The 113,292-nt window shown below is 59.9% G+C and carries 103 protein-coding genes and 1 pseudogene (2 of these 104 only partly in view); 45 read left to right on the top strand and 59 right to left on the bottom strand.

Annotated features, from left to right (window positions below; translation table 11 throughout):
• Window positions 1-57, top strand: the 3' end of a protein-coding gene (locus tag PspR84_RS20430; protein WP_003226804.1) for a GNAT family N-acetyltransferase. The gene continues 225 nt to the left of window position 1, outside the view; the window shows 57 of its 282 coding nt (coding positions 226-282); its start codon lies beyond the left edge, outside the window; its stop codon occupies window positions 55-57.
• A gap of 60 nt (window positions 58-117) precedes the next feature.
• On the opposite strand, the gene PspR84_RS20425 is transcribed toward PspR84_RS20430, so the two are convergent.
• Together PspR84_RS20425 and PspR84_RS20420 are read right to left on the bottom strand one after the other, a co-directional pair.
• Window positions 118-1,194 carry a 3-deoxy-7-phosphoheptulonate synthase gene (locus PspR84_RS20425; RefSeq protein WP_160058920.1) on the bottom strand — a complete coding sequence of 359 codons (1,077 nt, stop codon included), beginning with the start codon at window positions 1,192-1,194 and terminating at the stop codon, window positions 118-120.
• 130 nt (window positions 1,195-1,324) lie between these two features.
• Window positions 1,325-1,768 carry a PilZ domain-containing protein gene (locus PspR84_RS20420; RefSeq protein WP_016985504.1) on the bottom strand — a complete coding sequence of 148 codons (444 nt, stop codon included), beginning with the start codon at window positions 1,766-1,768 and terminating at the stop codon, window positions 1,325-1,327.
• Here PspR84_RS20420 and PspR84_RS20415 point away from each other — a divergent pair.
• The 5 genes from PspR84_RS20415 (at window position 1,767) to cysB (ending at window position 5,738) form a co-directional block, all read left to right on the top strand.
• Window positions 1,767-2,153 carry a thioredoxin family protein gene (locus PspR84_RS20415; protein WP_160058919.1) on the top strand — a complete coding sequence of 129 codons (387 nt, stop codon included), beginning with the start codon at window positions 1,767-1,769 and terminating at the stop codon, window positions 2,151-2,153. The two genes, PspR84_RS20420 and PspR84_RS20415, sit on opposite strands and share 2 nt — an antisense overlap.
• Window positions 2,150-3,121, top strand: a complete 972-nt coding sequence (locus PspR84_RS20410) for a putative 2-dehydropantoate 2-reductase (protein WP_160058918.1) — start codon at window positions 2,150-2,152, stop codon at window positions 3,119-3,121. The genes PspR84_RS20415 and PspR84_RS20410 overlap by 4 nt, the downstream gene beginning before the upstream one ends.
• A gap of 22 nt (window positions 3,122-3,143) precedes the next feature.
• Window positions 3,144-4,049 (top strand): 5'-nucleotidase, encoded by a 906-nt coding sequence (locus tag PspR84_RS20405; protein WP_122844743.1) that lies wholly within the window; start codon window positions 3,144-3,146, stop codon window positions 4,047-4,049.
• Between the two features lie 97 nt (window positions 4,050-4,146).
• A complete protein-coding gene (locus PspR84_RS20400) occupies window positions 4,147-4,650 on the top strand; it encodes a universal stress protein (protein ID WP_160058917.1) in 504 nt (167 codons plus the stop codon).
• 113 nt (window positions 4,651-4,763) lie between these two features.
• A complete protein-coding gene (gene cysB, locus PspR84_RS20395; RefSeq protein ID WP_007908591.1) occupies window positions 4,764-5,738 on the top strand; it encodes an HTH-type transcriptional regulator CysB in 975 nt (324 codons plus the stop codon).
• A gap of 9 nt (window positions 5,739-5,747) precedes the next feature.
• Here the strand turns inward: cysB and PspR84_RS20390 are convergent, their stop codons facing one another.
• Window positions 5,748-6,230: a GreA/GreB family elongation factor gene (locus tag PspR84_RS20390; RefSeq protein ID WP_160058916.1), complete on the bottom strand. Its 483-nt coding sequence runs from the start codon at window positions 6,228-6,230 to the stop codon at window positions 5,748-5,750.
• Window positions 6,231-6,232: 2 nt separating this feature from the next.
• A complete protein-coding gene (locus PspR84_RS20385; RefSeq protein WP_160058915.1) occupies window positions 6,233-6,643 on the bottom strand; it encodes a hypothetical protein in 411 nt (136 codons plus the stop codon).
• A 124-nt stretch (window positions 6,644-6,767) separates the two neighbouring features.
• On the opposite strand from PspR84_RS20385, the gene earP reads away from it, so the two are divergent.
• Both earP and PspR84_RS20375 read left to right on the top strand, forming a co-directional pair.
• Window positions 6,768-7,910 carry an elongation factor P maturation arginine rhamnosyltransferase EarP gene (gene earP, locus PspR84_RS20380; RefSeq protein WP_160058914.1) on the top strand — a complete coding sequence of 381 codons (1,143 nt, stop codon included), beginning with the start codon at window positions 6,768-6,770 and terminating at the stop codon, window positions 7,908-7,910.
• A gap of 48 nt (window positions 7,911-7,958) precedes the next feature.
• Entirely contained in the window at window positions 7,959-8,528 is a 570-nt protein-coding gene (locus PspR84_RS20375; protein WP_007908599.1) for an elongation factor P, read from the top strand.
• Window positions 8,529-8,711: 183 nt separating this feature from the next.
• On the opposite strand, the gene PspR84_RS20370 is transcribed toward PspR84_RS20375, so the two are convergent.
• From PspR84_RS20370 to PspR84_RS20355, 4 genes are all read right to left on the bottom strand, one after another.
• Complete coding sequence (locus PspR84_RS20370) at window positions 8,712-9,722, bottom strand: alpha/beta hydrolase (protein WP_160058913.1); 1,011 nt, start codon at window positions 9,720-9,722, stop codon at window positions 8,712-8,714.
• 34 nt (window positions 9,723-9,756) lie between these two features.
• Window positions 9,757-10,176, bottom strand: a complete 420-nt coding sequence (locus tag PspR84_RS20365) for an organic hydroperoxide resistance protein (RefSeq protein ID WP_007908600.1) — start codon at window positions 10,174-10,176, stop codon at window positions 9,757-9,759.
• 326 nt (window positions 10,177-10,502) lie between these two features.
• The gene (locus tag PspR84_RS20360) at window positions 10,503-10,958 is read right to left on the bottom strand and encodes a MarR family transcriptional regulator (protein WP_174244471.1); all 456 of its coding nucleotides are present in this window, start codon (window positions 10,956-10,958) and stop codon (window positions 10,503-10,505) included.
• Between the two features lie 72 nt (window positions 10,959-11,030).
• Window positions 11,031-11,987: a LysR family transcriptional regulator gene (locus tag PspR84_RS20355; RefSeq protein ID WP_160058911.1), complete on the bottom strand. Its 957-nt coding sequence runs from the start codon at window positions 11,985-11,987 to the stop codon at window positions 11,031-11,033.
• Between the two features lie 110 nt (window positions 11,988-12,097).
• Between PspR84_RS20355 and PspR84_RS20350 the strand changes: the two genes are divergently transcribed.
• The gene (locus PspR84_RS20350) at window positions 12,098-12,847 is read left to right on the top strand and encodes a sulfite exporter TauE/SafE family protein (protein ID WP_160058910.1); all 750 of its coding nucleotides are present in this window, start codon (window positions 12,098-12,100) and stop codon (window positions 12,845-12,847) included.
• Here PspR84_RS20350 and PspR84_RS20345 read toward each other — a convergent pair.
• Window positions 12,837-13,691, bottom strand: coding sequence for a LysR substrate-binding domain-containing protein (locus PspR84_RS20345; protein WP_007908606.1), 855 nt, complete (start codon window positions 13,689-13,691; stop codon window positions 12,837-12,839). The genes PspR84_RS20350 and PspR84_RS20345 overlap by 11 nt on opposite strands.
• 97 nt (window positions 13,692-13,788) lie before the next feature.
• Here PspR84_RS20345 and PspR84_RS20340 point away from each other — a divergent pair, with 97 nt between their 5' ends.
• Window positions 13,789-14,010: a DUF1127 domain-containing protein gene (locus tag PspR84_RS20340; protein ID WP_160058909.1), complete on the top strand. Its 222-nt coding sequence runs from the start codon at window positions 13,789-13,791 to the stop codon at window positions 14,008-14,010.
• A gap of 80 nt (window positions 14,011-14,090) precedes the next feature.
• Window positions 14,091-15,317, top strand: a complete 1,227-nt coding sequence (locus PspR84_RS20335) for a winged helix-turn-helix domain-containing protein (RefSeq protein WP_160058908.1) — start codon at window positions 14,091-14,093, stop codon at window positions 15,315-15,317.
• 89 nt (window positions 15,318-15,406) lie between these two features.
• On the opposite strand, the gene PspR84_RS20330 is transcribed toward PspR84_RS20335, so the two are convergent.
• Window positions 15,407-16,753: a 3-deoxy-7-phosphoheptulonate synthase class II gene (locus tag PspR84_RS20330; protein WP_003226774.1), complete on the bottom strand. Its 1,347-nt coding sequence runs from the start codon at window positions 16,751-16,753 to the stop codon at window positions 15,407-15,409.
• A gap of 150 nt (window positions 16,754-16,903) precedes the next feature.
• On the opposite strand from PspR84_RS20330, the gene PspR84_RS20325 reads away from it, so the two are divergent.
• Window positions 16,904-17,659, top strand: coding sequence for a spermidine synthase (locus PspR84_RS20325; RefSeq protein WP_160058907.1), 756 nt, complete (start codon window positions 16,904-16,906; stop codon window positions 17,657-17,659).
• A 107-nt stretch (window positions 17,660-17,766) separates the two neighbouring features.
• Here PspR84_RS20325 and PspR84_RS20320 read toward each other — a convergent pair whose 3' ends face one another.
• Window positions 17,767-18,558, bottom strand: coding sequence for a crotonase/enoyl-CoA hydratase family protein (locus PspR84_RS20320; protein ID WP_160058906.1), 792 nt, complete (start codon window positions 18,556-18,558; stop codon window positions 17,767-17,769).
• A 423-nt stretch (window positions 18,559-18,981) separates the two neighbouring features.
• Between PspR84_RS20320 and PspR84_RS20315 the strand changes: the two genes are divergently transcribed.
• On the top strand, window positions 18,982-20,655 hold the full coding sequence (locus PspR84_RS20315; RefSeq protein WP_008088238.1) for a DEAD/DEAH box helicase: 1,674 nt from the start codon (window positions 18,982-18,984) through the stop codon (window positions 20,653-20,655).
• Window positions 20,656-20,760: 105 nt separating this feature from the next.
• On the opposite strand, the gene PspR84_RS20310 is transcribed toward PspR84_RS20315, so the two are convergent.
• Window positions 20,761-21,528, bottom strand: coding sequence for a class III extradiol ring-cleavage dioxygenase (locus PspR84_RS20310; RefSeq protein ID WP_160058905.1), 768 nt, complete (start codon window positions 21,526-21,528; stop codon window positions 20,761-20,763).
• 103 nt (window positions 21,529-21,631) lie between these two features.
• On the opposite strand from PspR84_RS20310, the gene PspR84_RS20305 reads away from it, so the two are divergent.
• Window positions 21,632-22,279 (top strand): thiopurine S-methyltransferase, encoded by a 648-nt coding sequence (locus tag PspR84_RS20305; RefSeq protein WP_160058904.1) that lies wholly within the window; start codon window positions 21,632-21,634, stop codon window positions 22,277-22,279.
• Between the two features lie 177 nt (window positions 22,280-22,456).
• On the opposite strand, the gene htpX is transcribed toward PspR84_RS20305, so the two are convergent.
• Together htpX and PspR84_RS20295 are read right to left on the bottom strand one after the other, a co-directional pair.
• Entirely contained in the window at window positions 22,457-23,344 is an 888-nt protein-coding gene (gene htpX, locus PspR84_RS20300) for a protease HtpX (RefSeq protein WP_160058903.1), read from the bottom strand.
• 303 nt (window positions 23,345-23,647) lie between these two features.
• A complete protein-coding gene (locus PspR84_RS20295) occupies window positions 23,648-24,859 on the bottom strand; it encodes a pyridoxal phosphate-dependent aminotransferase (RefSeq protein ID WP_007908620.1) in 1,212 nt (403 codons plus the stop codon).
• A gap of 224 nt (window positions 24,860-25,083) precedes the next feature.
• Between PspR84_RS20295 and msrB the strand changes: the two genes are divergently transcribed.
• The 3 genes from msrB to PspR84_RS20280 all read left to right on the top strand — a co-directional run bounded on the left by msrB (window position 25,084) and on the right by PspR84_RS20280 (window position 26,532).
• A complete protein-coding gene (gene msrB, locus PspR84_RS20290) occupies window positions 25,084-25,479 on the top strand; it encodes a peptide-methionine (R)-S-oxide reductase MsrB (RefSeq protein WP_160058902.1) in 396 nt (131 codons plus the stop codon).
• A gap of 109 nt (window positions 25,480-25,588) precedes the next feature.
• A complete protein-coding gene (locus tag PspR84_RS20285) occupies window positions 25,589-26,074 on the top strand; it encodes a glutathione peroxidase (RefSeq protein ID WP_093099714.1) in 486 nt (161 codons plus the stop codon).
• The gene (locus PspR84_RS20280; protein ID WP_160058901.1) at window positions 26,071-26,532 is read left to right on the top strand and encodes a MarR family transcriptional regulator; all 462 of its coding nucleotides are present in this window, start codon (window positions 26,071-26,073) and stop codon (window positions 26,530-26,532) included. Before PspR84_RS20285 ends, PspR84_RS20280 begins: the two co-directional genes overlap by 4 nt.
• On the opposite strand, the gene PspR84_RS20275 is transcribed toward PspR84_RS20280, so the two are convergent.
• Entirely contained in the window at window positions 26,516-28,837 is a 2,322-nt protein-coding gene (locus PspR84_RS20275; protein ID WP_160058900.1) for a response regulator, read from the bottom strand. The two genes, PspR84_RS20280 and PspR84_RS20275, sit on opposite strands and share 17 nt — an antisense overlap.
• Before the next feature lie 167 nt (window positions 28,838-29,004).
• Between PspR84_RS20275 and PspR84_RS20270 the strand changes: the two genes are divergently transcribed.
• Both PspR84_RS20270 and PspR84_RS20265 read left to right on the top strand, forming a co-directional pair.
• Entirely contained in the window at window positions 29,005-29,895 is an 891-nt protein-coding gene (locus tag PspR84_RS20270; protein ID WP_160058899.1) for an ATP-binding protein, read from the top strand.
• On the top strand, window positions 29,892-30,374 hold the full coding sequence (locus tag PspR84_RS20265; RefSeq protein ID WP_160058898.1) for a GAF domain-containing protein: 483 nt from the start codon (window positions 29,892-29,894) through the stop codon (window positions 30,372-30,374). Before PspR84_RS20270 ends, PspR84_RS20265 begins: the two co-directional genes overlap by 4 nt.
• Here the strand turns inward: PspR84_RS20265 and PspR84_RS20260 are convergent, their stop codons facing one another.
• From PspR84_RS20260 to PspR84_RS20225, 8 genes are all read right to left on the bottom strand, one after another.
• Complete coding sequence (locus PspR84_RS20260) at window positions 30,375-33,320, bottom strand: HD domain-containing phosphohydrolase (RefSeq protein WP_160058897.1); 2,946 nt, start codon at window positions 33,318-33,320, stop codon at window positions 30,375-30,377. It abuts the gene before it with no gap.
• Window positions 33,321-33,367: 47 nt separating this feature from the next.
• Window positions 33,368-37,012 (bottom strand): transporter substrate-binding domain-containing protein, encoded by a 3,645-nt coding sequence (locus PspR84_RS20255; RefSeq protein WP_160058896.1) that lies wholly within the window; start codon window positions 37,010-37,012, stop codon window positions 33,368-33,370.
• Window positions 37,013-37,020: 8 nt separating this feature from the next.
• Window positions 37,021-37,647 carry a response regulator transcription factor gene (locus tag PspR84_RS20250; protein ID WP_007908640.1) on the bottom strand — a complete coding sequence of 209 codons (627 nt, stop codon included), beginning with the start codon at window positions 37,645-37,647 and terminating at the stop codon, window positions 37,021-37,023.
• Window positions 37,648-38,008: 361 nt separating this feature from the next.
• Window positions 38,009-39,337 (bottom strand): deoxyguanosinetriphosphate triphosphohydrolase, encoded by a 1,329-nt coding sequence (locus PspR84_RS20245; RefSeq protein ID WP_160058895.1) that lies wholly within the window; start codon window positions 39,335-39,337, stop codon window positions 38,009-38,011.
• A 76-nt stretch (window positions 39,338-39,413) separates the two neighbouring features.
• Window positions 39,414-40,577, bottom strand: a complete 1,164-nt coding sequence (locus tag PspR84_RS20240) for an EAL domain-containing protein (RefSeq protein WP_160058894.1) — start codon at window positions 40,575-40,577, stop codon at window positions 39,414-39,416.
• Window positions 40,578-40,700: 123 nt separating this feature from the next.
• Window positions 40,701-41,039, bottom strand: a complete 339-nt coding sequence (locus tag PspR84_RS20235) for a hypothetical protein (RefSeq protein ID WP_160058893.1) — start codon at window positions 41,037-41,039, stop codon at window positions 40,701-40,703.
• Window positions 41,036-41,422, bottom strand: coding sequence for a phage holin family protein (locus PspR84_RS20230; protein ID WP_016985474.1), 387 nt, complete (start codon window positions 41,420-41,422; stop codon window positions 41,036-41,038). The genes PspR84_RS20235 and PspR84_RS20230 overlap by 4 nt, the downstream gene beginning before the upstream one ends.
• A 2-nt stretch (window positions 41,423-41,424) precedes the next feature.
• Window positions 41,425-41,739 (bottom strand): YqjD family protein, encoded by a 315-nt coding sequence (locus PspR84_RS20225; protein WP_025113166.1) that lies wholly within the window; start codon window positions 41,737-41,739, stop codon window positions 41,425-41,427.
• Window positions 41,740-42,042: 303 nt separating this feature from the next.
• Here PspR84_RS20225 and PspR84_RS20220 point away from each other — a divergent pair, with 303 nt between their 5' ends.
• The gene (locus PspR84_RS20220; protein ID WP_160058892.1) at window positions 42,043-43,251 is read left to right on the top strand and encodes an ammonium transporter; all 1,209 of its coding nucleotides are present in this window, start codon (window positions 42,043-42,045) and stop codon (window positions 43,249-43,251) included.
• Here the strand turns inward: PspR84_RS20220 and PspR84_RS20215 are convergent.
• Window positions 43,248-44,960: a monovalent cation:proton antiporter-2 (CPA2) family protein gene (locus tag PspR84_RS20215; protein WP_160058891.1), complete on the bottom strand. Its 1,713-nt coding sequence runs from the start codon at window positions 44,958-44,960 to the stop codon at window positions 43,248-43,250. The genes PspR84_RS20220 and PspR84_RS20215 overlap by 4 nt on opposite strands.
• 208 nt (window positions 44,961-45,168) lie before the next feature.
• Here PspR84_RS20215 and PspR84_RS20210 point away from each other — a divergent pair, with 208 nt between their 5' ends.
• The 3 genes from PspR84_RS20210 (at window position 45,169) to PspR84_RS20200 (ending at window position 46,796) form a co-directional block, all read left to right on the top strand.
• Entirely contained in the window at window positions 45,169-45,405 is a 237-nt protein-coding gene (locus tag PspR84_RS20210) for a glutaredoxin family protein (protein ID WP_160058890.1), read from the top strand.
• Between the two features lie 112 nt (window positions 45,406-45,517).
• Complete coding sequence (locus PspR84_RS20205; protein ID WP_123466484.1) at window positions 45,518-45,835, top strand: transcriptional regulator; 318 nt, start codon at window positions 45,518-45,520, stop codon at window positions 45,833-45,835.
• 70 nt (window positions 45,836-45,905) lie between these two features.
• A complete protein-coding gene (locus PspR84_RS20200; protein ID WP_160058889.1) occupies window positions 45,906-46,796 on the top strand; it encodes a pseudouridine synthase in 891 nt (296 codons plus the stop codon).
• A 79-nt stretch (window positions 46,797-46,875) separates the two neighbouring features.
• Here PspR84_RS20200 and PspR84_RS20195 read toward each other — a convergent pair whose 3' ends face one another.
• Entirely contained in the window at window positions 46,876-47,097 is a 222-nt protein-coding gene (locus tag PspR84_RS20195) for a YgdI/YgdR family lipoprotein (RefSeq protein ID WP_007908660.1), read from the bottom strand.
• 78 nt (window positions 47,098-47,175) lie between these two features.
• Window positions 47,176-47,778: a molybdenum cofactor guanylyltransferase MobA gene (gene mobA / locus PspR84_RS20190; protein WP_160058888.1), complete on the bottom strand. Its 603-nt coding sequence runs from the start codon at window positions 47,776-47,778 to the stop codon at window positions 47,176-47,178.
• An 81-nt stretch (window positions 47,779-47,859) separates the two neighbouring features.
• Here mobA and moaB point away from each other — a divergent pair, with 81 nt between their 5' ends.
• Both moaB and glp read left to right on the top strand, forming a co-directional pair.
• Window positions 47,860-48,399, top strand: a complete 540-nt coding sequence (gene moaB / locus PspR84_RS20185; protein ID WP_007908664.1) for a molybdenum cofactor biosynthesis protein B — start codon at window positions 47,860-47,862, stop codon at window positions 48,397-48,399.
• Entirely contained in the window at window positions 48,383-49,609 is a 1,227-nt protein-coding gene (glp, locus tag PspR84_RS20180) for a gephyrin-like molybdotransferase Glp (protein ID WP_160058887.1), read from the top strand. The genes moaB and glp overlap by 17 nt, the downstream gene beginning before the upstream one ends.
• A gap of 55 nt (window positions 49,610-49,664) precedes the next feature.
• Here the strand turns inward: glp and PspR84_RS29510 are convergent, their stop codons facing one another.
• A complete protein-coding gene (locus tag PspR84_RS29510) occupies window positions 49,665-49,973 on the bottom strand; it encodes a hypothetical protein (RefSeq protein ID WP_174244470.1) in 309 nt (102 codons plus the stop codon).
• 313 nt (window positions 49,974-50,286) lie between these two features.
• Between PspR84_RS29510 and yegS the strand changes: the two genes are divergently transcribed.
• A complete protein-coding gene (gene yegS / locus PspR84_RS20170; RefSeq protein ID WP_160058886.1) occupies window positions 50,287-51,204 on the top strand; it encodes a lipid kinase YegS in 918 nt (305 codons plus the stop codon).
• On the opposite strand, the gene PspR84_RS20165 is transcribed toward yegS, so the two are convergent.
• The 3 genes from PspR84_RS20165 to PspR84_RS20155 all read right to left on the bottom strand — a co-directional run bounded on the left by PspR84_RS20165 (window position 51,188) and on the right by PspR84_RS20155 (window position 53,691).
• Window positions 51,188-51,847 carry a response regulator transcription factor gene (locus tag PspR84_RS20165; RefSeq protein ID WP_160058885.1) on the bottom strand — a complete coding sequence of 220 codons (660 nt, stop codon included), beginning with the start codon at window positions 51,845-51,847 and terminating at the stop codon, window positions 51,188-51,190. The genes yegS and PspR84_RS20165 overlap by 17 nt on opposite strands.
• Complete coding sequence (locus tag PspR84_RS20160) at window positions 51,844-52,737, bottom strand: sensor histidine kinase (protein WP_160060119.1); 894 nt, start codon at window positions 52,735-52,737, stop codon at window positions 51,844-51,846. Before PspR84_RS20160 ends, PspR84_RS20165 begins: the two co-directional genes overlap by 4 nt.
• Before the next feature lie 486 nt (window positions 52,738-53,223).
• Window positions 53,224-53,691: a hypothetical protein gene (locus tag PspR84_RS20155; RefSeq protein WP_160058884.1), complete on the bottom strand. Its 468-nt coding sequence runs from the start codon at window positions 53,689-53,691 to the stop codon at window positions 53,224-53,226.
• A 454-nt stretch (window positions 53,692-54,145) separates the two neighbouring features.
• Here PspR84_RS20155 and PspR84_RS20150 point away from each other — a divergent pair, with 454 nt between their 5' ends.
• Window positions 54,146-55,081: a chemotaxis protein CheV gene (locus PspR84_RS20150; protein WP_034155209.1), complete on the top strand. Its 936-nt coding sequence runs from the start codon at window positions 54,146-54,148 to the stop codon at window positions 55,079-55,081.
• A 167-nt stretch (window positions 55,082-55,248) separates the two neighbouring features.
• Entirely contained in the window at window positions 55,249-56,055 is an 807-nt protein-coding gene (locus PspR84_RS20145; protein ID WP_160058883.1) for an MOSC domain-containing protein, read from the top strand.
• A 69-nt stretch (window positions 56,056-56,124) separates the two neighbouring features.
• Here the strand turns inward: PspR84_RS20145 and PspR84_RS20140 are convergent, their stop codons facing one another.
• The 8 genes from PspR84_RS20140 to PspR84_RS20105 all read right to left on the bottom strand — a co-directional run bounded on the left by PspR84_RS20140 (window position 56,125) and on the right by PspR84_RS20105 (window position 65,477).
• Complete coding sequence (locus PspR84_RS20140; protein WP_003226701.1) at window positions 56,125-56,409, bottom strand: pyrimidine/purine nucleoside phosphorylase; 285 nt, start codon at window positions 56,407-56,409, stop codon at window positions 56,125-56,127.
• A gap of 105 nt (window positions 56,410-56,514) precedes the next feature.
• Window positions 56,515-57,057 (bottom strand): exonuclease domain-containing protein, encoded by a 543-nt coding sequence (locus PspR84_RS20135; protein ID WP_160058882.1) that lies wholly within the window; start codon window positions 57,055-57,057, stop codon window positions 56,515-56,517.
• A gap of 70 nt (window positions 57,058-57,127) precedes the next feature.
• Window positions 57,128-59,089: an acetyl/propionyl/methylcrotonyl-CoA carboxylase subunit alpha gene (locus PspR84_RS20130; protein WP_160058881.1), complete on the bottom strand. Its 1,962-nt coding sequence runs from the start codon at window positions 59,087-59,089 to the stop codon at window positions 57,128-57,130.
• A gap of 118 nt (window positions 59,090-59,207) precedes the next feature.
• Complete coding sequence (locus PspR84_RS20125) at window positions 59,208-60,005, bottom strand: enoyl-CoA hydratase-related protein (protein ID WP_160058880.1); 798 nt, start codon at window positions 60,003-60,005, stop codon at window positions 59,208-59,210.
• Complete coding sequence (gene atuD, locus PspR84_RS20120; RefSeq protein WP_160058879.1) at window positions 60,002-61,159, bottom strand: citronellyl-CoA dehydrogenase; 1,158 nt, start codon at window positions 61,157-61,159, stop codon at window positions 60,002-60,004. The genes PspR84_RS20125 and atuD overlap by 4 nt, the downstream gene beginning before the upstream one ends.
• 31 nt (window positions 61,160-61,190) lie before the next feature.
• Window positions 61,191-62,807: a geranyl-CoA carboxylase subunit beta gene (gene atuC, locus PspR84_RS20115; protein ID WP_160058878.1), complete on the bottom strand. Its 1,617-nt coding sequence runs from the start codon at window positions 62,805-62,807 to the stop codon at window positions 61,191-61,193.
• 3 nt (window positions 62,808-62,810) lie between these two features.
• Window positions 62,811-63,680: an SDR family oxidoreductase gene (locus PspR84_RS20110; RefSeq protein WP_160058877.1), complete on the bottom strand. Its 870-nt coding sequence runs from the start codon at window positions 63,678-63,680 to the stop codon at window positions 62,811-62,813.
• A 12-nt stretch (window positions 63,681-63,692) separates the two neighbouring features.
• Entirely contained in the window at window positions 63,693-65,477 is a 1,785-nt protein-coding gene (locus PspR84_RS20105; protein WP_160058876.1) for an acyclic terpene utilization AtuA family protein, read from the bottom strand.
• Window positions 65,478-65,661: 184 nt separating this feature from the next.
• Between PspR84_RS20105 and PspR84_RS20100 the strand changes: the two genes are divergently transcribed.
• The 3 genes and pseudogenes from PspR84_RS20100 to PspR84_RS20090 all read left to right on the top strand — a co-directional run bounded on the left by PspR84_RS20100 (window position 65,662) and on the right by PspR84_RS20090 (window position 68,275).
• Complete coding sequence (locus PspR84_RS20100; protein WP_160058875.1) at window positions 65,662-66,285, top strand: TetR/AcrR family transcriptional regulator; 624 nt, start codon at window positions 65,662-65,664, stop codon at window positions 66,283-66,285.
• Window positions 66,286-66,377: 92 nt separating this feature from the next.
• Window positions 66,378-67,174, top strand: a pseudogene (locus PspR84_RS20095) (ABC transporter substrate-binding protein).
• A gap of 87 nt (window positions 67,175-67,261) precedes the next feature.
• On the top strand, window positions 67,262-68,275 hold the full coding sequence (locus tag PspR84_RS20090) for a GNAT family N-acetyltransferase (RefSeq protein WP_160058874.1): 1,014 nt from the start codon (window positions 67,262-67,264) through the stop codon (window positions 68,273-68,275).
• 108 nt (window positions 68,276-68,383) lie between these two features.
• Here PspR84_RS20090 and PspR84_RS20085 read toward each other — a convergent pair whose 3' ends face one another.
• Window positions 68,384-68,938 (bottom strand): RNA polymerase factor sigma-70, encoded by a 555-nt coding sequence (locus tag PspR84_RS20085; protein WP_160058873.1) that lies wholly within the window; start codon window positions 68,936-68,938, stop codon window positions 68,384-68,386.
• A gap of 370 nt (window positions 68,939-69,308) precedes the next feature.
• Here PspR84_RS20085 and PspR84_RS20080 point away from each other — a divergent pair, with 370 nt between their 5' ends.
• Together PspR84_RS20080 and PspR84_RS20075 are read left to right on the top strand one after the other, a co-directional pair.
• Window positions 69,309-82,307, top strand: coding sequence for a non-ribosomal peptide synthetase (locus PspR84_RS20080; RefSeq protein WP_160058872.1), 12,999 nt, complete (start codon window positions 69,309-69,311; stop codon window positions 82,305-82,307).
• A 182-nt stretch (window positions 82,308-82,489) separates the two neighbouring features.
• Window positions 82,490-83,302, top strand: coding sequence for an alpha/beta fold hydrolase (locus tag PspR84_RS20075; protein WP_160058871.1), 813 nt, complete (start codon window positions 82,490-82,492; stop codon window positions 83,300-83,302).
• Between the two features lie 81 nt (window positions 83,303-83,383).
• Here the strand turns inward: PspR84_RS20075 and dsbG are convergent, their stop codons facing one another.
• From dsbG to PspR84_RS20055, 4 genes are all read right to left on the bottom strand, one after another.
• Window positions 83,384-84,154, bottom strand: coding sequence for a thiol:disulfide interchange protein DsbG (dsbG, locus tag PspR84_RS20070; RefSeq protein ID WP_160058870.1), 771 nt, complete (start codon window positions 84,152-84,154; stop codon window positions 83,384-83,386).
• A complete protein-coding gene (locus tag PspR84_RS20065) occupies window positions 84,130-85,011 on the bottom strand; it encodes a TlpA disulfide reductase family protein (RefSeq protein ID WP_160058869.1) in 882 nt (293 codons plus the stop codon). The genes dsbG and PspR84_RS20065 overlap by 25 nt, the downstream gene beginning before the upstream one ends.
• Complete coding sequence (gene dsbD, locus PspR84_RS20060) at window positions 85,011-86,744, bottom strand: protein-disulfide reductase DsbD (RefSeq protein ID WP_160058868.1); 1,734 nt, start codon at window positions 86,742-86,744, stop codon at window positions 85,011-85,013. Before dsbD ends, PspR84_RS20065 begins: the two co-directional genes overlap by 1 nt.
• A gap of 98 nt (window positions 86,745-86,842) precedes the next feature.
• Complete coding sequence (locus PspR84_RS20055; RefSeq protein ID WP_160058867.1) at window positions 86,843-87,535, bottom strand: hypothetical protein; 693 nt, start codon at window positions 87,533-87,535, stop codon at window positions 86,843-86,845.
• Window positions 87,536-87,779: 244 nt separating this feature from the next.
• Between PspR84_RS20055 and PspR84_RS20050 the strand changes: the two genes are divergently transcribed.
• From PspR84_RS20050 to PspR84_RS20030, 5 genes are all read left to right on the top strand, one after another.
• Window positions 87,780-88,460, top strand: a complete 681-nt coding sequence (locus PspR84_RS20050) for a response regulator (protein ID WP_007908710.1) — start codon at window positions 87,780-87,782, stop codon at window positions 88,458-88,460.
• The gene (locus PspR84_RS20045; protein WP_160058866.1) at window positions 88,460-89,782 is read left to right on the top strand and encodes an ATP-binding protein; all 1,323 of its coding nucleotides are present in this window, start codon (window positions 88,460-88,462) and stop codon (window positions 89,780-89,782) included. Before PspR84_RS20050 ends, PspR84_RS20045 begins: the two co-directional genes overlap by 1 nt.
• Before the next feature lie 204 nt (window positions 89,783-89,986).
• Window positions 89,987-90,472, top strand: coding sequence for a GNAT family N-acetyltransferase (locus PspR84_RS20040; RefSeq protein ID WP_160058865.1), 486 nt, complete (start codon window positions 89,987-89,989; stop codon window positions 90,470-90,472).
• Window positions 90,473-90,614: 142 nt separating this feature from the next.
• The gene (locus PspR84_RS20035) at window positions 90,615-92,027 is read left to right on the top strand and encodes an aspartate aminotransferase family protein (protein ID WP_160058864.1); all 1,413 of its coding nucleotides are present in this window, start codon (window positions 90,615-90,617) and stop codon (window positions 92,025-92,027) included.
• Window positions 92,028-92,109: 82 nt separating this feature from the next.
• Complete coding sequence (locus tag PspR84_RS20030; RefSeq protein WP_160058863.1) at window positions 92,110-92,334, top strand: MbtH family protein; 225 nt, start codon at window positions 92,110-92,112, stop codon at window positions 92,332-92,334.
• 179 nt (window positions 92,335-92,513) lie between these two features.
• Here PspR84_RS20030 and PspR84_RS20025 read toward each other — a convergent pair whose 3' ends face one another.
• The 8 genes from PspR84_RS20025 to PspR84_RS19990 are packed head-to-tail and all read right to left on the bottom strand — an operon-like array spanning window position 92,514 to window position 98,777.
• Complete coding sequence (locus tag PspR84_RS20025; RefSeq protein ID WP_160058862.1) at window positions 92,514-93,419, bottom strand: zinc ABC transporter substrate-binding protein; 906 nt, start codon at window positions 93,417-93,419, stop codon at window positions 92,514-92,516.
• Window positions 93,420-94,319: a metal ABC transporter permease gene (locus PspR84_RS20020; protein ID WP_007917717.1), complete on the bottom strand. Its 900-nt coding sequence runs from the start codon at window positions 94,317-94,319 to the stop codon at window positions 93,420-93,422. It lies immediately after the preceding gene.
• On the bottom strand, window positions 94,319-95,167 hold the full coding sequence (locus PspR84_RS20015; RefSeq protein ID WP_160058861.1) for a metal ABC transporter ATP-binding protein: 849 nt from the start codon (window positions 95,165-95,167) through the stop codon (window positions 94,319-94,321). The genes PspR84_RS20020 and PspR84_RS20015 overlap by 1 nt, the downstream gene beginning before the upstream one ends.
• Entirely contained in the window at window positions 95,164-96,093 is a 930-nt protein-coding gene (locus PspR84_RS20010; protein ID WP_160058860.1) for a metal ABC transporter substrate-binding protein, read from the bottom strand. Before PspR84_RS20010 ends, PspR84_RS20015 begins: the two co-directional genes overlap by 4 nt.
• 35 nt (window positions 96,094-96,128) lie before the next feature.
• Entirely contained in the window at window positions 96,129-96,704 is a 576-nt protein-coding gene (locus tag PspR84_RS20005; RefSeq protein WP_160058859.1) for a DUF6162 family protein, read from the bottom strand.
• Entirely contained in the window at window positions 96,701-97,042 is a 342-nt protein-coding gene (locus PspR84_RS20000; protein WP_160058858.1) for a hypothetical protein, read from the bottom strand. Before PspR84_RS20000 ends, PspR84_RS20005 begins: the two co-directional genes overlap by 4 nt.
• Window positions 97,039-97,581, bottom strand: coding sequence for a thiamine pyrophosphate-binding protein (locus PspR84_RS19995; RefSeq protein ID WP_160058857.1), 543 nt, complete (start codon window positions 97,579-97,581; stop codon window positions 97,039-97,041). Before PspR84_RS19995 ends, PspR84_RS20000 begins: the two co-directional genes overlap by 4 nt.
• The gene (locus PspR84_RS19990) at window positions 97,578-98,777 is read right to left on the bottom strand and encodes a PepSY domain-containing protein (protein ID WP_160058856.1); all 1,200 of its coding nucleotides are present in this window, start codon (window positions 98,775-98,777) and stop codon (window positions 97,578-97,580) included. The genes PspR84_RS19995 and PspR84_RS19990 overlap by 4 nt, the downstream gene beginning before the upstream one ends.
• Window positions 98,778-99,184: 407 nt before the next feature.
• Here PspR84_RS19990 and leuC point away from each other — a divergent pair, with 407 nt between their 5' ends.
• Together leuC and leuD are read left to right on the top strand one after the other, a co-directional pair.
• A complete protein-coding gene (gene leuC / locus PspR84_RS19985) occupies window positions 99,185-100,603 on the top strand; it encodes a 3-isopropylmalate dehydratase large subunit (protein WP_160058855.1) in 1,419 nt (472 codons plus the stop codon).
• The gene (leuD, locus tag PspR84_RS19980; protein ID WP_160058854.1) at window positions 100,600-101,214 is read left to right on the top strand and encodes a 3-isopropylmalate dehydratase small subunit; all 615 of its coding nucleotides are present in this window, start codon (window positions 100,600-100,602) and stop codon (window positions 101,212-101,214) included. Before leuC ends, leuD begins: the two co-directional genes overlap by 4 nt.
• A gap of 125 nt (window positions 101,215-101,339) precedes the next feature.
• On the opposite strand, the gene PspR84_RS19975 is transcribed toward leuD, so the two are convergent.
• The 4 genes from PspR84_RS19975 to soxR form a co-directional block, all read right to left on the bottom strand.
• Entirely contained in the window at window positions 101,340-102,254 is a 915-nt protein-coding gene (locus tag PspR84_RS19975) for a LysR substrate-binding domain-containing protein (protein WP_202982142.1), read from the bottom strand.
• A 63-nt stretch (window positions 102,255-102,317) separates the two neighbouring features.
• Window positions 102,318-103,193: an alpha/beta fold hydrolase gene (locus PspR84_RS19970; protein WP_160058852.1), complete on the bottom strand. Its 876-nt coding sequence runs from the start codon at window positions 103,191-103,193 to the stop codon at window positions 102,318-102,320.
• Window positions 103,194-103,441: 248 nt separating this feature from the next.
• Window positions 103,442-103,900 (bottom strand): VOC family protein, encoded by a 459-nt coding sequence (locus tag PspR84_RS19965; RefSeq protein WP_160058851.1) that lies wholly within the window; start codon window positions 103,898-103,900, stop codon window positions 103,442-103,444.
• Between the two features lie 103 nt (window positions 103,901-104,003).
• A complete protein-coding gene (gene soxR / locus PspR84_RS19960) occupies window positions 104,004-104,456 on the bottom strand; it encodes a redox-sensitive transcriptional activator SoxR (protein WP_160058850.1) in 453 nt (150 codons plus the stop codon).
• Window positions 104,457-104,549: 93 nt separating this feature from the next.
• Between soxR and PspR84_RS19955 the strand changes: the two genes are divergently transcribed.
• On the top strand, window positions 104,550-104,903 hold the full coding sequence (locus tag PspR84_RS19955) for an antibiotic biosynthesis monooxygenase (protein ID WP_160058849.1): 354 nt from the start codon (window positions 104,550-104,552) through the stop codon (window positions 104,901-104,903).
• Here PspR84_RS19955 and PspR84_RS19950 read toward each other — a convergent pair.
• Genes PspR84_RS19950 through msuE form a run of 4 tightly spaced genes read right to left on the bottom strand, consistent with a single transcriptional unit; the run spans window position 104,900 to window position 108,983 of the window.
• A complete protein-coding gene (locus tag PspR84_RS19950) occupies window positions 104,900-106,003 on the bottom strand; it encodes a sigma-54 dependent transcriptional regulator (protein WP_034155172.1) in 1,104 nt (367 codons plus the stop codon). The genes PspR84_RS19955 and PspR84_RS19950 overlap by 4 nt on opposite strands.
• A 36-nt stretch (window positions 106,004-106,039) precedes the next feature.
• Complete coding sequence (locus PspR84_RS19945; RefSeq protein ID WP_160058848.1) at window positions 106,040-107,227, bottom strand: acyl-CoA dehydrogenase family protein; 1,188 nt, start codon at window positions 107,225-107,227, stop codon at window positions 106,040-106,042.
• 36 nt (window positions 107,228-107,263) lie between these two features.
• On the bottom strand, window positions 107,264-108,409 hold the full coding sequence (gene ssuD / locus PspR84_RS19940; protein WP_160058847.1) for an FMNH2-dependent alkanesulfonate monooxygenase: 1,146 nt from the start codon (window positions 108,407-108,409) through the stop codon (window positions 107,264-107,266).
• Window positions 108,410-108,419: 10 nt separating this feature from the next.
• Window positions 108,420-108,983: an FMN reductase gene (gene msuE / locus PspR84_RS19935; protein ID WP_160058846.1), complete on the bottom strand. Its 564-nt coding sequence runs from the start codon at window positions 108,981-108,983 to the stop codon at window positions 108,420-108,422.
• Between the two features lie 388 nt (window positions 108,984-109,371).
• Between msuE and PspR84_RS19930 the strand changes: the two genes are divergently transcribed.
• The 4 genes from PspR84_RS19930 to PspR84_RS19915 all read left to right on the top strand — a co-directional run.
• On the top strand, window positions 109,372-109,629 hold the full coding sequence (locus tag PspR84_RS19930) for a hypothetical protein (protein WP_016985420.1): 258 nt from the start codon (window positions 109,372-109,374) through the stop codon (window positions 109,627-109,629).
• Between the two features lie 101 nt (window positions 109,630-109,730).
• A complete protein-coding gene (locus PspR84_RS19925) occupies window positions 109,731-110,345 on the top strand; it encodes a LysE family translocator (RefSeq protein WP_160058845.1) in 615 nt (204 codons plus the stop codon).
• A 204-nt stretch (window positions 110,346-110,549) separates the two neighbouring features.
• A complete protein-coding gene (locus tag PspR84_RS19920) occupies window positions 110,550-111,716 on the top strand; it encodes an aminotransferase class V-fold PLP-dependent enzyme (RefSeq protein WP_160058844.1) in 1,167 nt (388 codons plus the stop codon).
• Window positions 111,717-111,772: 56 nt separating this feature from the next.
• Window positions 111,773-113,292, top strand: partial view of an aminopeptidase P family protein gene (locus PspR84_RS19915; protein WP_160058843.1) — the 5' portion only. The gene runs 289 nt beyond the window's last position; the window shows 1,520 of its 1,809 coding nt (coding positions 1-1,520); its start codon is at window positions 111,773-111,775; the stop codon falls past the right edge of the window.

Raw genomic sequence — 113,292 nt, 5'->3', positions numbered from 1 at the left:
TGCTCCTACGTCGAGCGCTACATGGAACGTCATCAGCGCCGCGCCGCCAAGATCTGAATCGCACACACAAAAACGCCGGGCATTGCCCGGCGTTTTTTTATGCCTGTAAGACGCTGATCAGCCGCGCTGGCGTTTCGGCAAAACGTCCTTGAGCTTGGCGTGCATGCTGCGCAGGGTGTTCTCGGTGGCAGACCAGTCGATGCAGGCATCGGTGATCGACACGCCGTATTGCAGGTCGGCGAGGTCTTTCGGAATGGCCTGGCAACCCCAGTTCAGATGACTCTCGACCATCAGGCCGATGATCGACTGGTTGCCTTCGAGGATCTGGTTGGCGACGTTCTCCATCACCAGCGGTTGCAGCGCTGGATCCTTGTTGGAGTTGGCGTGACTGCAGTCGACCATGATGTTCGGCTTGATCCTGGCCTTGTCCAGTGCCTGTTCGCACAGGGCAACGCTGACCGAATCGTAGTTCGGCTTGCCGTTACCACCGCGCAGCACCACGTGACCGTAGGCGTTGCCTTTGGTGGTGACGATCGACACGCCACCTTCCTGGTTGATACCGAGGAAACGGTGCGGGCTGGACACCGACTGCAAGGCGTTGATTGCCACAGTCAGACCACCGTCAGTGCCGTTCTTGAAGCCGACGGCCGAGGACAGGCCGGAAGCCATTTCGCGGTGAGTCTGCGATTCGGTAGTACGCGCGCCGATGGCCGACCAGCTGATCAGGTCCTGCAGATATTGCGGGGAGATCGGGTCGAGGGCTTCGGTCGCGGTCGGCAGGCCTTTTTCGGCCAGATCCAGCAGCAACTGACGACCGATGTGCAGACCGTCCTGAATCTTGAACGAGTCGTCCAGATACGGATCGTTGATCAGGCCTTTCCAGCCGACGGTGGTGCGTGGCTTCTCGAAATACACGCGCATGACCAGATACAGGGTGTCGGAGACTTCCTCCGCCAGCACCTTGAGGCGATCGGCGTATTCGTGGGCAGCCTTGATATCGTGGATCGAGCATGGGCCGATCACTACGAACAGACGGTGGTCAGTGCCATCAAGAATGTTGCGAATGACTTCGCGGCCCTTGGTGACGGTGCGCAGGGCAGCGTCGCTCAGAGGGATATCACGCTTGAGCTGATCGGGAGTGATCAGGGTCTCGTTAGAGGCGACGTTTAGGTCGTTGATCGGTAAATCAGCCATCGTTTACTCGTCAGGTCACGGGTGCCGGCCGCCAGCGATCCCCGCGCGGCGGAGCACAGCAGATTTAAGCGCGTCGGGGAGCGGAACCTTAGCGCGTAAAGCGCCTGTTCGACAATGGGCAAAAGGTGCTTTAGTCCAGCGCTGGCTGCGCAAAAGCCTTGCGCACGCTGTCGTGGGAGAACTCGTCGGCGTGTTGCTCGACCCATTGCAGGGCCACTGCCTGAATTTCTTGCAGGTCATCGTGGGTGTCGTGCATGCGGCAATAGCGCTCTATCTGACACACCTGCTCACCCATTCGCGCACTGAACAGCGTCTGCTCATCGGTAAACGCGATGCCCACCAGATAGCCTTTTTTGCGTCGCAGACACCACGCCACATAGCCCGGATAGCAGATGTCGGCATTGAGTGACGGCATGCGCACTTGCAGGGCCGTGCCATGGCGCCAGGCTCGGTGGTAATTGCAAGCGATGCCGCCGAGGCTGATAGTGTGCAGCTGTTGCCTGGAAATACACTCAGGCTTGAGCAAGGTTAATTCAACCGGCACCTCGTCCGGATGAGGAATGAAACGTCCCATGAGCACAGACTCCCTGTGTCGGCCATTTGACATTGTTTCCCCCAGTATAGTGGTCGAATCCGAACTGACCGATTTCGACGCCGACCAACGGCTATTGGCGATGAGCGGCGTTTCGCTGGTGATTTTCACCAGCGTCGGCTGCGCCAGTTGCCGCTATGCCCGCGAAGTGTTGCCGGATCTGACGTTGGACATCGATCGCCTGTGCTGGATCGATGCCGGCGACAACGGCGGGCTGGTGGAGCGCTATCAGGTCTTTCATTTGCCGGCGCTGTTTGTGGTGCGCGACGGCGAGTTCTTTGGGGCATTGCACACGCGCCTGACGGTCGATGCGTTGAACGCGGCGCTGGCGCAGGCACTGGGTCGAGTTGCAGAGGAGTTGCCATGATGGGGGCAGAGAATAAACCGGGCTCTGATAAACCGGTCGTAGGGATTATCGGCACCGGCGCAATTGGTGGTTTCTACGGCGTAATGCTGGCGCGTGCCGGTTTCGATGTGCACTTTCTGTTGCGCAGCGAGTTTTCGGCGGTGGCTGAACGCGGTTTGCAAATCAACAGCGCGGTGCATGGCCCGCTGACACTGAATCCGGTGCAAGCCTATTCGGCCGCCGAGGATATGCCCAAATGCGACTGGCTGTTGGTCGGGGCGAAAACCACCAGCAACACCGGCCTCGCGCCTTCTATCATTCAAGCGGCCAAACCGGATGCGAAAGTGCTGGTGCTGCAAAACGGCCTCGACGTCGAAGACAGCCTGCGTGAGCTGCTCCCCGACTCTTTGCATCTGCTGGGTGGTTTGTGCCTGAACTGCGTGCACCGCGAGAGACCAGGGCAAGTCACTCATCAAGCCTTGGGCGCAGTCAATGTTGGCTATCACAGCGGTCCGGCCATCGATGACGTTGCACGTATGGCCATTGTCGAAGAGGGCGCCGGCCTGTTCCGCAGCGCAGGTCTCGATTCCCAGGCGATGCCCAATCTGCAGCAGGCGCGCTGGCAGAAACTGATCTGGAATGTTCCCTACAACGGACTCTCGGTGTTGCTCGGCGCCAGCACCACGCCGCTGATGGCGGATGCCGACAGCCGTGCGTTGATCCAGGCGTTGATGGCCGAAGTGGTGCAGGGCGCCAAAGCCTGCGGCCACGACGTGCCGCCGGGATACGCCGACTATCTGTTTATGATGACCGAGAAAATGCCCGACTACTGGCCGAGCATGCACCACGACTTTTTACATAAGCGACCGCTGGAGCTGGAGGCGATCTACGCTCGTCCACTGGCAGTGGCGAAAGCGGCGGGCTGTGAACTGCCGCGCATCGAAGCGCTGTATCGCAATTTACGTTTTATCGACCGGCGCAACGTTTAGGCCGGTCGCTTTGGGGGAAGGCATGGCGAAGAACATCGATGACAAACTGGTGCTGGCGATTTCGTCACGCGCCTTGTTCGACCTGAGTGAGAGCCACAAGGTCTACTTGTCGAGCGGCGTCGAAGCCTATCGGCAATACCAGATCGAGCACGAAGACGAAATTCTTGCGCCCGGCGATGCCTTCCCGCTGGTGGAGAAACTCCTGAGCCTGAACAGTCGCCTTGGCCGTGCACGGGTCGAGGTGATTCTGGTCTCGCGCAACAGCGCCGACACCGGCCTGCGCGTGTTCAACTCGATTCACCATTACGGTCTGGCGATTTCCCGCGCGGCGTTTGTCGGCGGGCGCAGTCCGTATCCGTATCTGAAAGCCTTTGGCTGCGACCTGTTTCTTTCGACCCATGCCGAAGACGTGCGCGCGGCTCTGGATGCCGGATTTGCAGCGGCGACGATTCTGTCCGGTGGTGCCAGTCGCGCGGCCAGTGACGAATTGCGCATCGCCTTTGACGGTGACGCGGTGATTTTTTCCGATGAGTCGGAGCGCGTTTATCAGTCCGGCGGGCTCGAGGCGTTCCAGGCCAAGGAGCGCGAGTCGGCGCGCGAACCGTTGCGTGGTGGTCCGTTCAAAGGTTTTCTCGCGGCGCTCAATTTGCTCCAGCGGGAGTTCCCCGACGATGATTGCCCGATCCGTACGGCGCTGGTCACCGCGCGTTCGGCACCGGCCCATGAACGGGTGATCCGCACCTTGCGCGAGTGGGACATTCGTCTCGACGAGTCACTGTTCCTCGGTGGCCTGACCAAATCGGCGTTTCTCGAAGCGTTTGCTGCCGACGTGTTTTTCGACGACCAGGCGGGCCACTGCGAACTCGCCCGCGAAGTCGTTGCCACCGGCCACGTGCCGCACGGCATCAGCAACGAACCGTCGGTCTAAAGCCCTTTGGTTCAAGACGTTGCGTCGCCCGTCGTAGTCGCCAAGGCACTGCTAAGCTGAATCAAATCTCCGCCATGTTGGCACGCGAGGAGGTCATATGATTCGTTCGATGCTGTATGCCACTGACCTCGGTCTGTACGCACCGTTAGTGATGCAGCATGCCCTGGCGTTGGCGCGAACGTTCAATGCCGATCTGTACGTGGTGCACGCGGTGGAGCCGATGGGGCTGTTTGCCGAATCGGTGTTGCAGAGCTATCTCGACGAGCAGGCATTGAACGAATTTCACAGCCAGGGTCTGAAAACTGTCATCGCCAATATCGAGCAGCGGGTGCTCGACAGTTTTCGCGAAGAGCTGGGAGATGAAGGCGCGCAGGATCTGCAGCGCATTCGCGCGGTGCGCGTGCTGCAGGGCGATCCGTCGCAGGTGATTCTCGACCAGGTGCAGAAACTCTCTGTCGATCTGCTGATCGTCGGCAGTCACAGCCACGGCGTGGGCGCGGAAACGCCGTTGGGGCGCACGGCGGCGCGGGTCCTGCAATTGGCCAAGGTGCCGGTTTATCTGGTGCCGTTGGTGGAGCGTCGGCGGCGGGAGGATCGCTGACGCAGGAATAATGGCGCTTTGATAAAAAAGTTCTAGATTTATTCTTCAAACCATTAATATAGTTATATACCGTCGCTGATGCCCGTGGCGTCTACCTGCTTTGAGGGATTCATATGAAGCTTCAACAACTGCGCTACATCTGGGAAGTGGCGCACCACGACCTCAACGTTTCCGCTACAGCCCAAAGCCTTTACACCTCGCAACCGGGCATCAGTAAACAAATCCGCCTGCTGGAAGACGAACTTGGCGTCGAAGTGTTTGCCCGCAGCGGCAAGCACCTGACCCGCGTGACCCCGGCCGGCGAGCGCATCATCACCACCGCCGGTGAGATTCTGCGCAAGGTCGAAAGCATCAAACAGATCGCTCAGGAATTTTCCAACGAGAAGAAAGGCACCCTGTCGATCGCTACCACCCATACCCAGGCACGTTATGCGCTGCCACCGGTGATCAGCAATTTCATCAAGCAATACCCGGACGTGGCGCTGCACATGCATCAGGGTTCGCCGATGCAGATCGCCGAAATGGCTGCGGACGGCACCGTCGATTTTGCCATTGCCACCGAAGCGCTGGAGCTGTTCGGCGATCTGGTGATGATGCCGTGCTACCGCTGGAACCGTTGCGTGGTCGTGCCGCAGGGCCACCCGCTGACCAAGCTGCCGAAGCTGACCCTGGAAGCACTGGCCGAATACCCGATCGTGACTTACGTATTTGGTTTTACCGGTCGCTCGAAACTCGACGAAGCCTTCAGTCATCGCGGTCTGACACCGAAAGTGGTGTTCACCGCTGCCGACGCCGACGTGATTAAAACCTACGTACGCCTGGGGTTGGGTGTGGGCATCGTCGCTAAAATGGCGGTCGACACCAAACTCGACAACGACCTGGTGGTGCTGGATGCCAGCGAGCTGTTCGAATCGAGCATCACCAAGATCGGTTTCCGTCGCGGCACCTTCCTGCGTGGTTTCATGTGCGACTTCATCGAGAAGTTCGCTCCGCACCTGACCCGCGAAGTCATGGCCAAAGCCATTCAGTGCCACAACAAGCAGGAACTGGAAGAACTGTTCGACGGCGTCGAACTGCCGGTTCACTGATCAACTACCTTAAAGCACCTCGGTGACAGCAAATTGTTGCCGGGTGCCCGCCACCAGAATCTCCACCTCATCGCCTTCGCACCTGCCCAGCAGACCTTTGCCCAGCGGCGAGCGCGGGGTGATCACGGTAATCGGCTGTCCGACCACGTCGACTTTCAGCCCTGCCGCATCCGGTGCCAGAAACAGCCATTGTTCGCGACCCTTTTCGTCCTCCAGACCGAGCAGGGCGCCGACCTCGATTCCACGATTTTCATCGTAGGCACGCAGCGTCAGGTTCTGACACAACGCCAGTGACTGACGAATTTCCTCGACACGTTTCGCCTGTCCGGCCGCCAGATACGACGCCTCAAGGCCCAGCGTGTCGTACTTGTTTTCGGCGATGTTTTCTTCGTGGGTCGCGGTTTCGTAAGCGGTTTGCGCAGCGCGTTCGGCGATGTCGAGGTCGATGCGCAGTTTGTCGAGAATCAGTTGGTGAACCGTGTGTTTGTTCATGATCAATCGCAGAATTGCAAAACGTTGGCGCGGCTTTTCTCGCTCGGAGCCGTCTGATCCTGTTGCAGCCAGAACTGACACTTTGGATTCGACAGATTACGCGTGCTGCCACGCGCCTGATCCAGCCGTGCCTGCTGCTCGTTCTTGCGCAGGTTTTCTTCGTACTGCTGGAACAACGGGCTCTGCGGTGGAATATCCGGCTGGACTTGAACAGCCGCCGGCGGATTGGCCAGTTGCTGCACAGCTTGAGCAACCGGTGCCAGTTGTTCTTTGAACACGAAATGCGACAGTAGCCAGCAGGTCAGCGCAATGGCGACGAAGCCCAGCCACATGCCCAAGGCAATGCTGCCGATCAGATGCAGCGCACTAAGCTGAACAGGCAAAGGACGGCGCGGGTTGGGACGGTAGGGCATGGCTGCCTCCTGGCGGGTGATTGCGGGCAAGTGGCGATTGTCGCACGAAGATTAATCGCCGTCGGGACTTCTGCGCGAGGTCATTTATGCGGACAATCGCTGCTTTTGCCAACGGGAGTCTTGAATGCCGGAATTGAAACCCCGCTGGGATATTTTCTGCACGGTGGTCGACAACTTTGGCGACATCGGCGTGACTTGGCGTCTGGCCCGGCAATTGGTGGCTGAGCATGGTTTGGCAGTGCGATTGTGGGTCGATGATCTGCGCGCATTCGAACGCATTTGCCCGGTGATCGATATAAACGCCGCACAGCAATCGCAACAAGGCGTCGAAGTGCGGCACTGGCCGGCTGAGTGGGTGCACACAGATGCGGCGGATGTGGTGATCGCCGCGTTTGCCTGCCAGTTGCCCAGTGACTACATGGATGCTATGGCCGAGCGTGAAAAGCCGCCGTTGTGGATGAACCTCGACTACCTCAGCGCCGAGGACTGGGTTGTCGGTTGCCACGGTCTGCCGTCGGTGAAATACAAATCGGTGCAAAAAATCTTCTTTTTCCCCGGTTTCCAGCCCGGTACTGGCGGTTTGCTGCGTGAGCGTGGATTGCTTGGGCAGCGTCGGCAGTTTCAACAGGATCCCGAGGCGCAGCGACAATTCCTGCAAGGCCTGGGCATCGATCGCGCGCCTGAGGCGCAGCTGATTTCGTTATTTGCCTACGAGAATGCCGGGCTGGCCAGTTGGCTGGACGTGTTGGCAGCGGACGCCGCGCCGACCCATCTGCTAGTGCCGGAAGGGCGGGTTCTTGGCGATGTGGCGCGCTGGCTGGGTGTGGAAACGCTGACCGTTGGTGCGATCCATGTGCGTCAGTCCCTGATCGTGCAAGTGCTGCCGTTCGTCCGACAGGATCAATATGATCACTTGCTCTGGTGCTGCGATTTCAATGCGGTGCGCGGTGAAGATTCGTTTGTCCGCGCGCAATGGGCGGGGCGGCCGATGCTCTGGCACATCTATCAGCAGGACGAAGACATCCATCTGGACAAGCTCGACGCCTTCCTCGCGCTCTACACAAAAGGCCTGTCACCGGCCGCTGCCGAGGCGGTGAACGGTCTCTGGCGAGCGTGGAGCGCCGGTCAACCCATCGGCGAACACTGGCTCGCCGCCCGTAATCATTGGCCAGAACTGCAGAAAAATGCCGAAGCGTGGTGTCTGGAACAAGGCTTGCAGGCCGATCTTGCCGCAGCGCTGGTACAGTTTTACCTAAATTGGATATGATACGCGGCCTAGATTTTTGTAAATCCCATCCAAATTCGGATATTCGCAATGAAAACTGGTAAAGAACTGAAACCCGGTACCGTGATCCGTCTCGAGAACGATCCTTGGCTGGTTCAGAAAGCTGAATTCACCAAATCGGGCCGTAACAGCGCGATCATGAAGACCAAGCTGAAAAACCTGCTGACCGGTTACAAGACCGAGATCGTTTACAGCGCTGATGACAAACTGGACGACGTAATCCTCGACCGCAAAGAAGCGACCTTGTCCTTCATCAGCGGCGACACCTACACGTTCATGGACACCACTGACTACACCATGTACGAGCTGAACGCTGAAGACATCGAAGCTGTTCTGCCTTTCGTTGAAGAAGGCATGACCGATGTTTGCGAAGCGATCTTCTTCGAAGAGCGTCTGGTTTCCGTAGAGCTGCCGACCACCATCGTGCGCGTAGTTGACTACACCGAAGGTTCGGCTCGCGGCGACACTTCCGGCAAAGTTATGAAGCCAGCCAAGCTGGCTAACGGTACTGAGCTGCAAGTTGCTGACTTCATCGAAATCGGTGACAAGATCGAAATCGACACCCGCGAAGGCGGTTCCTACAAAGGCCGTGCCAAATAAGCATCGGTTTTTGCGGAAAGAAAAAGCCCGACCATTGAGTCGGGCTTTTTTGTGCCTGCGTTTTGAGCTTCACGCAATTCCCTGTGGGAGCGAGCCTGCTCGCGAATGCATTCTGTCAGCCAGCACATCACCGGATGACACACCGCTTTTGCGAGCAGGCGCGCTCCCACAATGGGATTGTGGTTACTTCAAGTGTTGCTTGAGTTCTTCAGATGCCTGCAGCATCGCCGAACGCACCGCCGGCACCTGACTGATCACGTTAAGCAAACCGTAATCGTGAATCATGCCGTTGTACCGCACCGACGTCACCGCGACACCGGCCTCGTCAAGTTTGCGTGCGTAGGCTTCACCTTCATCACGCAGCACATCGGCGCCGGCGGTCTGCACCAGAGCGGGCGGCAGGCCCTTCAGTTGTGCAGTGGTGGCCCGCAGCGGCGAGGCGTAGATCTCGTTTCGCTGCTTGGCGTCAGTGGTGTAGTTGTCCCAGAACCATTTCATCATGTTGCGCGTGAGGAAGTGCCCTTCGGCGTACTGATTGTAGGAGCCAGTATCGAAATTGGCGTCCGTCACTGGCCACAGCAGCACCTGGAATTTGATCGCCGGAGTGCCTTTTTCTTTGGCCATCAGTGCAACCACGGCCGCCATGTTGCCGCCGACGCTGTTGCCCGCCACAGCCAGACGCTTGCCGTCGACATTGATCTCTTTACCGTGCTCAGCGACCCACTTCGTCGCTGCGTAGGCCTGATTGATTGCTACCGGGTAATGCACTTCCGGGGAAGGCGTGTAATTGACGAATACCGCCGCCGCTCCCGAACCAACCACCAGATCCCGCACCAGCCGCTCGTGCGTCGGGAAATCGCCCAGCACCCAGCCACCGCCGTGGAAGAACATGAACACTGGCAGCTCGCCCTTGACCCCGGCCGGCCGGACGATGATCAGGCTCAACGGTTGGCCATCGACCTGGATGGTCTTCTCGCTGACGTCCGCTTTGGGCAGCGTCAACTTGACCCCGGACTGCGCACCGACCAGCACGGCGCGGGCATCTTTGGGCGTCAGCTGTTCCATCGGTTTGCCGGTACCGGCATTCAGCACATCGAGAAATGCCTGAGTGTTGTGTTCGACATCACCGGCGAAAGCGCTGTGGATAGACAGGGCGAGAAGGGTACCGGTCAAGACTTTGCTGAAAGTGTGCATGTTCATTTCCTGTTCGGGCCTGGGGCGTCAGTGATCAGACGGTAACGTGCAGACGCACATCGACGTTGCCACGGGTGGCGTTGGAGTACGGGCAGACCTGGTGCGCTGCGTCGACCAGCGCTTGCGCATCGGCTTGTTCCAGACCTGGCAGGCTGATGTGCAGATCGATGTCGAGACCGAAGCCGCCGGGGATCTGGCCGATACCGACGTGGGCGGTGATCGAGGCGTCGTCAGGGATTTTGCGTTTGGTCTGGCTGGCGACGAATTTCAGAGCGCCGATGAAGCATGCCGAGTAGCCAGCAGCGAACAGTTGCTCTGGGTTGGTCGCCGCGCCGCCGGCACCGCCGAGTTCTTTCGGGGTAGCCAGTTTGACGTCGAGAATGTTGTCGCTGGAGATCGCACGACCATCACGGCCGCCAGTGGAGGTTGCGATTGCGGTGTAGAGAGTTTGCATGGTGTGAGCCTCATTGGGTGTGGTTGTACGCGCTAATTATTTGCGCGCTAAGTAAGTGCGAAGTGAATGTATCGCGCTAATATATTGTGCGCAAGATAAATTTCTGAAGAATTTGCGTTTCGGCAAAAACGGCGAATCGCTGGTCAGCCTGAAAAGTGCGATTTAGAGGGGATAGCGGGGAGATCGGGCGTTGAAAAATATTCTTCAGACGACGAGATCAAATGTAGGAGTGAGCCTGCTCGCGATAGCGGTGGTTCAGTCGACTTCTGAGTTGACTGGCACTCCGCTATCGCGAGCAGGCTCACTCCTACAGGGATTGGTGGGCCTTAGATAAGGCTTTCTTGTAGATGACTACGCAGTGCCTGCAACTCTGCTTGCAGCTTCTGCAGGCGTTCCAGAGAGAAGCCGCTGGCGCCGAGGATGCATTGCGGGACCGTCTGGGCTTTTTCTTTCAGCGCGCGGCCTTGCTCGGTCAACTCGACAATCACCACGCGCTCATCCTCACGGCTGCGCGTGCGACTCAGTAAGCCTTCGCCTTCCAGGCGCTTGAGCAGCGGAGTCAGCGAGCCGGGATCGGTCAGCAGTCGCGTGCTGATTTCTCCGACGGTCAAGCCATCCTTTTCCCACAGCACCATCATTGCCAGGTATTGCGGATAGGTCAGGTTCAAGGCTTGCAGCAGTGGCTTGTAGACCTTGGTCATCATCAGCGAAGTGGAGTGCAGGGCGAAGCACGCCTGATTGTCGAGGAGCAGGTCGTCGCAGTTGTCGCGTTCGGAAGTCATGTCAAAGCCTTGTTCGGTAATGGCCATGAATCTAGCGCTCGAATCTTTAATGCGCCAGATAATTCTCCAGTGCTAGTGTCGGTCCAGGTCCCTCTGTAGGGCCAGATCCCACGGAGGCACCGGGCTGAAACGGGTCTTGAGATATTCCAGAAGCAGGCGGCTGCGCGAGTTGGTTTGTTGCTCCATGCGCAGCGCGTAAATGCCGGTGGATTCCGGGCTTGGCAGGCCGTTTTCGCAGAACAGCGGTACCAGTTCCCCGCGTAGCAGGTATTCGCTCGCCAGCCAGGTCGGCAAATGCGCGATGCCCAAGCCAGCCAAGGCGCCGCAGACCAAGGCCTCGGCATTGTTGGCACTCATGCGGATGCGTGCCGGGCGGTGTAAGTGCATCTGGCCGTCGTGCTCGAAGCGCCAAGCGAAGGGCGGGGCGAGGCCTTCCCAATCCAGACCATCATGCTCACCAAGTTGTGCCGGACTGCCGGGCACGCCCCGGCGTTTGAGATAGTCAGGACTGGCGCAGGCAATGCGCACCATGCTCGCCAAGGGCGTGGCAACCAATCGCGTGTCAGCCATTTGCCCGGCACGCAGCACCAGATCAACCTTGCCCAGGTTTGAGCCGCCCATGTCGACGAAACTGTCGATCAAGTGCAACTGCACATCCAATCCCGGGTAGAGCACGAGAAAGTCGGCAATCACCGGCGCCAGATGCCGGCGTCCGAACGCAGCGGGGGCGTCGATGCGAATCAAGCCTTCCGGCGCGCTGCTCAGCGACACAGCTTCGGCCCGCGCCAGTTGCAACTCGGCGACTATGCGTCGGGCACGTTCGGCGAACGCCAGACCGGCGGGCGTCGCGCGTACGGCATGGGTGCTGCGTACAAATAACTGGCTGCCGACGGCGCTTTCCAAGCTGTCGATCCGTCGCGCGACGGCGGAAGGTGTCAGCGGATGACGGCGCGAGGCGGCGGAAAAACTGCCACTCTCCAGCACGTCGAGAAACAGCCCGAGTTGATCGGTCAATTGATTGGGATTCATATCTGCTCAGCGCTTGTGCGAATTCGGCATAGCCATTGTGCGTTGCTGTGCGTTTCCCCGCCAGCCATGGCTGCGTAGGATGAATCGCCTGACGTAAGAGGAATTCGGTTGTGATTGAGTTTTTGTTGTACCTGCTGTTCGGTGCCGCCCTCGGCACGCTCGGCGGAATATTCGGTATTGGCGGCGGCTTGATCGCCATTCCTTTGCTCGGCGTGTGGTTTGGTCTCGATCAGCAGATCGCCCAAGGCACGGCGCTGGTCATGGTCGTACCGAACGTGATGCTGGCGCTGTGGCGTTACCACCAGCGCAATCGCATCGAACTGCGGCACGCGTTGCCCCTGGCGATCATGGGTTTCTGCTTTGCCTGGATCGGTTCGATCTGGGCAGTGGGCATAGATGCGCAAACCATGCGCATCGGCTTTGTCGCGTTCCTGGTGGTGCTCTCGGCGTACAACCTGCTGAAGATGTTCGGCAAGCCACCCGCTGCGACGTCTGAAATGCGCTATTCCTGGCCTTGGCTCGGCGTGCTTGGCGCGGCGTCCGGAACCATGGGCGGTTTGTTCGGTGTCGGCGGCGCGGTGGTGGCAACGCCGGTGCTGACCAGCCTGTTCGGCACCACGCAAGTGGTTGCTCAAGGCTTGTCGCTGGCCTTGGCCTTGCCAAGCACCGGCGTGACTCTGGTGACTTACGCGGTACACCACGAAGTCGACTGGATGATCGGTCTGCCACTGGCGATCGGCGGTCTGGCGAGCATCAGTTGGGGAGTGAAAGTCGCCCACGCCATGCCGGAAAAACTCCTGCGCGGGCTGTTCTGCGGTTTCCTGGTGCTGTGCGCGGTGATGCTCGCGTTTAAAGTTTAAAACCTTCGACGATGTGCTCAGCCAGGCATTCAGTGATCGGCGACGGATTGTTCAGGTTGCGGATCAGCATGATGCTGGCCTCGGGCAACAGCGGCAGATCTTCGGCGGCGCCAAGGATGCGCATGTCCGGGGTGATCAGGCTTTCCAGTTGCGCGGTGATCGCCAGACCCGCGCTCACCACCGCCATCAGCGCCGAGAGGCTGGTGCTGTTGTAAGCGATGCGGTATTCACGGCCCATCGCGTCCAGCGCGTTACACGCCCACAAACGGCAGAAACAATCACTGTTGAACATCGCCAGCGGCAACGGCGTCTGTTCGTGGGCGCTGAAATTCTGCGCCTCGGCCCAGACAAACCGTTCTTTGCGCAGTAACTGGCCGATCTCGTTACCCGGCTCGCGGGTAACGATCGACAAATCCAGGTCAGTGCGCTGCAACAGCTGTTTGGTCGACTCGCAATGCACTTCGATCTGGATCAGTGGATAGAACTGCGCAAACCGCGACAGAATCCCCGGCAGAAACCTCATCACGTAATCATCGGGCGTGCCGATGCGCACGGTGCCGACCATGTGCGGCTCGCGCAGCGTGTTGAACACTTCGCTGTGCAACTTGAGGATGCGCCGCGCGTAACCGAGCAGCACCTGGCCCTCGGCGGTCAGGCGCACCTGGCGGCCGTCGCGCTCGAACAACTGCCGCTGCAAGACGTCTTCTTCCAGGCGCTTCATCTGCATGCTCACCGCCGACTGCGTGCGGTTGACCATTTCACCGGCGCGGGTGAAACCGCCCTGATCAGCGATGGCGACGAAGGTGCGCAGGACATCGGTATCGATACTGGGGTAGGCCGACAATTGATGAATCTCCGTGATGCATGCCATCAGAAACATTCGTTGGATTGATCTTAGCGCTGGCGCGAGACTTGAGCCATCCACAAAAGGAGGCAACACGATGAAAGGTCAAAGAGAGTATGTAGACGAATCAAAATTTTCCGGCCATGGCCATATCGTTTCCGACCTGCTGCACAAGTTTAGCCGCTGGTACGAACTGCACCGTGAACGTGAGTCGCTCGCCAGTCTGAGTGATGAAGCGTTGAAAGACATCGGCGTCAGTCGTGCCGACGTTGAACACGAAGCCGTGCGGCCGTTCTGGGATGACCCGATGCATAAATGACCCGCTGCATAAATGATCAGCAGAGCCCTACACAAACCAACTTCCAGTGAGGTAGGTTGCGAGCAGACAAGGAGATGCTCATGCCCGCAACAGTATCCTTTTCCCTCAAACAGGCGCGACGACTGGCGCTGGCGGCCCAAGGCTTCAACGGGCGCCAGCCGCCGACTGTCAAGGCCGCCCACGTCAACCGGCTGATCGAACGGCTGGGCTTGTTGCAAATCGACTCCGTCAACGCCGTGGTGCGTTCGCACTACCTGCCGCTGTTTTCCCGTCTCGGTTCCTATTCCTCCGACTTGCTCGACCAGGCTGCCTGGAGTTCGGGGCGACGTCGTACATTGTTCGAATACTGGGGCCATGAGGCGTCGTTGCTGCCGCTGTCGATGTATCCGTTGATGGCGTGGCGCATGCAGCGAGCCAGGCGCGGCGAGGATATCTACCAGCAATTGGCCCGATTCGGTCGCGAGCAGCAGGAGGTTGTTCACCGGGTCTTGAGTTCGGTGGAAGAGCAGGGCGCGCTGGGCGCCGGCAGTTTGTCGACCCGCGAAGACAAGGCCGGACCGTGGTGGGACTGGAGCGCGGAAAAGCACGCGCTGGAATGGTTGTTTGCCGCCGGTGAAGTAACGGTGGCGGGGCGTCGTGGTTTCGAGCGTTTGTATGATTTGCCGGAGCGGGTGATCCCGTCTTCTATTTTGCAGCAAGCGTTGCCGGATGAAGCCGAGGCGCAGCGTGGATTGCTGTTGCATGCGGCGCAGGTGTTGGGCGTCGGCACTGAAAAGGACCTGCGTGATTACTTCCGTCTGAATCCGGCGGATGCACGGCCGCGACTGGCTGAGCTGGTCGAGGCCGGGCAATTGCAGATGTGCGAAGTCGCTGGTTGGCGACAGATCGCCTATTGCCTGCCGGAACCGAAAGTCCCGCGCAAGGTTGTCGCCAGTGCGCTGTTGTCGCCCTTCGATTCGTTGATCTGGGAACGCAGCCGCACCGAGCGGTTGTTCGATTTCCGCTATCGGCTGGAAATTTATACGCCGCAGGACAAACGGGTTTACGGCTATTACGTGTTGCCGTTTTTGCACAGCGAGCGGATTGCCGCGCGGGTTGATCTGCGCGCAGAGCGAGTGGCCGGGCAGTTGGCAGTGCATGCGGTGCACGAGGAAGAGCCGGGGCTGGATGAGGAAGGAATGTTGGCGCTGGCGGTGAATTTGCAACGGATGGCGGATTGGCTGGGGCTTGCGAGGGTGCAGTTGAATTGTCAGCGCGAGAGTGCGGCGCGATTGCGGGTGGCATTGGCGCAGATAGGCTGTGACTGAGCGGGCCTCTTCGCGAGCAGGCTCGCTCCCACATGGACGACACAAATCCAGTGTGGGAGCGAGCCTGCTCGCGAAAGTGGCGACGCGGTCTAGCGGCGAACCTGCTTGAGGGTTTCGGCAATCAAAAACGCCAATTCCAGAGACTGATCGGCATTCATCCGTGGATCACAATGGGTGTGATAGCGATCCGACAAGCCATCCTCGGTAATCGGCCGCGCGCCCCCGATGCACTCGGTGACATTCTGTCCGGTCATCTCGATGTGAATGCCGCCGGCATAACTGCCTTCGGCTTCGTGGACCTGGAAGAACTGCTTCACCTCGCCAAGGATCTGCGCAAAGTCGCGGGTCTTGTAGCCGCTGCTGGCCTTGATGGTGTTGCCGTGCATCGGGTCGGAACTCCATAGCACTTGCTTGCCTTCACGCTGCACCGCGCGAATCAGCGCCGGCAGGTGATCGCCGACCTTGTTCGCACCCATCCGCGCGATCAGGTTGAGGCGACCTGGATCGTTGTCCGGGTTGAGCACATCAATCAGGCGGATCAGATCATCCGGGTTCATGCTCGGGCCGACTTTCACGCCGATCGGATTATTCACGCCACGGAGGAATTCGACGTGTGCACCGTCGAGCTGACGGGTGCGGTCGCCGATCCACAGCATATGCGCCGAGCAATCGTAATAATCGTTGGTCAGGCTGTCGCGGCGCACGAAGGCTTCTTCGTAGTTCAGCAGCAACGCTTCGTGGGCGGTGAAGAAGCTGGTTTCGCGCAGTTGTGGCGAGCTGTCCATGCCGCAGGCGCGCATGAACGCCAGGGTTTCATCAATGCGGTCGGCGAGGTGGCTGTACTTCTCGGCCAGCGCCGAGTTGGCGATGAAGTCGAGGTTCCACTTGTGCACCTGATGCAGGTCGGCAAAACCGCCCTGAGCGAAGGCGCGCAGCAGGTTCAGCGTGGCAGTGGACTGGTGATAGGACTGCAGCAGGCGTTCCGGATCCGGCACGCGGCTCTTTTCGTCGAAGCCGATGCCGTTGACGATGTCGCCGCGATAAGCCGGCAGCGTTACGCCGTCGATGGTTTCGTCATTGGCCGAGCGCGGCTTGGCGAACTGGCCGGCCATGCGTCCGACCTTGACCACCGGGCAACCGGCGGCGAAGGTCATGACGATCGCCATTTGCAGTAACACTTTAAAGGTGTCGCGAATTTTCGCTGCGGAGAACTCGGCGAAGCTTTCCGCGCAATCGCCACCCTGCAACAGGAAGGCCCGGCCCTGAGTGACCTCGGCAAACTGTCGACGCAGTTCGCGCGCTTCACCGGCAAACACCAGCGGCGGATAACTGGCCAGGGTTTGCTCGACCTGGCGCAGGTGCGCGGCGTCGGGATATTGCGGTTGTTGCTGGATCGGCAGGGCGCGCCAGCTGTCAGGGCTCCACGGTTGGCTCATCACGGTCTCTAAGGGTCTACGCACGGAAGGCCATGTTAGCAGCAATTAGTGCGTGACCTGCTCCTGCCCCATCGCCGACAATCGCCGCTTTGCCACGGCGCCACAGCGGTGCCATCGCGTCACCGCGCCCGGTGACCATCAGGAGACGAAATGACTGAGGAGCGCGTCGAGCATCTGCTCGCCGAAGTACAGGATGAGTTCGGCGTGATTCGCGTGCTGGAAGTGGCTGATTACCGCTTTCTCGAGTTCGGCGATGCGATCGAGCAGAGCTGCGTGTTCACCGCGGATCCGAGCTGGCTGGAATACGATTACACCCGGGCGATGCTGATCGGTGCGTTGTGCCATGAGCAGCCGGAGAGTGCGCTGTTTCTCGGGCTGGGTGCCGGTACGCTGACGCAGGCCTGTCTCAAGTTCCTGTCGCTGGAAGATGTCGAAGCCATTGAACTGCGTCCGGATGTGCCACGTCTGGCGATCGAATACCTTGGGCTGGACGATGATCCACGCCTGTACATTCGCGTCGGCGATGCGCTGGAGTTGCTGCCGAGCGCTGAGCCGGCGGACCTGATTTTCGTCGACCTGTATACCGATGTCGGGCCGGGTGTCGGGCATCTGGCGTGGAGTTTTCTCGGCGACTGTCAGAAGCGGCTGAATCCCGGTGGCTGGCTGGTGATCAATCAGTGGGCTACCGATGATGGCAAACCGTTGGGCGCAGCGTTGTTGCGCGGGCTCTATCACCGGCATTACTGGGAGTTGCCGGTGAAGGAGGGCAATGTGATCCTGATTGTCCCGGCGGATCTCGATCAGGTGCTGGACATGCAGGCACTGACTGCCCGGGCCGAAGCGCTGGCGCCGCGGCTGGGGTATTCGTTGCAGTCGTTGATCAACAGTATTCGCCCGGCGACCTGAGTTGTCAGTGATGGACCCTTCGCGAGCAGGCTCGCTCCCACACTGGAATGCATTTCCCTGTGGGAGCGAGCCTGCTCGCGAAGAGGGCCTGATAGTCTGCGAAAATTTCAGATCCCTTTGAAAATGCCAGGTCGCCGCTCCACCAACGACCTCACCCCCTCCCTGGCATCCTCACTTGCCAGCAACTTCTTCACCAGCGCCGGCAGCCCTTGCGTCGCCGCCGTCTCACCCTCATACCGCGCCTGCCGCGCCGACATCAACGTCGCCTGCACCCCCAACGGTGCCTGCCGGGCAATCCGTTCAGCCAACTCAATCGCTCTCGGCAACAGGTCCTCACTGGCCATGACTTCCTGCACCAATCCCAGATGCAACGCCTCGTGCGCATCAAACTCATCGCCGGTCAGCAACCAGCGCATGGCATTGCCCCAACCGGCAATCTGTTGAAAACGTAAAGTCGCGCCACCAAAAGGAAAAATCCCACGCTGTACTTCCATTTGCGCGAAGCGGGTATTGCTCGCACAGAGATTGATATCTGCCGCCAGCATCAGCTCGATGCCAATGGTCAGGCAGTAGCCCTGCGCGGCGACAATCACCGGTTTGCTCACCCGTGGCCCGACGAAAACACCCCATGGGTCGCAACCGCCGGTCGGAACCTGCCAGCCTTCAGCGAGTGCGCCGCTGGCGCTGACCAGATCCAGACCAGCGGTAAAGTGCTCGCCGTGACCAAACACCACCGCCACCCGCGCTTCGCTGTCGGCCTCGAACTCACCGTAAGCCAAACTCAGGTCATTCAGCAGGTCGAGGTCGAAAGCATTGCGCTTGGCCGCTCGATCAAGGCCGATCAGGTTGACGTGACCACGACGTTCACGGCTGACGCGGCCGGGGCAGAGCTGATTCATGGCTGGATCCTCGGGCAGGAAGGGCGGGTGCAGCGACGGAATGCCGCATGTCGATGAATCGTTTAAGCGTCATCGCCCGCAGGGCCGGGCCTTTGAAAAATAGACCTTGGCGCGATTATCCGCAAAACCCCGTTACACAGCGGTGACACAGGTATTTTGACGATAAAAAAAGCTCCCTTTTTGGGCAAAATCCGGTATAGTGCGCGCCGGCCTTTAACCGGGCCGCGTTTAGGTAGCGCAATTTCCCGAAGTCAGCTTCGGCTGCACGTCCGCATTGCGGGCTCTTCCCGGACGATTCTTTTTTTCATTCATTCGTTTTCGCAAATCCCCGCCGACAAAGCTGCCAGGGCGACTCTTGAGTCTCAACACGGCATGCGCAGCTTTGGAGCATGGGTCTTTGCGGATGCACTTAGAGGCAGACCCATGACCCAGGAAACCGGCGGATTCGCCGCTTTTAATCTTAACCCGAATATTCTTGCAGCCGTCGCAGCGACTGGCTACGAAGAGCCTTCGGCGATTCAGCAGCAATCGATCCCGATCATCATGGCCGGCCAGGACATGATTGGCCAGGCGCAAACCGGTACCGGTAAAACAGCCGCGTTCGCACTGCCTATCCTGCACCGCATCGATCCTGCCAAGCGCGAACCGCAAGCCCTGATCCTGGCGCCAACTCGTGAGTTGGCGCTGCAAGTAGCAACCGCTTTCGAAACCTACGCCAAGCAAATGCCGGGCGTTACCGTTGTGGCTGTTTACGGCGGCGCGCCTATGGGCCCGCAACTGAAAGCAATCCGTAATGGCGCACAGATCGTTGTCGCCACTCCGGGCCGTCTGTGCGACCACCTGCGTCGTGACGAAAAAGTTCTGTCGACCGTGAACCACCTGGTTCTCGACGAAGCTGACGAAATGTTGAAACTGGGCTTCATGGATGACCTGGAAGTCATCTTCAAGGCTCTGCCAGCGACCCGTCAGACCGTTTTGTTCTCGGCTACCCTGCCGCAGTCGATCCGCGCCATTGCCGAACGCCACCTGCGCGATCCGCAACACGTGAAGATCCAGACCAAGACCCAGACCGTTACCGCGATCGAACAGGCTCACCTGTTGGTTCACGCTGATCAGAAGACTTCGGCCGTTCTCAGCTTGCTGGAAGTGGAAGATTTCGACGCTCTGATCATGTTCGTGCGCACCAAGCAAGCGACCCTGGATCTGGCCAGCGCCCTCGACGCCAAAGGCTACAAAGCCGCAGCGCTGAACGGTGACATCGCCCAGAACCAGCGTGAGCGCGTCATCGACTCGCTGAAAGATGGCCGTCTGGACATCGTTGTTGCGACCGACGTTGCTGCCCGTGGTCTGGACGTTCCGCGCATCACTCACGTGTTCAACGTTGACATGCCGTACGACCCAGAGTCCTACGTTCACCGTATCGGCCGTACTGGCCGTGCTGGTCGCGAAGGTCGTGCACTGCTGCTGGTGACTCCACGTGAGCGCCGCATGCTGCAAGTGATCGAGCGTGTAACCGGTCAAAAAGTTGCCGAAGTACGCCTGCCGGACGCTCAAGCTGTTCTCGATGCACGCATCAAGAAACTGACCAACAGCCTGTCGCCGCTGGTTGCTGATGCCGAGTCGACTCACGGTGAGCTGCTCGATCGTCTGACTGCAGACATCGGCTGCACCCCGCGTGCCCTGGCTGCTGCGCTGCTGCGCAAAGCCACCAACGGTCAAGCGCTGAACCTGGCTGCGATCGAGAAGGAGCGTCCACTGGTGCCGAACAACGCACCGCGTGGCGATCGTCCTGAGCGCACCGGTGATCGTCCTGATCGTGGTGACCGCGAGCGTCGCGCACCAATGCCTTTGGGCGAAGGCCGTGCTCGTTGCCGTACCGCGCTGGGCGCGCGTGATGGTATCGCTGCGAAAAACCTGCTGGGCGCCATCCTCAACGAAGGCGGTCTGGCCCGTGAAGCGATCGGTCGCATCCAGGTGCGTGACAGCTTCAGCCTCGTCGAGCTGCCGGAAGATGGTCTGGACAAGCTCCTGACCAAACTGAAGGACACTCGCGTTGCCGGTAAGCAGCTGAAACTGCGTCGCTACCGCGAAGATTGATCCGTCCTTGGGCTGATTGATCGAACATAAAAAATCCCCGACTGGTTCGGGGATTTTTTTTGCCTGCTTTTTGCCTTTGTGGGAGCGAGCCTGCTCGCGAAGGCGTCAACCGAAACGATAAATATCCATGCCCAACGCACCCATCGTGAATCCTTTGTGCGCAACGCTAAACGCACCGCCCGCACCCCGCGCGAAATACAGCGGCAACAAATGCTCATCACTCGGATGACTGCGCACCGCATGCGGCGCCTGCTGGCGATAATCATGCAACGCCGCCTCATCGTCGGCCGCCAACTTCTCAATCACCCAGTCACGAAAATCCCGCGCCCATGGCTCGACACTTTCCGGGCCGGCGTGCCAGTCGAGTTCACGCAGGTTGTGGGTGATGCTTCCGGAACCGATCAGCAAAATTCCCTGGTCACGCAGACTCGCCAGCGCTCGGCCGACCCGGGTTTGCAACGCCGGGCCGCCACGACTCGGCAGAGAAATTTGCACCACCGGGATATCCGCTTGCGGGTACATCAACGACAGCGGTACCCAGACGCCATGATCGAACGGGCGTTGCGGGTCGAGGCGAGCGGGCAGGTTGTTGGCATTCAACAGATCGGCCACCTCAGCGGCCAACTGCGGATTGCCCGGCGCCGGGTACTGCACTTCAAACAGCGCGCGGGGAAAGCCGCCGAAGTCGTGCCAGGTTTCCGGTTGCGCATTACTGCTGACCAGCAGTTCGTGGCTTTCCCAATGGGCGGAGACGATGACGATGGCTTTGGGCTTCGGTAATTCGGCGGCCAGACGCGCCAGCGCCGGGCCACTGGCGCCGGGCTCCAGCGCCAGCATGGGTGAACCGTGGGAAATAAACAGGCTGGGAAACATGATGGGTTCCTGAGCGTTAAGATGGCCTCATCTTCATTCAGATCATTGATCTAAATCTAATATAAGTTTTAACGCTTTTTGATCGAATTATTTGGAGTGATGCATGCAACCTGAGTTTTGGCACAAGAAGTGGGCTTCGGGGCAGATCGGGTTCCATCTGCCCGAGGTGAACCCGTATCTGCAGCGGCACTGGGCGGCCCCGGCACCGGCGCGAGTGCTCGTGCCTTTGTGTGGGAAAAGTCTGGATCTGGCGTGGCTGGCAGGGCACGGTCATCAGGTGCTCGGGATTGAGCTGTCGGAAAAGGCTATTGAAGACTTTTTCAGTGAGCATCAGATACAGCCACAGATCAGTGAGAAGGGCGCGTTCAAGGTCTATCGCAGCGATGCCATCGAGTTGTGGTGCGGGGATTTTTTTGCGCTGACGGCGGGCGATGTGGCCGATTGCACGGCGTTGTACGACCGCGCCGCGCTGATTGCCTTGCCAGCGCCGATGCGTGAGCGTTATGCGGCGCATCTTCAGCGGATTCTGCCGTTGGGTGTGCAAGGGCTGTTGATTACGCTGGACTACGATCAGGCGCAGATGCCGGGGCCGCCGTTTGCGGTGGGGGATGATGAGGTCAAACGGTTGCTGAGTGGTGCTTGGCAGGTGCAGGTGTTGGAAGAGCAGGATGTGCTGGGGGAGAGCGGTAAGTTCCTTCAGGCTGGAGTGACGCGGCTGGAGGAGCGGGTTTACCGCGTTTCTTCCCGATAGTTTTGTCGCCTTCACCGGCCTCTTCGCGAGCAGGCTCGCTCCCACATTGGATGGGTGTTCGCAGGGCTCGTGTGGGAGCGAGCCTGCTCGCGAAGAGGCCATCAGCAACAATCCATTATTGGCAGGAACAAAAAAGGCCCGCATCACTGCGGGCCTCTTGTTTTTACGCCAATCTGATCAACCGCGACGACGCAACGCGTCGATACGCTCTTCCAGCGGCGGGTGGCTCATGAACATGCGGGCGAAGCCCTGTTTGATGCCACCGTTGATGCCAAAGGCGTTCAGGGTGTCCGGCATGTGCACCGGCAGGCCCTGTTCGGCGCGCAGGCGTTGCAGTGCGCCGATCATTGCGGTGGTGCCGGCCAGACGGGCGCCGGCTTCGTCGGCACGGAATTCGCGCTTGCGCGAGAACCACATGACGATTGCACTGGCGAGAATGCCCAGTACCAGTTCGGCGAAGATGGTCGCCACGTAGTAAGCGATGCCCTGGCCTTCTTCGTTCTTGAAAATCACCTTGTCGACGAAGTTGCCAATGATCCGCGCAAAGAACATCACGAAGGTGTTCACCACGCCTTGAATCAGCGCCAGGGTGACCATGTCGCCGTTGGCCACGTGACCGATTTCGTGGGCCAGTACGGCTTTCACTTCATCGGGCGAGAAGCGCTCGAGCAAGCCCTGGCTGACCGCGACCAGCGCGTCGTTCTTGTTCCAGCCGGTGGCGAAGGCGTTTGCTTCGTAGGCCGGGAAAATACCGACTTCGGGCATCTTGATCCCGGCTTCGCGGGACAGTTGCTCGACGGTTTGCAGCAGCCATTGCTCATGCCGGGTGCGTGGCTGGCTGATGATCTGGGTGCCGGTGCTCATTTTCGCCATCCACTTGGAGATGAACAGCGAGAACAGCGAGCCGGCGAAACCAAAGACTGCACAGAAAACCAGCAGCTGACTAAGGTCGAGATCAACCCCGTTGGCCGCCATGAACCCGTTGAAGCCGAACAGGCTCAGGGTGATGCTGGCTATCAGCACGACCGCCAGGTTAGTGGCCAAAAACAGCAGGATGCGCATCATGGTTGTAGAAATCTCCTCAAGCTAAAGATGTAGCGTACTGCGGGGTATATAAGGTGCCGCACCGGGCTATTCAACTGAGTGACTATTTCAAACTGTGTCCTACAGCGGATTCTTCGGTGCTCGGCACATTTCCCACGACAGAAAACGATCGGGATGACAGCCTGCCGCGACCCGTCGTCATTACGCCGGACGCAGGTAAGCGGTATGAATCGCAAGTGTAGAAGGCGTGCGCGGACGCGGAATGCAGAAGTGTTGCTGAATCAGACAGTGCGCAACGTATGACCGTTGCGCACTGCTGGCCACTTACTGGCGGTAGGACTTGAGGAAGTTGCCGATACGGCCGATGGCCATTTCCAGATCGTCGACGCGGGGCAGGGTGACCACGCGGAAGTGGTCAGGCCATGGCCAGTTGAACGCCGTGCCTTGCACCACCAGCAGCTTCTCGGAGAGCAGCAGGTCGAGAACGAATTTCTCGTCGTTGTGGATTGGGCAGACCTTTGGGTCGATTTTCGGGAACGCATACAGTGCGCCCATCGGCTTGACGCAGCTTACGCCCGGAATGTCGTTGAGCAATTCCCAGGTGCGGTTGCGCTGTTCCAGCAGGCGACCCTGCGGCAGCACCAGGTCGTTGATGCTCTGATAGCCACCCAATGCGGTCTGGATCGCGTGCTGGCTCGGCACGTTGGCGCACAGGCGCATGTTGGCCAGCATGTCGATGCCTTCGATGTAGCTCTGCGCGTTGTGCTTCGGCCCGGAGATGGCGATCCAGCCGGAGCGGAAACCCGCCACACGGTAGGACTTCGACAGGCCGTTAAAGGTCAGGCAGAGCAAGTCCGGAGCAAGCGATGCGGTGCAGATGTGCACGGCATCGTCGTACAGAATCTTGTCGTAGATCTCGTCGGAGAACACCACCAGGTTGTGCGCACGGGCGATTTCGAGCATGCCCAGCAACACTTCCTTCGAATACACCGCGCCGGTCGGGTTGTTCGGGTTGATGATCACCATGGCTTTGGTGTTCGGGGTGATCTTGGCCTTGATGTCGGCCAGATCCGGGAACCAGTCGGCGCCTTCGTCGCACAGGTAATGCACGGCGTTACCTCCAGCGAGGCTGACGGCGGCGGTCCACAGCGGATAGTCCGGGGCGGGCACCAGTACTTCGTCGCCGTTGTTGAGCAGCGCCTGCAGCGACATCACGATCAGCTCGGAAACGCCGTTGCCCAGGTAGATGTCTTCGATGCCGACACCTTCGACATTCTTTTGCTGGTAGTACTGCATCACCGCTTTGCGCGCGCTGAACAGGCCTTTGGAGTCGCTGTAGCCTTGCGCGGTCGGCAGGTTGCGGATCACATCCTGAAGAATTTCGTCCGGCGCTTCGAAACCAAACGGCGCCGGGTTGCCGATGTTCAGCTTGAGGATGCGCTGGCCTTCCTCTTCCAGTCGTTTGGCGTGCTTGAGCACCGGGCCGCGAATGTCGTAGCAGACGTTGGCGAGCTTGTTCGATTTGCTGAACTGCATGGCGATGTGATCCCGAAAATGAACGATCCAGGCGGCGAATGGACAACCGTGCTGGGATTCCTGTGTTTTCACACAGGCGGACGTCTTGAGCCGTGGCTCCCATAATCCGTTTGAATGCGCCCGGTCTGGCTGCCAGACTGGTGCGTGACGAGGCGCAATCATACGTGCCGCCCGATCCGTGGAAAAGGTACAGATCGGGCTTTTTCAGCCGCTGAGGTGTGATGATGGAAAAGTTGGAAAAAACCCTGGAAGAATGGAAAGCCATGCTCGATCCGCAGCAGTACGAGGTTTGCCGCCTCAGTGCCACCGAGCGACCGTTCTCCGGCAAATACAACGCGACCAAAACCGACGGCGTTTATCACTGTGTCTGCTGCAATGAGCCGCTGTTCGATTCCAATACCAAATTCGATTCCGGCTGCGGCTGGCCGAGCTTCTACGCGCCTATTGGCGAAAGCGCGATGACCGAAATCCGTGATACCACTCACGGCATGATCCGCACGGAAGTGAAGTGCGCCCGCTGCGATGCGCATCTGGGCCACGTCTTCCCCGACGGCCCGCCGCCGACAGGCCTGCGTTATTGCATCAATTCGGTTTGCCTGAACCTCGAACCGCGGGCATAAGCGATCAAGGGCGACCTTAGGGTCGCCTTGTTATTCGATAATTAAATTGCACGCAATTTAATTGCTCGCTATGTTTGGCCTTTCCCGACTTTTCTGCGGAGCCCGTCCCATGAGCGACAACCTGCTGAACATCCCCTGCACCACGATCAAAGGCGAGCAAAAGACCCTGGCCGATTTCGCTGGCAAAGCGGTTCTGGTGGTCAACACCGCGAGCAAGTGCGGTTTCACCCCGCAATACAAAGGCCTTGAGGAACTGTGGCAGACCTACAAGGATCAGGGCTTGGTGGTCTTGGGCTTTCCGTGCAATCAGTTTGGCAAACAGGAGCCGGGCAACGAAGGGGCGATCAGCGAATTCTGCGAGCTGAATTTCGGTGTCAGCTTCCCGCTGTTCAAGAAAGTCGAAGTCAACGGCGCCGGCGCTCACCCACTGTTCGTACAGTTGAAGAAACGTGCACCGGGTGTACTCGGTTCTCAAGGCATCAAGTGGAACTTCACCAAATTCCTCATCGGCAAGGACGGCCAATTGGTCAAGCGCTTCGCCCCGGCGACCAAGCCGCAGGACCTGAGCCGCGAGATCGAAGCTCTGCTCAAATGAACAGCCTGCCGGTCGATTCGTTGAAGCTCGACAACCAGTTGTGCTTCAAGCTGTACGCCGCCTCCCGGGCGGTGATTCGTGCCTACAAGCCGATGCTGGATCAGCTCGGTCTGACCTACCCGCAGTACCTGGCGATGCTGGTGCTGTGGGAATGGCAGGACGCCGCGCCGGAGCAACCGACCGTCAAGGCCTTGGGCGAACGGCTGGCGCTGGACTCGGGCACGCTGACGCCGTTGCTCAAGCGTCTGGAGCAATTGCAGTGGTTGCAGCGCCAGCGTTCGACGCGTGACGAACGGGAAGTGCACCTGAGCCTGACACCGGCTGGCCAAGCCTTGCGCGAGCAGGTCGGACCGCTCAAGGCCCGACTGCTGTGTGACAGCGGGGTGGATCTGGACCGCCTCAATGACCTGCGCAACGGTCTCGATCACTTGCTGGGGCAGATCAAAGTGCTGTCGTAGTCGGGATCCACTGATCAAGCAATGCCGCGAGTTCTTCACGGCGGAACGGCTTGGCCAGATAGTCGCTCATGCCGGCCGCACGGCAGCGTTCGCGTTCCTCGGACATGGCGTTGGCGGTCAGAGCGACGATGGGCAGGCTCGGCCAGCGCCCACTCTGACGAATCTGCCGGCTGGCTTCGTAGCCGTCCATCACCGGCATGTTGCAGTCCATCAGTACCAGATCGAATTCGTGATACTCCAACTGATCCAGCGCTTCGGCACCATGGGCGGCGACGATGACCTCACAGCCCAGTTTGCCGAGCATGCCTTTGGCTACCAGTTGATTGACCGGATTGTCCTCGACCAGCAGCACCCGCCCGCGCCTTAGGGTCGGGGATGTTTCAAGTTGCGCATCATTGATGGCGACGATTTCCGGTTGCAGTGTCCGTCGCAGGTTCTGATAGAGCGCGTTGCGCGCCAACGGCCGTGCCTGTTGTTGCAGAGGGGCGAGCGCGGCCGCTTCTTCGCTCGGCAGAAAGCTTCCGTAGGCGGTCACCAGCAAAATTGGCGCAACGAGCGTTGGGCGCAAGCCGAACAGACACTCCGGACAATCGGTGATCACCACGTCTGGCGTCAGGCCCAGCAGTGAGTCATCGATGGTGCGCTGCTCGTATGTCAGTCCCCACACCGGCAGCAGGCTTTGCAGCAGTTCCGCCAAGCCACTGCTGGCGGCGGTGATGGCGAGGATTTTCCCGTGCAGCGGCGCAGGTGCCAGCGCGCGGGTATGGCAGGGCAAAGGTAGCTCGGCGCAGAACTGACTGCCAAACCCGGTCTCGGAACTGATGGTCAGGCGTCCCTGCATCGCTTCGCAGAGGTTGTAGGTCAGCGCCAGTCCCAGTCCGGTGCCGCCGTACTGTCGAGTGATGCCGGCGCCCGCTTGAGTGAACGGCTGGAAGATTTTCAACTGCGCGTCCTGGGCGATACCGATGCCCGTATCGCAGACTTCGATGCGCACGCCATCCTGGTAGGTCGACAAGCGCACATCTACCCGGCCGAAGCGGGTGAATTTCAGTGCGTTGGACAGCAGATTGCTGACGATCTGCCGGACGCGGGTCGGATCGCCCAGTACCAGTGCCGGGAAGTGCGGGTCGATCAGGCAGGTCAGCTCGACGCTCGGCGCGGCATTCTGCGACAGCAGGTTGGCGGTGTCTTCGATCAATGAACCGAGGTCGAACGGGATGTGCTCGAGCTCCAGTTGCCCGGCATCGAATTTCGACAGGTCGAGAATATCGTTGAGCAACTCGACCAGCACCTTGCCCGAATCGTGAGCGATCGACAGTTGTTGCTGCTGTTCGGCATTCAACGGACCGTCGAGCGACAGCGCGATCATCCCCAGCAGGCCGTTGAGCGGCGTGCGGATCTCATGGCTCATGTTGGCGAGGAACGCCGAGCGCGCCTCGGCCATTTCCAGAGCGGTGCTGCGGGCGACTTCGAGTTCCTGATTGGACTGGCTGAGCCGCGCGTTGATTGCCTTGAGTTCGGCGGTGCGCGCCGAGACGATGTTTTCCAGTTGCCCGAGGTAGTCGGTCAGGCGGTTTTCGGCGTTGCGCCGCTGCTGGATCTCGGTGGCAATGTTCTCGAATTGCTGATTGGCGACTTTGACCAGCACGCCGATTTCATCGTTACCATGGCCGGAAGGGCACTCCAGTGTGGTCGGCTCGGCGCTGCGCGGGTCGCGCCCGCTGAGTTCGCGGATCACCCGCACCAACGGTTTGGTCAGCATCACGTAGAAGAGCGCCAACAGGAGGCCGGTGAGAATCAGGCTGCGGGCGAACCCATTGAGCAGGGTGACCTCGGCCCGGCGCAGGAAACGGCTGCCAAAGGCATAGGTGTCGACTTCAAGGCTCAACACTCCCAGCGATTCATTGGGCAGATGATCCAGATACAGACGATCCTCGAACTGCCGCTTGGCGCCAAACAGGAAGTCGCTGATCACGCGATAGCCGCTTTGCAGTTCCGGGCGTTTGACGCTGGCCAGCACCGTATTGTTGTTGTCGATCAGTTGCGCCGAAATGATCGCCGGTGAGCGCAACAGGCCCAGGGTCAGTTCCTGCGCCAGTTCGGCGTCGATGTTGTAGGCAATCCGTGAGGCCGGGTTATGGCTGATTTCCAGCAAAGACAGGATTTCACGGTTGATGGAGGCGTCTTCGCTGGCATAATCGATGCCGATTTGCAGCAGGCTGAGCAGCGTGCCCAGAATGAACCCGACCAGCACAGTAAGCCTGGCTTGCTTGTAAGACAGCCGGTGGGTGAATTTGATATCCATGGGGTGTTGAACCACTTCCGTTTCCCTTCGCTGCTCAAGCATAGTCGATCATGTATGGATACCGAGGTTCCCGAATCGCCTTGTAACAAGGCTTGGTAGGCTGAATTTTATCTGTGTGTCGTCGCAGCAATCGCCATCATCACTGTGAACGTGCCCGAGGAGAAGACGTGGATTCCCGATTGAATGCTTTTCTTGAACGTGCCGAGTCGGTTCTGGCGCGGATCGAACCGCTGTTGCCGGCACCACGGCCGGTGATCGACTGGAACACTTGTCTGGCTGCACGCTGGCAGCGCGACGGGCGCAGCGGTTACTTGTTGCCGCTGGAAGTCAGCCTCGACATGCGCCTGTCCGACCTGATCGGTGTTGACCGTCAGCTCGAACAACTGGGGCGCAACACCCAGCAATTTCTCGATGGCATGCCGGCCAACCATGCATTGCTCTGGGGCTCGCGTGGTACCGGCAAGTCGTCGCTGGTGCGCGCGTTGCTGGCGGAACACGCCGGCGCAGGCCTGCGCCTGATCGAGATCGAGCGTGACCATCTGGCGGATCTGCCGCGGGTGGTCGAGCAGATCGGCAAACTGCCGCAGCGTTTCGTGCTGTTTTGCGATGACTTGTCGTTCGAATCCGGTGAAGGCGATTATCGCGTGCTCAAAAGCGTGCTCGACGGCTCGCTTGAGCAGGCCCCGGACAACGTTTTGCTGTACGCCACTTCCAATCGTCGTCACCTGGTGCCGGAGAAGGAAAGCGACAACGAAAACTGGAAACGCGTCGACGGCGAACTGCACCCCAGCGAAGCCGTTGAAGACAAGATCGCGCTGTCGGACCGTTTCGGTCTGTGGCTGTCGTTCTATCCGTTTACCCAAGAACACTTCCTCAATGTCGTTGAACACTGGATTGGCCAATTGGCCGCCAAGGCCGGCCTGAGCTGGCAGCGCGACGAAGAACTGGACATCCTTGCCGTGCGTTGGGCCACCGGCCGCGGTAATCGCAACGGACGTTGCGCGTACCAATTCGCCCGTTACTGGGTGGGACTGAAATTGTTGGAGCACAAGGCATGATTGATTTGCAACAAAGCGGCCAGGGCCTCGAAGGCTATGGCATGTTGACCGCACAATTGGAATCGCTGCTGGCGGACGAGCGCGACTTCATCGCTAACGCCGCGCAGTTTTCGGCGTTTCTGTTCAACCAGCTCGATGACCTGAACTGGGCGGGTTTTTACCTCAATCGCAATGAGGAACTGGTGCTTGGCCCGTTCCAGGGGCAGATCGCCTGCGTGCGCATTCCGTTCGGCCGTGGCGTGTGTGGCGCGGCGGCGGCTACTCGGCAAACCCAGCGCGTTGAAGATGTGCACGCCTTCCCGGGGCATATCGCCTGCGACAGCGCTTCGAACAGTGAGCTGGTCGTGCCGTTGGTCAAGGAGGGTCGCCTGATCGGTGTTCTCGACCTCGACAGCCCGAAACTGGCGCGTTTTACCGCGCAGGATCAAGCCGGTATCGAGCAACTGGCAGCGATTTTCCTGCGCCTGACCGACTGCTGATCATGCGGTGAGGCCAGCCTTGTGCAACAGGCTGGCCGGATCGACGCTGTCGATCTGCCCGGGATCGAGAAAGCGTACGGCGTACTGCATGTACACGCCTTCGTTGATGAACAAACCAAACAGCTGTGCATCAATGTGCTCCTCGCGGCACATGGTCGCCATGATCGCCAACGCCTCACCCAAGGTTTTGGCTTTCTTGTACGGGCGGTCGGCCGCGGTCAGCGCTTCGAAGATATCGGCAATCGCCATCATCCGCGCCGGCAGGCTCATGTCTTCACGCTTCAGGCGTTTCGGGTAACCGGTGCCGTCCATTTTTTCATGATGACCGCCGGCGATCTCGGCAATGCTGTCGAGGTGGCCGGGGAAGGGCAGATGGCTGAGCATCATGATCGTCTGCACCATGTGATGATTGATCACATAGCGCTCTTCACGGGTCAGGGTGCCGCGGCTGATACTCAGGTTGTACAGCTCGCCGCGATTGTATTTGTAGCGCGGCACATCCAGCTTGAAGCCCCACGGGTTGTCTTCGGGAATCAACTCGTTCGGGTCGCGCTCGAGCAGGTGCTCGGGCTTGTCCGCCAAAAGCGTTTCACTGACCGGCAAGCTCGGTGCCGGCGTGCGCGACTGACGCCGATTCTCCTCCCATGACACACCCAGCCGGTCATCCAGGGTGCGCATCCAGGTGCGCCCGGCCAGATGATCAAGGCGCTGCAGATCTGCTTCGGCCATCGCTTCACTGCCCAGATTGCAGCGGGCGACAAACGCAAAATCATCGTCCAGCGCCGTCAGCGTGGCGTCGCGCAGCTCGGCCAGTGCGCCCTCGTCGCCGCCCAAGGCCCGTGCCTGCCAGTAGCTGATCCAGGCGTCACGTTTGAGCACTTCGAAACGGGTGCGGATTTCATGAATACGGTCATTGATGGTTTCCAGTTTAGTGGCCTTGTCGACCACGTATTCCGGCGTCGTGACCTTGCCGCAGTCGTGCAGCCACGCGGCAATGTGCAGGGCTTCCCATTCATCCTCGCTCGGTTGGTAGGCACTGAACGCCGGGGCCTGGCTGGCCGCCGCGGCCTGGGCAAGCATCAGTGTCAGCTCCGGCACCCGCTGACAATGCCCGCCGGTATACGGACTCTTGGCGTCGATGGCGCCGGCGAGTAATTGAATAAAGGCGTCGAGCAGTTGCTTCTGACGAGCTTGCAGACGCTGGCTCTCGATGCTCACCGCCGCCGCGCCGGAGACAGCCTGGAGGAACGCGATGCGATCAGGGCGCAGTTTCTCCAGATCGGCTGCCGTGCCACTGTCGTTCACCAGCAGAATCAGCAGACCGATGGTTTCGTCGTGGCGATTGTGCAGGCGGATGCCGATGAGATGGATGCGTGGCGATTGCATCGCCAACAGAACCTTCTGCAGATCCCCGGCTTGATCGACGCCGAAGTTGCTGACCACGTTGTTGGCGCCGACCAATTGTTCAAACCATGCCGGCCCTTTGTTCTGTTGCAGGTCGTGGCCCTGAATGTCGAACGCTTCCAAGGCCTGAGACGTACCATCGATCACCAGTCCGTAAGGCTCCATGCGGCTGCTGTCACTTTCCCGCAGATAGATCAGCCCTGCCTGCGCCTGGGCGATCTGCACCGTTTCGAACAGCACCCGTTGCAGCAGCGGGGCGAAGCGGGTTTCGGCGCCGAGGGTGTCGGTGATCCGGAAGAAGCTCGCCAGGGTGTCCTTCATCCGCGCCATCGACACGCTCAACTGGTCGACTTCAAGCACTGGCGAGCGACGTGCCAGCGGAAAATTGAAATCGAAACTGCGGATCGCGTCCGCTTCCTTGACCAGCGCATGCAGCGGCTTGACCAGTATCCGCGAAATCACCCAACCCAGCGGCAGGCACAACAGCAGGGTCGCGAGGGTGATCAGCGCGCCTTGCCAGCGTAAACGGTAGGCATCAATCAATAATTCATCTTCCGGCACCAGCAGCGCCAACTGCAATCCTTTCGGGCCGCCCTCCTGAATACTGCTGCGGGCGACGATCCACTGGCGACCATCGGCTTCCAGGCGATTACCCGTGGCTGCACCGGACAACAGCGCATGCAAGCCCGGACTCAGATCCGCCGCTTTGGCCAGTGAGGCCGTGCTGCCGTCGATGATCAGGCGCTCGCTGTCGGGATAGGCCACGGCGTTGCCGTCGGCATCGAACAGGGCAATCTCGGTGGAGGCTGTGACGACATGTTTGCTCAGCGCAGCCGACAGGGCGACCAGCGTCAGGTCCGCGCCGATCACGGCGTTCTCGCCGCTGCGCCGGGCCAAGGTCGTGCCGACGTTGTGCGTGGAAAAAAACACGTAGGGTTCGGTGGTGATTTGTTCGTTTTGCTGGCGAGCATCGTTGAACCACGCGCGGCTACGCGGATCGTAGCGGTCATCGGAGTTGTCCTGACGGCTGATCGGCGTCAGTGCCTGATCGAAGAACAGTGACTGCGAGTGCGCCGCGCCCTGCGGGTCGTGCTCGATACTCCAGACCTGGTACGCCGCCGCATCCGGGGCCTTGAGCAGCGTCTTCAAAGCGGCGCTGCGCAACGGCCGCACCATGAAAAAATCGCCATTGGCATAACCCAGGTACAGCGAGGCCAGATTCGGGTTGTCGACGAGCGACTGGCTGAACGGTCGGAGCAAGGGCAAGCGTTGTTCGAGGCGAGCGGCCTGAGTGGCGGGGTTTTCGGCCAGCAAACTCAGCAGGTGGCGGATCGGCTGATAGGTGGCGGACATGTCCAGCCGAATGTCCTGTTCGATCCGCTCGAACAGCTTCTCGCTGCTCGACAGGATGATCTGGGTGGTCTGGCGGTAATTGAACAGTCCCAGCACGACCCCGGTAAGCAGCAAGAGGAAGGTGAACATGACGCTGATGTGCACGTGCAGCGGAAACCGGCGTTGCTCCGGGCGCAGTGGGCTGGGCATTTCTGGCTCTCCATGATGGTTAACTCACTGCTCAGCGCCAAGCATAGTTAAGGCAAGCTCATTGTGCTTTGATCCGACACCGCCAATTGTTGCTGCAAGGCTTGCTCAAGATCGAGCATCGCCCGGTTGCTCGCTTCGCAACAGCGGGCGATCTCGTCTGTCGACATGACCTCGGCGCAGGCCTGCTCAAGGGCATCGCAACACTCGATCACGCGTGATGCCTGAGCGATACGCGCGGCTCCCTTGATCTTGTGAGCGACCACCGCCAGCGCCCCGCGATCATGTTCAGGCGACAGCGCGAGCAGTTCCTGACGATCGAGGCGGCTGCTTTTGAGCAGCTCGGCCAGCAGGCGGCGAGCTTGAGCAGGGTTGCCTCCGGTCAGCATGTTCATGTTCTGCAGGTTGAAGGCTGGTGGTGCAAACGTCGGCGTGATGCCATCGACCCACTGGCTGAGCAGGCTCAGGCTCAAGGGCTTGAACAGGCAATCGTTCATGCCGGCCTGTTTGCAGCGCTGGATTTCCTCCGGCTGTGCATTGGCTGTGAAGCCCAGTACGGTGCAGGGTGGGCAGCGTGTCTGAAGTTCATGCTGGCGAATGGCGCGAGTCAATTCGTAGCCATTCATCAACGGCATGTTGCAGTCGACGATCACCAGGTCGAAATGGCCGGCCTTCCACAGTTCGAGGCCACTGCAGCCGTTCTCGGCAATGCTGAATTGATGGCCGAGAAACTCCAGTTGCTGACACATCAGCAAGCGATTGGCCGGGTGGTCATCCACCACCAGCACACGCAGGGGAGAGCAGGATGTCTTGATCGCAGGTTCACTTTTGATCGTATTCACCTGTATCGGCAGTGTTTCCAGGGCCAGTGAGAGGCAGACCTGGGTACCGATGCCCGGCTGACTGCTTAATTGCAGTTGTCCACCCATCATTTCGCACAGGTTGCGACTGATCACCAGCCCCAGGCCGGCACCGCTTCTGCCTTGTTGACTGCTGTTTTCGGTCTGGGCAAACGGTTCGAACAAGCGTTGCTGATCCTCCGCACTGATGCCGACACCGCTGTCCTGCACGGTCAGTTGCAGCAAGGCGCGGGCGGGCGCATCGGTGTTCATGAGATCGAGGGTAATGCGCACATGGCCTTGTTCGGTGAATTTGATCGCATTGCTGACCAGATTCGACAGCACCTGTTTGAAACGCAAAGGGTCCAGATACACATCGACGGCCAGATCCGGCGGATTGAAGATGACTTGCAGGGAGAGATTCTTCTGCCGCGCGAGACCGTCGAAGATCCTCGCCACTGACGTCACGGTGTCGACCAGATTGACCCGTTCCGGGCAAAGACTCAGGCGTCCGGATTCGATCCGCGCGATATCGAGAATGTCACCGATCAACCCCAGCAGATCCTTGGCCGAATGATAGGCCGTGTCGATTGATGAGCGATCCGGATGTTGTTGATCCATGCGTTTGAGCGTCAGTTCGAGCATGCCGATCACGGCATTCATTGGCGTACGGATTTCGTGACTCATGGTCGCCAGAAACGTGCTTTTCGCCCGGTTGGCATCATCTGCCTGTTCTTTGGCCGTGCGCAGTTCCTCGAACAACTGACGGCGGTCGCTGATGTCGATCCAGCCGCCGATGATGCCTTGCACATCACCGCTGGAGTCACGGTACGGCAGTATCCAGTGATAGATCGTCAGACGTCGGTTACCGATGTGCAAAGGCCGGTCGACGACCATCGGTGTGCCTTCGGCGACGACGCGTTGATAGTCGGCCTGAAAAGCCTGAGCCTCGAAGGCGTTGCTCAAGGTGCCCTCGATGACGCTTTTGCCGATGACGTCTTCGCGTTTGGCATTGAACGCTTCGAGGTAGCTTTCATTGCAGCTTTGCAGCAGACCTTGGCGGTCGCGCACATAAATCGGATGCGGCGTGCCGTCGACCAGTGAACGCATGAATTCGAACTGGTCGTTCAGCGCGCGCTCGGCGGCCTGGCGTTGTTTGATCTGGTGACGCATATAGGCGTTCCAGGCCAAAAGCAGCAGCAGTAGCAGGCAAGCGCCGACGATCACTTGATAAAACAGGCGCTGGTAGTTGTGCCAGATGTTTTGAGACGCCGTGGAATAACCGCGCCAGCGGCCATTGATCACGCCCAGCTCATCGGGGGCGATGCTCAACAATGCTTTGTTGATGATCGACGTCAGCTCGGTGTTGTCTCGAGCGGTTGCCAGCGAAAATGCCGCCTGGCCGGTGCCGATGGTGGTGGTGATCTGCAGCGCTTGATTAAAGATCCGCGAAGAAATGAAGTAGTTGGCAATCACCAGTGAGTTCACCGCGCCGTCGACATGCCCTTCTGCGAGCAGCGACACCGCGCTGAAGGTGTCCGCGGTTTCGATCAACTGGATGCGCGGGTACTCTCGGCGCAGGTATTCGACCATCGGATTGCCTTGGGCAATCGCCAGTTGCTTGTCTTTGAGCTGGCCCAGGTTGGTCGGGCCGTCGGCACTCTTGCGGGTCAGCAGAACGTAGGAATTTTCCAGATAGGGACGACTGAAGTTGAGGGTTTTTTCGCGCTCCGCTGTTGGCAACAATGCTGCGATCAGATCGGCTTGATGGCGGTCTATCTGCTGGATCATTTCCGCGTCATTGCGGCTGCGCCGGATCTCGAAACGCAGGCCGGTGCGTAGGCGGATCAGTTCGAGCAGGTCGGCACTGATGCCGCGAAAATTGCCGTCGTTGTCAAAGAATGTCAGGGGCGCGAACGCTTCATTCACGACCACGCTGACCACCGGATGCTGTTTGAGCCACACCTCTTCGCGCTGGGTCAGTTGCATTTTTCGGTCAGTGAGCAACAGATCGCTGCCGGCGCTCCAGCGCTTGGCAATATTGTCGCGTTCGCTGGCAGGCACTGCCTTGAGTACGGTGTCGACGATGTCGAGCAAGTGTGGGTTGTTGCGGCGCACGGCGAAGCTGAACCCCTGGGCTTCCTGCTTGCCGAAATTGGCCATGCGCACATTGTTCAGGTAACCCTTGTTGATCATGTAATGAGTCGACAGGGTATCGCCGAGAAACACATCGGCCTGATCAAACGCGACGGCGTTGATCGCGTTCTGGTAGGAGGGGTAGCAAGTAATGAGCGCCTTGGGATACAGCGCCTTGACTTCGGGTAACGGCAAATAGTGATAGACCATGCTCAGCCGCAGCCCGGCCAGGCCTTCGGTGAGTGAGCGGGTTTCGTCTTCGCGGGTGACCAACACCGGCAGGTCGATGGCATAGGGGGTCGACAGCGCCAGATTGGCATTGCTCGCTTCGAACCCGTTCGCGGTACCCAGCAGGTCGACCTGGCCATCGACCAGTGCCCGAATCGCCGCATCCCGGGAAGGAAAGCGCTGCACCCGGACAGGTAGACCGGTGGCCTGGCCAAGGAGTCCGGCGTAGTCGGCTGTCAGCCCTTCGTAATCCTTGCCACTGACCGTCATGTCAAACGGCGGGTAGTCAGGCGCCGAGGTGCCCAGAACCAGTTCGCTACGTGCACGCATCCAGTGCCGCTGGGACTCATCGAACGTGATCGATACCGGCTCGTTTGCCGACCTGCTGAGCAAGGCATAGTCCGGTGAAGTGCCGGGCATGGCGAACACATTGGCGCTCAGGTAAAGACCTGCACTCAACGCAATTAGATAGTCCTTCAAACGGCTGGGCATGCGGGCTCTCACACGAGTGCGTTTCGTTTGGCCATCTCGATAAGTTCTACAAGGGATTTGGCCTTGAGTTTCTGCATCAGTCGTTTTTTATAAGTGCTGACGGTTTTATTACTTAGAAACATGCCCTTGGCGATCTCTTTGTTAGTGCGGCCTTGGGCGAACAATTGCAGAACCATCAGCTCGCGATCATTGACGGATTTGAACAGTTCCAGTTCGGCAAAACGGATATCGTCACTGCGAACCGGATTCAATGCCTGGCTGGGGAAATAGTTGTAACCGGAAAGTACTGCCTTGATTGCACTGACCAGTTCACTCAGGTCCTCCTGTTTGCAGACATAACCCGATGCGCCGGATTGCATGCAGCGAATGCCGAACAGTGTCGGACACTGCGCCGTCAGAATCAGGATTTTCAACGGCGAGCCCATGGCGTTGAAGCGGGCCAATACTTCCAGGCCATCCAGCTTGGGAATACTCACATCGAGAATGACCAGATCGGGCATGCACTCGCGCACCATTTGCATGGCATCGACTCCGTTATCGGTTTCACCGACGACCTTGTAACCTTCATGCTCCAGCAGCATTCGAACGGCGAGACGGATGACCGGGTGATCGTCGACAATAAAAACGGAGTTCATAATCAAATCCCATGCAAGCACGAATAAAGCGCGCACCTTAGCTCAGTTGAATGAGCACTCGCATGAAGTGACATGGCTCTAGTCACGTTATCGGATTAATCCTACAACCAATAAGGAAGCGGACTACGTTCAAACTAGGTTTGACGTAAGGAGGAGCAGAATTTGAAGAGGCTTATAGTTTGACTTGATTGATTTGCAAGTACTGGCTGTAAAGGGCTTTTTGTAGATGTTTAAACTTGCTTAATTGCCGCTTGGTCATTGTGGGTTTTCAGACCTGTCAGTCGCTCGTAAAAATCCGTGGGTCGACGATGGGGGGCTGCATGCGGGTGGCCAAAACTATCGCCGCCCGCATGCGATGGGGTCAGTGGCTGGAGCGGCCGGTCATTTCCAGCGCCATGTCGCTGGCGTAGCTGTCGGTCATGCCGGCAATGAAATCGATCATGCGCAGAAACGACGTGTGTAACGAACCCCGAGGATCCGGCGCGTTACTGCCCAGCAGATCGAGAATACGCCGGCTCTTGAACGACGGCGTACGCCCGTTGTGTTGTTCCAGCGCGGCACCGCAGAACGAATTGAGCAAGATCTCCAGCGTCGTATAGGCGCCGATTTCATGCAGGGTTTTGCGTTTGTCCTGAAAGATTTTCTTGCGGGCGATGTCCTTGGCATTCAGCACGCAACGCTTGGCCGGGCCGTGCATGTGCTCCACCAGATCGCCGTGCAGCGTGCCGGCGAGCAGTGCATCTTGTTGCTCGACAAAAGCCCGCGCCGCAGCGTTGGTCAAATGCTCGATGGCCTTGCCGCGCAGGATCGCCAGTTTGCGTCGACGCGAATCCTGTGGGCCGAGCTGACGATAGGTTTCCGGCAGATCATCACCCACTAGCCCGAGCAGCAGGGATTCGACTTCGGCGTATTCCAGTAGCTCCATTTCGAGGCCGTCTTCGAGGTCGATCAGCGCGTAGCAGATGTCGTCGGCGGCCTCCATCAGATACACCAACGGATGACGCGCCCAACGCTGGTCTTCGATTTGCGGCAGGCCCAGTTTGTGGGCGATCTGCTCAAGCAGCGGGAGTTCGCTCTGATAGCAGCCGAATTTGTGTTTCTTGTAACCCAGGGAGTCGGCGTGACGCGCGGTCCACGGGTATTTCAGGTAGGTGCCGAGGGTGGCGTAGGTCAGCCGTGTACCGCCGTCGAACTGGTGATACTCCAGCTGAGTCAGTACGCGAAAGCCCTGGGCATTGCCTTCGAAGTTGAGGAAGTCAGCGCGTTCGGCTTCACTCATGCCGTCCAGCCAGCCACGCCCGGCGGCCTGCTGGAACCAGTGGCGAATGGCATCTTCACCGGAATGGCCGAACGGCGGATTACCGATGTCGTGAGCCAGACACGCCGACTGCACGACCATGCCGAGGTCGGCCGGGTCGCACCATTCGGGCAAGGCACTGCGCAGGGTTTCGCCCACCCGCATACCCAGCGAACGGCCGACGCAACTGACTTCCAGCGAATGGGTCAGGCGTGTGTGAATGTGGTCGTTGCTGGTGACCGGGTGCACCTGGGTCTTGCGTCCGAGGCGGCGGAAGGCACCGGAGAAAATAATGCGGTCATGGTCTTTGTGGAAAGGGCTGCGGCCAAGTTCTTGCGGGCTGTGCAGCGGCTTGCCGAGGCGTTCGCGGTTGAGCAGGGTTTGCCAATCCAAGGCTGATTCTCTCCGTCAGGTGGCTGGGGGCGTTGGCCCCTAGCTTCCCGGTTCGCGCACGCCCCTGCAAGCGTAACTACAACCCTGCCGCGTCGATGTCGATCAACAGCAAACGCTCACCGTTGTCAAAAAACTGTCCGGCCGTCAGGCAGTATTGATTACTGGTGGCATCGCGGTAGGTATTGGAGAGTGTCAAACGCCGCTCCTCCCAGCCTTCGGCAAGCAAATGATAGAAGTACGGACGCCATGACCAGTTGTGCCCCAGATAACGATTGTCGGCGACCCAGCCGTGCTGCCGCCATTCGAGGTTGGGCGTCAGTTGTGTGCCGTGGCGATCGCATTGATAGAAACGCAGCAGCCAGGGGAAGGCCTCCAGTTGTGGCAATGCGCTTAACGGTGCACGTGCCTGAGCCCAGGCTTGCAGGATCGACATCAGTTCAGCGAGTTGCTGGCGCATTTGCATCAGCCGCCCGCGCTCGGCGAGCTTCTGCCGGACATAGCGCTGGCGCAGTTCGGCGAAGCGTTGCACGAACGCGTCAGTGGGGAAAAACGCCTCCTGTGCCCGCGCGAACAGGAAACCCTGTACATAGCGCGATCCGCATTCCAGGGCGAAATTCAGCTGTGCTTCGGTCTCGACGCCTTCGGCAATGATCCAGCAACCGGTCTTCTCAGCCATCTGTGCGAGAGCCTTGACCACATCACTGCTCGGCCCACCCAGTGCCGCGGCCTGGAACAGACGCATATCGAGTTTGAGAATGTCCGGTTGCAGGGCCAGTACACGATCCAGTTGCGAGTAGCCGGCGCCAAAGTCGTCGATGGCGATTCTCGCGCCCGCCTCGCGATAGCGCGCGACGACTTCGGCCAGGCGTTGACCATTGCCAGCCAGTTCGGTGATTTCGAAAACAATACGTTGCGGATCGATGTTGTAGCGTGCCAATTGCTTGAGGCTGGGCAAGGCTTGATCGGCGCGCAGGCGACTGATCCAGCGCGGTGACATGTTCAGGCTGAGAAACCAGTCTGCCGGCGCTTCGTGCAAGCGGCTCAAGGCGTTGTCGCGGATCTGCCGGTCGAGGCGCCGCAGGGCTATGGCGGGTGTGCGCGGGTCGGCGAACAAAGGCCCGACCGAATTCAATTGACCGTCAGCCTGGCGCAGGCGACCCAGCGCTTCAACGCCGGCAATGCGTCCCGTGGCGGTATCGATAAAAGGTTGAAAGCAGGCGAGCGGTTGCCCGTCGATCACGGGGCCTCCTTAGTGGTTCTTGTTCTGATGAACCCCGCCGACCGGGTAGGCGCACGGGATTGAACCTCCGGATAAAGAGGTTCATCCCGCCGCTATTGCAAGAATGTAGCCAGATGTATCTGCTTAGCGTTTCGCCGAGCTCTGCATGACCAGTTTGATCAGCGGACCGAGACTGGTGCCGAGTCGGATCAAGCGAGTCAATCCGCCAGCGCCGCCGCTTTTCGCGCCTTTGCCGGTGATAAAACCCAGTAGCGTAACGGCGGCCACGCCCCACAATGGCGCGTGTTTGATGCCGAAGCCACCTTGCAGGTTTTGCGTCATGCCGCGCATGCGGTGCAGGGGTTGCAGGACTTGCCCGGCTTCATGACGGATTTCCTGACGATGCATTTCCATGCGCAGACGGATCAACGCCTTGCGCATTTCCCGACGCGAGCTGTTGTGTGGCAGTTCAGGCAGGCTCATGGCAGCAGGCGCTCCCGGTCGTTGGCCAGCTCTTCGAGCGTGCCGTGGAAAGGCGAGGACTCATCGAAGATTGCTGCCTTGAGGCGCAGCCCACAGAAGATCGAGGCCAGGGTATAGAAAACGCACAGGCCAATGATCGCGGCCAAGCGGTAAGTGTCCCAGAACACGATCATCACCAAGGTCGATAACCCCACCAGCAATAACAGGGCAAAGACCAAGGCCAGGCCGGCGAACAGCAACAGGCTGACGGTGCGTGATTTCTGCTCCTGCAATTCGATGCCGAACAATTCGACATGGCTGTGCAGCAGACCGAGAACGGCGGCGCCCAGGCGTCGCGTGGAGGAGGCGGTGCCCGCAGTCGGGCCGGATTCACCGATCGACATAATCAGCGCCGAGTAGCCAGCAGGCCGATCAGGAAGCCGACACCGGCAGCGATACCGACGGACTGCCAAGGGTTGGCCGACACATAATCTTCAGTGGCAGTCACGGCGGCCTGACCGCGATCACGCAGGGTGTCTTCGGTCAGTTTCAGGGTTTCGCGGGCGCGCAGCAGGCTGTCGTGGATCTGCTCGCGCAGCTCATCGGCCTGATCGCCGGCCAGAGTGGCGGTGTGCTCGAGCAAGCGTTCGGTGTCGGCGACCAAAGTCTGGAAGTCGTTCATGAGGATTTCTTGAGCAGTCTTTGCCTTGATGCTGGCCATGGTGGATCTCCGTAAGTGACGTCTGAAGCGTTCGAGTATGAGCCTTGCGCGAAGGTTCAGTACAAATGACTGGTACAACTTTTGCTGTGTCGTGGTGCGTCGCTCGGCGTTGTGCGCTGTTGCCGGGCGTGCGCCTTGAAAAACCTTATCCCAAACAAGCCCGGTTCGTGTCAGGACATCAACCTCGTGCGCCAAAGCAGTTCGCCGGACATCCGGATTCGTGACTGCGCGGTCGCAACTTGGTGCATGAAATGTGCGCATGAACCGCTTTGGTGCCTTTTTCGCCTTTAGGTCTGCCTGCTTATGGAAAATCTGCAAAGCGCTGTGGACACCCTGGTTCACAGCTCCAATACCTTGTTCATTCTGATCGGTGCGGTGATGGTGCTGGCGATGCACGCCGGTTTCGCCTTTCTGGAGGTCGGTACGGTCCGCCAGAAAAACCAGGTCAATGCGCTGTCGAAGATTCTCAGCGATTTCGCCGTCTCGACGCTGGCCTATTTCTTTATAGGCTATTGGATCTCTTATGGCGTGACGTTCATGCAGCCGGCGGCGGTGCTGAGCGCCGATCACGGTTATGGACTGGTGAAGTTTTTCTTCCTGCTGACCTTTGCCGCTGCGATCCCGGCGATCATTTCCGGTGGCATCGCCGAACGCGCGCGTTTCGTGCCGCAGTTGTGTGCCACGGCGCTGATTGTCGCGTTCATCTATCCGTTTTTCGAAGGCATGATCTGGAACGGCAACTACGGCCTGCAAGCGTGGCTGACGGCGCAGTTTGGTGCCGCTTTCCATGATTTCGCCGGTTCCGTTGTAGTGCATGCCATGGGCGGTTGGCTGGCGCTGGCGGCGGTATTGCTGCTGGGGCCGCGTAATGGCCGATATCGCGACGGTCGTCTGGTGGCGTTCGCACCGTCGAGCATTCCCTTTCTGGCGCTGGGTTCGTGGATTTTGATCGTCGGCTGGTTCGGTTTCAACGTGATGAGTGCGCAAACACTGCAAGGCGTCAGCGGTCTGGTGGCGGTCAATTCGCTGATGGCGATGGTCGGTGGCACGATGGCAGCGCTGCTCGTCGGGCGCAATGACCCGGGCTTTCTCCACAACGGTCCATTGGCCGGTCTGGTCGCAATCTGTGCCGGCTCCGATCTGATGCATCCGGTCGGCGCCTTGGTGACTGGCGCGATTGCCGGTGCGCTGTTCGTCTGGTGCTTTACTGCAGCGCAGGTGAAATGGCGCATCGATGATGTGTTGGGCGTGTGGCCGTTGCATGGCTTGTGCGGCGTCTGGGGCGGGATTGCCTGCGGGATCTTCGGCCAGACTGCGCTTGGCGGGATCGGTGGCGTCAGCCTGATCAGCCAGTTGATCGGCACCGCACTCGGCGTCGCGGTGGCGCTGATCGGTGGCTTCGTCGTTTACGGCGTGATCAAGGCTCTGCACGGGCTGCGCCTGAGTCAGGAACAAGAGTTTTACGGCGCCGACCTGTCATTGCACAAGATCGGCGCGGTGAGCCAGGACTAAGTCTCGGCATCGTCGCTACCGGGATAAAAGCCGTGGAGCAGGCGATAGCGGTCGATGCGCACCTGATCGACTTTTTCCTGCACCTGATGCGCCGGCAAGCCAAGCATGATCAAAGCGTGGGCGGCGAGCATCAGGCTCGACTCCAACAGCTCCGGCACCACTTCGGTGGCGCCGGCGGCTTTCAATTCGGCCCATTGGCTGTCGTCGCGGGTGCGCACCAGGATCGGCACGTGGGCGTTGAGCCGGCGCGCTTCCTTGAGGATACGCAGGGCAATGTCACTCTGATCCACCGCAACCACCAGCAGTCTGGCGCGCAGCAGGCCAACGGCGATCAGCAGATCGGCGCGTGACGAGTCGCCGTAATGCACGTCACTTTCTCCACTGGCGGCTTCCTGTACGCGAACCGGATCACTGTCCAAGGCGATATAAGGCTGTTTGGCATTGCGCAGGAAACGCCCGATGGATTGGCCGACGCGGCCGTAGCCACATATCACCACGTGCTGATTGAGGTCGGCGTTGAGTGCGCTGATCTCCTCGATCTGTGCTTCCTGATTGGGCTTGCGGTGCAGGGCGGCCGCGATGCGGGGAGCTGCGCGCAGCAACAGTGGCGTCAGCAGCATCGAGCAGAACGTTGCGGCGAGCAGAAGATCGCTCAATGCTTCGGGCATCATGCTGTGTTGCTGCATCTGCGCCATCAGTGCGAAGCAGAACTCGCCACCTTGAGCCAATGCCAGACCGCTGCGCCACGCCGTTTCGCTGTCGCTGCCGCGCCACTTCACCAACAAGGCGACGACGATGCCCTTGATCACCATCAAACCGACGGTGAGCCCGAGGATCAGCAGGCTGTGACTGACGAACAGTTGCAGGTCAATGAGCATGCCGATGCTGACGAAAAACACGCCGAGCAGGATGTCGCGGAATGGCCGGATGTCGGCCTCGATCTGATGCCGATAGTGGCTTTCACCGAGCAACATGCCAGCCAGAAATGCACCGAGGGCAGGGGACAGGCCCAGCAGGTGAGTCAACCACGCGGTCAACAGCACAATCACCAGCGCCAGCAGCACGAACAATTCTGCCGAGCGTGACGCGGCCACTTCATGAAACAGCCTCGGCAGTAACCAGCGACTGGCCAGCAGCAGACCGACAAACAGCACCACGGTTTTTGCCAGCGTCAGTGGCAGCGCCCAGTACCAGGCTTGCTCGCTGCTGCCGGCGAACACGGGCACCAACGTCAGCAGCAATACCGCGACCACGTCCTGAAACAGTAAAACACCAACCGCATTCTGGCCGTGGCTGCTGAACACCTCGCCAAGGCTGCCCAACTCTTTGGTCACAATCGCCGTTGATGACAGCGAAAGCCCGGCGCCGAGCAACAGCGCGGGTGTGATCGGCATGCCCAACAGCATCAATAGCAGCCCGAGCAGCGCGGTGCTGACCAGCACCTGCTGACTGCCGAGACGGAACACTACTTGGCGCAGCGCGATCATCTTCGACAGGGAGAACTCCAGACCCAGTGAAAACAACAGAAACACCACCCCCAACTCCGCGACGTCGGGCAAGTGTTCGCTCTCGTTGACCCAGTCGAACGCACTCGGTCCGACCAGCAGTCCCACGCACAGATAACCCAGAACCGGCGGCAAGCGCAGGCGACGGAACAGGGCAATCACCACGAGAGAAGAGGCGAGGATGATCAACAGATTGGCAAACACTGGACACTCCGATGTCAGATTCAGGCTTTTCAAGCGTAGAGGCAAAAAGACCGGGAGGATCGCGTAAATGGTTTTTCTGCGGACTGATTTGCGTCAGGGTTTTGCCTGTGAACCTTTGTCGGGACGCTTGAGCCTTTGGGCGGCGGTGGCTCGACGGGTTTTCAGCTGCGGCCTAGAATAGGTCCACTCATTTTCTGGTTGAGCAATCATGCCTCCTGAATGTCAGCTTTTCGGCACCCTTGGATGCCATTTGTGTGAAGTCGCCGAGGCTGAGCTGATGCCTTTTGTCGAGCATGGCTTGCTGGTCGAACTGGTCGATATCGCGGATGACGAATCGTGGTTCGAGGCTTATAGCCTGCGAATTCCGGTATTGCGTCGCATCGACACCGGGGCTGAACTGGATTGGCCATTCAGCGCTGATCAAGTCGTGGCGTTTTTGCGTTAATCCAAGTTTCCTGGCTAATCCCGCCGGTCGCCGCTGCCATCCATTCCTTGGCATTTTGCGGATTGTTCGGTTACTGTATGTTCATACAGTAAATGCTTCAGAGGGATGAACCGTGGTCAATGTCGAACAGTTGAAGAACAGCGTGAACCGGATGTCGGTTGACGTGGTGCGCGAGGCCGTTCTCGAATTGCGCCTGGACGGGTTGGTCACGGAAGGCAAGACGCCCTTCAACAAGCTGCATTTCAACACCTGCTTTGCCGAGATCGAGGCCTTGTTTCAGCGTGCCGGTTATCACAAGCAACTGGATGTGGTCGGTTATCAGGGTTTGCTTTACGCCTTGTATGACCCGGGCCGCTGGGAGGCCGTCGATGTGCTGCGCTGGCTCAAGGAGTTCACTGAGGCTGCAGCGCTCAAAACGATCCCGGCCTGAGCATTCAACGCTAGGCTCGTTTTCCTCTGTGCTGGATAATGCCGCACTGCATTGAGGGTTCGATTTCCGTATGTCCACATCTACATTCTCTGCTGCGCAGAATCAGGCGAGCACACTTTATCTGCCGCCCGGTAAATGGCTGACCGTACTCGATTGCCTGTGCGAGCATTTCAGCGCCATTGATCGCGAGCAATGGCTGGACCGGATCGCCCGGGGGCGAGTGCTGGATGGCCATGGTCGGCCGATCCCGGTGGATTTGGCTTACAAGGAAGGTTTGCGGATTCACTATTTTCGCGAAGTGCCGGACGAAAAGCCGATCCCGGTGGTCGAGTCGATTCTGTATGCGGACGAGCATCTGGTAGTGGCTGACAAACCACATTTTCTGCCAGTGACACCAGCAGGTGAGTACGTCGAACAAACGTTACTGCGGCGTTTGATCCGACGTATGGACAATCCTCACCTGGTGCCACTGCACCGCATCGACCGGCATACGGCGGGACTGGTTATTTTTTCGGCCAATCCGCAAACCCGTTCGGCCTATCAGTCACTGTTCCCCACGCGGCAGATCGACAAGCGCTATGAAGCCATCGCCCCGGCGCTGCCGGGTCTGAACTTTCCGCTGGTGCACAAGAGCCGTCTGGTGGATGGCGAACCGTTTTTCCGCATGCAGGAAGGCGCGGGGGCCAGCAACACCGAAACGGCGGTGGAGGTTCGGGAAAAGAATGGCGATCTGTGGCGCTATGGTTTGTTTCCGGTAACCGGCAAGAAACATCAGTTGCGCGTCCACATGACTGCGTTGGGGGCGAGTATCTGCAACGACCCGTTTTATCCGCAGGTGTTGAAAGACGTCGAGGATGACTATGCCAATCCGCTGAAGCTGCTGGCGCAAGGTCTACGGTTTATCGACCCTGTGACCGGTGAGGAGCGAGAATTCGAGAGTCGGATTACGCTGCAATGGTGAGGCCAAAGCCACCTTTCGAGCGCCCATGAAAAAGCCCGCATTAATGCGGGCTTTTCTGTATCCGGTATCGAACCCGAGCTTACAGCTCTTTAACGGTACGAACCTGATCCTTGTTGATGCGGGTTTCTTTGCCGTCCAGCTGTTTGAACTCGTAGAAGCCCGAATCGTCATCGTATTTCGGGGTGTCGACGGCCTGGATTTCGCGACCGTCATTCAAGGTGATCACTGTAGGCGACGAGCAACCGGCGAGGGTAGCCAGGCCCAGTGCGAGCATGAAAGTGGCGAGGGTCCGTTGAGTCATGGGTGTGTCTCCGAATGGGAATTCTTTTGGTTACTGAGCTTGAGACGTATACAAGGCGTGAGAGTTCCTTGAGTGCTGTCAGTCTGACACAGTGTTGTGGGAATTTAACAGTTCGGGGGTATTGAGGTTGGCCAGTCGCGGGTCGTTGTCCGGGCATTGCAGGGCAGTGGCGCCAAGGTTGCGCATGACCCGGCCGGGGCTGCGCTCACCGGCGTTCCAGGCCTCTTCGAAGGCGGGTCGAAGGGCTACCGGAATCACACATAACAACGGTTCCCAGTGCTCGTCATGGCGCAACATTAAAGGTTTTTCAGGATTCTGATTGGCCGTCTCACGCATGCTTTGCAGTAACGCTGCGTCAATGCGCGGAACATCACAGGGCAAGACCAGCAGATGCGGATGGCGCGCAGCTTTCAGGCCCGCACGAATGCCGGCCAATGGCCCCGGAAAATCGCCCTCGTCATCGACAACCAATTGATCGGCGAATGGCGCGTAACGCTCGCGATTGCGGTTGCAGGAGATGATCAGGTCATCGGTCAGCCCACGAACCTTGCGCTGCAAATGTGTAATCAACGGCTCGCCCTGCCACTCGACCAAGCCTTTGTCCTGGCCGCCCATGCGTTGGCCGCGTCCGCCTGCCAGGAGCAGAATGGAGCAAGGGGGCGGTTGCGTGTCGAGAATCATGGCAGCTCTCCAGAGGGGCGGCGAAAAAATGAGGCGCTGTGATATAACACCGGGCTGTTTCTCCTACAACTGGACGAGCCTATGAAAGCCAAGGCTGATGTACCTTTCGTGCCGCTCAATATTGCGGTGCTGACTGTCAGTGACACCCGAACACTGGAAACCGACACCTCAGGTCAGGTCTTCGTCGACCGTTTGACCGCTGCGGGCCATTTTTTGGCGCAGCGGGTTTTGCTCAAAGATGACCTCTACAAAATTCGCGCGCAAGTCGCCACCTGGATTGCAGACGATGTCGTGCAGGTTGTCTTGATCACCGGCGGTACCGGTTTCACCGGCCGCGACAGCACACCTGAGGCCGTTGCCTGCTTGCTCGACAAGCAGGTCGACGGGTTTGGTGAGCTGTTCCGGCAGATATCGGTAGCCGATATCGGCACCTCCACGGTTCAGTCCCGTGCGCTGGCCGGTCTGGCCAATGGCACGCTGGTTTGCTGCCTGCCGGGTTCGACCAATGCCGTACGCACCGGTTGGGATGGCATCCTGGGTGAGCAGTTGGACGCTCGTCACCGCCCGTGCAATTTCGTCACTCATTTGAAGCAGGCGGCACCTTGTGAATCCCGTGGGTAAGCCGGGCAAGAGCGGGGCACTGATGCCGGTCGAGGTGGCGCTGGCGCGTCTGCTCGAAATGGCCGAGGCCTCACCCATTGTCGAGCGTGAATATTTGCCCCTGGCTCAGGTTCAGGGGCGGGTGCTGAGCGAAGATCTGATTTCGACGCTGGATCTGCCCCCGTGGCCGAACAGTGCCATGGATGGTTACGCGCTGAACCTGACGGATTGGGATGGCCAGCCGATGCCGGTCAGTCAGAAGGTATTTGCCGGGCAATCCCCCGAACCACTGGCGCCGGGCACCTGTGCACGGATTTTCACAGGGGCTCCGGTGCCGGCGGGTGCCGATTGCGTGGAAATGCAGGAAAACGCAGAGGTTCAAGCCGATGAAACGGTGCGCTTCCTCGAGCCGCTGAAGGTTGGGCAGAACATCCGCCCGCAAGGTCAGGAAACCACTGTCGGTGAACTGATCCTGCCCGCCGGGACTCGGTTGGGCCCCATAGAGCAGGGACTGGCTGCATCGTTGGGGTGTGCCGGGTTGAACGTCGTGCGCAAGGTTCGCGTCGCGGTGATCTCCACGGGAGATGAATTGGTCGAGCCCGGCCAGGCACTGGGGCCGGGTCAGATATACAACAGCAATCGGGTGTTGCTGTGCAGTTGGCTGCAACGTCTGGGCTGCGAGGTGATCGATGCCGGCATTCTTCCGGATAATCTGGCCACTACCCGTGCCCGTCTGGGGGAGTTGCAGGATGTTGATCTGATCCTTTCCACGGGTGGCGTGTCGGTAGGTGAGGCGGATTTTCTGGGTGTCGCCTTGCGAGAAGAGGGCGAGCTTGCCCTTTGGAAACTGGCGATCAAACCTGGAAAACCGCTGACGTTTGGCCATTTCCGCAATGTGCCGGTCATTGGCTTGCCAGGAAATCCGGCATCGACGCTGGTGACCTTTGCGCTACTCACTCGGCCATATCTATTACGCCGTCAGGGCGTTCTGGACGTCGAGCCGCTTAAGTTCAGCGTACCAGCGGGTTTTGCCTGGCCGGTGGCAGGCAATCGGCGTGAGTACCTGCGCGGCCGTCTGGAGCAAGGGCGGGCCACTGTTTACCGCAACCAGAGCTCAGGCGTTCTGCGTAGCGCCGCGTGGGCAGATGGATTGGTCGAAGTGTTGGAAGGTCGCACGCTGAGCGCCGGCGACGAAGTGGTCTTCATTCCGCTGAGTGATCTGCTGGACTGACCGCTGTCTCGCAAATACAGGCGTCGGCTGGCGGCGCCTGCAATGACTCATTCAATTAATTGCTGATCAGTGCCACAAGCTGGTCGAATCGGCTATTGGCCACCCAACCCAGCAGACCCAGCACTACCGCTGTCGCACCCGCTGAGTAAGCAAGCCGGTGTTTGATTGTTCTGACATCACTGCGGACTTCGTCCATGTCCCGCCGAAGGTACTTGAGATGGGTCTCCAGCTCGGTAACACGAGGTTCCATATCAACTTCTCCAGTGGTTTTGGCGCTGTTCTTGAATTCGGACTTTTGATTCGCGCGACTTTCGACGAGAGGGGCAACCGGGCTCAATGGCATTCTGGCTTCATGACTGGGCATGGAAGCATCCACCGGTTGTTTGAACTGTTCGCTTGCAAACTTTTTCGGCTCTCGAACTGGCAAGAGCCCTGGGGTTGTATCCACTCATTACATGCACGTCCCTGTGTGTTGGATTGAAGATTGATGCTGCAAGCACACGGTGACCCAATGTCGGAACCGGGTCAATTAAGCCGATTCCGCATGTCTTGTAAGAAAAAGTACCGCTGTGTAGGACGTCAAGGCCAGAAGGCCGAATTAATTACGGGGCTGACGGCTTTTTTGCGGGCGGCGGTGGTCAAGATGTCTCGAACCGATTCGATTAGGGAGTGATGTGATGAGTGAACGCCGGGCGCTGTTGATTCTGCATGGCAAGCAGGCACTCAACGAGGCGGTACGCACCGCCGTCGAGGACAAGCGCAAACAAGGCTGGGAGCTGGCCGTGCGCTTGACATGGGAGGCAGGGGACGCTCAGCGTTGGGTGGAGCAAGCTGTAGCGGACGGTTACACAAAGATTATCGCCGGCGGTGGAGATGGCACGTTGCGCGACATCGCCGAAGCGCTCGCGGCGCATCCGGGCAAAGCCAGTCTCGTCCTTTTGCCTTTGGGCACCGCCAATGATTTTTGCCGCGCAGCCGGCGTGCCGCTGGAGCCTGCCGAAGCCCTTGAGCTGCTCGATGTGCCGCCGCGCGACATCGATCTGGGCGAAGTGGGCGGACAGATTTTCCTCAATATGGCCACCGGTGGTTTCGGCAGTCAAGTCACGGCCAATACATCCGAGGATTTGAAAAAAGTACTCGGCGGTGCGGCCTATCTGTTCACCGGCCTGTCACGATTCAGCGAACTGCATGCCGCTTATGGTGAACTTCAGGGGCCGGATTTTCATTGGCGTGGCGAATTGTTGGCGCTGGGTATCGGCAATGGTCGTCAGGCCGGCGGCGGCCACGAACTGTGCCCGCAGGCACTGGCCGATGACGGTTTGCTGGATATCAGTATCCTGCCGGCGCCACAGGAACTGGTGGGCACGCTGAAGACGCTGCTCAGTGATGGTTTCGGGATCGATAACATGTTTGTTCGAACCCGTTTGCCATGGGTCGAAATCAAGGTGGCCGAGGGGCTCTGCATCAATCTTGATGGCGAACCGCTGGAAGGTGACAACATGCGATTTGAAGTGCGTCCGGCGGCGTTGCGCGTGCACTTGCCGGAGCATTCTCCATTGTTGGGCGGCGCCCGCTCGGTCAGTCGTCCAGGCTGATGATCTGTTCGCGCACGGCGAAAAGCACCAGGCCCGCCACGTCGTAGATTTGCAGGCGCTTCATGATTTGTGAGCGGTGGGTCTCGACAGTCTTGATGCTCAGCCCGAGGCCATTGGCGATTTCCCGGGTGGATTTGCCCCGCACGATCAAACGCAGGATTTCCAGTTGGCGGGCGGTCAGATTATGCGAGTCGGCGGTCTCCGGCTGCTGCTTCTGATTGCGGGTCAGGGCCTGATTGATCACGGTGTGTGCGATGGCGGGGCTCAGGTAGCGCTCGTTGTTGCGCAAGGCTTCCAGTGCATGTTCAAGCTCGGTAGCCGTCGTATCCTTGAGCAGGTAGCCGTGGGCGCCGGACTCGAGTGCCTGCATGATAAGCGCCGGATCGGTGTGCATCGACAGGATCAGTACCTTGCTCTGCGGACGCACTCGCTTGAGTCGTTGCAGGGCTTCCAGGCCACCGGTTTCTTTCATCGAGATATCCAGCAACACGATATCCGGACTCAACTGCTCGACCATTTCGAGCAATTGCGAACCGTCATTGGCTTCGCCAATCACCGCGTAACCGGGAATATCCAGCACCAGAGCGCGCACGCCGGCCCTGATCAGCGAGTGGTCATCCACCAGAAGTAAGTTGCAAGTCAACGCATAACCTTATTCGTACTGGCCCGCTCGAGTGCGCGAGGCGCCCAGGGGAAGAGTGCTTCGATTTGAGTGCCTTTGCCCGGTTCGCTGATGACGTTCAGGGTGCCACCCAGTTGCTCGATTCGTTCGGCCATCCCGGCCATGCCTCGTTGTCCTTCTCGACCCGGATTGGCCGCCGGGGCGAATCCCAGACCGTCATCGCTGATCAGCAGCGTCAGCCCTTTGGGCAGACGTTGCACGCGTATCACCAGGTTTTTTGCCTGGGCGTGACGCAGGATATTGGTAACAGCCTCCTGGGTGATGCGGAAGGCGGCGACCGCCATTTCTTCCGGAATACCGTTAAGGCGCTGCTGGCAATCGAGGCTCCAGTGCACGCTGGTGTTGGTCAACGTCTTGAGCAGATGTGCACGCAGGCTGGCTTCAAGTCCAAGGCTGGTCAACTGCCGTGGATTGAGAATGGCCGAAACGTCGCGCACTTTGTCGAGGGTTTCTTCCAGGGTGGCGCACAACACTGTGCATTGCTCCTGCAAGTCATCCGGCAGGCGTCGCTTGAGCCACTCGCTCTGCAGTTTGGCGGCCGTCAGCAACTGGCCGATATCATCGTGCAATTCGCGGCTGAGGCGATGGCGCTCGTTTTCCTGGACCTCCAGCAATCGGTCGGCGAGCTCTTGCGGCTGAAATTTGATCGATTTGCGTGACAGTCGATATTGCACCCAGACACACGCGGTAGCGGCGATGTCGAGCAGTAGCAGTCCGAGGCTAAGTGGTGTCGAAAGACCGTAGGTCAGCAGGCTGCCGAGCGTCGCGGTGACACACAGTATGAGTGTGAACCGGCGGGCATTTTCCCGGGAGGGTGGCCATGTAGTGATTGACTTGAGGCTGGCGTACATAACGGATGGAGCCAATGGATGTTCGCTGCGGGCAGACCGGCCTGAGGCTGGCGGGTCTCTGTCTGAAAATGCTGTCAAATATGTTATTGATTTCAACGCGGTTCAGTGAATGTGTTGACTGCCAACTATCAGTGGATAGCTGTCGCTGAAGTCACTGTGCCATTAATTTGAAAGCAACTAATGGGCGGCATAATACCACTTAAGATACCGTTGGTCGCGCTCGCTATATATGTCCAATGAGTCAGGAATTACGTGGTATTGGACGCAAGTTCCATAATGGAAAAGTCGATTTATTGAGTTCGATAGATGTAGGTGTTGCCTGAAGTTGTGCTTCTTAACACACAGGCAAACCCTGAGGCCGGCAGAAAACATGAGTGTCTGTCGTCGCTGATTATTTATTTGGATTTGTCGCTTGCAGGTATGAGCTATTCAATTACGACATTCAACGTATTCATTTCAAACGTCACGGCGGATACAGCGTGCTGATCAGGCTTGTCCCGAGTAGGGCAATTGGGGCAAACGTTTGCCCGTCAGTGGCGGTTGAAGCTGGCTTTGGCCGACCTGGACGGCGAAGGCTTCGATCAGCGAGGTCTGTTCACTTTCATCCAGACTCAGTTGCCCGGTCTGCTGATCGACCAGTTCAAGCTGCCAGGCCATCAACGTGAAGCAATCCTGCAGTGCTTGCAGAGCCTGCTCGTGAAGATCGATACGATCCTGGGGCAGGTTGAGCAGACTGTAAATATGCAGAGAGAACTCGGAAATCGCCTCCAGCGCCAGGGCTTCAGCCCTGCGTGCGAGTTTCAGGAGGGTGCCGAGCATGCACTCGATGGCGTCCTTGTCATTGCTGATCAGTTGCAGATGGCTGAGGCATTCTTCGGACTTGGCCAGGAGTTGTTCGGCCTCGACAAGGAATTCGGGGAAGCGTTGTACCCACTCTTTGCGGTCCATTGGCATGCTTATCTCCACCACGTCATGTCTGATGAGGGAATGCCGTGTGTGACGACGATCATGAATCGTCGGGAGATCGCGCCCAGACGTGCAGGTGCACAGGCTGAGGGGTTCCAGAGGGGTTGTTTCCACTGAACTGCGATCGCACACAATAGCCTGACTCCGTTCATGCAATGAGAATGGCGTCACATTAATGGCTATTGGATATTGCGAATATCAGGTTGGGCCTGATTGTTACTAGGGGAATCCCTTAGGCGCGGGAACCTACCGTGCAAACCGAGGTCGCGCCGCAGAGAATGTAGCAGATGAAAATCACTGCGCCAGTAAAGCATGATGTTAATGTGACATCAATGCCCGATCATGGCATTTTTGACGGGGTCTGGTTTGGCAATCAAGAACCGCCATTTGCCGCCGATAACCTCACATAGTGAATTCATCAGTACAAGCCCAGGAGTCATTGATGGCCGGCATTCTCGACACGGTAGACCAACGCACGCAACTGGTGGGTGAGAATCGCCTGGAAATTCTCATGTTTCGACTGGCCGGGCGCCAGTTGTTCGCGATTAACGTGTTTAAAGTCCAGGAAGTCCTGCAGCTGCCGAAACTGACTTTGATGCCGCAGCGTCATCCGTTTGTGTGCGGTGTGGTCAATCTGCGCGGTCAGACCTTGCCGGTGATCGATCTGTCGCAAGCGATCGGCATGCGTCCATTGGTGCCTGGGCCGAACAGCACGATCATCGTCACCGAATACAATCGCTCGGTACAGGCTTTCCTCGTAGGCGGTGTGGACCGCATCGTCAACATGAACTGGGAAGCCATTCTGCCGCCGCCGACCAGCGCCGGGCGTCAGCACTATCTGACCGCGATCAGCAAGGTCGACGATCAACTGGTGGAAATCATCGACGTCGAAAAAGTGCTCGCTGAAATCGTCCCTTACAACGCCAAGGTCTCGCGCGACAAACTCGATGATCCCGTGCTGGAACGCGCCCGTGGCCGTGAAGTACTGCTGGTGGACGACTCCAACGTGGCACTCTCGCAATTGCGCGACACCCTCGGCCAGCTCGGCGTGAAAATGCACATTGCCAGCGATGGTCTGAAGGCACTGAACATGCTCAAGGCCTGGGCCGATACGGGCGTGAACATGACCGACAAGCTGCTGATGATCTTCACCGATGCGGAAATGCCGGAAATGGACGGCTATCGCCTGACCACCGAAATTCGCAATGACCCGCGTCTGCGTGGCTTGTACGTGGTGCTGCATACCTCGCTGTCCGGCAGTTTCAACGACTCGATGGTGAAGAAGGTCGGCTGCGACAACTTCCTCTCGAAATTCCAGCCGGACAAACTGGTCGACGTGGTGCGCCAGCGTCTGATGCTTGACGAAGTTCCGGCCTGACCACACACCCATTGTAGGAGTGAGCCTGCTCGCGATAGCGGTGTGTCAGCCCCGAATCATTACCTGACACACCGCTATCGCGAGCAGGCTCACTCCTACAGTTATTGCTCTTTGATTCCTGATCAAGCTCGTATAGGGTGGCGTTTTTATTCTCCAGGGAGCTGGCCATGCTGCGTCTGAGCGCGCTTTATCGTTACCCGTTGAAATCCGGCAAAGTCGATGTTCTGCAACGCGTCGACCTCGACAAGCTGGGCCTTGATGGCGACCGACGCTGGATGCTCGTGGACGAAGCGAGCGGTCGGTTCCTGACCCAACGCGCCGAAGCGAAGATGAGTCAGTTGTCGGCCCTGTGGAATGCGCAGGGCGGTCTGACCCTGAGTGCGCCGCAACAGTCCTCCATCGACATCGCCTTGCCGGAAAATGACGCCGAACTGCGCGGTGTGACGATCTGGCGTGACACCCTGCGAGTACCGGACGCCGGTGATGAGGCCGCGCGCTGGGTCAGCGATTTCATCGGTAAACCGACCCGTCTGGTGCAGGTGCCGCTGGATCGTGCCCGCACCACACAGGCTGGCTATGGTAACGATGATGATCAGGTCGCGTTCGCCGACGGGTTTCCTATGTTGTTGATCGGCGAGGCGTCCCTGCAGGATCTGTCGCAAAAGGTCGGACGACCCTTGGAAATGCTGCGTTTTCGGCCGAACCTGGTGATCGAAGGCAGTGAGGCCTATGCCGAAGACAGTTGGAAGCGCATTCGCATTGGCGATGTCGAGTTCCGCGTGGTCAAGCCGTGTTCGCGTTGCATTCTCACCACGATCGACCCGCAAACCGGGGAGCGCAGTGCCGATCGCGAGCCGCTGGCCACCTTGCAGAAGTATCGCGCCGAGTCCGATGGTGCGATGTTCGGGCAGAATCTGGTGAATGACAGTAATGGTCGACTCGAAGTCGGCATGCCGGTGGAAATCCTCGAGTAACCCACGCCTGAAACGAAAATGCCCGTGTCCTTGGACACGGGCATTTTTTATCGCGGTGAAACTGTGGCGTTAGCCGCGGTATTCGCACAGGTAAGCAGTGTCGACCGCCACCTTCAGCTGGAACTTGCTGTTGGCCGGAACGTTGAACTGGCTGCCGGCGGCGAAGGTTTCCCAGTCGCTGCTGTCTGGCAGTTTGACGGTCAGTGCGCCAGATACAACGTGCATGATTTCACGCTGAGCGGTGCCGAATTCGTATTCGCCCGGGGCCATGACGCCGATGGTCGCCGGACCTTCAGCGGTGCCAAAGGCGATCGACTTGACGGTGCCGTCGAAGTACTCGTTGACTTTAAACATGGGCGATTCCTCAAAAGGGGCTGAAAAATGGAGGGGGCCAGTATGCACAAGGCGTTCAACGCCGTCACCTGCCCGGCTTCTGTCTGGTGAGTTCTCGAATTGACTCTAGAGTGGCAAGACCAGTGGCAACAACCGCGCGGTGTTGCGCGCATCTTCCAGCGCTCGATGTTGCTGACCACTGAACTGCATGCCAGCCAGTTGCAGCGCACCGTTGAGGCCCAACGGCCGCTCCAGGCGTCGGGCCTTGGCGAAGCGTTGTTTGAGGTTCATGTGCGGCACCTTGCTCAAGCCACTGTCGATTTGCAGACGCTGCCACTCCTGCAACAACTGCTTGCGGTCGTAATCGCCCCAACTGGCCCAGCCTTCGAGGCGCGTCTGATGTTGCGCGAGCCAGCGTTCGAACGCCGGCCAGACTTCGGTCAACGTCTGCGCCATGTCGATATTGGCCTGGGTGATGTGCGTCAGTTCACGACAAAATGGCGTCAGCAACGGCCGCCGCGTCGGTTTGACGAAGCGCTGGAAGTGATCCTGCTCGCGTCCGGCGCGATCGACCAAGGTGGCGCCGATCTCGATAATTTCCATTTCGGTGACCGGCCAGCCACCCTCATCGGTGGTGGCTTCCAGATCTATGACCAGCCAGTGGGGCATCGCAGGGTTCCTGATTTCCGCGTTCTGATAACTCAGAGCGTAGTCAAAACCCGCATGCGTGTGTGGGCGACTACTCGACCTGCAACAGAACCTGACGATTTTTTACCTGATCGCCAACCTTGACCTGCACCCGCTTGAGCACGCCGTCGATGCCGGCCTTGAGCGGGTGCTCCATTTTCATTGCCTCCAGCACCACCAGCAACTGACCTTTGCTGACCGGGCTGCCTTCGCTGACCAGTACGTCGACGATGGCACCGTCCATCGGCGCTTTCAGGGTGCCGGAGCTGACGCTGGTCTGACTGTCGATCACGGCGTGAGTTCGATCCTCCAGGCGCAGACTGCCGGGATGGGTGAACAGCCAGAGCTGCCCGCTATCAAGTCGATACGCGTGACGCTGGCGCAAACCGCCGATTTCCAGTGTCAGCGACTGCGCGTCACGGTCGATGAGTTTCAATTCAATCGTACGTTCGCCTACCTGTACGTTGAATAGCCCTTGCGCTTGCGCGAAAAGTTGCACTGTCCAGTTCTGATCGTCGAGGCCGAGGCGATAATGCAGTGGCACGCTGGCGTTGTTGCGCCAGCCGGTGAGCGGCGCGCGGTGGGAGAGGGCGCTGGCCTGATAGAAAAGCAGCGCTGCAATGGCCAGTTCCTCGGCATTGGGAATGTAGTGGTGCAGGCAGCGGTGATCGCTGAAGTGCTGCGTAATGAACGCGGTACTGAATTCACCGCTGATGAACCGGGGATGTTGCAACAGTCCGGCGAGCAGGCGCTGATTGCTCTGCACGCCCAATAACACCGTGTCCTGTACTGCGCGCAACAGTTTGCGCCGAGCCTCTTCGCGAGTGGCGCCGAAAGCGATCAGTTTGCCCAGCATCGGGTCGTAAAACGCGCTGACCGATTGCCCTTCAAGCAGGCCATGATCAACTCGTGCAGCGTGCTGTAGCGCCGGTTCCCATGCTTCTACTCGGCCGGTTTGTGGCAGGAAGTCTTGCGCAGGGTCTTCGGCGTAAAGCCGCACCTCCATGGCATGCCCGTTGACCTGGACTTGCTCTTGAGTCAGCGGCAACGGCTGCCCCTCGGCAACCAGCAATTGCCACGCAACCAGATCCAGCCCGGTGATCAACTCAGTCACCGGGTGCTCCACTTGCAGGCGGGTGTTCATCTCCAGAAAGTAGAACTGTCCGCGTGCGTCGAGCAGAAACTCGACCGTGCCAGCGCCGACATAGTTCACTGCGCGCCCGGCTTTCAATGCCGCTTCACCCATGGCCTGACGTAACTCGGTGGACATCACAGGGCAAGGCGCTTCTTCGATGACTTTCTGGTGGCGACGCTGGATCGAACAGTCGCGTTCGCCGAGGTAGATCAGGTTGCCGTGTTGATCGCCGAACAGTTGCACTTCGACATGCCGTGGTTCAAGCAACGCTTGTTCGAGAATCAATTCGTCGCTGCCGAAACCGTTCAATGCTTCGGAGCGTGCGGTGCGCAGTTGCGCCGGCAGATCAGCGGCATCGTGCACCAGACGCATGCCGCGTCCGCCGCCGCCGGCGCTGGCTTTGATCATCAGTGGATAACCGATGCGCTCGGCCTCGCGAAGCAACGTTGCATCGTCCTGTGCAGCCCCCTGATAACCGGCGATGCACGGAACGCCGGCTTCGAGCATGGCGATTTTTGACTGGCGTTTGCTGCCCATCAACTCGATGGCTGCGACGCTCGGGCCGATGAAGATCAGCCCGGCCTGTTCGCAGGCACGGGCGAAGTCGGCGTTTTCCGAGAGAAAGCCGTAGCCGGGGTGGATGGCGTCGGCACCACTGCGGCGGGCGGCGTCGAGAATGGCCGGGATATTCAGGTAGGACTGCTGCACCGGCGGCGGGCCAATACGCACCGCTTGATCGGCCATTTTTACGTGCAGGGCATCGGCGTCGGCGTCGCTGTAGACGGCGACGGTTCGGTAGCCGAGGGCCTGGGCGGTGCGCTGGATGCGGCAAGCGATTTCACCGCGGTTGGCGATCAGGATTTTTTGGATGGCAGGCATGGTGATCTTCCTGAGTATTTGGCGGTGGATTGGCTGGCCTCTTCGCGAGCAGGCTCGCTCCCACAAGGGGTTTGCGTCGGTCACAAAACCTGTGGGAGCGAGCTTGCTCGCGAAGCTTTTAAGAGGCCCATCGAGGTTTACGTTTCTGCATGAAAGCCATGGTTCCCTCCACACCTTCGTCGCCAGTCACTGCTTCGCTGAACCAATGCGCAGCCTCATCGAGCAAATCACTCGAAGGCTGCCCGGCACTGGCCAACAGCAATTTCTTGGTCATCGCATTCGCCTCCGGCGCGCAGCACAGCACATGCTGCAACACCTCATCGAGCCGCTCGGCCAGCGCTTGTGCATCCTGCTCGACGAAATGCACCAGCCCCAAACGTCGTGCCTGATGCCCATCAAATCGTGCAGCCGTCAGCGCCAATCTTCGGGTTTCGGTCAGACCGATGCGCTGCACCACAAACGGCGCAATTTGCGCCGGCAACAAACCAAGGCTGGTTTCCGGCAGACCGAATTGCGCCTGATGGTCGGCAATCGCGATATCACTGACACACGCCAGTCCGAAACCGCCGCCAAGCACCGCGCCTTGCAGCACCGTGATCAATACTTGCGGTGCGTGCTGCGCTTCTTCCAGCAGAGCCCCGAAAGCGCGATTCAGATCGCGGTAAGCCTCGGAGCCCTGAGCGCGAGCGCTGGCCATATCCTTGATATCGCCGCCAGCACAGAAATGCCCGTTGGCACCGCTGAGCACCAGAGCCCGCACTGTGCGGTCATCGCGCACGGTCGTCAGCACCGCGCGCAACTCGCTGACCATTTGCAGGCTCATTGCATTGCGGCTATCGGGGCGATTGAGGGTGATGTGCAGCACGCCGCCATGCAGCTCCAGCAGGAGCGTCTGGCAATCCGGCAGGCCGCTCACTTCTTTTTCCCAGGCAGGATGCCCATCAGTTTGCAGATAATCCCCAGCATGATTTCGTCTGCGCCACCGCCAATCGATACCAGCCGCACATCGCGATAGGCGCGGGCCACCGGGTTGTCCCACATGAAGCCCATGCCGCCCCAATATTGCAGGCAGCTGTCGCTGACTTCGCGACCGAGACGTCCGGCCTTGAGCTTGGCCATCGACGCCAGCCGTGTCACATCCTGACCTTTCACGTATTGCTCGGTGGCCTGGTAAACCAATGCGCGCAGGCATTCGATTTCGGTCTGCAATTCGGCGAGGCGGAAGTGGATCACCTGATTGTCGATCAGCGCATTGCCAAAGGTCTTGCGCTCCTTGCAGTACTCGATGGTGCTGTCGACGCAATATTCCAGGCCTTTGATCATGTTCGCTGCGCCGAACAGACGTTCTTCCTGAAACTGCAGCATCTGCATCATGAACCCGGCGCCTTCATGACCGATGCGGTTGCGCTGGGGCACGCGCACGTTGTCGAAAAACACCTGGGCGGTTTCCGAGCTGCGCATGCCGAGCTTGTCCAGGTGCGAGCTGAGGCTGATCCCCGGCGTGTTCATCGGCACCATGATCAGCGACTTGTTGATGTGCGGCTTGTCGTCCGAAGTGTTGGCCAGCAGGCAGATGAAGTCGGCACTCGGCGAGTTGGTGATCCACATCTTGCTGCCGTTGATCACATAGTCGTCGCCGTCCTTGCGCGCGCTGGTTTTCAGCCCGGCAACATCGGAACCGGCGCCGACTTCGGATACACCGATGCAGCCGACCTGCTCGCCGGTGATTGCCGGGCGCAGGAATTCTTCGCGCAGTTCATCGGAGCCGAAGCGGGCGAGGGCGGGCGTGCACATGTCGGTTTGCACGCCGATCGACATCGGAATGCCGCCGCAATGAATGGTGCCGAATTCTTCGGCAGCAACAATCGAATAGCTGTAATCGAGGCCCATGCCGCCGAATTTTTCCGGTTTGGAAATGCCCAGCAAACCGAGGTCGCCAGCCTGGCGGAAAATCTCGTGGATCGGGAAGCGTCCGGCCTTTTCCCATTCATCGACGTGCGGATTGATCTCGTGTTCGACGAATTGGCGGACGGTACGGCGCAGGGCTTCGTGTTCCGGGGTGAAGATCATTTTTTATTGTTCTCCGTAGGATCCGTGGCGGTCAGAACCGGCTGACGCCGAAGCTGTTGGGTTGCAGCGTGCGAATGTCGGCCTCGTGGCAGATATCCAGCAAGTAGCCGAGCAGGGTGCGCGTGTCGCGCGGATCGATCAGCCCGTCGTCCCACAGGTTGGCGCTGCCGTAGAGCGCGGTGGACTGGCTGTCGAGTTTCTGCGCGGTGACCTGTTCGAGCATGTCGAGCATTTTCGGGTCTGGCGTCAGGCCGTCCTTCAACTGTTTGGCTTCGGTAACGATGCGCAAGACTTTGCCGGCCTGCGCACCGCCCATCACCGCCGTGCGGCTGTTCGGCCAGGCGAAGATGAAGCGTGGATCGAGTCCGCGTCCGCACATCGCATAGTTGCCGGCACCGTAGGAGCCGCCGACGACCATGGTCAGTTTAGGCACCCGTGCATTGGCCACCGCTTGAATCAATTTCGAGCCGTGTTTGATCACGCCTTGCTGCTCGGATTCGGTGCCGACCATGAAGCCGGTAGTGTTGTGGAAAAACAGCAGCGGCGTTTGGCTCTGATCGCACAACTGAATGAACTGCGCTGCCTTGCTCGCACCGTTCGGGGTGATCGGGCCGTTGTTGCCGATGAAACCGCAGGCGCGGCCCTGAATCTTCAACTGGCCACAAACGGTCTGTTGATCGAACTCGCCCTTGAATTCGACGAAGCAGGAATCATCGGCAATGCGCGCGATGATTTCGCGCACGTCATAAGGTTTTTTCGGATCATCCGGGATCAGCCCGAGCAATTCTTCGATCGGGTAAAGCGGTTCTTTGTATTGCGGCTCCGGCAGCCACGGCAGTTGCTCGTTCCAAGGCAGCATGCGCAGGATTTCACGTACCTGGCGCACGCCGTCGGCATCGTTTTCCGCGAGGTATTCAGCCGTCCCGGCAACCTGCGCATGCATCTCTGCACCGCCCAGTTCTTCATCGGTGGCGACTTCGCCGGTGGCCGCTTTCAGCAGTGGGGGGCCGGCGAGAAACAGCTTGGCCTTGCCGCGCACCACCACCACGTAATCCGACAGCCCTGGCTGATAAGCGCCGCCCGCCGTGGCCGAGCCGTGCACCACGGTGATCTGCGGCAAGCCCTGCGCCGACATCCGCGCCTGATTGGCAAAACTGCGTGCGCCTTCGACGAAAATCTCGGCGGCGTAGTTGAGATTGGCGCCACCGCTTTCGGCGAGGGTGATCACCGGCAGTTTGTTTTCCTGAGCGATCTGTTGCAGGCGCAGGGATTTTTTCAGGCCGCTCGGCGAAATGGTGCCGCCCTTGATCGCGCTGTTGTTCGCCACGACCATCGCGCGAATGCCGCAGACGTATCCGATACCGGCAATAAGTCCGCCGCCGGCCGAGCTTCCATCCTTGTCGTCGTGCAACTTGTAGCCGGCGAGGCTGGCCAGTTCGAGAAACGGTGCACCGGGATCGAGCAACAGGTTCAGGCGTTCGCGCGGTAGCAACTGCCCGCGTTTATCGAATTTCGCCTTGGCGTCGGCCGCTTTGTTCAGCAGGTTCTGTTCGAGTTGCTGGACTTGCTCGATGGCCGTGAGCATCGCCGCACGGTTGCGCGCGAAGGCTTCGCTGTGCGGGTCGAGCTGGGACTGAATCTGCGGCATGGCTTACTCCTTGTCCTTGAGGACATCGGGAAGGTAGGCCCGGTGAAAGCCGTTGAACGACTCACTGTGAGTGGCCTTGTGCAGTGGCCATGCACGGCTGCCGAGGCTGGCCGCGCCATCGATTTTCAGCGTGCTGCCACTGATGAATGCCGCCGCCGGGCTGAGCAGAAACACGATCGCCGCGCTGACTTCCGATTCGGTGCCGATGCGCTTGAGCGGCACATGTTCGCGCAGGGTTGGAATCACCGCTTTGAACGCACCTTCATAGGTGTCCATACCACTGGAGGCGATCCAGCCCGGCGCCACCGCGTTGACCCGCACCCCGGCATAACCCCATTCAAACGCGGCAGTCTTGGTGAAATTGTCCATGCCCGAACGCGCCGCGCCGGAGTGGCCCATGCCGGGCATGCCGCCCCACATGTCGGCGAGCATGTTGACGATGTTGCCGCCGTGTTTGCTCATCGACTGGTTGAACACTTCCCGCGCCATCAGAAATCCGCCGACCAGATTGGTGCGCAATACGGTTTCGAAACCTTTCTGATTGATCGAGGCCAATGGCGATGGGTACTGGCCGCCGGCATTGTTGACCAGACCGTGAATCGGCCCGTGCTCGACGATCAGCTCCACGACCAGTTGTTTCACCGCTTCTTCATCACGGATATCGCAGGCCTTCCAGTGTGCGCGGCCACCGTCCTCGGCAATTTCCGCGGCGACCTTTTCCAGCTTTTCCGGCTTGCGCCCGACCAGCACCACGTTGGCGCCGAGCGCTGCCAGTTCATGCGCGGTGCAGCGCCCGATGCCGCTGCCGCCGCCGGTGACGATGATGGTCTGGCCGCTGAACAGATCGGCGTTGAAAATCGACGCGTAAGCCATGCAAACCATCCTCTAGTCGAGCTGTTCGGCGATGCTCTGCGGCACCGGGATCTGGATTTCCAACAGTTGTTGGGCGAAGGCCTTGCCTTGCGGATCGATGCGCAGACTGGCCACGCCACCACCGCCGAGAGCGTTTTCCAAGAGAAAATTCAGACTGTGGGTGCCGGGCAGATACCAGCGTTCGACCCGGCCGTGGATCGGATCGAGCACATGGCTCATCCAGTCGACAATGACGGACGGGGTCAGCGCTTCGGCGATCCACGGCAGGTATTCGGGTTTGCGCGGCAGCACGCCGATGTTGCTGTGGTTGCCTTTGTCACCGGAGCGCGCCACGGCCAGTTTCACCAAGGCCACGCTGGCATCGGCGCGGCCCTGTGGTTTGGGCGGCTGATGGGGCAGAGGTAAATCATTGCTGTCGAGGCTGCTGAGTGAGGGCAGGGCACACGGATAACGTTCACCGGCCATGTCGATGCGCAGCGAGCAAGCGCTTTTGTCGATCAGAAAAGAGAACAGACGAATCAGCGGATACACCGTGGGTCGCCCACCAACGATGCCGGTCAGCCCCGGTGCCATGCCGGTGGCGGCCTGGGCGATTTCCCGGGAGAACAGCACCAGTGCCTGTTTATTCGGGTGACGCACGGCGAGTTTGATCACCACTTCACGGCTGTCGTGGCGCTGGCCATGGGGGCCGTAGGTGGCTTCGCTGCCGAGCAATTCGATGTCGGTTTCGCTGTAGGGCGGCCAACCGCGCTGGCTGAACATTTCCGCCGTTTTGGCGATGATTGCCTGGCTGACCCGCCGCGCCTTGTCCACCGCATCGATACCGGCGATCAGGCAACTGGCGGTGCAGCGAAAACCGTCCGGGTACGTGGCGCTGACCTTGTACTTGTCGCTGGGTGGCAGGCCTTTGGCGCCGTGCACGTGCACGGCGTTTTTGCCTTGTTGCTGAAGTTTGACCTGAGTGAAATCACAGACCACGTCGGGCAACAGATAGGCCTGTGGATCGCCGACTTCATACAACATCTGCTCGCCGACGGTCAGCGGTGTGACCAGTCCACCTGAACCTTCGGGTTTGCTGACGATGAATTGGCTGTCGGCGCTGACCTCAACGATCGGAAAGCCGATGTGTTCGTAATCCGGCACGTCGCGCCAATCGGTGAAGTTGCCACCGGTGCACTGCGCGCCACATTCGATGATGTGTCCGGCCAGCGCGGCCTGGGCGAGTTTGTCGTAGTCGTGCCACGACCAGCCGAATTCGTGCACCAGTGCGGCGCTGACCACGGCGCTGTCGACCACGCGCCCGGTGATGACAATGTCGGCACCCAGTCGCAACGCTTCGACAATGCCCGGCGCGCCGAGGTAGGCGTTGGTCGACACGCACATCGCTGGCAGCGGGGCGCCGCTGAACATCTCGGTGACGCCGTTAAGTTGTTTGAATTGTGGTTGCAGGTCATCGCCGAGCAGTACGGCGATTTTCAGGTCGATGCCGGCCTTGTCACAGGCCGCTTGCAAGGCGTTGGCGCAGGCCTGCGGATTGACGCCGCCGGCATTGCTGATCACGCGGATGTTCTGCTCGGCCAACTGTGGCAGCAGGGGGGTGAGGATTTCGATGAAGTCGCTGGCGAACCCCGCCTGCGGGTCCTTCATGCGTGCGCCGGCCATGATCGACATGGTGATCTCGGCGAGGTAGTCGAACACCAGATAGTCCAGTTCGCCGCCTTCCACCAGCTGCGCGGCGGCGGTGGACGTATCTCCCCAGAAAGCACTGGCGCATCCGATGCGAACGGTGGTGGGCATTTTTATCTCCGACTCAGCAACCTGCGACAGAAGTGTCTTGAGGCTACCAAGCAAGCGCTTGGTTTGTAAACAGTTGAAACTATCTTCTGCCCAAGCGCTTGCTTGGTTGCCGCTGGCGGCTTAAATTGCGCGCAACCCTGCGGTTTCAGGGGGCAACAGACTGATCGACTGTAGGAGAGAACGGGTGGACGAGCAAAAAGCCCTGAGGGTCATGCGCGATTTGGTTGATAAAGGCCAATTGACCGACCCCGACAGCGCCCGCGGCAAATTGCTGCAAGTGGCCGCTCACCTGTTCCGTAACAAAGGCTATGAACGCACCACGGTGCGTGACCTGGCCGGCGCCGTCGGCATCCAGTCGGGCAGCATTTTTCATCACTTCAAAAGCAAGGATGAAATCCTCCGCGCAGTGATGGAAGAAACCATCCGCTACAACACTGCGTTGATGCGAGCGGCGCTGGCCGACGCGGCGGATGTGCGCGAGCGCGTGCTGGCGCTGATCCGCTGCGAATTGCAGTCGATCATGGGCGGTAGCGGTGAAGCCATGGCGGTGCTGGTCTACGAGTGGCGCTCGCTGTCCGAAGACGGTCAGGCCAAAGTGCTGGCGCTGCGCGATGTCTACGAGGACATCTGGCTGCAAGTGCTGGGTGAAGCCAAGGACGCCGGATTTATCCGTGGCGATGTATTTATTACCCGACGTTTCCTCACCGGTGCACTGTCGTGGACGACCACCTGGTTCCGTGCCGGCGGCAGTTTGAGCCTTGATCAGTTGGCCGATGAGGCGTTGATTCTGGTCCTCGAAGCGCGTTGAAGCACTTTCTATCCGGCCGGGAAACTGGCTAACTGGGCGAAACCGCCTAGCTTGAATGCATTGATCGGTATTTTTTCGGGGAGTGGGGTGTTTTGAAGTCTTCGCCAATTCGGACGGCCGCGGGGTTGTTGCTCGCAGCGCTGGCTGCATTTTGGGTTTTGCCCGCTCAGGCAGCGCAACTGGTTCGGGTCGGCGCGGCGCATTTTCCGCCTTACACCATTCGCCCGGAAACGGCGCCGACACAGGCCTCCTGCCGCAGTTGGTCGAGGCCCTCAATCGTCTGCAAAGCGACTATCAGTTCGTCCTTGTGCCGACCTCGATTCCCCGGCGTTTCGGTGATTTCAAGCAGGGCCGGATCGACATGGCGATTTTCGAGAATCCCGATTGGGGCTGGAAAGATATTCCGCACACGGATGTCGACATGGGCCTGGAGGACGCCGAGATTTTCGTCGCACAACGCGAAGACGGTCGTCAGCAGAACTATTTTGTCGACCTCTCTGGCAAGCGCCTGGCGTTGTTCAGCGGTTATCACTACGAATTCGCCAGTTTCAACGCCGACCCCAAATATCTCGCACAGAACTACAAGGCCACGCTGACCTATTCCCATGACAGCAACCTGCTGATGGTGCTGCGCGGCCGCGCCGATATTGCCCTGGTGACGCGTTCCTATCTGTTCGATTACCTGCTGCGCAACGAGAAGGTGCGCGACGAGTTGCTGGTGTCGCAGCGTATCGATCAGATCTATCACCACTACGCGATCCTGCGCCCGGCAGCGCCCATTACCGGTGTCGCTTTTGGGAAGCTGCTGCAGGGCTTGCGCGACAACGGTGAAATGCTGAAGATTTTTGATCCTTACAAGATTGCGGTGGTGCCGGTGCCTCATCACTGAGGTACCGATTTCCCGGTAAAGCCTAAATTTTCCTTCCCGGCTCACGTCACATCGTTGAACTGTCGACGATTATCGTGAGCCCGACCCATGTCCAATCTGAATGACCTGAATGCCCTGGCCTTGCCTTCGGGCAGTCAACTGATCGCTGATGCCACCGAAAGCCGTCTAAGCCTGAGCCTGGACGGACAACCGCTGATTCGCCTGCGCCTCGATCGAGAGGCCAAGGGGGCAATCCAGCTCGATGAGCGCTTTGCGCTGCCGCCCGGGCAGGCGCTGTGGGCAGCCTGTTACTGGCTGTTCGCGCGGGATCCGGCGTGCCAACAATTGACTTGGCAATTGGATCAGCCACCGACCGAAGCCTTGCTCAGCGGATTGTTGTTGAGCACCGAAGTGGCCGGCGAGTATCGCTGCGAGCGCACGCTGTTCTGGCAACTGCCGCAACCTTGGCTCGGCACATCGCTGACCGGCAGTTATCCGCAGCAAATGGTCATCAGCCAAGGCAAGCGTCATCCCTTGCGGCCAGTCAAACCGCGCGGTGAAGTGTATCGGCGTTTCGATGCGCGTCTGGGTGCGTGGATTTCCTTGCGTACGGTCGAAATCGAAGAAGATTTGCCGCGTTTCAACCGCTGGCAGAACAGCCCGCGCGTCGCCAGTTTCTGGCAGGAAGAGGGCAGCATCGAGAAGCACCGCGAATACTTGAGCAAGCTCGATGCCGACCCGCACACGCTGACCTTGATCGGCTGCTTCGATGATCAGCCGTTTGCCTATTTCGAAGCCTATTGGGCCAAGGAAGATCGCATCGCGCCGTTCTACGATGCCGACAATTACGATCGTGGCATTCACATGCTGGTGGGCGAGGAAAATCATCGCGGCCCGCACAAAGTGGCGAGCTGGTTATCGGCGCTGGTGCATTACCTGTTTCTGGATGATCCGCGCACTCAGCGTGTGGTCGCTGAGCCTCGGGCGGACAACGCGAAGATGATCGGCCATATGCAGAATCAGTGTTTCCACTGCGAGAAGGAATTCGATTTCCCGCACAAGCGCGCGGCGCTGATGATTCTGGGGCGTGAGCGGTTTTTTGATCGGTGCAAACTGGCCTGAGGTGATTCAAAAGCAAAAGATCGCAGCCTTCGGCAGCTCCTGCAGAGGAATGCATTTCCATGTAGGAGCTGCCGAAGGCTGCGATCTTTTTTATCTGGCGACGCGGTCTTAACGACGACCCGCAATCACCGTATCCCGACGACTGCCCGAGACCTTGCGGCAGTGCACCAGCGCATCACGAATCATGAAGTTGACCAGGGTCGGCGATACGCCGAGTTCCTTGGCGATGTCCTTTTGCGGCACGCCGTGCAGGCGGTACATCTCGAACGCATAGCGCGTGCGGCTAGGCAGTTCGGTCAGCGCGTCGGCGATGTTTTCCAGGGTCGAGAAGTTGATGTGCGAGGTTTCCGGCGAAGCACCTTGAATGACCACGTTCAGCCCTTCCTCTTCAGGGCCGGAGTACTTCTGCTCAAGCGCCTGTTTGCGGTAGTGATCGATGGCGAGGTTGCGCACGATCTGGAACAGATAGCTCAGTTGGGCTTTGATCGACGACGTGATCGGTGGCGCCGATTGCAGTCGGAAAAACGCATCCTGCACCACATCTTCGGCGCGCGACCGACAGCCGGTAATACGAGCTGCAATTTTGACCAGAATCAGTCGATTGTCGACGAATGCCTGAAGTAGCGGTGAATCGCACTTGCTTGTGGATACTTGTTCCGTCATGGAAATCACCTTGCTGCCAAATAGGTTAGTGGGACGCCCGGGGGACGTGGCCGTCCTACACATCGAGCGACAAATTATGTTGAATGATAATGATTGTCAATTGAGAAAGAGAAGTAATGCGCCACAAAGGTGCGTTCTGAGAACTGCGACACGCCGCCACACCCCGGCCCCATTGGCGATGGAGCCTGCCGACTAATTATTTCAAGACGTCATCCGTTCTCATTGGTGAATGGTTCCGGGCGCACAGTCCCGGCCAGACAGCATTCCGATGCCTTGCGCGGTCGGCACAGACCGCGCCCTGCATGCCCTTCGAGGGGCGTGACGCAGCAACCCGATTCCATTAGCAAGCCGAATTCAGGCAGGAAACCTCATGACCGACGCGTTCGAACTCCCCAGCACCCTGGTCCAAGCCCTCCAGCGCCGCGCGACCCTGACGCCGGATCGGCTGGCCTTGCGTTTTCTCGCTGAAAACCCGGAGCAGGCTGTGGTGCTCAGTTATCGCGAGCTGGATCAACGTGCACGCATGATCGCCGCCGCGTTACAGGCTGATACTGAATTCGGTAATCGCGCGGTGCTGCTGTTTCCCAGTGGCCCGGATTACGTCGCGGCGTTTTTTGGTTGCCTGTACGCCGGCGTGATCGCGGTGCCGGCCTATCCGCCGGAGTCCGCGCGTCGCCACCACCAGGAGCGTTTGCTGTCGATCATTGCCGACGCCGAACCGCGTCTGCTGTTGACCAGCGCCGACCTGCGCGACGCCTTGCAGCAGATCGAAGGCGCGCCGCCGTTGCTGTGTGTCGACACCCTCGACCGAACGCTGGCCGAAAACTGGGTTGAACCAAGCCTGCCGCAAGATCACATCGCGTTCCTGCAATACACCTCCGGCTCCACCGCACTGCCCAAAGGCGTACAGGTCAGCCACGGCAATCTGGTAGCCAACGAACTGTTGATCCGTCACGGTTTTGGCATCGATGTAAATCCGGATGATGTGATCGTCAGCTGGTTGCCGCTGTATCACGACATGGGGTTGATCGGCGGTCTGTTGCAGCCGATCTTCAGCGGCGTGCCGTGCATTCTCATGTCGCCGGCCTACTTCCTCGGCCGGCCGTTGCGCTGGCTGGAAGCGATCAGCGAGTACGGCGGCACCATCAGCGGCGGGCCGGACTTCGCCTATCGTTTGTGCAGCGAACGGGTCAGTGAATCAGCCCTTGAGCGTCTGGATCTGAGCCGCTGGCGTGTAGCCTATTCCGGCTCCGAGCCAATCCGTCTCGACACCCTCGAACGCTTCGCCGAGAAGTTCGCGGCGAGCGGTTTCAGCGAAACCAGTTTCATGGCCTCGTACGGTCTGGCCGAAGCGACGCTATTCGTCGCCGGCACCCCGCGCGGCACTGGCATCCCGGCACTGCGCGTGGACGATCAGGCGCTGGCGCAAAACCGCGCCGAGCCGGGCGAGGGCAGTCCGATCATGAGTTGCGGCATCAGCCAGCCGGAACACGCCGTGCTGATCGTCGAGCCGAGCAGTCTCGAAGAACTGGCCGACAACGCTGTCGGTGAAGTCTGGGCTGCCGGCCCGAGCATCGCCTACGGTTACTGGCGCAACCCCGAAGCCAGCGCCAAGACTTTCGTTCAGCACGCTGGCCGCACCTGGCTGCGCACCGGTGACCTGGGCTTCATGCGCGACGGTGAGCTGTTCATCACCGGGCGCCTGAAAGACATGCTGATCGTGCGTGGGCATAACCTCTATCCGCAGGACATCGAGAAGACCGTCGAAAACGAAGTGGAGGTGGTGCGCAAGGGTCGCGTCGCTGCGTTCGCGGTCAATCAGAAGGGTGAAGAGGGCATCGGCATCGCCGCGGAAATCAGCCGCAGCGTGCAAAAAATCCTGCCGCCGGAAGCCCTGATCAAAGCCATTCGCCAAGCCGTGGCCGAGGCTTATCAGGAAGCGCCGAGCGTGGTGGTACTGCTCAATCCGGGCGCGCTGCCGAAAACCTCCAGCGGCAAATTGCAACGCTCCGCGTGCCGCAATCGTCTGGCCGATGGCAGCCTCGACAGCTACGCGGTGTTCCCGTCGACTGCATCCGAAACTCAAGAGTCGACCACCATCGGCTCGGAACTCGAAGCCTTGATCGGCAAGATCTGGGCCGAGCAACTCAACGTCAAACAGGTCAACGCCGACGACCACTTCTTCCTGCTCGGCGGCAACTCGATTGCTGCCACCCAAGTGATTGCCCGGGTCCGTGAAGAGCTTGGTCTGGAGCTGAACCTGCGTCTGCTGTTCGAAGCGCCGACGCTGGCCGAGTTCGCCGCAGCCGTGGCGCAACAGCAACAGGACGGCGGCAGTGCCCAAGGCGCAATCACCACGCTATCGCGCAGCGAGCCGATGCCGCAATCGCTGGCGCAAAACCGCTTGTGGATCACCTGGCAACTCGACCCGCAAAGCAGCGCCTACAACATTCCCGGCGGCCTGCGCTTGCGCGGCGAACTCGATGAAGACGCCTTGCGCGCCAGCTTCCAGCAACTGATCGAACGCCACGAATCGCTGCGCACCCGCTTCTTCGAGCGCGACTGCGTCGCTCTGCAAAAAGTCGATGCCGCCGCCGAATTCAACCTGCAACTGATCGACATCAGCGACCTGCCGGTGCATGAGCGCGAAACCCGCGCTCAACAAATCCGCGAAGACGCAGCGCGCACCCAGTTCGACCTGGAAAAAGGCCCGCTGCTGTGGGTGACGCTGGTGCGTCTCGACGACGAAGATCACCAACTTCTCGTGACCCTGCACCACATCATCGCCGACGGCTGGTCGCTGAACGTATTGATCGACGAATTCTCGCGCCTGTACGCCGCCGCCTCGCAAGGGACGGCCGCCAACCTCGCGCCACTGCCAACTCAATACGCTGACTACGGCAGTTGGCAGCGCCAATGGTTGGCACAGGGTGAGGGCGAGCGACAACTGACATACTGGAAAGCGCAGCTGGGTGAGGAACATCCAACGCTGGAACTGGCCACTGATCATCCACGTTCGGCGCAAAAAAATCGCAGCGCAGCACGCCACACTGTGCGTCTGGGTGTCAGCCTCAGCGATGCGATCCGCAACACGGCTCAGGCTCACGAGTCGACACCGTTCATGCTGCTGCTCTCGGCATTCCAGAGCCTGCTGCACCGTTACAGCGGTCAGCGCGATATCCGCATCGGCGTGCCCAATGCCAACCGTCCACGCCTGGAAACCCAAGGCCTGATCGGCTTCTTTATCAACACCCAAGTGCTGCGTGCAGAAATTCATTCGCGCCAGTCGTTTGTCGAGCTGCTGGCCCAGACCCGTCAAGCTGCACTCGGTGCGCAAGCGAATCAGGATCTGCCCTTCGAACAACTGCTCGAGGCCTTCCCGCTAGCCCGCGAACAAGGCCTGTTCCAGGTCATGTTCAATCACCAACAGCGCGATCTGAGCGCGCTCAAGCGCCTGCCGGGTCTGCTCGCCGAAGAACTGCCGTGGCACAGCCGCGAAGCCAAGTTCGACCTGCAACTGCACAGCGAAGAAGACCGTAGTGGCCGGCTGACCTTGTCGTTCGACTATGCCAGCGAACTGTTCGATGCCACGACCATTGCGCGTCTGGCCGAGCACTTCAGCAACCTGTTGCGCGAAGTCTGCGAGCGCCCGCAACAAGCCATCGGTGATCTGCAACTGCTGACCACCACCGAGCACGATCAGCAGAAAAACTGGAGCGTCGCGCCATGCACCCCAGCGCAACAATGGCTACCGGAACTGCTCAACGAGCAAGCGCGGCTGACCCCGGAACGCACCGCGCTGGTGTGGGACGGTGGCAGCCTCGACTTCGCTGAACTGCACGCTCAGGCCAACCGCCTCGCGCACTATTTGCGCGACAAAGGCGTCGGCCCCGACGTTTGCGTGGCTATCGCCGCCGAGCGTTCGCCACAACTGTTGATTGGCCTGCTGGCGATCATCAAGGCCGGCGGCGCTTATGTGCCGCTGGACCCGGAATACCCGGCCGATCGACTGGCTTACATGCTCAGCGACAGCGGTGTCGAACTGCTACTGACCCAGACCGAATTGCTCGACCGTTTGCCGGCCAGCGACGGCGTCAGCGTCATCGCCATGGACGCCTTGCACCTGGAAAACTGGCCGAGCCAGGCGCCGGGTTTGCACCTGCACGGCGACAACCTCGCCTACGTGATTTACACCTCGGGCTCCACCGGCCAACCTAAAGGCGTCGGCAACACTCACGCCGCGCTGGCCGAACGTCTGCAATGGATGCAGAACGCTTACGCGCTCAACGAAACCGATGTGCTGATGCAAAAGGCACCGATCAGTTTCGATGTGTCGGTGTGGGAATGCTTCTGGCCGCTGATCACCGGTGCGCGTCTGTTGATCGCCGGTCCCGGCGAACACCGCGATCCGCATCGCATCGCGCAACTGGTTCAAGCCTATGGCGTGACTACCCTGCACTTTGTGCCGCCGCTGCTCTCGCTGTTTATCGACGAACCGCTGAGCGCCGAATGCACCAGCCTGCGCCGGGTATTCTCCGGCGGTGAAGCGCTGCCTGCCGAATTGCGCAATCGCGTAATCGCGCAACTACCAGCAGTGCAATTGCACAACCGTTACGGCCCGACCGAAACCGCGATCAACGTCACCCACTGGCACTGCACCTCTGCCGATGGCGAACGTTCGCCGATCGGTCGTCCGTTGGGCAATGTGATTTGCCGCGTGCTTGACGCCGATCTCAATCCAGTGCCGGCCGGTGTGCCGGGTGAACTGTGCATCAGCGGTATCGGTCTGGCTCGCGGCTACCTCGGCCGTCCATCGTTGACCGCAGAACGTTTTGTCGTCGATCCAATGGGCGAGCAGGGCGCGCGGTTGTACCGTACCGGTGACCGTGCGCGCTGGACCTCTGATGGCGTGATCGAATACCTCGGTCGCCTCGATCAGCAAGTCAAACTGCGTGGCTTCCGCGTTGAACCGGAAGAGATCGAAGCTCGTCTGCTCGCCCAGGACGGCGTCGCTCAAGCCGTGGTGCTGGTGCGCGAAACCGCTGCCGGTGCGCAGTTGATTGGCTACTTCACCGCCCTTGAGGCCAGCGAAGATCAGGATGAGCAAATTGCTCGCCTGAAAACCGCGCTGGCCGCCGAGCTGCCGGAATACATGGTTCCGGCGCAACTGATGCGTCTGGACGCAATGCCCCTGAGCCCGAGCGGCAAACTCGACCGCCGCGCCTTGCCCGAACCGCAATGGCAAGTGCGTGAACACGTCGAGCCGGTAACTGAACTGGAACAACAGATCGCCGCGATCTGGCGCGAAGTGCTCGGTCTGGCACGAGTCGGTCTGCGCGACGACTTCTTCGCCCTCGGTGGTCACTCGCTGCTGGCCACGCAAATCATCTCGCGCACCCGTCAGGCCTGTGACGTCGAACTGCCGTTGCGGGCCTTGTTCGAGCACAGCGAACTCGGTGATTTCGCCGAACAGATCCGCCTGATCCAGGCCAGTGGCCGCACCAACAAACAGCCGCCGATCGACAAGGTTGACCGCAGCAAACCGGTGCCGTTGTCCTACTCGCAACAGCGCATGTGGTTCCTCTGGCAGATGGAGCCGGACAGCCCGGCGTATAACGTCGGCGGCATGGCGCGTCTGCGTGGCGTGTTGCATGTCGAGCGTTTTGAGTCGGCGTTGCAAGCGCTGATCCTGCGTCACGAAACCCTGCGCACCACATTCCCGAGCGTCGACGGCGTCGCCCGTCAGCAGGTGCATGCCGAGACTGGTGTGCGCATGGGCTGGAAGGACTTCTCCAAGTCCGCCGCCGATGTGCGCGAGCAAAAGGTTCAGCAATTCGCCGACGAAGAGGCGCATCTGCCGTTCGATCTGGAAACCGGCCCGCTGCTACGCGCCTGTCTGGTGAAGACCTCCGAGCAGGAGCATTACTTTGTCCTGACTCTGCACCACATCGTCACCGAAGGCTGGGCGATGGATATTTTCGCCCGCGAACTCAGTGCGCTTTACGAAGCGTTTGTCGATGACCGTGATTCGCCGCTTGAGCCGCTGCCGGTGCAGTACCTCGACTACAGCGTCTGGCAGCGCAACTGGCTGGAATCCGGCGAGCGTCAGCGCCAACTCGACTACTGGACCGCGCAACTCGGTCGTGAGCATCCATTGCTGGAGTTGCCGGGCGACCGCCCGCGTCCACCGGTGCAAAGCCATCAGGGTGAGCTGTTCCGTTTCGATCTGAGCGACGATCTTGCCGCGCGGGTTCGTGCGTTCAATGCGCAAAACGGTCTGACCCTGTTCATGACCATGACCGCCGCACTCGCCACCCTGCTTTACCGCTACAGCGGCCAGACCGATCTGCGCATCGGCGCACCGGTGGCCAACCGCATCCGCCCGGAAAGCGAAGGGCTGATCGGTGCGTTCCTCAACACCCAAGTGCTGCGTTGCCAGCTCGACGGCATGATGTCGGTCGGCGAATTGTTCGAGCAGGTGCGTCACACCGTGATCGAAGGCCAGTCGCATCAGGATCTGCCGTTCGATTATCTGGTTGAAGCCTTGCAGCCGCCACGCAGCGCCGCGTACAACCCGCTGTTCCAGGTGATGTGCAACGTGCAGCGCTGGGAATTCCAGCAGAGCCGCATGCTCGCCGGTATGACCGTCGAATATCTGGCCAACGATGCGCGGGCGACCAAGTTCGACCTCAACCTGGAAGTCACCGACCTCGACCATCGCCTCGGTTGCTGCCTGACTTACAGCACCGATCTGTTCGACGAGCCGACCATCGCGCGCATGGCCAAGCATTGGCGCAACCTGCTCGAAGCGTTGATCGCCGATCCACAACAACGCCTCAGCGAATTGCCGCTGCTCGATCAACCCGAGCAACAGCAACTGCTCGACAGCCTCGGTATCGAGCCGGGCGAGCATCGTCTCGACCAGTGCATTCATCACCTGTTCGCCGAACAGGCGCTGGCACGCAAAGACGCGCCGGCCCTGACCTTCGCCGGGCAGACCCTGAGCTACGCCGAACTCGACGCCCGCGCCAATCGCTTGGCCTGGGCCTTGCGTGAGCGTGGCGTCGGCCCGCAAGTGCGCGTCGGTCTGGCGCTGGAGCGTTCGCTGGAAATGGTCATCGGCTTGCTGGCGATTCTCAAGGCTGGCGGTGCGTATGTGCCGCTGGACCCGGAATACCCGCTCGACCGTCTGCATTACATGATCGACGACAGCCGCATCGGTTTGCTGCTCAGCGATCGCGCGATGTTCCAGGCCCTCGGCGATCTGCCGCCAAGCGTGACGCGTTGGTGCCTGGAAGATGACAGCGCAGCACTCGCCGCTTACCCGGCCACTGAGCTGCCATTTATCAGCCTGCCGCAGCATCAGGCGTACCTGATTTACACCTCGGGTTCGACTGGCAAGCCGAAAGGTGTGGTGGTCTCCCACGGCGAAATCGCCATGCACTGCCAAGCCGTGATCGAGCGTTTCGGCATGCGCCCGGACGATTGCGAACTGCACTTCTATTCGATCAACTTCGACGCCGCCACCGAGCGTCTGCTGGTGCCGCTGCTCAGCGGCGCGCAGGTGGTGTTGCGTGCGCAAGGTCAGTGGGACGCGGAAGAGATCTGCGGTTTGATCCGCACGCATAAAATCAACGTGCTCGGTTTTACCCCGAGCTACGGTAGCCAGTTGGCGCAGTTCCTCTCGACGCAAAACGAAATCCTCCCGGTGCGGATGATCATCACTGGCGGCGAAGCGTTGACCGGTGAACACCTGCAGCGCGTTCGTGCGGCGTTCAAACCGGCGATGTTCTTCAACGCCTACGGCCCGACCGAAACCGTGGTCATGCCCTTGGCCAGTCTGGCGCCGGAGGTGCTGGAAGAGGGCGCCGGCAGTGTGCCGATCGGCAGCGTGATCGGTGCGCGCGTGGCGTACATTCTCGACGCCGATCTGGCGTTGGTGCCGCAAGGTGCGACCGGTGAGTTGTTCGTCGGCGGCGCCGGTCTGGCACAGGCCTATCACGATCGTCCGGGCATCACCGCCGAACGTTTTGTCGCTGACCCGTTCGCCACCGATGGCGGGCGCATGTACCGCACCGGCGACCTGGTGCGCCAGCGTGCCGATGGTTTGGTGGAATACCTGGGCCGGATCGACCATCAGGTGAAGATCCGTGGTTTCCGTATCGAGCTGGGCGAAATCGAAACGCGCCTGCTCGATCACGACTCGATCCGCGAAGCCGTGGTGCTCGCCCTCGACGCGCCGAGCGGCAAGCAATTGGTCGGTTACCTCGTCACCGAAATCGCCGAGCAAAGCGAAGCCAATCAGGCTGAACTGCGCGACGCCCTCAAGTCGCACCTCAAGGCGCAACTGCCGGATTACATGGTGCCGACGCACCTGATTCTGCTGGCGAGCATGCCGCTGACCGCCAACGGCAAACTCGACCGCCGCGCCTTGCCGGCGCCGGATCCTGAGTTGAATCGTCAGGACTACGTTGCCCCAAGTAATGAGCTGGAACAGACCTTGGCGCAGATCTGGTGCGAAGTGCTCAACGTCGAACAGGTCGGCCTCAACGACAACTTCTTCGAACTCGGCGGCGACTCGATTCTGTCGATTCAAGTGGTCAGTCGTGCACGGCAGCAAGGCATTCATTTCAGCCCGCGTGATCTGTTCCAGCATCAGACCGTGCAGACCCTCGCCGCCGTGGCCAGTCGCACCGAGCAGGTGATGGCCGAGCAAGGTCTGGTGGTTGGCGAATCGGCGCTGACGCCGATTCAGCATTGGTTCTTCGACACCGAAATTCCTGCGCGTCAGCACTGGAACCAGGCGTTGTTGCTGGAACCGACCGTGCTGCTGGAAGCGCATCGTCTGGAGCAGGCGCTGTTGGCCGTGATCGAGCAGCATGATGCCCTGCGTCTGCGCTTTACCGAGGCCAACGGCGAGTGGCAAGCCACGCACCAACCGGTGTCCGATGCAGCCGTGCTGTGGCAAGTGCGCGTGACCTCGATGGACAAGTGCGAAGCACTGTTCGCCGATGCCCAGCGCAGCCTCGACCTGGAACAAGGTCCGTTGGTCCGCGCTGTGCTGGTCGATGGCCCGCAAGGTCAGCAACGCCTGTTTATCGCGATCCATCACTTGGTCGTCGACGGTGTGTCGTGGCGCGTCTTGCTCGACGATGTGCAAACCGTTTACCGCCAACTCGACGCCGGGCAGTCGGTCAAACTGCCGGCGAAAACCAGTGCCTTCAAGGACTGGACGGCGCGTTTGCAGGCTTATGCCGGCAGCGAATCCCTGCGCGAAGAACTCGACTGGTGGCAGACCCAACTGGCCGGCCCGAACGCCGACCTGCCTTGCGAAAACCCGCAGGGCGGCCAGCAGAATCGCCACGCGCAAACCGTCAGCGTGCGCCTCGACGCCGAACACACTAAACAGTTGCTGCAACAGGCGCCGGCCTCCTATCGCACGCAAGTCAACGACCTGCTGCTGACCGCGCTGGCCCGCGTGTTGTGCCGCTGGAGTGAGCAACCGTCGACGCTGATTCAGCTGGAGGGCCACGGCCGCGAAACCCTGTTCGACGAGATCGACCTGACCCGCACCGTCGGCTGGTTCACCAGCGCCTATCCATTACGCCTGACCCCGCACAACATCGAAGAAGCCGCCGGGCAGGGTGCTTCGATCAAAGCAATCAAAGAGCAATTGCGCGCCGTGCCGCACAAAGGCCTCGGCTATGGCGTGCTGCGTTATCTCGCCGACGATCTCAGCCAGCGCAGCATGGCCGCGCTGCCGCATGCGCCGGTGACCTTCAACTACCTCGGCCAGTTCGACCAGAGTTTCGGCAGCGATGCGCTGTTCCGTCCGCTGGATGAAGCGGTCGGTGCCGCCCACGATCCGCAGGCGCCATTGCCGAACGAACTGAGCATCGACAGTCAGGTTTACGGCGGTGAACTGCTGCTGCGCTGGACCTTCAGCGCCGAGCGTTACGACACGCAGACCATCAACGATCTCGCCGATGCCTACCTTGGTGAACTGCAAAGCCTGATCACCCATTGCCTGCAAGACGAGGCCGGTGGCCTGACGCCGTCGGACTTCCCGCTGGCCAGGCTGACTCAGGCGCAACTCGATGCCTTGCCAGTGCCAGCCGCGCACATCGAGGACGTCTACCCGCTGACGCCGATGCAGGAAGGCATGTTGCTGCACACGTTGCTCGAACCGGGCACCGGTCTGTACTACATGCAGGATCGTTACCGCATCAACAGCGAACTCGACGCCGAGCGTTTCGCCCAGGCCTGGCAAGCGGTGATCGCCCGTCACGAAGCGTTGCGCGCGTCGTTCTGCTGGAACGTCGGCGAAGACATGCTGCAAGTGATTCATACGCCGGGTCGTACGCCAATCGAATATCTGGACTGGAGCGCCATTGCCGAAGCCGAGCAGGAACCGAAGCTGCAAGCGCTGTTGAAAGACGAGCGCGAGGCCGGTTTCGATCTGCTCAATCAGGCGCCGTTTCACCTGCGCCTGATCAAGGTTGGCGCAGCGCGTTACTGGTTCATGATGAGCAACCATCACATCCTCATTGATGCCTGGTGCCGCTCGCTGCTGATGAATGACTTCTTTGAGATCTACACTGCTCTGGGCGAAGGTCGCGAAGCACAATTGAGCATGCCCCCGCGTTATCGCGATTACATCGGCTGGCTGCAACGCCAGAGCCTGGCCGAAGCGCGGCAGTGGTGGCAGCAGAACCTGCAAGGGTTCGAGCGCACCACGCCGATCCCGAGTGACCGGCCGTTCCTGCGCGAACATGCCGGTGAAAGCGGCGGGATGATCGTCGGCGACCGCTACACCCGCCTCAATGTCGAGGACGGTGCGCGTCTGCGGGAACTGGCGCAGGCGCATCAATTGACCATCAACACGTTTGCTCAAGCCGCGTGGGCCTTGGTGCTGCGCCGCATGAGCGGCGATCGTGACGTGCTGTTCGGCGTGACCGTGGCCGGTCGTCCGGTGGAAATGCCGGAGATGCAGCGCACCGTCGGCCTGTTCATCAACAGCATCGCCCTGCGGGTGAAAATGCCTGAGGACGATCAGCGCAGCAGCGTGCGTGAGTGGCTCAGTGGCTTGCTCGACAGCAACATGCAGCTGCGCGAGTACGAATACCTGCCGCTGGTGAACATTCAGGAACAGAGCGAACTGCCGAAAGGCCAGCCGCTGTTCGACAGCCTGTTCGTCTTTGAAAACGCGCCAGTGGAAGTCTCGGTGCTGGACCGCGCGCAGAGCCTGAACGCGACCTCGGATTCGGGCCGAACCCACACCAACTTCCCACTGACGGCGGTGTGCTACCCGGGCGATGACCTTGGTCTGCATCTGTCGTACGACCAGCGCTACTTCGACGAATCGACCATCGAGCGCATGCTCGGCGAGTTCAAACGTCTGCTGCTGGCGTTGGTCGATGGCTTCCATGGCGACATGGCCGATCTGCCGCTGCTGGGTGCAGAAGAACAGGACTTCCTGCTGCACGGTTGCAACCAGAGTGCCCACGACTATCCGCTGGACCAAAGCTACGTCGCGCTGTTTGAAAAGCAGGTCGCTGCGCATCCGCAGCGTATCGCCGCGACGTGCCTTGATCAGCAACAGAGCTACGCCGAGCTGAACCACAACGCCAACCGTCTCGGTCATGCCCTGGTCGCGGCCGGTGTGCAGATGGATCAACCGGTGGCGCTGCTCGCCGAGCGTAATCTCGATCTGCTCGGCATGATCATTGGCAGCTTCAAGGCTGGCGCGGGTTATCTGCCGCTGGATCCGGGCCTGCCGAGCCCGCGTCTGCAACGCATCATCGAGCTGAGCCGCACGCCGGTGCTGGTCTGCTCCAAAGCATGTTTTGAACAGACGCAGACGCTACTGGATGAATTCAGCTGCGCCAATCGCCCACGCTTGCTGGTGTGGGAAGAGGTACAAGCGGCGGCGATGTCGGCGCAGGATTTGGGTATTTACAGCGGCCCGGACAACCTCGCTTACGTGATCTACACCTCGGGTTCGACCGGCCTGCCGAAGGGCGTGATGGTCGAGCAGCGCGGCATGCTCAACAACCAGTTGAGCAAGGTGCCGTACTTGAATTTGAGCGACGCCGACGTGATCGCCCAGACCGCTTCGCAAAGCTTCGATATTTCGGTCTGGCAGTTCCTTGCCGCACCGTTGTTCGGTGCGCGCGTGGACATCGTGCCGAATACGATTGCCCACGATCCGCAAGGTTTGTTGGTGCATGTGCAGGCGCAGGGCATCACCGTGCTGGAGAGCGTGCCATCGCTGATTCAGGGCATGCTCGCCGCGGATCGTCTGAGTCTGGATGGCCTGCGCTGGATGCTGCCGACCGGTGAAGCGATGCCGCCGGAACTGGCGCACCAATGGCTGCTGCGTTACCCGGACATCGGTCTGGTCAACGCTTATGGTCCGGCGGAATGTTCCGATGACGTGGCGTTCTTCCGCGTCGACATGGCGTCGACGCGCGGCAGTTACTTGCCGATCGGTACGCCGACCGACAACAACTTGCTGTACCTGGTCGATGGCGCGCTGGAACTGGTGCCGCTGGGCGCGGTGGGTGAGTTGTGCGTGGCGGGTACGGGCGTCGGACGCGGTTATGTCAGCGATCCGCTGCGCACCGCGCCAGTGTTTGTGCCGAACCCGTTCGGTGCGCCGGGCGAGCGTCTGTATCGCACCGGTGACCTGGCGCGGCGCCGCAGCGACGGTGTGCTGGAATACGTTGGCCGGGTTGACCATCAAGTGAAGATTCGCGGTTACCGCATCGAGCTGGGTGAGATCGAGGCGCGTCTGCATGAGCAACCGGAAGTGCGCGATGGTGCGGTCGGTGTGCAGGAAGGCGTCAACGGCAAACACTTGGTCGGTTATCTGGTTGCTGCTGACACCGCGCTTAATCCGAGTGAACGCCTGGAGCGGATCAAACAGCGCCTGCGCGCCGAACTGCCGGAATACATGGTGCCGCTGCACTGGTTGTGGCTCGATCAGCTGCCGCTGAACGCCAACGGCAAACTCGACCGCAAAGCCCTGCCTGCGCTGGAGATCGGCCAGTTGCAGAGCCAGGATTATCTGGCCCCGCGCAATGATCTTGAACAGAGGCTGGCTGATATTTGGGCCGAGGTGCTAAAGGTCGAAACGGTCGGTGTACGCGACAACTTCTTCGAGCTGGGCGGGCACTCGTTGCTGGCCACGCAGATCGCCTCGCGGGTGCAGAAAACCCTGCAACGTGACGTGCCGCTGCGGGCGATGTTCGAGTGCAGCACGGTGGAGGAATTGGCCGAGTACATCGATGGGCTGGCGGCGAGTGACATCACCGAGGAGAAGGTCGACCGCTTGAATGATCTGATGGCGGAGCTGGAGGGCTTCTAGTTCTTTAGCGCCTGCATTGGCCTCATCGCGAGCAGGCGAAGGCCTACATTTTGGAATGCGTTCCCTGTAGGAGTGAGCCTGCTCGCGATGAGGCCGGTACATTCATGTACATTTCCAAGGTTGACGATAAAGAACCGGCACCTCAGTCTGCCGGTTCTCTTTTTTTGTCGCGGGGGTGGTCGATGCCTTTTTTCACGGTTGACGGACAAGCGCTGCATTACATTGATCAAGGCTCAGGCCCGGCGGTGTTGCTGGCCGGAAGCTATCTATGGGACCAGGCCATGTGGGCGCCGCAGATTGCCGCGTTGTCGCCGCACTATCGGGTGATTGCACTGGATCTGTGGGGCCATGGCGAGTCGGGGCGGTTACCCGAAGGCACGACTTCACTGGACGACATCGCCCGTCAGGCGCAGGCCCTGCTCGATCATCTGGACATCGATCAGGTCACTCTCGTCGGGCTGTCGGTTGGCGGCATGTGGGGCGTGCGTCTGGCTTTGTCGGCACCGCAACGGATCAACGGTCTGGTGCTGATGGACACCTACGTCGGCGTTGAGCCGGAACCGACTCGTCAGTACTACTTCTCGCTGTTCAGACAGATTGAAGAAACCGGCGAAATCTCCGAGCAATTACTGGATATCGTCGTGCCGATTTTCTTCCGTCCGGGGATCGATCCGCAGTCGGCGCTGTATCAGGATTTCCGCGCGAAACTGGCGGCGTATTCGTCTGATCGACTGCGCGAAAGCATCGTGCCGATGGGGCGTATCACCTTTGGTCGCGATGATTTGTTGCCACGTCTGGGCAAGTTGAATGCGGCGACCACGCTGGTCATGTGCGGCGACCAGGACAAGCCGCGACCACCGTCGGAAGCAAAGGAAATGGCGGAGTTGATCGGTTGCCCGTGGGTACTGGTGCCGGAAGCGGGGCATATCTCCAATCTGGAGAATCCGCAGTTTGTCACCGAGGAGCTGTTTACCTTTCTGGCTGACCGCCGTTGAAAAGATCGCAGCCTGCGGCAGCTCCTACAGAAAACGCGCTCCATGTAGGAGCTGCCGCAGGCTGCGATCTTTTGATTTTGCTTATTTAGGCCCGAGAATCTTCGCCAACTTGTCCGGCGAAGGCGCGCCTTGCTGCTGTTGCAACTCGCCTTTGTCATCCATATAGAAGATTGCCGGCGTCGCCTGCAATTCCAGGTCTTCCATCAACTGCATGTTCGCCGCCAATTTGGTCTGCACAGCCGCTGGAATATCTTTCAGCGCTTTTAGCGAACTGCCCTTGCCAGCCTTTTCGTGATCTTCCAGGGCCTTGGCCGGATCTTTCGCCGCCAGCAGCGCTGCCGATTTACCCGGGCTGTCCTCGCGGATGATCCCGACCATGATGTGCCGCAATTGCACCTTGCCGGATTTCACCCACGGCCGCGCCTGTTCCCAGAACATGTTGCAGTAAGGGCAGTTCGGATCGCTGAACAGGTACACGGTGCGCGGTGCATCCTTGTTGCCGTCCTGAATCCAGTTGCTCGCTTCGAACTTGGCCCAGACTTCCTTGGCCATCGGCGCATACACCATTTTTTGCAGCGGCTCGCTGCTCAGGTCTTTGCCGTCGGCGTCGTACATATTGCCGAGAATGACATGCTTGCCATCCGGGGTCAGGTACAGCGCCATGCCGCGATTCTGATACTGCGCCGCATAACCACGCAAACCATCGGGGGCATCGAACTGACCGACGATTTTCGCGCCTTTGGCTTCGATCTGCTTGATCGCCGCAGGCAATTCTTCAGCGGCCTGCACCGACGGCAAGTGCAGCAGGGCGCTGCCCAGAGTCAGCGTCAGCAGGTGGCGGAGGCGGGGCATGGCAGTTTCCTTGCAGAGGTAGCCGGTGCAGTGGCCGGGTTCGAATTCGGGGTTGGGGTGTCGAAGTTTTCCAAGGCGCGCGCCAGGCTGGCGTTGGATAACTCGCCCAGGTGACTGCTCAGCAGCCTGCCGTCAGGGCTGTAGAACAGCGTAGTCGGCAATGCCATGGAACCCACGGCCTGACCTAGCCGACCGCTGCGATCGAACAGCACGTTGTTCAGGCTCAGGCCCTGGGTCTCAAGAAATGTCGCCACGCTTTGCATGCTTTCGGCCTGATTGACGAACAGGAAGGTCAGGTCCGGACGTTGTTGCTGGGCATTCTCCAGGACTGGCATCTCGCGCCGGCACGGCGGGCACCAGGTCGCCCACAGATTGATCACTAGCGGGCCGCCCTGATAGTCGCTGAGCTGGATGGTTTCCCCGGCCGCGTTGCGCAGAGAGATGTCCGGAAGTCGGGTGCCTTGTTCATAGATGTTCAACGACAACGTCGCCAACAGCCAGAACGCCACGCCGCTGGCCACGCCAAAGCCCAGTGGACGACGCAGCCCTGGACGACGCCAGCCGCGATACAGCGCCGCCAGCAGCAACACAATCACACCCGGCCAGGCGAGGAAACCACCGTCACGCAAATCAATGATCTGCCACGGGTCATTGCGATAGTGCGACCAGTACAGCAGCACAAAGGCAATTCGCGCCGCGAGCATGCCCAGCAGAAACAGACTGAACAATGCCGACTCGGGGTTATCGCCGCCACGCTTGGCCACCCGCCAACCGACAAAGGTCGCCAGCGCCAGGGCACTGATCAGCAGCAGGTGATTAAGCGCGATGGCAAAAGTGCCGAGGGTGAGAGTCAACATTAATTGGCGTCCCGGGTGGTGGCCCAGCGTTGCAGGAAGGTCTCGGCATCGACTTCGCCGGTGATGCGCTGGCTGCGGCGTTCTTCGCCATCAGTGCCGATCCAGACGAAGCTCGGTGGCCCCGGCACTTTGTAGCGGCTGAGCAACTCACGGCTGGCAGCATTGTCGGCAGTGACATCAAGGCGCAGCAGGCGTACATCACTCAACGCCTGCATGACCTTGTCCTTGCCGAACACCTGCTTCTCCATGACTTTGCACGAGACACACCAGTCGGCGTAGTAGTCGAGCAGTACCCACTGGCCCTGAGCTTTGGCGGCCTCGAGTTCGCGTTGCAGCGCCGCCGGCTCCTTGATCGTGGTGAACGCGTCATGAGCCGATGGCTGCGCTGCGCTGGCGCGGCCGGCGCTGTAGACCTGCAAAGGCTGATACGGATCATCGCTGCCGCCTGCCGCACCAATCACCAGCAAACTGCCCCACAGCCCGAGCAACAGCGAGCTGGCGCCGAACAACTGCGCGACGCGGCCAAAACCTTCGGATTGTTTCCAGGCACAGAACGCGGCGATCAACAGCAGTGCGCCGCACAGGCCCAGCCACAACGAAGCATCCAGCACCGGACGCAACATCAACAGCGCCGTGGCGAGAAAGAGGAAACCGAACACGCCTTTGAGCAGATTCATCCAGGCGCCGGGCTTGGGCAGGAAGCGATTGCCCACGGTCACCAGCAACAACAATGGCACACCAATGCCGATGCCCAGCGAAAACAGAATCAAACCGCCGTGCAGCGCGTTGCCGCTCTGCGCGATATACAGCAACGCTCCCGCCAGCGGCGCGGTCATGCAAGGCCCGACCAGCAGACCGGACAACGCACCGAGCACCCCGGCGCCGATCAGGCTGCCACCGCTGCGACTGCGCGAGGCATGTTCAAGACGATCACGCAGGGCCACCGGCAATTGCAGTTCAAAGAAACCGAACATCGGCAAGGCCAGCACCACAAAGATTGCGGCGAACGTGCCGAGCAGCCAAGGGTTCTGCAACCACGCCTGCAGATTCGCGCCGAGCAGCGCAGCGATCACGCCCATCGCCGCATACACCAGCGCCATGCAAATCACGTAACTGCCGGCCAGCGCGAAACCGCGACGCGGGGTGGCACCACTGCCGACTACCATGCCGGCCAGAATCGGCAGCATGGGTAAGGTGCACGGGGTGAACGCCAGCAACAGACCGAGGCCGAAAAACACCAGCAGACTCCAGCCCAGCGCCCGTTGTTGCAGGCTACTGGCCAACGCCTGATCCGGTGCTTCTGCGCTTGCAGCCACTGCGGCTTTGCCGCCCAGATCGATGACCCGGGTTTGCGGCGGGTAGCACAGGCCGGCATCGGCACAGCCCTGATAGCTGACTTTGATCTGGCCTGTGGCGGTTGCCGGGATTTTCACTTCCAGCCCTTGGCGATAGACCGGTTGCTCACCGAAAAACTCGTCGCTGTGGGATTCGCCTTCAGGCAGCGCAGGCTGCTGTGCTGCGCTCAGTCCGTCGAGTTTCAGGCGTTTCTGATACAGGTAATAGCCGTCGGTGATTTGCCAGAACAGCTGGGTTTCACCGGATTCCAGGCGTTCGGAGGTGAGTACGAATGCCTGGTCGACCGGCAGAAATTCCGGTTTTGTCTCAAACGGATTGTTTCCAGCCTGTGCCAGGCTGGAAATCAGTAGGGCAAACAAAAGAAAAAAATGACGCATGGAGGAGCCTTGTCCCTGTGCAGATGGGATGCAGAATGGGCAGCGGCGATTAACCGATAATTAACCGTATCCTACAAGGCCCTCCGGGCTTCGGCCAATCAGCCTCGCAGCAGTCCGGGCCAGTTCTGGTCATTGATGGTTTTCGGTCCGGCGACCAGACGGTCGGACTGAATGTTGTAAGTCAGGTATTGGTTATCGGTCAGGAAAATGTACCAGTAGCTGTCGGCGAAAGTCCGGTCATTTTGCGCTGCCGTGATGATGCGGTCCTTGTACGGTTTCAGCGCGCCAAGTTGATAATCCCCGAAGGGTTTGTAAGTCAGGGTCTTTGCCTTGTAGTTAAACGATAGATAGTGCCCGTCGTTGAGGATGAATCTGAACAGGAACGGGTGACCGGTTAGTTGGAACCAGGTACCGGCGATGATTTTGTCGAAGTAGGGCAGTATTGGCTTCCAGATTGAATCGGAAACTTTATAGAAGGCATCGACCTTGTCTTTGTCCTGATTATATTTACACACCATGGGTGTGGTTCCCTGGTAGAAGAATAACCAGGCAATATCCTCATCGGACGAGGTGTTCCAGCCGAATGAAGTGGTTGTCAGCCCGAAACGCAAGTCTTTGGCATGGGGGCCAAAGCTGTCCCAGCTAGCGTCGACCGATGCGGGATAGTTGGCGGATACTTCGTTGTCACCGAGATCGAATCGGGAATAGGTGTCGCTGTCCTTGAAAAAGAAATAAATACGGTCAGGGCCGGAGCGCCAATCGATAGCGACGAAGTTTTTTAGTTGAGGCATGTTTATTAAATCCCTTTAAAAAAGTATGTAGTTGGCGGACAGAAACTAAATGATCGGAGGATTCTTACAAGGGAGGAATTGTTTCTTTATTAGTGGAGGAAGTTTCAACGCCGGGTGGCTTTGGGTTTGCCCGCCGCGGGGACGGCCGAGGCGTTTGCGGCCGGCTTCCCGTAAGCACCGATGATGGCCATAATTGCGGCTTAATCCTTGGCTGCTTCACTGACGTTTTTCCTGCGGAGTTCCCATGCACGTACTGGTTTGCGAAGACGATGAGCTGATCGCCAGCGGTATCGTCGCCGGTCTCACGGCTCAGGGTTTGACCGTTGAGCACGTCAACACTGCGTCGAAGGCGCGGGCGATGCTCAAAGTGGCCGAATTCGACGTGATGGTGCTCGATCTCGGCCTGCCCGACGAAGATGGCCTCAAATTGTTGCAACAACTGCGTCAGAGCGGCCTGGAAATTCCGGTGCTGATCCTGACCGCGCGCGACTCGGTGACCGACCGTGTCGATGGCTTGCAGGCCGGGGCCGACGATTACCTGCTCAAGCCGTTCGATCTGCGTGAACTGTTCGCCCGTCTGCAAACCCTGCTGCGCCGAGTCGCCGGACGCAGCGTCAACCTGATCGAGCACGGCGCGCTGACCTACGATCCGAGCAGCCGCGAAACCACCCTGGCCGGGCAACCGGTGGACTTGTCGCGCCGTGAGCAATCGCTGTTGCAGGCGCTGCTGCACAATCGTGGCCGGGTGCTGTCCACCGAGCAGTTGAAAGACAGTGTCTACGGCTTCAACGATGAGTTGGAAAGCAACGCGTTGAACGTGCACATCCATCACCTGCGCAGCAAATTGGGCAAGGGCATCGTCGAAACGGTGCGCGGTCTGGGCTATCGCCTCGGCCCGGCTGACGGTGGAGATCAAGGCAAGTGATGAGCCTGCGACTGCGCCTGAGCCTGACCCTCGGCGCCGCGTTTGCGCTCATCTGGGCGCTGGCGGCGGCCTGGATGCTCAGTGACCTGCGCAATCAGATGATGTTCTCCCTCGACCAGCGTCTGGTGGCGTCGGCGCGGATGGTTGCCGGGCTGCTGGAACAGTTGCCGACACTGCCGAGCAAAGGCGAAGGCACCCATTTCAGCGCCGAACAACTGAATATCCCCGGTGGTATGGCCTGTCAGGTCAGCTCCTTGCGCGGGGAAATTCTTGCGCGCAGCCACAACAATCCCGAACAAGCGCTGGAAGCCGAGAAGATGGGCTTCCATGACCAGATGATCGACGGTGCGCCGTGGCGCAGCTTTACCCTCGCCCGAGGCGATGTGCGCATTACCACCGCTGATCGGCAGATCGAACGCGAGGCGCTGAACATGTCGATCCTGCTGGCGGCGTCGGTGCCGGTGGGTGTGGCGTTGCTCGGCTGCCTGTGCCTGTTATGGCTGGGCATCGGCCAGGGGCTGGCGCCGCTCAACCGTCTGCGTGAAGCGTTGATGCGGCGCAATGCCGATTCCCTTGAGCCGCTGCAGATCCAGACCTTCCCCAGCGAATTGAAGCCGCTGCTTGAAACGCAAAATCAGTTGTTTCAACGCATCGGCAAAACCATCGAGCGCGAGCGGCGCCTGACCGGTGACGCGGCGCATGAACTGCGCAGCCCGCTGACGGCGATCAAGACTCACCTGCAAGTCGCGCGCATGACCGATGGCAGCGCCCGCGATCAGTCGCTGGCGCGGGCCGAGGAAGGCGCCGATCGCTTGCATCGCACCCTCGAACAACTGCTGTTGCTGGCGCGGGTCGAGGGCAGTCTGTCGTTCGATGACGGTTCGCAATGCAGCGCCGAGCAAGTGGCACGCCTGGCGATTCAGGACGCCACGGGTGGCGAGCGCTTGCGCATCAAACTGCAACTGCCAGGCGAGCTTTCCACTGCAGCGCTGCAGATGCCGGCCGTGCTGTCGATTGCGGCGCTGCGCAATCTGCTCGACAACGCCCTGCGTCATACCCCCGAGGACTGTGCGGTCGAGCTGAGTCTGGAAACCATTGGCAACCGCGTACGTTTTGTCGTGCGCGACCATGGCCCGGGGATTGCGCCGGATGATCTGCAACACCTGACTCAGCGCTTCTGGCGCAACGGCCAAAGCACCGGTTGCGGCCTCGGCCTGGCGATTGTTCAGGCGATCGTTCAGCGTTGCGACTGTGCCCTGCATTTCGACAGCCGTCCGGATGGCCTGCGCGTCGAACTGACCATGCCGTTGCAACCCGTCTAACCCCAGCACAGTGTAGGAGCTGCCGAAGGCTGCGATCTTTTGATTCTGTTTTTCAAGATCAAGATCAAAAGATCGCAGCCTTCGGCAGCTCCTACAGGAAATCGCGCCAGACACATCAAATGTAACTTCTCGGCGTTCGCCATCCGGCCCGCGTGGGGGTAAGGTCATCGCAGCTTTGACTCAATGGATTGAGGGAACTGCGCCATGGAAGCACCCATCTGTATTCGTCCGGCCACACTGGCCGACGCCAGCATCATCAGCCGCATCATCGAGCGTTCGATCCGCATCGGTTGTGCGCCCGATCACCGTAATGATCTATCACTCGTCAGCCAATGGATCGGCCTGCAAACCGCCGACTTCATCAGTGCTCGACTGGCCGATCCGCACTTCTACCTCTGCATTGCGTTGTTGCCGGACAAACCGGTCGGTGTCGGCATGGCTCGGGCCAGCGGCGACATTTTGCTGTGTTACGTCCAGCCAGAGTCATTTCGCCGGGGCGTCGGGCGAGCGCTGATGTTGGATCTGGAAGGCTGGTTACGGGTTCGCGGTGTTTCTCACGCTGATCTCAACAGCACGCACACCGGCCAGGCATTTTATCGGCGTCTGGGCTATCACAAGTCAGCGCCGCCCCTCGAATGCAACGGCTTGCAGACCCTGCCCATGCACAAGTCGCTGGTAGCATCGGGCTGACAACTCGATCACGGGCTAAATCCTCGGGCCCCTTAAGCGTTTCCAGAACAGGAAAACCTGCAAGTGCGCCCCGCGATCGGAATGCGCACCTGTCCGGTGTGCTGTTTTGGTCACTATCCATAGCCAATTGAGGGGTCGAGAGATGTCAGTCGCCACCAGCCTTATCGAAGAGTCGTCGGCCCGGGTTACCTCGGCGCCGGCCGAAACGCTGTACCAGTTCAACGAATCGCCATTGCTCGCCCGTCAGGCCCGGCAGGAATCCAACGCGCGCAGCTATCCGCGACGCATTCCATTGGCACTGAAGCGCGCCAAAGGTCTGTATGTCGAAGACGTTGAAGGGCGTACTTTCATCGACTGCCTCGCCGGGGCCGGCACGCTGGCGCTGGGGCATAATCACCCGGTGGTGATCGAAGCGATCCAGCAGGTGCTGGCCGATGAATTGCCACTGCACACCCTCGACCTGACCACTCCGGTCAAAGATCAGTTCGTCCAGGATCTGTTCGGTCTGCTGCCATCGGCCCTCGCGGCTGAAGCGAAAATCCAGTTCTGCGGGCCGACCGGCACCGATGCCGTAGAGGCGGCATTGAAACTGGTACGCACGGCGACCGGACGCAGCACCGTGCTGTCGTTCTCCGGTGGTTATCACGGCATGAGCCAGGGCGCATTGAGCCTGATGGGCAGCCTGGGGCCGAAAAAGCCGCTGGGCGCCTTGCTCAGCAACGGCGTGCAGTTCATGCCGTTCCCGTATGACTACCGTTGCCCGTTCGGCCTCGGTGGCGCAGCTGGCGTGAAGGCTAACCTGAGTTACCTGGAAAACCTGCTCAACGATCCCGAGGCTGGCGTGCAATTGCCAGCGGCGGTGATCGTCGAAGCGGTGCAGGGCGAGGGCGGGGTGATTCCGGCAGACATCGAGTGGTTGCGCGGCTTGCGTCGGATCACCGAGAAGGCCGGTGTGGCGCTGATCGTCGACGAGATTCAGAGCGGTTTTGCCCGCACCGGCAAGATGTTTGCCTTCGAACATGCCGGTATCACTCCGGATGTGGTGGTGTTGTCCAAAGCCATCGGCGGCAGCCTGCCGTTAGCCGTGGTGGTCTATCGCGACTGGCTCGACACCTGGCAGCCGGGCGCGCACGCCGGCACGTTCCGTGGCAATCAGATGGCGATGGCGGCAGGCTCTGCGGTAATGCGTTATCTGGTTGAGCACAAGGTCTGCGAACACGCTGCTGCCATGGGCGAGCGCCTCAGTGAGCACCTGCGCATCCTGCAGCGCGACTTCCCGCAAATGGGTGATATTCGGGGTCGTGGGCTGATGCTCGGGGTAGAGCTGGTCGAGCCGAACGGCCCACTGGATGCGCTCGGTCATCCACCGGCGTTTGCGCGACTGGCGCCGCTGGTGCAGCGCGAATGCCTCAAGCGTGGGTTGATTCTGGAACTGGGCGGCCGGCATGGCGCGGTGGTGCGTTTCCTGCCGCCGCTGGTGATTACCGCTGCTGAAATCGACCATGTTGCGGAAATCTTCGGTCGCGCTTTGGCCGCCGCCACCGCGTCGCTGTAAATTTTTCGCCGCGCCGAACGTTCTTTCTACATACCCGGCTGCACCCCTCGTGCAGCCCACCTTACAACGATGGAGAACCAGCATGACGTCAGTATTCGACCGCGAGGACATCCTCTTTCAGGTCGTGGTCAACCACGAAGAGCAATACTCGATCTGGCCGGACTACAAAGCCGTGCCGCAAGGCTGGCGCACCGTGGGCAAGAGCGGCCTGAAAAAGGAATGCCTGGCCTACATCGAAGAAGTCTGGACTGACATGCGTCCGCTGAGCCTGCGCCAGAAGATGGAAGGGCAGGCCGCCGTGCAATAAACGGCCGGGCAAAAAGAAACCCGCTGGACTGGAAACAGTCAGCGGGTTTTTTTCTTGCCTTGGATTGGTGTTGTCCGGGCTGGCCTCTTCGCGAGCAGGCTCGCTCTCACATTTGGAATGCGTTCCCCCTGTAGGAGTGAGCCTGCTCGCGATGAACGATAACGCGGTTTCAGCTGAAATTAAGCCCCGCTCAAACCCTTCAACAGCAAATCCACATTGCCTTCCAGCTCCGCCACTGGATCCGCTGCATCGGTGCTCAACACCACCAGATGACTGCCCGACTCGGTAATTGCCGCTTTCACCGCGTCCGATGGCTGCCGATGATGCAGCACCACCGCGACATCATTGTCCTTGAGCGTTGCCGTGAGCTTTTTCAGATCCTCTGGCGTCCACTCGGTATCAGGTCGCGGATCCTCGCCGATCAGCTCCAGATTGAGGCTGCCGATCAAATAACCGAAGTGATCGCTCAGGCTCATGACGCTTAAATTGTCCGCACTGGCCAGACGCGCTTCGCTATCCGCGCTGAGCTTCAACAAACGCTGCTTCAACGTCGCCAGGTTGGCCTCGATTTTCGGCTTGGCGCTCGGTGCCAGGCGCACCAGATCCGCCGCCATCACATCCGCCATGCGTCCCATGTTGTTGCTGGCCAGCCAAGGCTGGCTGTTCAAACCGTCGACCTTCAGATCCGGTTGTACGGCAATGCCCGGCAGGGCACCGTCGACCGGGCGCGCCGCATCAACTTCAACGATGCGGATATTGCTGCGGCGGGCGATCGGGTACAACTGATCATCTGGCCACAGCGAGCGCACACCAATGACAGCATCGGCACCGGTTGCCAGTTTGCTCAGGGCCGGAGCGCCACGCCCTGTGAAGTAGGCACTCTGACGACTGCCCGGCAGGTTCGCTGGCGCCGCGCGTTCGAGATTGACATCAGTGCCCTTGAGCAGCGCTTCCGCCAAGCCAAAGGTGATCGGCAGCGAAGCCAGTACCTGCAGCGGCTTAGCTTTTTCGGCGGCCATCAACGGCGAGCAGACCACACCGCACAGGGTCATGGCCAAGGTCAGTTGTCGCAGTGAAAAAGTCATTTATCCAAGATTCCCTTTCAGACTCGGGACAACCCCGCGCGCAATGGCGGCGAGGGCGAAGGCAATGCCGGCGACCAGAATGATCGCGGCGCCGGATGGAATCGGCAGATCGAACACGATGGGCGCAAGAATCCCGCACAACGTGCTGACCGTGGCGATCAGCACCGAACACCAGAAGAAGCCCTTGAGCGACTGACTGAGCAAACGCGCCGCCGCCGCTGGAATCACCAGCAGCGCGCCGACCAGAATCGCACCGATGACTTTCACCGCGGCCACGGTGATTAGCGTCACCAGAATCACGAACAGATAATCCAGGGTTTTCACCGCCACCCCGCGTACTGCAGCCAGTTGCGGATTGAAGCTGGCGAGCATGATGCGGTTGTATAGCGGCAGGGCCAGAGCCATGACCAGGGAACCGACGATGGCCAGCACCGCCAGATCGTTACCGTTGACCGTCAGCACTGAACCGAACAGCACGTTCTCGAGAATGTGCACGTTGATCTTCCCCGCCAGAATCAACAGCAGACTCGCGCCGAGTGCCAGCGACACCGACAGAAACACGCCAATCAAGGTGTCCGGCGCCAGACCGGTGCGGTTGCGCAGGTAATTGAGCAGAATGCCGAACAGCAGGCAGTAACCGAACAGGCTGCCATAGGGGCCGGTGTAGGGTTCGCCGAGCAGGATGCCGATGGCTACACCGGTCAGCGCAGCGTGGCCCACCGCTTCGGAGAAAAACGCGAAGCGCTTGACCACCACCAGCGTGCCGAGGCCGCCGAGTACCGGGCCGATCAACAGGCCGGCAAGCAATGCATTGACCACAAAACCGTAGGCCAGTGCTTCCGGCAGATAGCCGGACGAGGCCCAGCCTTGCACCATCAAACGAAAGGCTTCGTAACTCATCAGGCAGCGCTCCGTGGATGGGTCGAGAACAGCGTCAGCAGTCGTTCCGGGGTCAGCGCCTGTTGTGGCGTGGCATCGAACAGCACGCGTCGGTTCAGGCCAGTGACCCGATCGGCCAGGCGCCCGACCGCTTCCAGATCGTGCTCGATCCACAGCACGGTGATGCCCGCCGCGCGCCAGTCATTGAGCAGGCGCTCGAACACCTGAATTCCTGCTTCATCGAGGGCTGACATCGGCTCATCCAGCACCAGCAGTTGCGGCGCCGGAATCAAGCCTTGTGCGAGCAGAACCCGCTGCCGTTCCCCGCCGGATAGCGCACCCATGCGCCGCTTGCGTTTGTCCTGCATGCCAACGCGTTCCAGCGCATCGCCAATGGCGCCGGCGTAACGTTTGCTCAAACCGAGAAACGCCGGGCGTCGCTGACACATCGCAGCCATGAAATCGTCGACGGTCAAAGGCAAACCGCGATCGAACTCCAGCGCCTGTGGCACATAACCGATGGTCCCGGGTTCGCCGGGCCATTGCAGGCTGAGCTGGCCCTGATGCGGCATTTGCCCGAGCAGTGTCTTGATCAGCGAACTCTTGCCGCCACCGTTAGGGCCGACCAGGGCATGTACGCTGCCGGGCTGCACCTGGAAGGTGACCTTGTCCAAAATCGTCGTGCGCCCCAGCGTCAGACAAATCCCCGCAAAATCCAGAGTCGGCCCCAAAACCTGTAGGAGTGAGCCTGCTCGCGATAGCGGTATGTCATCCAACGAAGATGTTGCCTGGACCGACGCCTTCGCGAGCAGGCTCGCTCCCACAGGGGATTCGGTGTTTTTAGGGGAAAGGTTTTCTCTGGAAGTCATGCGCCCGACTCCTGGATCGCCCGCACCACGGTGTTGAGGTTGCCGGTCATTTCCTTTTCGTACTTGTCGGCGGTGTATTCGCCGTAGGAAATGTGCGACAGCGGGTACAGTTTCACGCCGGATTCCCGGTGAATCGTTTCGACGTAGGTGGAGGGGAAATCCATCTCCGAGAAGATCACTTTCACGTCCAGTTCACGCAACTGGTCGATGGTCTTCTTCAACTGGCTTGGGCTCGGCTCGATGCCGTGGGCCGGCTCGACCACGGCGGTCACTTCCAGGCCAAACTCACGCAGCAAATAGTCGTAAGCGGCGTGTACCGTGGCCACGCGCAGTTCGGCGTTCGGCGCTTGAGTCAGTTTGGCCAGGGCATCGGCGCGCATCTGCCGCAGGCGTTTGCCATAGGCGCGGGCGTTCTGGGTGTAGGTCTTGGCGTTGTCCGGATCGAGTTTGCCCAGTTCGCGGGCGATGTTGTTGACCTGAGCGATGGAGGCGCTGATCGACAGGAACGTGTGCGGGTTCACCACTTTGCCGGCGCCGCGTGCGGCGACCCCGGTGGCGGCCAGCAGAGGTACGTTTTCGTTGGCTTCGATGGTCTTGATGTTCGGCGTTTCGCTAGCGGCGATCATGCGGTCGGCGAAGTCGTCATGGCCGACACCGTTGAGCACGATCACGTCCAGCCCGCTGATGCGTTTGATGTCCTCGGCCCGCGGTTCGTAGGCATGCGGATTGAAACCGGCCGGGATCAGCGGCACCACCTCGGCCTTGTCGCCGACGATGTTCGCCACATAGCTGTAATAGGGGTGCAGGGTGATGCCGATGCGCAGGCGTTTGGCCTGATCGGCGGCGGCCAGTGGGCTCAGCAGGCAGGCGCAGAGGCCGAGCAGAAACAGACGCAACAATGGACGGCGAGACGATGAAATAGACATGGGCAAACGGTCTTCTCTCGGATGAGGGCGAGGAATCAATGGCGATGTTCGCGGGTAACCCCGGCATCGTATTGCGCGACAATCTGTTTCCAGCCAGCAGCGGACAGGGCGGCTTCAGTCAGTTCGGTCGGCGCTGTCAGATTGGCGTCGCGGTTGAGCCAGATATCGGGCGCAGCCTTGTCGTCGGCGCTCAGCAACATCACGAACGAACCGGCAACCGCCGTGTTCTGGCTATGACCGAAATAGGCGCTGCCCGCCAGCATCTGCCAGGCATGACCGCCACGGCTGACCGAACTCGCATCCTGGGCAAACGGCGCAAAGCCTTCGTCGGCCAGATATTGCGGTGTCGGCAGGGCTTGCTGTTCTTCGCGCAGCAAGCGGATTTCGTCGAGGGTCACCCGCAGGTCGGCGTAGATGCCTTGTTCCGAAGCGCTGAGGTCGCGGCGCGCGTCGAGTTGATTTGTCGCCACCGGCTCCGGTTCATGGGAAACCCCGCGCCACGCGACGACCGATCCGGCGAGCGCCAGAATCAGCAGGCACAACAGCAGCACATTGAGGGTTTCATGACCGGCACCGGCCGGACGCACGATTTGTGTGGTTGGCGTGCTCATGGGGCTTCGATATCCGCTTGGTCGATTTCCACCACGTGGCCTGGACCGGCGTCGAACAGCACGTAAAACTCGGCGCCAGGCTTCTTGAACGTCAGCGTGGAATCGGCGCCGAGCTTGCCCGGCACCAGAATGGTTTCGTCATAACCGATCACATCAAGGGTCACGCCCGGCGCACCGCTGCCGTCAGAGAAACCACCGGTGCATTTGATCTGCTCGGCGTCGATGGCTTTGCATTCGCACATCGGGTTGTGGGCCAGCGCACTGACACTGAAGCCGGCGCACAGCACCAGCAGCGCAGCCTTCAGGCGCAGGCGGGAATGGCGTTGCGAGCAAGTCATGGTTTGGCTCCTTGTTGGTTCAACCAGGCAATGGTGGCGGGAGAGGCCTGACTCAGAGGGATCGAAGCCTGATGCATGCTGCCGTCCCAGCCTTCCATAGTGATCCACAGTTCGGCGTCGGTTTTGGTTTTTTCCGGCACTGGCAATTGCGCGCCCATGCGGTAGGGCGTACCGAAGAAAATCACCCCGGCGGCGCGCAGGCTGCGGGGTTTGCCGATACGCAGGTAGGTGGCTTTGACCTGGTCGATGCAGGCATCGCAGAGGGCGGCGTTGAAGCCTTTCATATGGCCGGCCGGGCCTTCGAGGCGCGGCGCTTCGTTGCGCAACTCGGCCAGGCGCAGGCTCCAGGGACCGACGGTGACTTCGCCGACGTCCCGTTCCCCGAGGCCGATGTCGCCACGAAACAGTGCGGCGTCGGCGAAGTACTTGGGCATGAAGCCCAGCGGGATCAGGAGCAACAGCACGTTGATGTGAAAGCGCCATTTGTACCAGAACAGGCTCAGGCGCGACGGTTGCGGCGCAGCAGTGGACTTGCTCACAGGTTGACCTCCGACGCTTCACGGTTCATGGCCGGTTGCGCCTGAACGCGGGATTTCTTCGACTCACGCTTGAGCGCATTGGCCGTGGCCAGCGCGGTGCGTTTGGTCCAGATCAACAAGCCGCTGAGCACCATCATGCTCAGTAACAGGCCGAAGAAAAACCAGATCAGCTTGATCCACAGCCCGCCAAAATCACCGGTATGCAGGGGACGCATGGATTCGGTGACGAACTCCAGCGAAGTGCGATCGGACAACAGACGCGAAGCCGCCACGTCCCCGTTGAACGGGTTGAGCGTCGCGGTCTGGAACATCAGCGGATACCAGCCACGGCCGCCGAGGCTCATATGGCTATAGGCGTTCCCCGGCAAGCTGACGAAGCTGACTTCCAGGCCGGGAATTTTCTGTTGGGCGACTTCGATGGCACGATCCAGACTGATGCGTGGCGGTGGTGTTCCGTCAGCCGAAATCGGCACGGCTTCACGGGCCATCGCCGGAATGATCGGCTCGCTGGAGATGGAGATGTGGTTATCGAACAGCATCGCTTCGATCAGGAACCAGGTGCCGGTGACCGAGATCACCGCAATAAACCAGATCGACCAGATACCGCTCAGGCGGTGGAAGTCGCCCCAGAAAATCCGCGCACCGTGGCGAAAGCGCAGGGTCGGGCTAAAGAAACCCTTCCAGAAGCGTTTATAGACCACCAGTCCGGTGATCAGCGAGGCCAGCAACGGCAGACCGAGGAACGACACCAGGTACCAGCCCCAGCTGTAACCATTGGTGAACGGCACCAGCCACCAGCCATGCAGCGCACGGGTGAAGGCTTTGAAGTTGAAGTCCGGTGCACCGCCCTGAATTACGCCGGTGTACGGATTGACATAAACGGTCTGCGCGCGTCCATCGGGGTAGCTGACCTCGACGTCCAGGGCGAAATGCGATTCGTCGGGGCGGCTGATGCTCTGCACGACCGTTTGCGGTTCGGCCTTCTTGATCGCGGCGAGAACCTGGTCATAGCTGAGCAGCGGCGCATCGTCGGCAGGCTGGCTGGCGCGCATCTGCGGGTTGGCCAGCCAGACGATTTCCTGGCTGACCACCGCCAGTGTGCCGGTGACACAGACGATCAGGACAAAGAACCAGATCGGTAGCGCCAGCCAGCTATGAACGAGGAACCACAGTTTGGAGCGGGATTTCTTCGACATGATTGCGCGTCTTGATAGCGGTGAAAGGGCGCGTGGCTACGGGCTTCGCAGCACGGGGACCCTGAAAGACCGGACGTGGCTTTTGCCTACGCGAACGGCCTGCATCTATATAGGACGGATGAGCGCGGAAAATCCCGAAAGATGATATGAAAGCAAATGTTTCCCAATTCGCAGGGTGTGACGAGATCCCACTGTAGGAGCTGCGGCACGCTGCGATCTTTTGATCTTGATCTTTAAAAACAAGATCAAAAGATCGCAGCCTCGTTGCACTCGACAGCTCCTACAGGATTTTGCGGTCCGGCCGATCAAACACGATTCATGATCCACGCCATCACTCTCTGCCAATTGATGGCCGACCCGCGCTGCCTATCATGGGAATCACCTGATTTCTCTGAGTGAGCGCCTTGATGACCGCCAGAACCCTCTACGACAAACACATCGATTCGCACACGGTGTGCTGCCTCGACGATCAGGGCCATGTCCTGCTGTATATCGATCGTCAGGTGATCAACGAATACACCAGCCCGCAGGCCTTCAGCGGTTTGCGCGCGGCCGGGCGCGAGGTCTGGCGGCCGGGCACGGCGCTGGCGGTGGTCGATCACGTCAACCCGACCACGCCTGTGCGCATCGCGGCAATGCCTGATGCGGGCGGCGCGCGGCAAGTGTCGTATCTGGCGGAGAACTGCCGGGACTTTGGCATCGAGTTGCTGGACATCCTCGACAAACGTCAGGGCATCGAACATGTGATCGCCCCGGAGCAAGGGTTCATTTTGCCGGGAATGGTCATCGCCGCTGGCGACAGCCACACCACTACCTATGGCGCACTCGGCGCTTTCGGTTTCGGCATCGGCACGTCCGAGATCGAGCATCTGCTGGCCTCGCAGACCTTGGTCTACAAACGTCTGAAAAGCATGCGCGTGACCGTGGAGGGCGATCTGGCGCCGGGCCTGACCTCCAAAGACGTGATCATGGCCCTGATCGGCCGCATCGGCGCTTCCGGGGCCAGCGGGTACGCCATTGAATTCTGCGGCTCGACCATCGATGCCTTGAGCGTTGAAGCGCGCATGACCATCTGCAACATGGCCGTCGAGGCCGGCGCGCGGGGCGCATTCATGGCGCCGGATGAAAAGGTCTTCGCCTATCTCAAGGGCAAGCCGCGAGCGCCGCAAGGCGAGTTGTGGGAACGGGGCGTGGAGAAGTGGCGCGAATTGCGAAGTGATCCGGGCGCGGTGTTTGACCGCGAGATTCGCCTCGATGCCAGTGTGCTGGAACCGATGGTCACCTGGGGCACCAGCCCCGATCAGGCTGCCGCGATCGGTGCGCGAGTCCCGGATCCGCAAGCGATCAGCGATCCTATCCTGCGTCAGGACATGCGCCGCGCCCTCAACTATATGGGCCTGGAAGCGGGCATGGCGCTCAGTGATATCGTCATCAGCCATGCCTTTATCGGTTCGTGCACCAATGCGCGAATCGAAGACCTGCGCGATGCTGCCAGCGTCGTAAACGGTCAACACGTGGCCGGGCATGTACGGGCGATGATCGTCCCCGGCTCCAGCGAAGTTCGCGCGCAGGCCGAGGCCGAAGGGCTGGCGCAGATCTTTATCGACGCCGGGTTCGAATGGCGGCAGTCCGGCTGTTCGATGTGCCTGGCGATGAACGACGACGTCCTCGCCCCCGGCGACCGTTGCGCGTCGAGCACCAACCGCAACTTTGAAGGCCGTCAGGGCGCTGGCGCCCGCACTCACTTGATGAGCCCGGCGATGGTCGCCGCGGCGGCAATCAGCGGTCGACTCACTGATATCCGCCACTTTGGAGAACGCTCATGAGCCTGCAACCTTTCACCCAGGTCAGCGGTCAGGCCGCGCCGTTATTGGCGGCCAATGTCGACACTGACGTGATCATGCCCAAGCAGTTCCTCAAAGGCATTGATCGCCATGGACTCGATCGCGGCTTGTTTTTCGATTTGAGGTTTCTGCGCGATGGCAGCCCCAACCCCGATTTCGTTTTGAACCAACCAGCGTGGCAGGGCGCAAGTTTTCTGCTGGTCGGGCCGAATTTTGGCTGCGGTTCCAGCCGCGAACATGCGGTCTGGGGCTTGCAGCAGATGGGCATTCGCGCGTTGATCGGCAGCAGTTTTGCCGGGATCTTCTACGACAACTGCCAGCGTAACGGGGTGTTGTTGATCACCCTGGAAGAAGCGCAGGTGCAACGTATCGGACAGCTTGTCGGTCAGGCTGAAACGGCGCGGATCAGTATTGATCTGGAGGCCCAACACATTGGCCTGGCGGATGGCACGGTGATCGAATTCCAGATTGATACCCTGCGTAAAACCGCGTTGCTGCTGGGACTGGATGCCATCGGCAGCACCCTGCAACGGCGCGAGCAGATCAAAACCTTCGAACGCCAACACCTGGCCAACAACCCGTGGCTCTCCTGACCCACCGCTGATCCCCTGTAGGAGTGAGCCTGCTCGCGATAGCGGCGGATCAGTCAGAATTGTTGTGTCTGACACACCGCTATCGCGAGCAGGCTCACTCCTACAGGGTTTTGTGTTGTTTCGGGTTACAGCGACAGGCTTTTGAAATGCGCCTGCAAAAACTCCACACACGCGCGCAACTTCCCCGAATGCGCCAGCCGCGTCGGGTACACCGCCCAGACATTGGCGCTCTGGCTGTAATCGTCCAGCACCTGCACCAAGCGTCCTTGGTCCAGCAGCGGCTTCACATCCCACAACGAGCGCAACAAAAGCCCACGCCCGTCCAGCGCCCACTGCAAAACAATCTCGCCGTTGTTTGACGACAAGGGGCCGCTGACCCGCACGCCCTCTTGCCCGCCATCGCGATCCAGATTCCAGATGCCGAAGGCGTTGTCGCGCTCCTTGATCACCAGGCAATCGTGTTGCTGCAGGTCGTCCAGTGTTTGCGGCGTGCCGCGACGTTGCAGATAACCGGGGGCGGCGCACAGCACGCGCCGATTGCTGACCAGACGCCGACCAATATGCTGGCCGGGAATGTCGTCGCCGACACGGATCTCCAGATCGAAGCCTTCATTGATGATGTCCACCACCCGGTCAAACAGGTCGAGGCGAATCTCCAGTTCTGGATAACGTTCGGCCAGCAACGACACCGCCGGGGCCACGTGATTGCGACCGAAACCGAAACTGCTGCAAATGTGCAAACGCCCACGCGGGCTGTCGTGGGCGTCGGACAGTTCGTCGTGCAGTTGCTGGAAATCATCGAGAATGCGCAATGCCCAGCGCTGCACGCGTTCACCATCCTCGGTGAGCGAGACGCGCCGGCTGGTGCGGTGCAGCAGGCGAGTGCCGAGGGTGGTTTCAAGAATCTGAATGCGTTTGCTGACGTAGGCCGGTGACAGGCCAAGTTCATCCGCTGCAGCCGCAAAGCCGTTCTTGCGGATTACGGTGAGCAGCACACGCAGGTCTTCGGGCAGGGGCACGGTGTCTTTCTTCTGGGACATGTCAAAACGAACACTGGCGGCGGCAGACGCCGCCAGCATAGCACTGAGATCTTGCGGCTCGGCTCAGCGCAAAAAGGCCAGTGCTTCGCCAAGCAGCAGTTCGGGGACTTCTTCGGCAATGTAATGGCCAGCGGGCACGGCCAGGCCGCTGACGTTGGTCGCCACTTGCTGCCACTCCTTGAGCGGATCGAAGCAGCGTCCGACCGTGCCTTCGGCGCCCCACAACACGCGCAGTGGCAGATTCAGATGATGCCCGGCAGCGATGTCGGCGCGGTCGTGCACAAGATCGATGCCGGCGCTGGCGCGATAGTCTTCGCAGATGCCACGGGCGCTGCCCGGTTGTTGCAGGCAGCGCAGGTATTCGCCGAAGGCTGCATCGGTAAACGGCTTGAGCCCGGCGCTGCGACTGCCCATCACGCTGCGCAGATAACTCTCGGGATCGGCTTCGAGCAAGGTTTCCGGCAGTGGCGCCGGACGGATCAGGAAGAACCAGTGCCAGTAGGCGCGGGCGAAGGCTTCGTTGGTTTGTGCGTACATCGACAGGGTCGGCGCGATGTCCAGCAGCATCATGCGCTGCACGGCGGCGGGGTGGTCGAGCGCCAGCCGATGGGCGACTCGTGCGCCACGGTCGTGAGCGAGGATAGAAAACTGCGCGAAGCCCAGCGACTGCATCAGCTCGACATTGTCGCGGGCCATTTCGCGTTTCGAATAATTTATGTGCAACTCATCGGCCACCGGGCGACTGCTGTCACCGTAACCGCGCAGGTCGGCGGCGACCACAGTGAAGTGTTCGGCCAGTTGTTCGGCAATCTTGTGCCAGATCACGTGGGTCTGCGGGTGCCCGTGCAACAGCAACAGGCCCGGGCCGCTGCCGCCGAGGCGGTAGGCAATGTCGACGCCGTTGACGTGGTGCTGGTCTTTGCGGAATCCGGCAAACATCGGGCTGATCCTTTTTCAGGGTTCTGGTTGGCTGCATCCTGAAATCGTCCGGCGTTTGCGGCAAGGGGCAAAGCGTGGTGGGCAGGTTCATGAAGTGTGTTGATGAGACTCGGGTTGCCAGTGCCGGCCCCTTCGCGAGCAGGCTCGCTCCCACAGGAGTCTTCGGTGTGACCACTCTCTATGCCACCCAACGAAACCCAGTGGGAGCGAGCCTGCTCGCGAAGAGGCCAGTCCAGACACTGAGATGCTCAACCCTGCTGAAACATCTCCATCGCCCGCTGCTTGATCTGTTCTTCAGTCAGATCCTCCTTGCGCGAGGCGAGAAACCACAGATGCCCGTACGGATCCTTCAACGTCCCGCTGCGATCACCGTAAAACTGATCCTTGACCTCGGACACAGTCGTCGCTCCCGCGTCCAGCGCCCGTTGAAACGACTTGTCGACATCGGTCACATACAGATGCAAACCAACCGACACGGCTTGATCCGGACTGCTCAACGGCCCCTGATCACATGGCGAACCGAGCATGATCGCGCTGTCACCAATGCGCAGTTCGGCGTGGCCGATACCGCCGTCTGGCATGGCCAGGCGCATGACTTCGGTGGCGCCGAAGGCTTTTTTATAGAAATCGATGGCCTCGGCGGCTTTGTGGATGCCGAGATACGGGGTAATGCTGTGATACCCCTCGGGAATGGGTTTGACGCTCATGACGTTCTCCCTGATTTTTGTTCTATGAGATGTGGCTCCACCGGATTTGTGGAAGATTCACTATAGAACCGTCTTCGCCGTGCAAATTTTTGCCCGACGAGCGTCAGTCTTCGGGAAAGTGCGGCCCCGGTCCCTGTTCACCCAGAACATCGCCCTGATTACGCAGCGGGCAGGCCTCCATCGACAAACAGCCGCAACCGATGCAGCCATTGAGCCGATCGCGCAGTAGGGTCAATTGCTCGATCCGCTCATCCAGTTCGCGGCGCCATTGCTGCGAGAGGATATTCCAGTCGGTCGCGCTGGGCGCCCGATCATTCGGGAGGATTTTCAGCGCCTCGCCAATTTCCGCTAGTGGAATCCCCAGCCGCTGCGCAACCTTGATCAAGGCCACCCGGCGCAGCACTTCACGTGGATAGCGTCGCTGATTGCCTGCATTGCGCTGGCTCTTGATCAGGCCTTTGGATTCATAAAAGTGCAGAGCGGTGACGGCGACGCCACTGCGCGCTGCGACTTCGCCAACCGTTAACTGTTTGTGCACATTTTCTTTGCTGATCATCTGAAGACAGCTCTTGACCTTGACTTAACTAGAGGTTTTACCCTGCAGGTCTTCGAGTCGCAAGGCTCGTCTTACGCTGAGTGGGGGCTTTCCATGAACAACTGCAGTTTTACCCAATTGATCGAATTTGAAATCGAACCACGCCAACAACCTGCGCTGGTGACCGCACTATCGAGGCAAACCGAGCGTCTGGCTCAGCGCTACGAGGGTTTTGTCAGCGCCAGTGTGCAGGCCAGCGATGACGGCCGGCGCGTGCTGAGTTTTCTCCAATGGCAGTCCCGCGAGGCGGGAGAGGCGGCATTTCGCAGCTTTGAGAGCGGCGAGCAGGATTTCTGGCAACTGATTCATACCCATCAGGCGAAAACCATCACCTTCAATTCGTTCCAGGTGCTGAGCAGCATCGCCCGCAGCCACGACGATGCGCTGCACTGCCACCTGGTGGGCTAGATCGACAGCTGGATCAAGCGTTCGCCTTGCAGGTTTTCCGTGAGTCGCCGCTTGTTTACCGCCAGTTCGCCGATTTTGATCAAACGCGTGCGGGTGACGTTGCGGCTCAGACCGAGCAGTGCTGCGGTGTGCACCTGGTTGTAATGGCAAAAGCGATACGCTGCGCGCAGCAGGGCGTCTTCGACTTTCTCGTGCAAAGCGCCGGCCTGTTGCGCGAAGAGTTTTTGAAAGGCCTGTTCCAGCAACGCTTCCGGTGAATCATCGGCGCTGTTGTGATGATCGTCCGGGCGATCGATGCGCAGGTTTGACAGGCGCAAATCATCGCGTTCGATCACGCCGTTGCGGCAGATCAGCAGGGTGTGATGGATGACGTTTTCCAGTTCGCGAATATTGCCCGGCCAACTGTAAGCGCGCAGCTTGTGCTCGGCGCCGGGGCTGATACTCACGCGTCCATAACCGAGGCGCTGACTGTAGGCTTCGATGAAATGGCGCGTGAGCGGGAGGATATCGCCGGGACGCTCGCGCAGTGGGCTCAGCTCCAGATTGACCACGTTGAGGCGGTAATACAGATCCTCGCGGAAATGGCCGGCATTGATGGCTTTCTCCAGCTGCACATTGGTCGCCGCCAGCACCCGCACATCGATAGGAATACTTTTGCGCGAGCCGAGCCGCACCACTTCGCGCTCCTGCAAAACCCGCAATAACTTCACCTGAATCGCCATCGGCAGATCGCCGATCTCATCGAGAAATAACGTGCCGCCGTCCGCCTCCTCGAACCAGCCGGCCTTGGCGCTCAGTGCGCCGGTGAACGCACCTTTTTCATGACCGAACAATTCCGCCTCTACCAGCGATTCGGAAAACGCCCCGCAATTGACCGCAATAAACGGCCGATGACGGCGATTGCTGAGGTTATGAATATGCCGCGCCACCAGCTCTTTGCCAGTCCCGGTTTCGCCGATGATCAGCACACTCGCTTCACTCGGCGCGACTTGTTGCAAATGCGCGAGCAGGGCCTGGGACTTCGGGTCTTCGAATACCTGCGCGGTGGCGCGGATCGACGTGGCGAGCGCGGGAGAGGGCGGTAGGGTCAGCAGTTGCATGGGCTCGTCCTTCTTTTTAGTTCAAATGCAGGCAGGTCAGGAATAAAAGGTCGGCACCGGCAGCGACTGATTCAGCGCCCAGTCGCCCAACTCATGGAGTTTGTAATCCAGCGGGTCGTGCAGGGTTTGCGTGCGCAGGTTGCGCCAGTGGCGGTCGAGACGCAGGGAGGCATGAGTGGAGCGTGCGCCGGTCACTTCGAACAAACGGCTGCAAATCTCCAGGCCCTGACGGCTGGCGGCGACTTTGGCGGTGGCAATCGCTGTGGCGACATGACCGCGCTCTTCGGCGCTGAGACTCGCACCTTTGGCCCAGGCCTCATCGAGTAATGCCGCCGCGCGTTCGACCAACAGACGAATGCCTTCCAGCGCCACCCAGAACTCGCCGTAATGCGCGAGCACGTAGGGATCTTCGCGCACATCGCGGGCCGTGGATTTGTGCCAGAGCCGGGTTTCGCTGAGGGTGTATTGCCGCGCCTCTTCGAAAGCGCCTTCGGCAATCCCGAGAAACATATGCGTGAACGTCAGTTGCGCAATCAACGGTCGCAAGCAGGCGAACGGCGTGCTCAGCGGACCGGGATCGAGGAGCAGTTCCGACTCTTCGACGCGCACCCGTTCAAACGTGGCGCTGCCGCTGTCAGTCTGACGCTGGCCGATGTTGTTCCAGTCGTTGTGCAGGGTGATGCCACTGCGGCCGCTAGGAATCGCCGCGATCAGCAACTTGCCGCCAGCACTTTCATCGACCGCCGAAGCGATCAGCATCTGTGAATCGCTGGCGCCGGAACAGAAACTTTTCTTCCCGGAAAATTCGCGCCAGCCGCCGAGATCCTTGACCACGGTGCGGGTGTCGAGCGGGTTGAGCGCATTGCCCCAGAACCAGTTCTGCCGCGCGGTCTGTTCGAACCACGGCTGCCATTGTTCCGGCCGCGAGAACAGGCGCACGGTGGCGAGCATCAAGTGATGAAAGCCGAACACGTGGGCGAGCGAACTGTCGACCTTGGCGAACTCGCGAACGACTTGCAGGGTTTCGCTCCAGCTCGCGCCGAGGCCGCCGTAGCGGGTCGGAATACTCAAGGCCAGCAGGCCGCTGTCGCGCAGGGCATCGCGCTCGACTTTCGGCGTGCCACCACGTTCATCACGCTCGACGGCGGTCAGGGCAAACTCGGCGGCCAGTTGGCGGGCGGTCTGCAGCGGGGATAACAAAGTACTTTGCGGTTTGGCGGTCACACCAACACTCCTGAATTCAATCAGCCGGGGTTCGGTTTACGCCGAGGCTTTTGTGGGCAACACATCATTGGCAATCATTTCGCCAAACGGCCCGGTCAGATTGGTCACGCCACGCCCGGCCAGACTGGCGTAAGGCTCGGGCAACAGCGGGAACACCAACTCGGCAAAGCGGTATGCCTCTTCCAGATGCGGATAACCGGAGAAGATGAAGCTCTCGATGCCCAGATCCGCGTATTCCTTGATCCGCGCCGCCACTTGCTGCGGATCGCCAACCAGCGCCGTCCCGGCACCACCGCGCACCAGACCGACACCGGCCCACAGGTTGGGGGCGATTTCGAGGTTGTCGCGACGGCCATCGTGCAACGCTGCCATGCGCCGCTGGCCTTCGGAGTCGAAGCGCGAGAAGGATTTCTGCGCCGCCTCAATGGTCTCGTCGCTGATGTGTTCGATCAGTTTGTCCGCGGCTTTCCAGGCTTCTTCGGCGGTCTCGCGCACGATCACATGCAAGCGAATACCGAACTTCACCTGGCGGCCATGCCGCGCCGCTCGTTCGCGCACATCGGCGAGTTTTTCCGCGACCGCGGCCGGTGGTTCGCCCCAGGTCAGATAGACATCGACCTGTTCGGCGGCCAGATCATGCGCGGCATCGGAGGAGCCGCCGAAGTACAACGGCGGATAAGGTTTTTGCACCGGCGGATACAGCGCTTTGGCGTTCTGCACCTTCAGGTGTTTGCCGTCGAAATCCACCGCTTCGCCTTGCAACACGCGGCGCCAGATCTTCAGGAATTCATCGGTGACTTCATAGCGCTCGGCGTGGCTGAGGAAACTGCCGTCGCCACGGTTTTCATCCGGATCGCCGCCGGTCACCACGTTGATCAACAAGCGGCCGTTGGACAGCCGATCAAGCGTCGCAGCCATGCGCGCCGAGACTGTCGGCGAGATGATCCCCGGACGGATCGCCACCAGATAACGCAGGCGCTCGGTCAACGGCACCAGTGCCGAGGCGATCACCCACGAGTCTTCGCAGGAGCGCCCGGTGGGAATCAGCACGCCGTGGTAGCCGAGACTGTCAGCGGCCTGCGCCACCTGTTTCAGATAATTGAGAGTGACCGGGCGCGCACCTTGGGTGGTGCCCAGATAGTGGCCATCACCGTGGGTCGGCAGGAACCAGAAAACATCCATGAACGACTCCTCAGGCGATTTTCAGCAACGGTTTGATTTGTGTGGCGAACAGCGGCGCGGCGCGTTCGGCGGCCAGGCGGATGCGCGCCTTCAACAGTTCGCTGGTGATCTGGTAATCGGCGAAGTCGGCTTCGGTGGCGTACACACCGATCGGCAAGGTCATGGCCTGGAAGAAGCTGAATAGCGGCCGCAGTTGATGATCAAGGACCAGCGCATGGCGTTCGCTGCCGCCGGTAGCGGCGAGTAGCACCGGCGTGTCGATCAGGGCGTTGAGGTCGATCAGGTCGAACAGATGCTTGAGCAGACCCGGGTAGGAACCGCGATAAACCGGCGCGGCAACAATCAGCAAATCGGCTTGTTCGATGGCTTGCAACTCGGCTTCAACTTCAGCACTGAGTTCCTGACGCGACAGCGCGCCGCCGAGCGGGCGAGCAATATCACCGAGTTCGATCAAATGGCTTTCGATGGTCAGGTGCCTGGCCAGTTCGGCGAGCAAGGCTTGGGTCAGCACCAAAGTACGGGACGGACGCCAGGTGCCGCCGGAGAGGGCGACGACTTTCAGGGGACGCGACATGATCAGTTCCTTTTTCAACAGTTGCTCAGCGAGCAGTGAATGAGTCACCGGGTCTGAGCAAGCGCTGTACCAATTCCTGCAAGCCCCGGTTTACAAAGCGTTGAGCGTTAGCGTGGCGGTCGCCCCTGTGAGCAGCGAGGCGCTTTGTTGAATCGGTGTTGGTTGAGCAACAGTTGCTGGAGCAACAGTGCTCAGCGCATGGATGGAGTTATAAAGGCAGTTTGTTATTCCGTAAAAGAACGTTAATTGATATTTATAGATCGTTAGGAGATATGCGGCGGTTTGTGTCGAATTCCTGATAGCCACTATTGAGAGCGTTGATTTCTGCGCGAGCGTGCCCGGGCGTAGCCTTTGTCCATCGACTCCCATTGCTCGCCAGGACGCTCCCATGAATCGTTTACTGACTGTTTCCCTGTTGCTCGCTGTCTCCGTACTCGCCGGTTGTGCCGGACATGTTTCACCGGAACTGCGCCCTTACACCGATGAAGAATCCCGCGAATTGGCGATGGAAGCACTGAATCGCAGCGGCTTGTCTTTCGACGAATATCACGCGAAAAAAGCGCAATTGCTCGGTCAGACCCGGTTCGACAAGAAAGCTGAAATGAGTGCCGAACGTGCCGTACAGCTGCACGGTCGTCCTAGCTGAAAACAAACTGTACTGGTTGAAGTTTTACCCAACTGTCCGTGGGCTTGCCGGGCGGCGTGGGATAGGGTCAACACCTGAATGACCCTGATGGATTGCCTGCCATGACCCTCTCGCTTGACCTGCTGTTGGGCTTTGCCCTGTTTGCCCTTGTCACCTCGATTACACCTGGACCGAACAACACCATGTTGCTGGCATCGGGGGTGAATTTCGGCTTTAACCGCACCATCCCGCATATGCTCGGGATTACTTGCGGTTTCTTCGTTCTGGTCGTGGCCGTGGGCTTTGGCCTTGGCGCGGTGTTCCAGACCTATCCGATTCTTTACACGGTTCTGCGCTATGTCGGCGCGGCATATCTGCTGTATCTGGCGTGGAAAATCGCTCACTCGGGACCTGTCGGTGACAGTGCCGAAGGCGAGGCGAAGCCGATCAGCTACCTCGGCGCGGCTGCGTTTCAGTGGGTCAATCCCAAGGCGTGGATCATGGCCATCGGCGCCATTAGCACCTACACACCGATGCAGGGCTATTTCACCAATGTCGTGGTGATTGCTGCGGTGTTTGCCATCATCAACCTGCCGAGTGTCGGCGTCTGGGCGGCCTGCGGTACGTTGTTGCGCAATGTGCTGAAGGATCCGCGCTGGTTGCGCGTGTTCAACTGGGGCATGGCGGCGCTGTTGGTGATTTCGCTGTACCCGTTATTTCTCGAAAGCTTTAGCTGACGCATCGCTTCAACCGCAGGCCGGATGCCTGTTAAGCTCGGCTTCAGGAGCGTTCCTACGCACTTTGAATGAAGTTGTTCTTCTTTAACGGCATCCGATCAGGTATTGATGACGCTCTCGAACCGACGCGCAGCTCACAAGGCTGCGCCGTACCGTTTGCAGACACGAGCCTCCTGATCCCGGAACACGCTCTGCGAGTCTTTTATGAACACACGTCCGTTGTATTTCGACTACGCCGCCACCACCCCGGTCGACGAGCGGGTCATCCAGGTGATGATCGAGTGTCTGGGGTTTCACGGTAACTTTGGTAACCCGGCTTCCAGCTCCCACGCGTTCGGCCAGCAGGCCCGGCACACGGTCGAGCAGGCCCGCCGCCAGGTTGCCGATCTGGTCGGCGCCAATGCCGAACAGATTGTCTGGACCTCCGGTGCCACCGAGTCCAATAACCTCGCCCTCAAAGGCGTGGCGCATGCGCGCAGGGTGTCCGGCGGCCACATCATTACCAGTCAGATCGAACACAAAGCCATCCTCGATACTGCCCGCCAATTGCAGGACGCCGGCATCGCCGTGACTTATCTGGTGCCGGACGCCGATGGCCTGATCACGCCGCAAGCGGTCAGTGAAGCCATGCGCGACGACACCTTTCTGGTGTCACTGATGTTGGTCAACAACGAACTGGGCACCGTCAATGATGTTCAAGCGATTGGCGAAGTGGTGCGCAGTCGTGAGGCGTTGTTCCATGTTGATGCGGCACAGGGCGCCGGCAAAGTGATCATCGATCTGGCGCAGTGGCCGGTGGATTTGATGTCGTTTTCGGCGCACAAACTTTACGGCCCCAAAGGCATCGGCGCGCTGTATGTCGGCCCACGGGCGCAGCAGCGTTTGCAGGCGCAGATTCACGGCGGCGGACATGAAGGTGGCTTGCGCTCCGGAACCTTGGCGACGCACCAGATTGCCGGGATGGGCGCAGCATTTGCCTTGGCCGCCGAGGCATTCGATGCCGAGAAAAAAACCATCGTCGCACTGCGTGAACGCCTGCTCGAACAACTGCTGAGCCTGCCGGGCGTGCGCCTGAATGGTTGTGCCACTCAGCGCATTCCGCACACCTTGAGCCTGACCTTCAGCGAAGGCGAATTCAACAGCGCGGCGTTGAGTCATTCGATCGCCTTTTCCGCGACCTCGGCCTGCAACTCGGCCAGTAATACGCCATCTCACGTGCTGTTGGCGCTGGGGCATGACGCGCATCTGGCCGGTCGCACCATTCGGCTGAGCCTCGGCCGTTTCACCACCGCCGAAGATATCGACAAAGCCGTTCAACTGATCAAGACCGCCTGCGCCAGTGCTCCGGCATTCTGGGCGACAGGACTTTAAACAAGCCGACCTCACGGCTACGAACAATAACGATGAAGTGATTAGCAGGAGACATGATGAGTACCCAGACCTCGACCGAAGGATCGGTGCCCCAGCGCCTGGCGCACACCCGCGAACTGATGCGCCGCGAAGGCATTCACGCACTGCTGGTGCCATCCGCCGACCCGCATTTGTCGGAATATCTGCCGGGTTACTGGCAGGGCCGGCAGTGGTTGTCGGGTTTCCATGGTTCGGTCGGGACGTTGATCGTCACCACTGATTTCGCCGGCGTCTGGGCCGACAGCCGTTATTGGGAGCAAGCGAGCAAGGAACTCAAGGGCAGCGGCATCGAACTGGTGAAACTGCAACCGGGTCAGCCGAGCCCGCTTGACTGGCTCGCCGAGCAGACACCGGAAGGTGGTGTAGTTGCGGTCGACGGTGCGGTGATGGCCGTGGCCTCGGCGCGTACCCTGAGCAGCAAGCTTGAAGCACGCGGTGCACGTCTGCGTACCGACATCGATCTGTTGCAGGAAGTCTGGAGCGATCGCCCGAGCCTGCCGAATGCCCCGATCTATCAGCATCTGCCACCGCAAGCGACCGTCAGCCGTGGCGAGAAACTCGCCAAACTGCGCGAAACCTTGCAGGAGCGCGGGGCGGACTGGCATTTCATCGCCACCCTCGACGACATTGCCTGGCTGTTCAACCTGCGCGGCGGCGATGTGTCGTTCAACCCGGTGTTTGTATCGTTTGCCTTGATCGATCAGCAGCAGGCCACGTTGTTCGTGGCGCTGAGCAAGGTTGATGCTCAATTGCGCGCCTTGCTGGAGCAGGACGGCGTGACGCTGCGCGATTACCGCGAAGTCGCAGATGCCCTGCGTGCCGTGCCGAGTGGCGCGAGCCTGCTGGTTGACCCGGCGCGAGTGACCAGCGGTTTGCTGGATAACCTCGACAGCGGCGTGAAGCTGGTCGAAGGCTTGAACCCGACCACGTTGGCCAAGTCACAGAAAAGTGAGGCCGATGCTCAGCACATCCGCCAAGCGATGGAGCAGGACGGTGCGGCGCTGTGCGAATTCTTCGCCTGGCTGGAATCGGCTTGGGGTCGCGAACGCATCACCGAATTGACCATCGACGAAAAGCTCACCGCTGCCCGTGAGCGTCGTCCGGATTATGTATCGCTAAGTTTCAACACCATTGCTGCGTTCAACGCCAATGGCGCGATGCCGCATTACCACGCGACCGAAGAAGAACACGCGGTCATTGAGGGTGATGGTTTGCTGCTGATCGACTCGGGCGGTCAATACCTGGGCGGCACCACGGACATCACGCGGATGGTGCCGGTCGGTACGCCGACCGAAGAGCAGAAGCGCGATTGCACGCGCGTGTTGAAAGGCGTGATTGCGCTGTCGCGTGCGCAGTTCCCGAAAGGCATTCTCTCGCCGCTGCTCGACGCCATTGCCCGCGCGCCGATCTGGGCCGACAGTGTGGATTACGGTCACGGTACGGGTCATGGCGTTGGCTATTTCCTCAACGTTCATGAAGGCCCGCAAGTGATTGCGTATCAGGCCGCGCCTGCACCGCAAACGGCCATGCAGCCGGG

Origin of the sequence: Pseudomonas sp. R84 (genome assembly GCF_009834515.1) — a bacterium.
Taxonomy (GTDB): domain Bacteria; phylum Pseudomonadota; class Gammaproteobacteria; order Pseudomonadales; family Pseudomonadaceae; genus Aquipseudomonas.
Note: the sequence above shows the minus strand (reverse complement) of the source record. Positions and strands in the feature narration are given on the sequence as shown.

What these genes read in the sequence shown, in the direction of transcription:
- atuD (WP_160058879.1), bottom strand. Translation starts at nt 61,159, where the DNA reads ATGATCTTCACCCCGGAACACGAAGCCCTGCGCCGTACCGTCCGCCAA.
- leuD (WP_160058854.1), top strand. Translation starts at nt 100,600, where the DNA reads ATGAGCCTGCAACCTTTCACCCAGGTCAGCGGTCAGGCCGCGCCGTTA.
- PspR84_RS20020 (WP_007917717.1), bottom strand. Translation starts at nt 94,319, where the DNA reads ATGAGTTACGAAGCCTTTCGTTTGATGGTGCAAGGCTGGGCCTCGTCC.
- PspR84_RS20040 (WP_160058865.1), top strand. Translation starts at nt 89,987, where the DNA reads ATGGAAGCACCCATCTGTATTCGTCCGGCCACACTGGCCGACGCCAGC.
- soxR (WP_160058850.1), bottom strand. Translation starts at nt 104,456, where the DNA reads ATGATCAGCAAAGAAAATGTGCACAAACAGTTAACGGTTGGCGAAGTC.
- PspR84_RS20010 (WP_160058860.1), bottom strand. Translation starts at nt 96,093, where the DNA reads ATGTCTATTTCATCGTCTCGCCGTCCATTGTTGCGTCTGTTTCTGCTC.
- PspR84_RS20230 (WP_016985474.1), bottom strand. Translation starts at nt 41,422, where the DNA reads ATGTCGATCGGTGAATCCGGCCCGACTGCGGGCACCGCCTCCTCCACG.
- PspR84_RS19950 (WP_034155172.1), bottom strand. Translation starts at nt 106,003, where the DNA reads ATGCAACTGCTGACCCTACCGCCCTCTCCCGCGCTCGCCACGTCGATC.
- atuC (WP_160058878.1), bottom strand. Translation starts at nt 62,807, where the DNA reads ATGCCGCAGATTCAGTCCCAGCTCGACCCGCACAGCGAAGCCTTCGCG.
- PspR84_RS20065 (WP_160058869.1), bottom strand. Translation starts at nt 85,011, where the DNA reads ATGTTGACTCTCACCCTCGGCACTTTTGCCATCGCGCTTAATCACCTG.
- PspR84_RS20135 (WP_160058882.1), bottom strand. Translation starts at nt 57,057, where the DNA reads ATGCCCCACTGGCTGGTCATAGATCTGGAAGCCACCACCGATGAGGGT.
- PspR84_RS20025 (WP_160058862.1), bottom strand. Translation starts at nt 93,419, where the DNA reads ATGACTTTTTCACTGCGACAACTGACCTTGGCCATGACCCTGTGCGGT.
- PspR84_RS19975 (WP_202982142.1), bottom strand. Translation starts at nt 102,254, where the DNA reads ATGTCCCAGAAGAAAGACACCGTGCCCCTGCCCGAAGACCTGCGTGTG.
- PspR84_RS20145 (WP_160058883.1), top strand. Translation starts at nt 55,249, where the DNA reads ATGCTGCGTCTGAGCGCGCTTTATCGTTACCCGTTGAAATCCGGCAAA.
- PspR84_RS20335 (WP_160058908.1), top strand. Translation starts at nt 14,091, where the DNA reads ATGCCCGCAACAGTATCCTTTTCCCTCAAACAGGCGCGACGACTGGCG.
- PspR84_RS20410 (WP_160058918.1), top strand. Translation starts at nt 2,150, where the DNA reads ATGATGGGGGCAGAGAATAAACCGGGCTCTGATAAACCGGTCGTAGGG.
- PspR84_RS20320 (WP_160058906.1), bottom strand. Translation starts at nt 18,558, where the DNA reads ATGAATCAGCTCTGCCCCGGCCGCGTCAGCCGTGAACGTCGTGGTCAC.
- dsbD (WP_160058868.1), bottom strand. Translation starts at nt 86,744, where the DNA reads ATGCGTCATTTTTTTCTTTTGTTTGCCCTACTGATTTCCAGCCTGGCA.
- dsbG (WP_160058870.1), bottom strand. Translation starts at nt 84,154, where the DNA reads ATGCCCCGCCTCCGCCACCTGCTGACGCTGACTCTGGGCAGCGCCCTG.
- PspR84_RS20195 (WP_007908660.1), bottom strand. Translation starts at nt 47,097, where the DNA reads ATGACTCAACGGACCCTCGCCACTTTCATGCTCGCACTGGGCCTGGCT.
- PspR84_RS20280 (WP_160058901.1), top strand. Translation starts at nt 26,071, where the DNA reads ATGAACAGCCTGCCGGTCGATTCGTTGAAGCTCGACAACCAGTTGTGC.
- PspR84_RS20075 (WP_160058871.1), top strand. Translation starts at nt 82,490, where the DNA reads ATGCCTTTTTTCACGGTTGACGGACAAGCGCTGCATTACATTGATCAA.
- PspR84_RS20155 (WP_160058884.1), bottom strand. Translation starts at nt 53,691, where the DNA reads ATGCCAATGGACCGCAAAGAGTGGGTACAACGCTTCCCCGAATTCCTT.
- PspR84_RS20405 (WP_122844743.1), top strand. Translation starts at nt 3,144, where the DNA reads ATGGCGAAGAACATCGATGACAAACTGGTGCTGGCGATTTCGTCACGC.
- PspR84_RS20330 (WP_003226774.1), bottom strand. Translation starts at nt 16,753, where the DNA reads ATGAGCCAACCGTGGAGCCCTGACAGCTGGCGCGCCCTGCCGATCCAG.
- PspR84_RS20105 (WP_160058876.1), bottom strand. Translation starts at nt 65,477, where the DNA reads ATGCCCACCACCGTTCGCATCGGATGCGCCAGTGCTTTCTGGGGAGAT.
- PspR84_RS20150 (WP_034155209.1), top strand. Translation starts at nt 54,146, where the DNA reads ATGGCCGGCATTCTCGACACGGTAGACCAACGCACGCAACTGGTGGGT.
- PspR84_RS20130 (WP_160058881.1), bottom strand. Translation starts at nt 59,089, where the DNA reads ATGCCTGCCATCCAAAAAATCCTGATCGCCAACCGCGGTGAAATCGCT.
- moaB (WP_007908664.1), top strand. Translation starts at nt 47,860, where the DNA reads ATGAAAGCCAAGGCTGATGTACCTTTCGTGCCGCTCAATATTGCGGTG.
- PspR84_RS20035 (WP_160058864.1), top strand. Translation starts at nt 90,615, where the DNA reads ATGTCAGTCGCCACCAGCCTTATCGAAGAGTCGTCGGCCCGGGTTACC.
- PspR84_RS20265 (WP_160058898.1), top strand. Translation starts at nt 29,892, where the DNA reads ATGATTGATTTGCAACAAAGCGGCCAGGGCCTCGAAGGCTATGGCATG.
- PspR84_RS20055 (WP_160058867.1), bottom strand. Translation starts at nt 87,535, where the DNA reads ATGCCTCAACTAAAAAACTTCGTCGCTATCGATTGGCGCTCCGGCCCT.
- PspR84_RS19955 (WP_160058849.1), top strand. Translation starts at nt 104,550, where the DNA reads ATGAACAACTGCAGTTTTACCCAATTGATCGAATTTGAAATCGAACCA.
- PspR84_RS19930 (WP_016985420.1), top strand. Translation starts at nt 109,372, where the DNA reads ATGAATCGTTTACTGACTGTTTCCCTGTTGCTCGCTGTCTCCGTACTC.
- PspR84_RS20225 (WP_025113166.1), bottom strand. Translation starts at nt 41,739, where the DNA reads ATGGCCAGCATCAAGGCAAAGACTGCTCAAGAAATCCTCATGAACGAC.
- msrB (WP_160058902.1), top strand. Translation starts at nt 25,084, where the DNA reads ATGGAAAAGTTGGAAAAAACCCTGGAAGAATGGAAAGCCATGCTCGAT.
- PspR84_RS20085 (WP_160058873.1), bottom strand. Translation starts at nt 68,938, where the DNA reads ATGACGGAACAAGTATCCACAAGCAAGTGCGATTCACCGCTACTTCAG.
- PspR84_RS20080 (WP_160058872.1), top strand. Translation starts at nt 69,309, where the DNA reads ATGACCGACGCGTTCGAACTCCCCAGCACCCTGGTCCAAGCCCTCCAG.
- PspR84_RS20220 (WP_160058892.1), top strand. Translation starts at nt 42,043, where the DNA reads ATGGAAAATCTGCAAAGCGCTGTGGACACCCTGGTTCACAGCTCCAAT.
- PspR84_RS20090 (WP_160058874.1), top strand. Translation starts at nt 67,262, where the DNA reads ATGTCCAATCTGAATGACCTGAATGCCCTGGCCTTGCCTTCGGGCAGT.
- PspR84_RS20260 (WP_160058897.1), bottom strand. Translation starts at nt 33,320, where the DNA reads ATGCCCAGCCCACTGCGCCCGGAGCAACGCCGGTTTCCGCTGCACGTG.
- PspR84_RS20295 (WP_007908620.1), bottom strand. Translation starts at nt 24,859, where the DNA reads ATGCAGTTCAGCAAATCGAACAAGCTCGCCAACGTCTGCTACGACATT.
- PspR84_RS20200 (WP_160058889.1), top strand. Translation starts at nt 45,906, where the DNA reads ATGTCCACATCTACATTCTCTGCTGCGCAGAATCAGGCGAGCACACTT.
- PspR84_RS20415 (WP_160058919.1), top strand. Translation starts at nt 1,767, where the DNA reads ATGAGCACAGACTCCCTGTGTCGGCCATTTGACATTGTTTCCCCCAGT.
- PspR84_RS19970 (WP_160058852.1), bottom strand. Translation starts at nt 103,193, where the DNA reads ATGTTTGCCGGATTCCGCAAAGACCAGCACCACGTCAACGGCGTCGAC.
- PspR84_RS20210 (WP_160058890.1), top strand. Translation starts at nt 45,169, where the DNA reads ATGCCTCCTGAATGTCAGCTTTTCGGCACCCTTGGATGCCATTTGTGT.
- PspR84_RS20305 (WP_160058904.1), top strand. Translation starts at nt 21,632, where the DNA reads ATGCAACCTGAGTTTTGGCACAAGAAGTGGGCTTCGGGGCAGATCGGG.
- PspR84_RS20355 (WP_160058911.1), bottom strand. Translation starts at nt 11,987, where the DNA reads ATGAATCCCAATCAATTGACCGATCAACTCGGGCTGTTTCTCGACGTG.
- PspR84_RS20000 (WP_160058858.1), bottom strand. Translation starts at nt 97,042, where the DNA reads ATGACTTGCTCGCAACGCCATTCCCGCCTGCGCCTGAAGGCTGCGCTG.
- ssuD (WP_160058847.1), bottom strand. Translation starts at nt 108,409, where the DNA reads ATGGATGTTTTCTGGTTCCTGCCGACCCACGGTGATGGCCACTATCTG.
- PspR84_RS20325 (WP_160058907.1), top strand. Translation starts at nt 16,904, where the DNA reads ATGACTGAGGAGCGCGTCGAGCATCTGCTCGCCGAAGTACAGGATGAG.
- mobA (WP_160058888.1), bottom strand. Translation starts at nt 47,778, where the DNA reads ATGATTCTCGACACGCAACCGCCCCCTTGCTCCATTCTGCTCCTGGCA.
- PspR84_RS20340 (WP_160058909.1), top strand. Translation starts at nt 13,789, where the DNA reads ATGAAAGGTCAAAGAGAGTATGTAGACGAATCAAAATTTTCCGGCCAT.
- PspR84_RS19965 (WP_160058851.1), bottom strand. Translation starts at nt 103,900, where the DNA reads ATGAGCGTCAAACCCATTCCCGAGGGGTATCACAGCATTACCCCGTAT.
- cysB (WP_007908591.1), top strand. Translation starts at nt 4,764, where the DNA reads ATGAAGCTTCAACAACTGCGCTACATCTGGGAAGTGGCGCACCACGAC.
- PspR84_RS20400 (WP_160058917.1), top strand. Translation starts at nt 4,147, where the DNA reads ATGATTCGTTCGATGCTGTATGCCACTGACCTCGGTCTGTACGCACCG.
- PspR84_RS20030 (WP_160058863.1), top strand. Translation starts at nt 92,110, where the DNA reads ATGACGTCAGTATTCGACCGCGAGGACATCCTCTTTCAGGTCGTGGTC.
- PspR84_RS20365 (WP_007908600.1), bottom strand. Translation starts at nt 10,176, where the DNA reads ATGCAAACTCTCTACACCGCAATCGCAACCTCCACTGGCGGCCGTGAT.
- PspR84_RS20140 (WP_003226701.1), bottom strand. Translation starts at nt 56,409, where the DNA reads ATGTTTAAAGTCAACGAGTACTTCGACGGCACCGTCAAGTCGATCGCC.
- PspR84_RS20255 (WP_160058896.1), bottom strand. Translation starts at nt 37,012, where the DNA reads ATGCCCAGCCGTTTGAAGGACTATCTAATTGCGTTGAGTGCAGGTCTT.
- PspR84_RS20360 (WP_174244471.1), bottom strand. Translation starts at nt 10,958, where the DNA reads ATGACTTCCGAACGCGACAACTGCGACGACCTGCTCCTCGACAATCAG.
- PspR84_RS20045 (WP_160058866.1), top strand. Translation starts at nt 88,460, where the DNA reads ATGAGCCTGCGACTGCGCCTGAGCCTGACCCTCGGCGCCGCGTTTGCG.
- PspR84_RS20250 (WP_007908640.1), bottom strand. Translation starts at nt 37,647, where the DNA reads ATGAACTCCGTTTTTATTGTCGACGATCACCCGGTCATCCGTCTCGCC.
- PspR84_RS20425 (WP_160058920.1), bottom strand. Translation starts at nt 1,194, where the DNA reads ATGGCTGATTTACCGATCAACGACCTAAACGTCGCCTCTAACGAGACC.
- PspR84_RS20285 (WP_093099714.1), top strand. Translation starts at nt 25,589, where the DNA reads ATGAGCGACAACCTGCTGAACATCCCCTGCACCACGATCAAAGGCGAG.
- PspR84_RS20275 (WP_160058900.1), bottom strand. Translation starts at nt 28,837, where the DNA reads ATGGATATCAAATTCACCCACCGGCTGTCTTACAAGCAAGCCAGGCTT.
- PspR84_RS19990 (WP_160058856.1), bottom strand. Translation starts at nt 98,777, where the DNA reads ATGTCGAAGAAATCCCGCTCCAAACTGTGGTTCCTCGTTCATAGCTGG.
- PspR84_RS20310 (WP_160058905.1), bottom strand. Translation starts at nt 21,528, where the DNA reads ATGTTTCCCAGCCTGTTTATTTCCCACGGTTCACCCATGCTGGCGCTG.
- PspR84_RS20390 (WP_160058916.1), bottom strand. Translation starts at nt 6,230, where the DNA reads ATGAACAAACACACGGTTCACCAACTGATTCTCGACAAACTGCGCATC.
- PspR84_RS20050 (WP_007908710.1), top strand. Translation starts at nt 87,780, where the DNA reads ATGCACGTACTGGTTTGCGAAGACGATGAGCTGATCGCCAGCGGTATC.
- msuE (WP_160058846.1), bottom strand. Translation starts at nt 108,983, where the DNA reads ATGTCGCGTCCCCTGAAAGTCGTCGCCCTCTCCGGCGGCACCTGGCGT.
- PspR84_RS19920 (WP_160058844.1), top strand. Translation starts at nt 110,550, where the DNA reads ATGAACACACGTCCGTTGTATTTCGACTACGCCGCCACCACCCCGGTC.
- PspR84_RS20235 (WP_160058893.1), bottom strand. Translation starts at nt 41,039, where the DNA reads ATGAGCCTGCCTGAACTGCCACACAACAGCTCGCGTCGGGAAATGCGC.
- PspR84_RS20315 (WP_008088238.1), top strand. Translation starts at nt 18,982, where the DNA reads ATGACCCAGGAAACCGGCGGATTCGCCGCTTTTAATCTTAACCCGAAT.
- PspR84_RS20370 (WP_160058913.1), bottom strand. Translation starts at nt 9,722, where the DNA reads ATGCACACTTTCAGCAAAGTCTTGACCGGTACCCTTCTCGCCCTGTCT.
- PspR84_RS20375 (WP_007908599.1), top strand. Translation starts at nt 7,959, where the DNA reads ATGAAAACTGGTAAAGAACTGAAACCCGGTACCGTGATCCGTCTCGAG.
- PspR84_RS20015 (WP_160058861.1), bottom strand. Translation starts at nt 95,167, where the DNA reads ATGACTTCCAGAGAAAACCTTTCCCCTAAAAACACCGAATCCCCTGTG.
- leuC (WP_160058855.1), top strand. Translation starts at nt 99,185, where the DNA reads ATGACCGCCAGAACCCTCTACGACAAACACATCGATTCGCACACGGTG.
- PspR84_RS20005 (WP_160058859.1), bottom strand. Translation starts at nt 96,704, where the DNA reads ATGAGCACGCCAACCACACAAATCGTGCGTCCGGCCGGTGCCGGTCAT.
- PspR84_RS29510 (WP_174244470.1), bottom strand. Translation starts at nt 49,973, where the DNA reads ATGCCCAGTCATGAAGCCAGAATGCCATTGAGCCCGGTTGCCCCTCTC.
- yegS (WP_160058886.1), top strand. Translation starts at nt 50,287, where the DNA reads ATGAGTGAACGCCGGGCGCTGTTGATTCTGCATGGCAAGCAGGCACTC.
- earP (WP_160058914.1), top strand. Translation starts at nt 6,768, where the DNA reads ATGCCGGAATTGAAACCCCGCTGGGATATTTTCTGCACGGTGGTCGAC.
- PspR84_RS20110 (WP_160058877.1), bottom strand. Translation starts at nt 63,680, where the DNA reads ATGGCTTACGCGTCGATTTTCAACGCCGATCTGTTCAGCGGCCAGACC.
- PspR84_RS20385 (WP_160058915.1), bottom strand. Translation starts at nt 6,643, where the DNA reads ATGCCCTACCGTCCCAACCCGCGCCGTCCTTTGCCTGTTCAGCTTAGT.
- PspR84_RS20160 (WP_160060119.1), bottom strand. Translation starts at nt 52,737, where the DNA reads ATGTACGCCAGCCTCAAGTCAATCACTACATGGCCACCCTCCCGGGAA.
- PspR84_RS20420 (WP_016985504.1), bottom strand. Translation starts at nt 1,768, where the DNA reads ATGGGACGTTTCATTCCTCATCCGGACGAGGTGCCGGTTGAATTAACC.
- PspR84_RS19925 (WP_160058845.1), top strand. Translation starts at nt 109,731, where the DNA reads ATGACCCTCTCGCTTGACCTGCTGTTGGGCTTTGCCCTGTTTGCCCTT.
- htpX (WP_160058903.1), bottom strand. Translation starts at nt 23,344, where the DNA reads ATGATGCGCATCCTGCTGTTTTTGGCCACTAACCTGGCGGTCGTGCTG.